Raw genomic sequence first — 114,801 nt, 5'->3', positions numbered from 1 at the left:
GACCGGATCGAAAGCAGCTCGTCCATGACGGAGTTGTCCACACGTCCGGCAAGGGAGCTGGCTGAGGGATCGAAGGAATCGGCGTCGGGAAGGGCATGGTTCTGCTCGGTCATTCCTCCAGTCTAGGGTGTGCTGGCCGCACCGGAACGGCGGGACAGGCACTGGCCCACGATGTTCAATATGGAAGTGGGCGCTGAGTACGCAGCCAGAGGAAAGGCAAGGACAGACGAAAGACCCGCCTTCCACAAGCAAGGCGGGTCTTTCGGGTGTGGACGCGGCTTAGCTTCCCAGCAGCTCGGTTCGCAGTAGCTCCCGGTTGTCTTCCCGGCGTCGGGCCTGTTCATCAGGATCCGGCACCGGCAAGGAGGCGATCAGCCTGCGGGTGTAGTCGTGCTGCGGATTGCCCATGATCTGGCTACCGATCCCCTGCTCCACCAGCTTTCCTTTGAACAACACGCCCACCCAATGGGAGAGCATGTCCACTACTGCGAGGTCGTGGCTGATGAACAGCGCGGCGAAACCGAACTCTTCCTGGATGTCCTTGAACAGTTCCAGGACCTTCGCCTGCACGGAAACGTCGAGGGCAGACGTTGGCTCGTCGGCGATCAGGAGGCGCGGATTGAGCGCGAGCGAACGAGCCAGCGAGGCGCGCTGGCGCTGCCCGCCGGAGAGCTCGTGCGGGAAGCGCTCAGCGTACGACGCCGGGAGCTGCACCGATTCGAGCAACTGCGCCACACGCAGGCGTGCTTGAGCCGGGCTCGGGTGGGTATGGATGAGTAGCGGTTCCGCCACGCACTCGCCGATGGTCAGCTGGGGGTTGAACGAGGCTGCCGGGTCTTGGAAAACGAAGCCGATGTCCTTGCGGAGCGGCTTGAACGTGTGCTCCTTGAAGTCCAGCATTTCGTAGCCGAGGACCTTGAGGCTGCCACCGGTTGCGCGGTTGAGGCCGGCGATGGCGCGGCCGATGGTGGACTTGCCCGAGCCGGACTCGCCCACCAGGCCAAAGACCTCGTTCTCGGAGACCGTAAAACTGACGTTGTCCACAGCCTTGAACCCGGGCTTGCCAAGGCGGCCCGGATATTCGATGGTGAGGTTCTTGGCTTCGACCAGGACCTTCCCGCCTTGGTGCAGCCGTTGAGTGGCTCCTTCGGATGCTGAGTTGCGGCCGAGGTGCGGCACAGCGGCCAGCAGCTTCTTGGTGTAGTCCTGCTTGGGCTCGGCGAAGAGGACTTTGGCTGTGGCTTCTTCGACGACGTCGCCTTGATACATGACCACCACGCGGTCGGCCAAGTCAGCCACCACACCCATGTTGTGGGTAATGAGCACGATCGAGGTGCCGTATTTGTCCCGCAGGTCCCGGAGCAACTGCAGGATCTCCGCCTGGACCGTGACGTCGAGGGCCGTTGTCGGCTCGTCCGCCACGATCAACCCCGGGTTCAAGGCAAGCGCAGCCGCGATGACTACGCGTTGCTTCTGGCCTCCGGAAAGCTGGTGGGGATAGTAGTTGACCCGGATTTCGGGATCGGGGATGCCCACCTTCCGCAGTGCTTCGGTGGCCCGCTTCTTGGCTTCCTTGGCCGAGATCCGGTGCCCGTCCGAGGCATGGGCGCGTATGCCTTCGGCGATCTGCCAGCCCACCGTGAACACGGGGTTCAGCGCCGTGGAAGGTTCCTGGAAGACCATTGCCACGTCCCGGCCACGGATCTTGCGCAGCTTGGACGCGCTGACGCTGATCACGTTGTTGCCATTGATGAGCACAGCTCCCGAGCTGATGGCTGTTTCCGGGAGCAGGCCGAGAATGGTCTTGGCGGTGACAGTCTTGCCGGAGCCGGACTCCCCCACGATCGCCAGCACTTCTCCGGCCTTGACCTCAAGGCTGACATCCTTGACCGCATAGACGTCGCCGCTGTCCGTGGCAAAGGTGACTTTGAGCCGTTCGATGTCCAGGACTGGCCGCCCCGGTTCCCGCAGCTGGTCCGAAATGTTGCCGATGTTGGTGGTCATGCCTTACCTGCTTCTGGGCTACCTGTTTCTGGTTTGGGAGCGGTGGTGGCCCCGGTGTTAGTGCTGTCGGTTCCTGCCGTCGCCTTGGTGCGCGAGGCCTTGCCTCCAGCACGCTTGCGTCCGCGAAGGCGGGGATCGTTGAGGTCGTTGATGCTCTCGCCAACCAAGGTCAAGCCAAGCACGGTGAGGACGATCGCGACACCGGGGAAGACGCCGGTCCACCAGATGCCGGAAGACGCGTCCGCCATGGCCTTGTTGAGGTCGAAGCCCCATTCAGCGGCGGAGGAAGGTTCAATGCCGAATCCAAGGAAGCCGAGGCCTGCCAAGGTCAGGATGGCTTCGGAGGCGTTCAGGGTGAACATCAGCGGAAGTGTCCTGGTGGCGTTCTTGAAGATGTGGCGGGTGATGATCCGCAGGCTGGACGCGCCGAGGACCATGGCCGATTCCACGAACGGCTCGGCCTTGAGCCTGATGGTTTCAGCCCGGATCACGCGGAAATACTGTGGCACGAACACCACGGTGATCGAGAAGGCGCATGCGAGGATGCCGCCCCAGAAGCTCGATTGGCCGCGGCTGATGACGATGGACATGACGATCGCCAGGAGGAGGGAAGGAAAGGCGTAGATGGCATCGGCGATGACCACGAGGACCCGATCCAGCCAGCCGCCGAAGTAGCCGCTGAGCAGGCCCAGCGCCACACCGAGGAAGATGGACATCGCCACGGCGACGACGATCACGGTCACGGCGGTCTGTGAACCCCAGAGGACCCGCGATAGCACGTCATAGCCGCCGACTGTGGTGCCGAGCAGGTGCTTGCTGCTGGGGGCCTCTTGGGTGGGGAACGAGCCGGAAGCATCACTCAGCTGGGCGTATCCGTAGGGCGCTATGAGCGGCGCCAGCACCGTGCACAGCAGGAAGAAGCCGGTCAGTACGAGCCCGGTGATGAGCATGCCACGCTGCAGGCCAACGCTCTTGTTGAGGTGGGAAATGACCGGGAGTCCGGACAAGAAGGACTTTTTCCGTCCTGAAATTGTTGCAGTGCTCATGTCAGTACCTCACTCGCGGGTCGATCAGCGCGGCGACGACGTCCACCACAAAGTTGGTGATGGCCACGATGACGGCCAACAGCACCACAATGCCCTGGACGGCTACGAAGTCCCTGGCGTTCAGGTACTGGACCAACTGGTAGCCGAGCCCCTTCCATTCAAAGGTGGTCTCGGTCAGGACAGCACCGCCCAGCATGAGGGCGATCTGCAGGCCCATGACGGTGATAATGGGGATCAGCGCAGGCTTGTAGGCATGCTTGGTGACGAGCCGGAACTCGCTGACGCCGCGCGAACGGCCGGCCTCCACGTAGTCCTTGCCTAGTGTGCCGATGACATTTGTCCGGACGAGGCGCAGGAAGACGCCGGCGGTCAGGAGGCCCAGGGCAATGGCAGGAAGCACTGCGTGCGAGACGATGTCGCCCAGTGCATTAAAGTCTCCGCTGCGCAGCGCGTCGAGCCAGTAGATGCCACTCGGAGCCGCGAGTTGACCCATGGCCAGCTCGGTGCGGGTGGACACACGTCCGGCCACCGGCAACCAGCCGAGCCAGACGGAGAACGTGAGCTTCAGCAATAGCCCGGAGAAGAAGACCGGGGTGGCGTAGCAAAGGATGGCGAAGCAACGAAGGAAGGCATCTGCTGCTTTGTCACGCCGCTGAGCGGCGATCAGGCCCAGCGGGATACCGACTGCGAGGGCCACGATCAGCGCGTTGATCGACAACTCAAGGGTTGCTGCGCCGAAGGTCGAGAGCATTTCGACGACGGGCCGCCGGTCCGTGATGGTGGTGCCGAAGTTGCCGGTGACCAGCTGGCCCAGGTATTCGAAGTACTGGAAGATGATCGGCCGGTCGTAACCGGCGTCGTGGATTCGCTGGGCCAGGACGTCCGGAGGAAGCCGACCGCCCTGAGCTGCCGTGATGGGGTCACCAATGACCCGCATGAGGAAGAAAACCAGCGTTACAAGGATGAAGATCGTCGGGATGATCAGGAAAAACCTGACCACGATGTACCTGCCGAGCCCCCCGCCCGCCGATTTGCTCTTGGGAGTGACCGCGTCCGGTTCGACGTCGGGCACCTCTATAAGTGTTGTCATTGCTACCTAAGTTCATTGCCCACGGATCGCGCGGGGTTTTGCTCATATGTGAGGCAATCAGCAGTAAGGGGAGGCAAAGCGCCTGTTGGCACCCGCCTCCCCCGACCGGCTGCTTACTTTGAAACGGTTCCCAATCGGAACTTGAAGGATGCGTCAAGCGTCTTGTCGACGCCGTTCACGCCCTTCGCCGAGATGGCAACTTGTGCACCCTGGAGCAGCGGCAGAGTGGAAATGTCCTTTGCCAATGCGTTCTGGGCGTCCTTGATAGCCGACTCGCGGGCGGTCTTGTCCGTGGTGGTCAGCTGCTTGTTGATCAGATCCGTCACTGCCGGGTTGTTGTAGTGGTTCTTCAGAAAGCCACCGTTCGGGAAGAAGGGGCTCAGGTAGTTGTCGGCGTCGCTGAAGTCCGGGAACCAGCCAAACTGGAACAGTGGGTACTCATCGGCGCGGCTGGCCTTGCTGTAGGTCACCCATTCGGTGGACTGCAGGTTGACCTTGAAGAGGCCCGACTTCTCAAGTTGGTCCTTGATCATGGCGTACTCGTCGCCTGAGGACTTGCCGTAGTGGTCCGGGTTGTACTGGAGGTTCAGGGTGACGACATCCTTGACTCCGGCGTCGGAGAGTACCTTCTTGGCTTTGTCCAAGCTTGGCTTTCCGTTGTCGCCGTAGGCATCCTTGAACGACGTGTTGGCGCCCAGGAAACCGCTAGGGACGTTGGAGTACAGCGGCAGGTACGTGCCCTTATAGACCTGGTCGGCGATTGATTGGCGGTCAACGAGGTTGGCGATCGCCTGGCGGACTGCAAGTGCCTTGGCCGGGTCCGCTCCCGCTGCCTTGGCGCCAAACGGCATGGTGTCGAAGTTGAACGTGATGTAGCGGATTTCGCCGCCTGGTCCAACGTTTACCTTGACCTTCGAGTCCTTCTTGAGGTCGTCGACGTCGGTGGCGCTGAGGCTTCGGTTAGCAACATCGATGTTGCCCTGCTGGATGTCCAGCTTCATGTTGGTCGGCTCGGCGTAGTACTTGATGGTCGCCGCGTCATTGGCCGGCTTGCCCAGCACACCCTTGTAGTCCGGGAAGGCCTTGAGGCTGATGAGCTCGTTTTTCTTGTAGCTGTCGATCGTGTACTGGCCGTAGAACGCCTTGGCCTTGATGATGTCGTCATCGGAGAGCAGCTTGTCCGCGGGGAAGACTTCGTCATCGACAATCGGAGCGGCCGGGCTGCTGAGGATCTGCGCAAAGGTTTGGTCGTTCGCGAGCTTGAGCTTGAAGACCACCGTGTTGGCGTCGGGAGTGCTGACGCTGTCCAGGTTCGCGAGAAGCGACGCGGGGCCTGCGGGGTCGTTGATCTTGAGCTGGCGATCAAACGAGAACTTCACATCCTTGGAGTCCAAGGTGTGGCCGTTGGCCCACTTAAGTCCAGGCTTCATCTTGACGGTGAACTCGGTGGGAGACGTGAACGACGCCGAATCTGCCAGGTCCGGAACGGGCTCGGCGCTTCCCGGCTTCGAGTTAAGGAGGAAAGAATAGATCTGGTTCATCACCATGAAGGAACCGTTGTCGTAAGAACCAGCGGGATCGAGCGCGGTCACTTTATCGGTGGTGCCGTAGGCGATCGGGCCGCCGGCAGCTGAAGAAGCCGAACCGCCGCCGCCGGACGGGCCCGTGCAGGCCGTCAACGCGAATGCGGAGATGCCCGCGAACGCGATAACGCTGCGCAGGGCTTTTTTGTTCATTGCCATCAGTGAACTTTCTGTTCGATGGATACGGCGTACCGCCGTCGGTAATTTCCTCGGAGCACATACTCCTGATTCCACGATTCAATCAGAAGCATTAGCGGTGAAACGTTTGATTTTGTGAGTTGAGACACAAAATTTACTTTTCTTTGGTCGCGTCGACGGCAAAATCGATCACCATGCGCAGGAACGCCTGAGGCCATGAGCGCTATTCCCCCGTCCTGTGGAACTTGTTTTGGACACCGCTGGAAGCCTCCTGTTCGGCGGCGTGCTGTTCGTCCGAGACGAACAACGCGCCCTGCCTTTCACGGGACATGACCGGTTTCAGCGCCGCGTAGACGAGGCGGCCACCGGCGTCGAACCTCAAGACTCCGCCCCCGCGGATGTCCACATAGTCCCGCTTGGTCTTCAGGCCGAGACGCACCAAGGCCTCCTTTCGGCTCATCCGCACTGTCTGGATGAAGGACGCCCCGATCTCCGAGACGACGAAGCCATCCGGAGTGACCCGCTCGGAAGTTCGCACCCGGGTGGAACTGAGCGGAGTGCGGCGCTCCAAGCGGGCGGCATCGAGCAACCGGGGATTTTCCCAGACAAAGCGTTGGACCTCCTGGGGATCCGAGCCGAGTGCGGTGAGCCGGATGGGGTACCGCAGCCCCTGGTAGTTGTCCACCCCGGAAATATTGGACAGTGAAACGCGATGGATGCCGATCCCGGAGAATTCGGCTTGGATGGCTTCCCGGTAACCGCGCGGGTCCTCGGGAACCATGTCCAGGTCCGATGCCATCACCCCCCGCAACAGGTCATGCCAGGAGACATCAACGGGAGGCATGTAGGCCAGTCCCCTGATGAGCATGCGCAGGACCCTGGTGCCCACGATGGAACCGGACTCTGCTTTCTGCTGCAGGCTCTGCCCCTCCCCGAAGCGGCGGTTCCGTTCGACCCAGAGTCTATGGACCGCCCGCAACACGGCCCCGACGACGACGGCGCCACGCTTGTGCGGCTCCGGCAGCTCCTGCCAGTGGTCGGGGACCGCACCGACGAATGGCTCACGAAGGGGGCCACGTGCATAGAGATCCCGGGCAAAGTCGAAGATGGACCGCATCATGATGGCCTCGTCCACGTCCTGTCCGGCCTCGAATCCTCCGGCTGCGGCTTCGAGCTGGCGGTACACCACGTCCCGCGAAGAAAACACGGAAAGGATGGCAACAAGGTCCGCCAGCGCTTCGTGCAAGGCGATTTGTTCCGTGGTGGCCATCGCATCACCCCATGCCGGGCGGAATCCATCGAGGATCGCGTGCGTGACCTCGTGCGCCACGATGTCCCGGAACAACGCGGTAGGAACCTTATAGCCCATGCGGTCGATGGAACCGAAACGGATGATGTTGGTGTCCCGCTCGTAGCCGGTGTCCGTGGCCGTCACAAGGTCGCGCGCCTTCAGCACGAGCCGGCCCTCCGGATTCCACGGCATGCGCCGGCCCAGCGTCGACTCGAACAAGTCAAGGGTTGCCGAAGCCACCCCGTAAACGTGCTGGGCCAAGAACCTCGAATCGTCAAGGAGCGCCCGCAAGTCAGCGGGCGGGTCCTCGGAGACGAGACGCCAAGGATCCCCCGGCGCCGTGAGGGTGATGGGAACCACGTTGGTGCCGCGCCATTTCCTGATGTGCACGGCAAGCCGGTGTCCGGTGGGGCCGCGTCGCAGGCGCTCCACGGGGATGCGCAACCGGGCGATCAGCGGACCGGCGCCTCCGGTGCCGATCGGGCCTTCAGCAAGAACCGCCACCTCGACCATTTGCCCGGCCTTGATGTCCCCCGGGGCCTTCTTTTGAAATGCCACAGCCATCGCCGTCCCGAATGCGGAACCCCAACCACCGCAGCGGAAACGCTGCTTAGCCAAGTATGGAGCGGGCCTTCACGGGAGGCAATGGCACCAGCCAGGCGCAAACAAGGCTAAGCGCGGCCGCGGACACGCTTAGAGCGCGGCGCGCTGGAGGGACCGTGCGGCGTCGATGGTTGCCTGGCCAAGGACACGGGTGCCTTGGTACAACACGATGGTCTGCCCGGGGGCCACCCCGCGCAGGGGATCGACAAGTGTTACCACGAGGCCTTCGCGCTCGACGCCGGCGTCGTCGACTTTCCGCTCCACCGACGCCTTGGCGGGAACAGGATCGCCATGGGCGCGTACCTGGGCATAGCAGTCGAACTCGGCACCGGTAGCCACCTCGGCGATGGGTAGCCCAGCCCAGGACACCTTGATTCCACGGATCTCGTCGATGGCGAGCAGGGCTTCGGGCCCGACGACCACTTTGTTTTCCTTCGGCCGGATTTCCAGCACGAAGCGCGGCTTGCCGTCAGCGGCAGGGGTGCCCAGCTTGAGCCCGCGGCGCTGGCCGACAGTGAAGGCGTTGGCGCCCGGGTGCTCCCCTACTTTGGTTCCGGCCTCGTCCACGATGTCGCCCGTGGTCATGTCGATCTTTTCGGCAAGCCAACCCGCGGTGTCGCCATCGGGGATGAAGCAGATGTCGTGGCTGTCCGGCTTGTTCGCCACGGACAGGCCGCGGCGCTCGGCTTCCGCCCGGACCTCGGCCTTGGAAGGGGTCTCGGCCAGCGGGAACATGGAATGCTTGAGCTGTTCATGGGTCAGGACGCCGAGAACGTAGCTCTGGTCCTTGGCCCAATCGGCCGCGCGGTGGAGTTCGGGATGACCGTCCGCGTCCTGGATGACCTTGGCGTAGTGGCCCGTGCAGACCGCATCGAAGCCGAGCGCGATGGCCTTTTCCAGCAAGGCAGCGAACTTGATCCGCTCGTTGCAGCGCATGCAGGGATTAGGGGTTCTGCCCGCCGCGTATTCGTCGATGAAGTCCTGGACGACGTCTTCCTTGAAGCGCTCCGAGAAGTCCCAGACGTAGTACGGGATCCCCAGCACATCACAAGCGCGCCAAGCGTCACGGGAGTCTTCGATGGTGCAGCAGCCGCGGCTGCCGGTGCGCAGCGTTCCGGGCATGCGTGACAGCGCCAAGTGGACGCCGACGACGTCGTGCCCCGCCTCGACGGCGCGGGCGGCGGCAACGGCGGAGTCGACTCCGCCGCTCATTGCTGCAAGAACTCGCATGCTGGCTTTCTGTTGACGTTGGGGGTAAGAATTGCGGCTGAAGAGACTATGCGCGCCCGACTATTCTAGCGCCCGCCGGAATAGGCCCCAAAAATGCCTTGACCGACGTCGCGGGCAATTCTAAAGTCAAAACTATCAGTTTTAGATTACGGACTGCGCGAACAGTCCGCGCCCACGTGAACCCCACGCTCTCGCGAATCGAGTCACCATGGACACTGAACACATCGTCATTGCCGGCGGCGGGTTGGCCGGAGCCACTGCCGCCAAAACCCTGCGCTCGGAAGGATTCGAAGGCAGGATCACGGTGGTTTGCGCCGAAAATGAGCCGCCATATCTGCGCCCTCCCCTTTCCAAGGAGTTTCTCCTGGGCAAGGCCGCCGAGGACACCGTCCCGGTGCTGGCGGCGGGCTGGTACGAAGAGAACGACGTCGGACTCCTCCTCGGCGAGGCAGTCGGGGCTGCCGATCCTGCCGCCCATACGGTACAGCTGGGATCGGGAACCGAGCTTCAGTTCAGCAAGCTCCTGATCGCCACGGGGGCGCAGCCGCGCCGGATTCCGCTCCCCGGGTCCGATCTAGCGGGTGTCATGACGTTCCGGACATTCAATGATTCGCGCAGGCTCAAGGAGGAACTGTCGGCCGGAGGCCGAAACGTGGTGATGATCGGCTCGGGTTGGATCGGGATGGAGCTTGCCGCGGCCGCCAGCAGCTACGGCAACGCCGTGACCCTGCTGGGACTGGAAGACGTGCCGCTCAGCATGGCCATCGGCCCCGAACTGGGCGGCTTCTTCCGCAGCCTGCACGAAAAACACGGCGTGCAATTCCGGCTCCCCGCGAGCGCAGCGAAAATCACCGGCACCGGGGGCAACGCGGGCGCCGTTGTTACCAACTCCGGCGAGGTCCTTCCCGCCGATCTCGTCGTGGTGGCCGTAGGCGTGGTTCCGGACACCGCCTTGGCAGAAGCCATTGGACTGGATATCCGGAACGGAATCATGGTCGATTCTTCCCTCCGGACCAGCAGCCCGGACGTGTTTGCCGCAGGAGACGTCGCCAACGCCCTCCACCCCTTCACAGGGGAGCACCACCGAAGCGAGCACTGGTCCAATGCCCTCAACGGCGGCAAGGTCGCCGCCAAAGCGATGCTGGGACAGGACGCGATGCTGGATGTGATCCCGTACTTCTATACGGACCAGTTCGACGTCTCGATGGAGTACTGGGGATATCCCACGCTCGCGGCAGGATCGGTGCCCGTCATCCGCGGCTCGTTGGAGGAGAAGAACTTCATCGCCTTCTGGGTACGGGAGGGTGCCGCGGTGGCGGCCATGAGCGTCAACCAGCAACGGGTACAGAAGCCAATCAAGGCGCTCATTTCGGGGCGCATTCCAGTAGACGTGGACCGCCTGACTGATCCTGCCGTTCCGCTGGATCAGTTGCTGCCGGAAGCTGCATAGCCTGCGGAACCGCTGGCAGAGTCACCGACAGAGCCGCGGGCGACGGTGGCCGCGGTCTGGATACTGGACTCATGTCCGGCCATTCCGGCCAGCTTCGCCCGGGCATACGCATCAGGCAGAGCCTTGAGCAGCGCGTCGACGTCGGCGTCGTTCGAGGAATGCCCCAGGCTGAATCGCTGTGCCCCGCGGGCGGTGTCCTCATCCAGTCCCATGGCAAGCAAGACGTGCGAGGGCCTGGGGACTCCCGCAGTACAGGCGGATCCCGTGGATGACTCGATGCCCGAAAGGTCCAGGAGGAACAGCAAAGAATCGCCCTCGCAGCCCGGGAACGTGAAATGGGCGTTGCCCGGAAGCCGGGCGTCTCCAGGCGCTCCGCGCAACACTGCCTCAGGAATGACGGCCCGGACGCCGTCAATGATCCGATCCCGCAAGGCACTGATTCGCTCGCGCTCCGCGGGCAGGTTCTTCGCAACCGACTCCGCCGCCGCGGCGAACGCCGCGATCGACGCCGTGTCCAGCGTTCCCGAGCGGACGTCACGTTCCTGTCCTCCCCCGTGCTGGACGGGTGTGACCTTCGTGGACCGCCCGAGGAAGAGGGCGCCCACGCCCACCGGGCCGCCGATTTTGTGGCTCGACACGGACATCGCGGCAAGCCCTGATTCGCGGAAGCCAAGGGGAATCGACCCGAAAGCCTGGACGGCGTCCGAGTGCACGGGGATGCCGTGGGGGGCGGCGATTTCAACGATCTCCTTGACGGGTTGGATGGTGCCGACCTCGTTGTTTGCCCACATGACGGTGACCAAGGCCACCGATCCCGGATCGCGTTCGATCTCCGCCCGGACAGCGTCGAGCCGCACCACGCCTAGGGAATCGACGGGGAGCCAGACTGCTTCCGCTCCTTCGTGACGTTCCAGCCACTCGACAGTGTCCTGCACAGCATGGTGTTCGACGGCGGAGCAAAGGATCCGCTTGCGGCGGCCGTCTTCGTCGTGGCGGGCCCAGTACAAGCCCTTCACGGCGAGGTTGTCAGCCTCGGTGCCTCCGGAAGTGAAGATAAGTTCGGAGGGATGCGCCCCGGCCGCGGCCGCGATGGCTTCGCGCGCTTCTTCTACCGCGCGGCGGGCACGTCGCCCCGAAGCGTGCAGGGACGATGGATTTCCGGTCCGCCCCAGCTCGCGCGTCATTGCACTCAGCGCGACAGCGGCAAGGGGCGTGGTGGCAGCATGGTCCAGATAAACAGGCACTACCCAAGTCTATCGACGGACCGGGATTCAGGCGTCTGCGGGGCCGGACGCCTGCTCGATCCGCTTCCTCAACCCGCCGGGCGGATCCTGGCGCAGCAATGGCCTTCGCGGTTGTCATCGGCGATCCGGTCCTCCGCGATTCCGCACGCGGCGGCCGCTCCGCTGAGGAAGGCGCCGTTCATGGCACAGACGACGTTTGTGTGACCTTCGGCCAGACGGTGGAACGGGCAATTGACCAAGGAGTACCCGCCGTCCTCGTCAGCCTCCGGACGGTAACCGTAGCTCGCGAGAACGTCCAGGAATTGCGGCTCCGCGCTTCCGGCCTCGCGGCCACGCGCATAAGCGGTTTCCAGGAGTGCTTCACGGGGGGAACCTCCCTCCGCCATCAGGTTTTGGATGGCCGAGGCCATCACTTCTCCCGCGAGGTCATAGTGGCGCTCCGGGACCGAGGCGCCAACCTCTTCAATGACTGGCGCGTAGAGCTTTGCAGGGCGCCCGGAACCGGGACCAACTTTGCCACCGAGCTTGCGGAATTCAACGCTCAGGAGCCCGTCCCGGACCAACCGGTCCAGGTGGAAGGAGGCGGTGCTGCGGGGAAGTCCCAGGGCCATCGCGGCGTCGTCGCGACTCACCGCGTGGGTGGCGCCGCAGACGTGTTCGTACAAGCGGCGGCGATTGCCGTCGTCGAGGGATGCGAGGGCGGAAAGTCGACGCAGCCAGGGAAGTCCGGTCATGCATCCAGCTTAACTCTAAAAACAACACTCATTGCTTAATCCCTCCGAACTTTCTAAAATCAAACTATCCACTTTTAGAAAGAAGCAATCATGAAGACTGCACCATCCTCGGCTCAAGTGAAAACCGGATCGCTCACCGCCCTCGATCCCCAGCGGCAGGCATTCCTGCTCCTCCGGACCGTGTTCACGGTGGCGCCGATCATTTTCGGCCTGGACAAGTTCAGCAACCTGCTCACTCACTGGACGATCTACCTGGCTCCCATAGCTACCTCGGTGGTACCGATCTCCGCCCAGACGTTCATGTACATCGTGGGCGTCGTGGAGATTGTGGCCGGCATTGCCGTGGCGGTGCGCCCGCGCTTCGGCTCGCTCCTCGTGGCCGTGTGGCTCCTGGGAATCATCGTGAACCTGCTGGTGCTCGGCAACTTCTTCGACGTCGCCCTCCGAGACTTCGGGCTCCTGGTGGGCGCACTCGCGCTCAACCGCCTGGCCGTGGCCTCGCATCGCTGATGATCAGTTCGACGGCGGCACGAGCGGCAGATGCGCAGCGACGTCGGCCTTTGCGGTACTGAGGGCCTCCGCGGAGCGGCAACTGAACGAAATATAGACGGACGATCCTGCCGTTCCGAACAAACGGGCAAGGATACTGGTGGCCTTGCCTCCGGTTCCCGGTTGCGGGTTGAAGGCCATGACTTCAACGTTCGACGCCGGCTTATCGTTTTCGCTGCCCCAGCCGAGGGTCTCGGTCCGCAGATAGCTGGGCAGGATGGCGGGATCCAGGTAGGTGAACAACGCTTCCGTTGAGGCTTGGTCATCTCCCGGGACCGCCAAGGGGCCCTGATCCACACTGACGCGTGTGGACACGACGCAACCGTCTTTGCGGTCAAAGCGGCTTTCGCCTTGGACGTTGTCCCTGACAATGTGCCATCCTGGAACGTCCCGAAGACCGTCCGAAATCCCCACCGGCACGCCCGCTGCCAACGTACCGCCCGCCTGCAGCGGCATGTCTTTAGCGGCCACTGCCCTGGCATCGTGGCCGGGGGTAATGGTGGGCGTGGCCAGGACAGGTTTACTCGATTCCGGCTGCCTGGCAGCCGGGTCTGGAACGTTGACGCTGCAGGAACACAAAAGTGCGGCAAGCAGCACCGCCCCGGCGGGCAAAGCCCAACCTGGCAATGCCCACCCCGGAGCCTTCACGCCAAGCCAGCCCCGGGCTGCTGTCCGTGCGAAGTTTTTCAAACCGTAGCCCCCATCGGTTCCTGTGTCGGTCGCGGCCAATCCGAGTCTAGCGGCCCGGGTTTCGCGGCCTGCGTTTCGCGGTCCAGGATTCGTGTCTCGCCGCTTCGGTCACGCCAACACCCGCAGGGCCCCCGGAACCACGTCGATGTCCAAGGGAAGGAAACCGATCCGCTCTCCGTCGGCGTAGGCCACCACGTTGTCGGCGGTCAGCCGCACCGAGCGGACCCTGCGGATTTCCACAGCCGGATGCGTGGTGTGCCGTCCGGAGAAGACCTTCGGGAAGACCGCAAGGAAGGCTAGCCGGGACAAAGGCTTGACGATGAACAGATCCAGCAACCCGTCGTCGGGCGCGGCATCCGGGACGATGCGCATTCCGCCGCCAATCGACTGGCCGTTGGCTACCGAAATCAGCATGGCCCCCTCCCGCGAGCTCGCGCCGTCGGCTGTCACGGTGTAGTTGATGGCACGGAACGAACCCAACTCCCGGAGCATCGCCAGCGTGTAGCGAAACGCGCCGCGCGGCCACCGCCAGGAGTTGGCCCGTTCGTTGACGGCGGCGTCGAATCCCGCCGACACAGCGCCGGCAAACCACGTGGTCCGTCCGCCCGCGGTGATGCGGCCTGCGTCGAGCACCCGGCCACCGCCGTCGAGCGCAGAGATCACGCGGGCGCACGACGCCGCAACATCCTGCAAAGGCAGCCCGAGCATTCGGGCTACGTCGTTTCCGGTGCCCACGGGAACGATCCCGAGCGGCAGCCCGGTCCCGGCAAGCGAGTTGACGCCCAAATGGACCATGCCGTCGCCGCCCACCACCACCAAGGCTTCGGTGCCCGCCTGAAGAGCTTCGTCCACCGCTTCCCCCAGTGCGTCCATGCTGTTGCGCCGAAGGACGACGACGTCGAGGCCGGCGGCGCGGAGACAGCGGGCGGCTTCGTCCCCGGCAAGGACGTGCCGGCCAAATGCGGCGGCCGGGTTGACCGCCAGGACAACGCTTCGGCGCGGCGACCCGTTCAGCCCATCGGAGCCGGCGCTTGGTAGGTCAAGGGGATGATTGGGGCCGGCCGGGGAGTTCACAGCATGAATCATGCCACCGGAACGGGCGGGACCCGGGGAACTAAAGCCCAGGCCGCCGTCGTTCTCTTGGTGGGCTGGCTAGACTTGCCAGGACCGCCGCTCCGCACCGGGGCGGCAGGAATCTTCAGAATCCCAGAGAAAGGCCCGTGGTTGGCTCAGGGCAGCAGTTCCCACTATCAGATCCTTCGGGTCCCCGTCACCGCGACGGACAAGGAGATCAAAGTGGCCTACCGAAAGGCCGCGAGGAACGCCCACCCGGACCATGGCGGGGATCCTGAGGTCTTTCGGCAGGTCACGCTTGCGTACGAGACCCTGATTGATCCCCAACGACGCGCGGAGTACGACCGCCGTTATGCCAGTGGTACCTCCGGAAGGGTAGGCCCGCATGCAGCCCAGGGGCCGAACTACGGTTGGGCCGGAGCGCCTGGAGCGGAAACCCGCACCACTACCGGGGTCCACCGGCCGAATGCCCCGCGCAACACAGCAGGCGACGCGCCCGTCTACGTCCCCTCTTTCGATGATCCTCACGAGGTGCCGCTCCTCTCCAAGGGTGAGGCCGCCCTACAGATCCACGGGATGCCCCGGAAGCGTGGAATCTTCGGCGCCGAAGCCCGCATTCAGCGCGAAATGCGGACAGTCCAGCTCATCAGCCGCCAAATCCTGCCGACCATTCCCGCAGCCCGGCTTATCAATGGGCTCCTCTCCCCTTCGGACAACAACCATATCGATCACGCCCTGCTTTCCGGTTACCGATTGGCGTTGATCGGTTCCATGCTGCTGCCCAAGGGCGCGTATGCCTGGGACGGGATAGCGCTCAAGCACGGCGGGCGTTCGGTGCCACCGCCGCAGCTCGAGCTGATCGTCCGCCACATGCAGGAGATCTTCCCTGAGCTGAATGTGACGGGCTGGGTGGTAGTCCACAGCCCTGACGGCAACCCGCACGAGCCCGTCATCGACCATTACCGGCGGACAGACGGAGACTTCGGGTCGGTGCAGATCGTCAACGCTTCCGGACTGGCCCGCGGCCTGAAACAATTCCTGAGCTCCGGCCCTGTGCCCAACACGGTGGTTGTCCCGGTGCTCGCACGGCTGTTGCGGGGCATGCACTGAGCTCTCGGCCCAAGCCGGCACTTCCGCTGGCTAGGATTGGTACGTGTTCCGCATCCTCTTCCATACTCCTGAAATCCCGGGCAACACGGGAAACGCCATCCGGCTCGCCGCCATCACCGGCGCGGAGCTCCACCTGGTGGAGCCGCTGGGCTTCGACTTCTCCGACGCGAAGCTACGCCGGGCGGGGCTCGACTACCACGACCTCGCGGTTGTCACTGTGCACAAGGACATCGAGGCAGCTTGGGCGGCTTTGCAGCCCGAGCGCGTCTTCGCTTTCACGTCCGACGGCGAATCCTCCTATACGGACATCGCTTACCAGGAAGGTGATGTGCTGCTCTTCGGTCCGGAATCCGTCGGCCTTCCGGACTGGCTGAAGCAGGACCCGCATGTCACCGCCCGCGTCCGGCTCCCGATGCTGCCGTCGCTCCGCTCTTTGAACCTGGCCAACGCCGCCTCCATTGCTGTGTATGAAGCTTGGCGTCAACACGGCTTTGCCGGGGCGCGGCTCTAGTAGCTTGCTTTAGCAGCTCGAACAATCCGCAGGGTCGCGGCTGCGCCTCCCATCCAAGCCACCCGCTGCACCGAATACTCAGTGCAGGCATAAACATCCTGCGCAGACATTTGGCCTTTGAAGCAAAGTGCCTGGATTGCGGCTGACTGTGGAAGGGGGCGCACGTGACTACTCTCAAAACTCGCAGTGCCTCTGGTGCTGCCGGGGTCATCAGCAACCTATGCTGGACGGTGATGGATACACCGACTGCGAGCGGCCCGGAGGCCCCAGGCCTCATTGCCGGTTCCAATGCGCAGCTCGCGGAATTGCTGGGGCTAATGGCCGACGGCGACCGGGCAGCCTTCAGCGAGTTCTACCGGCTCACGGCGCGGAGGGTATTCGGCATGGCCAAGCGCGTGTTGGTGGACCCAGGCCTGAGCGAAGACACCACGCAGGAAGTGTTCATCCAGGTCTGGCAGAATGCGGCGAAATTCGATCCCGACGCCGGCAGTCCCCTCGCATGGCTCATGACCGTCACGCACAGGCGTGCGATCGACCGCGTCCGTTCGGCCCAGTCGGCCACGGACCGCGAAGCGAAGTACGGTGCCGCGAGCCAGCACCTTGACCACGACTCCGTGGAAGAGGAAGCCACCAGCAGGCTTGAGGCCGAGGCCGTTACCCGGTGCCTTGGTACCCTCACGGAAACGCAATGGGAATCCGTGCGGCTCGCGTACTACGGCGGGCTCACCTACAAGGAAGTTTCCGAGCAACTCGGCGCCGCGATTCCCACCATCAAATCCCGCATCCGCGATGGACTCCTCCGACTCAAGACTTGCCTGGCGGTGAGCTGATATGACCGACCACGACGACAACAAGCAGAAAATCGCTAAGGACGGTTACCTCCGCAGGATGTTCGCCACCGACATAGCCAGCGATCTTGCCGAAGGAAGGGTCTTGGAGCTTGCCGAGATCTACGCCCTTGACGCGCTGAGCGATGCCGAGCGCGCAGAAATCGATCACTACCTTGCCACCGCGCCCGAACGCTCGGCGTTCCTTGACCGGGTCAGGCAGACGCGGGAAACGCTCGCCACCGCCTTCACGGACGAGGCCGAACCCCGGGCCGGGCTGTTGCAGGGCATTCTGCTGCAACTCCCGGACCAAGCACGTGTGGCACCCGCCCCTTCCTCGATTGCCGAAGCTTCAGCTAGCGCACCAACGCCCGCAGCGACAGAACCGTCTCCGGGCGTCGTGGACCTCGCAACGGCCCGGGACCGACGGGATCGGCGACGCTTCGGCGGCGTCCGTGGCTGGGTGGCGGCCGCCGCGGCGGCCGCGGTGATTGCCCTTGGCGGGGTGGGCGTGGGCGTCTACGTGGCCGGTCAGAACGATCCCGTGAACCAGGTCCTCCAGGCCAGCGATGTCCGGCAAGCCACGGTCAATGTCAATGGTGGCGGCACTGCCACTGTGTCTATTTCCAGCTCGAAGAATGCGGTAGTGGTCCGCATGAACGGAGTTCCTGCTCCCCCCGCGGGCAAGGTCTATCAGATGTGGCTTATTCCGAAAGACGGCTCCGACCCCGTGTCCCAGGGACTCATGGATGCTGAAGCCCTGAGTCATCCGACAGTGGTCTCGGGCATTTCCAGTGCGACGGCCATTGGTATCACCGTGGAACCCGAGGGTGGCTCCAAGAAACCGACACTCCCCACCGTTGCAGCAGCGCCTCTCACGTCATAGCTGGGGCCGCGCAATGACAGAGGTATACGGCGACCAGTTCAACAGCAACAGGACTTGACCTTGACGTAGCGTCAACTTCTACGCTGGATGCATGAAGCAGGAAAAAGCCGGTGCCTGGACCATTTCCGAAGTGGCGAAAGCCAGCAAGGTCTCCTCACGGACTTTGCGGCACTACGACCAACTCGGACTATTGGAGCCCGCGCATACCGGGCACAACGGCTACCGCTACTACGGTCAGCCTGAGCTGTTGCGCCTGCAGCGCATCCTCCTGCTTCGTGAACTTGGCCTTGGGCTCGAGACCATCGGCGAAGTTCTGGACGGCCAGGCCGATCCTGCGGAGGCACTTGCAGTGCACAGGAACTGGCTGCTGGCCGAGCGCGACCGCCTTGACCGGATGTCACGGACGGTCGACGCCACTATCGCAGCACTACGTCAAGGAGAAACCATGACCGCGGAGAATATCTTCAAGGATTTCGATAACAACCCCTACGAAGCGGAGGCGCGCGAGCGCTGGGGCGATCGGGCTGTCGACGAGAGCAACGCCCGTCACTCGGAGATGACACCGGCCCAAAAGCAGGCCTTCATGGAAGAGTATGCGGCCCTGAACCAGGATCTCGCCCGTTGCTTCGACGCCGCCCTTCCAGCGGACCACCCCGACGTCCAAGCCGCCGTGGACCGGCACTACAAGTGGATTTGCGCGAGTTGGACACCGAACGCCGGATCGTATGTGGGCTTAGGCCAGATGTATGTGGACGATCCCCGGTTCACCTCGAACTACGACAACGTCCGTGTCGGGTTGGCGCCCTACCTGCTGGAAGGTATCAAGGTCTACGCAGCGGAAAAACTCAGTTAGGGCATTCCTGCTGAAAAGAGCGACGGCGGCCCGTCTCCCCCGTGTCAACTACTGGGGAGGCGGGCCGCCGTCGTACTTGCCGCTAGGCAGTCCGGCTAAATGATCAGCGAGAGCACCATGATGAAGGCGAAGCCGACCAGCGAAATCAGCGTCTCCATCACGGACCATGTCTTGAACGTCTGCCCGACCGTCAGGCCGAAAAGTTCCTTCACGAGCCAGAAGCCAGCGTCGTTGACGTGGGACAGGAAGAGCGAACCGGCACCGATCGCCAAGGCGAGCAGCGCGGCGTGCGTCGGACTCAGGCTGCTGGCCAGCGGAGCCACAATGCCGGCTGCCGTCACAGTAGCAACTGTTGCCGAGCCCGTCGCCAGGCGCAGCGCAACCGCCACGATGAAGCCAAGGACAAGGACAGACATGTTGGCGCCCTCTGCCCATTTCTTCACGGCGTCGCCCACGCCGGCACCGATCAGGGTCTGCTTGAAGCCACCACCGGCGCCGACGATCAGCAGGATGGCGGCGATCGGACCGAGGCTGGCGCTCAACTTGGCCGTGATCTTGCTGCCGGTGAAGCCCACGGTGTAGCCGAACGTCACCATCGCGGCGAGCACGGCCAGGGTCATGGCCACAAGCGGCTGGCCAATGAAGTCCAGGACGGTGCGGATCATGGGCGCATGTGCGGCGTCGGGCCAGACGATGTCCGCCACGGCCTTCAGGAGCATGAGTACCACCGGGAAGATGATGGTCAGCAGCGTGACGATGAAGCTGGGCTGGCGCTTGACTTCGCTGAGGTCGACGGCGTGTGTGGTGTCGACGCCGCCGGCTACGGCGGGTGCGTCAACGGGAACCCAGCGTGCGGCCAAGTTGGAGAACAGCGGACCGCAAATGATCACCGTCGGGATGGCGACCAGGAGTCCCAGTGCCAACGTGGTTCCCAGTTCGGCCTTCACCGCGCTGATGGCGATGAGGGGTCCCGGGTGCGGCGGCACGAGGCCGTGCAGCACGGACAGGCCGGCGAGGGCAGGGATGGCGATGCGCATGAGCTTCATCTTGGAGCGCTGGGTGACCAGGACGATCACCGGCAGGAGCAGGACAAGGCCGATCTCGAAGAACATCGGCAAGCCGATGATGACCGCCACCAAGGTCATCATCCAGACGACCCTATTGCCCTTGGCCTTCTCCAGCAGCGTGTCCACGACCCTGTTGGCACCGCCGGAGTCCGCCAGGAGCTTGCCCAGCATGGCGCCGAGGGCGATCAGAATGCCGACTTCCTTGAGGACGCCGCCCACGCCGTCTTCGAAGTTACTGATGACTTTGTCGAGCCCCACACCCGAGGCAAGACCGACGAACGCCGAGCCGAGCACCAGGGAAAGGAAGGGGTGGACCTTGAATTTCGCGATCAGCAGGACAATCAGCGCAATGCCGATCGCCGCGACCACGAGGAGCTGGGTATCGTGCCCGGTCCAGTTCACGCTGCGCCACCTACCGAGTTGGCTTGCTGTGCCTCGAGGCCCAGCCGTTCGATGATTTCGTCCGCCTCTTCCGATGGAGAAGCGGATACGCACAGCGAGATGTGGTTCTCATCCTCCGTGGGCTCCTCCAACGCATCGAACTGGGATTCCAGTAGCGAGGGAGGCATGAAGTGTCCGTGGCGCGACGCCAGTCGGTCGGAAATCTTGTCCTTGCTGCCCTGGAGGAAGACGAACACCACACCCTCGCCGCGCAGGACGTCACGGTAGCGCTTCTTCAAGGCCGAGCACGTGATGATGCCCGGCTTTCCAGCCGCCGTGCGCTCCTTGATCCAATGGGCAATGATGTCCAGCCACGGCCAACGGTCCTCATCGCTGAGTGCGTGCCCTGCCTGCATCTTTGCCACGTTCGCTTCGGGGTGCAGGTCGTCGCCTTCGGCGAGGTCCCAACCCAGCCGGCCGGCCAATACGCCTGCCACTGTCGATTTGCCGGAACCGGAGACGCCCATGATCACCAGTACCGGTTGCTGTGCAGTCTTCGCCATCAAAGTCTGCCTTCCTCAATTAAATATGATTTAAACGAGAACAGCATATGACACAGGTTACATTTCGGCAATTTCAGAATCCGGCGATCGTTCCTGAACCGTTGACTTCCACCACGTGGAACGCCTCGGCACCGTGCCCGGCAGGCAGCCCGGCGCGCGAGGCATTCCGCTGCAGCATGCCCCGGACAGCGCGTTCCATGCCCTCAAGATCGGGATGCTGGCTCGCATGGATCCGGATCGCGGCGAGCTTGGCGTCAATGTGCCCTGTGACGTCCACGAAATAGTTCTCACGGGCTTCGGGACCGGCGAAGAGCCACAGCCATGGCAGTTTGAAGGCCTCGAGACCGGCTTCCGCCAGTTCAGGGTAGGCGAAGGGGTTCTCAAGCGCGGGGTACACGGCGCGGGTCACGATCTCCCCCACGGCAAGGTGGTCCGGGTGGCTTTTCTGAATCCGGTCCCAGTTGCGTTCCGGGTGCATGGCCAGGACCACGTCGGGACGGATTTCGCGGATCAGCTTCACTACTTGCCTGATGACTTCATGCGTCGGTTCCAGGTAGCCATCACGCTCGTGGAGGTAGTGCAGGTCCGTCACGCCGACGAGGGCCGCGGCTTGTCTTTGCTCCTCTGCGCGCATGGCAATGATCTCTTCGCGGTGGGCAGGATCGAAGCCTCCGGCGTCGCCGTCGGTCATGATGCAGTAACTGACCTCGACGCCGGCGGCGGTCCAGGCCGCGATGGTGCCGGCCGCGCCGAAGTCAATATCGTCCGGGTGGGCAGTAAAACAAAGCACCCGCTCAACAGACTCCGTGGAGGCGTTGAACGGGCTCTTTGCCGACGTAGCGTCAGGAGACAAAGGGATCAGCCTTTCCGCTTCTTGATCTCTTCGGTGGCCTGCGGAACAACCTTGAAGAGGTCACCGATGATGCCGAAATCGGCAATTTCGAAGATCGGCGATTCTGCGTCCTTGTTAATCGCGACGATGACCTTGGAGGTCTGCATGCCGGCCTTCTGTTGGATGGCCCCGGAGATGCCCGCCGAGATGTAGAGCTGCGGGGAAACGGTCTTGCCCGTCTGACCTACCTGGTAGTCATGGCCGATCCAACCCGCATCCGTGGCGGCACGGGATGCGCCGACCGCCGCGCCCAGGGCATCGGCCAGTTCTTCCAAGGGGCCGAAGTCGCCGTCGACGCCGCGTCCGCCGGCAACGACGATCCGGGCTTCAGTCAGCTCGGGACGGCCGCTGGCCGGCTTTTCGGCGCGCCCGGTAATCCGTGCGGCGGCAGCCGTGGCATCCGCCGGGACGTCAATGGTCACGGTTTCAGGCGTGCTTGCCGCAGCCGCGGCCTCGACGTCAACGCTGTTCGGCTTGACCGTGAGCACGGCGACGGCGGTGCGCGCCTTCGCCGTGGTGGTGTAGGAGCCGGCCAGGACCGACTTGTGGGCCGTGCCATCGGCGTCGACCCCCACAACATCGGTGATGACGCCGGCGTTGAGCTTCACGCCAAGGCGGGCTGCGATTTCCTTGCCATCCGCCGTGTTCTCCAGCAGGACAGTTTCGGCCCCGGAGGCAGCAACCGCGGCGGCAAGGTATGCGGCTTTCGGCGCAACCAAATAGTCGTCCAGGTCCGTCGCGGATGGCCGGTAGAGAAGTGAGGCTCCGTGCGCCCCCAAGGCGGCGGCAACGTCCTCGTTCAGTTCGCCGTTGAAGGCGACTGCCGCTTCCCCGAGGGAACGGGCGATCGTCAGGAGTTCGAGGCTGCTCTTCTTGAGCGCCGCTCCCGGGTTGTCAATGAATACAAGTGCTTTTGCCATGTGTCTGGAATCCTCTTAGAGCAGCTTCTGGGCGGCCAGGAACTCAACCAGCTTGATGCCGGCGTCGCCTTCGTCAGTGATGATGGTGCCCGCTGTGCGCGGCGGACGCGCCTCTGCGGTCTCGACGGCGGTCAGCGAACCCGCGGCGCCTACCTGTGCCGCATCGACGCCGATGTCGGCCAGGGTGAGCGCCGCGATCTTCTTCTTTTTGGCGGCAAGGATGCCCTTGAAATTGGGGTACCGGGGCTCGTTGATCTGGTCCGTCACGGACACCAAAGCCGGCAAGGTTGCCTCGACCGTGTCCGAGTGGGCATCGCCATCGCGACGGGCGACGACGCGTTCGCCGTTGACGTCCAAGGAAGAAGCAAAGGTGACCTGCGGCAGCCCGAGCCGCTCGGCGAGCTGGGCGGGAACCAAGGACGTTTCGCCGTCGGTCGAGGCCATACCCGTCAGGACAAGGTCCACCGGTGCGTCTGTCCCGAGATACCGGATTGCCGCGGCGAGGGCCAGCGAGGTGGCGGCGGCATCGGAACCGGCCAAAGCGTCATCGCTCAAATGCGCGCCCGACGAGGCTCCGATCTGCAAGGACTTCTTGACGGCGTTTACGGCGCCGGCGGGACCCATGCTCAAGGCGATGACCTCGTTGCCCGCCTTCGCACCTCCGCGGGCCTCGCTGAGCTGCAGCGCGGCTTCAAGCGCATACTCGTCCAGTTCGGAGAGGATGCTCTCGTCACGGTCCGTCGTGTTGCCTGGGCCTGTGAGGTGTCGGTCGAACTGCGCGTCCGGGACGTGCTTGACCAGAACAACAATCTTCAATGTGTCTCCCACTGTGTTCGAGGCAGCCTTCCATACTCGGGGATGGCCAGCAGCTGGCGGCATGGCCAAGAGTGCCCAGCGTAAGGGCTCGTCCTAGCTAAGCATATTGCGGGAGAAGTCGGGCAACGCCGGGTGCCCGCGTTAACTCCTGTTTCACGGACGACTCCCCGCGATGGCGCAGTAAAGCGCCCGACGACGGCGGGCGGCACCGCTTGTGGTGCCGCCCGCCGACGTCGACCGCTAGGTTCTTGCCCGGTTGGAACCTGCCGTTACTGCGCTGCTTCTGTTAAGGGGCAGCGTCCAGGGTCACATCGAGTTCCTGGGACTGGCCGCCGCGTTGGATGGTCACCTTGACCGTTGCACCTGCCGGCTGCTCACGAACGGCCGCGGTGAGCTGTTCAGGATCAGTGATATCCATGCCGGCGAACTTGGTCACGACGTCACCCACCTTGAGCCCGGCCTTCGCAGCCGCGGAGCCCTGGGTCACACTTGCCACTTCCGCGCCCACCGAGAACCCGTCGGCGCTTCCCGTGGCCGACTTGGGCTGCACGCTGACACCGAACTGCCCGTGGGTGGCCTTGCCCGACTTGATGATTTCATTAGCAATACGTTTCGCGTTATTGATGGGGATGCTGAAGCCTACGCCGATGTTGCCGCTGGACGAAGACGAGGAATTGCTGCCGCCAGCGGAGGCGATCGCCACATTGACGCCGATGACCTCGCCCTTGGTGCTGACAAGCGCCCCACCGGAGTTGCCCGGGTTGATGGCCGCGTCGGTCTGGATCACGTTGAGCGACACCGTGCCTTGGCTAGCGCTGCGCTGGCTCTGGCTGCCGTTGGGAGGAGCGAACTCGAACCCACCTTGGCCGCCACCTTGAGAGTTGTCCGAGCCACCGTTGGGAACAGCGGAGGACGCCACGCTGATGGTGCGGTTGAGGGTGGACACGATGCCGTCCGTGACGGTGCCCGGCAGGCCAAGCGGGGCACCGATGGCGACGGCGGTGTCCCCTACGTTGATCTTGCTCGAGTCACCGAGCGTAGCCGGCACCAGCCCCGAAGCGTTGTCCACCTTGATGACGGCGAGGTCCGACAGTGGGTCGGTACCGACGACGGTGGCCTTCATGACACGTCCATCGCTCAATCGCACTTCAATCGCGGCGTTGGCGCTGGCACCGTCGAGGGTCACCACATGGGTGTTGGTCAGGATGTGTCCCTGATCATCGAGGATGATGCCCGAACCCGTGCCGCCCTGGCTGCCGCTGGAGGCCATGATGGTCACGACGCTGGGCGAAGCCTTGGCTGCTGCTGCCGTGATGGCGTTGACGTCGTCCTTGTTATTGACGATCACCGTTCCCGTCTGGCTGCTGCTCGCCGCGACCGGGGTCCGGCTGCCGAACAACTGATCGCTGGCAGCCACCACGCCGCCGCCCACCAGCCCTGCCGCGAGGATGCTGGCCACCAAGGTCCCGACGCCGAAGACGGGCTTGCGTTTGGGGCCGGCCGCCGGGCCGCCCGGGTGGGCCGCCCCCATCTGATGGCCGGGGCCGGCTGCAGGGAACTGCTGGGTGGGATAGTGCTGAGCGGGATTCGGCCCACCGTAGAAAGGCTGGTGCTGCGGATAGTGGTGCCCCTGGCCTGCGGGGTAGTCCGGGCGCTGGGGTTCCGCATGCTGCAGCGCCGCGCTGTGCTGGGGGGCGCCGTACCGTGGCGGGTTGCTCTGGGCCGTGAAATCCTGACCCGGCTGGTATGCCGGCAGCGGGGCCGTAGGCTGGGAATTGATTTGCTTGTCCCCCTCCGCCTTGCCGTTGCTCTCAAGACCATGGTTCTCGGGGCCATTGTTCTCAGGCGCGGCGCCCTGTGCTGGGTTCTCCGTCATGGGACTTCCTTTCTTCCTCGTCCCCTTAACTATCGTCGCTCTTGCTGGATCAAGAGTCGACGTTCGCTGGGAGCTTGCTGAACGCGGGCATCGGAACTGTCCCCGCCCACGAATAGCCTGGCTAGCCCCCTCAACGCTGGAGAAGGGCAGATCTCTCCCCGTTTCGCTGGCGGCATATTTACCGCTGTGGACGCTCCAAAAGGTGCACCATAGTATCAAGTGGAATTGCCACAGCGACCTGCGGCTTGACAACCATGCGTGGGGGCGCTGATGCATTCTGTTTCGATTGTTCCGGCCCGGACCAGTCGCAGACGTGCTGAAGGGTTGCACATGCGGTCAATGTTGAAACGTGTACTCGCCGTCATCGGCCTGGCTGGAATGCTGGCCCTTCCGGCCGCTGCAGCCTGGGCAGCCGACCCGGTGACTATCCCGTCCGGCCAGAACATCACCGACGACGCCGGCGTCTTTCACGACAAGACTGCCGTTCAAAACGCCATAAAGTCCCTTTACAACGACCACAAGTTCAATCTGTACGTGGTCACCGAAAAGACGTTCACCAACCCGAGTACGCCCCAGGACTGGGGCAATGCGGTGGCCAAGAAGAAGTCCTTCGGATCCACGGACGTCTTGTTGGCCATCGCCACGGACGCGGGCCAAATAAATATCACCCGTGGCCCTGGCAGCAAAATCACTGATTCCCAACGCGACGACATCAAAAACGCGGTGCTTGCAAACCTTATCCAGAATAAGAAGAACTACGACCAAGCCGTGATTGATGGCGCCAAGGCCATAGGCGACACCCAGAATTCCGGTGCTGGTACTGCGGTGCTGGTCGGCGCCGGCGTCGTGGCGGCTGGTGGCGTCGGCACGTACCTGTACTTCCGCAACCGCCGCAAGAAGAGCCAGGCATCCAGTGCCAGCTACGGCCCGCAGGGAGAGCAGCTCGATCCCCTGGCTTCTTTGAGCATCGCGGAATTGCGGCGCAAATCCGGCTCCCTGATCATCGAAGCTGATGACACCATCAAGTCCAGCGAGCAGGAGCTCGGCTTCGCCCAAGCGCAATACGGCGATGCCGCCGTCGGGAACTTCACCAAAGCTTTGCTGGAAGCAAAGAACCACATGACCGAATCCTTCAAGCTGCAGCAGCAGCTCGATGACCACATCCCGGACACCGAAGAGCAGCAACGCAATTGGCTCGGCGAGATTATCCGGCGCTCGGAGGCCGCCCTAGAGTCGCTGCGCGAGCAGAAGGCCGATTTCGATTCCCTGCGTGAACTTGAGAAGAACGCGCCCCAGGCTTTGGCGGCCGTTGCTGCCGGCGCCAGCGAAGCCGAAGCGAAGATCAGCAGTGCCGAACAATCCCTCAACGGCCTGCGGGAAAAGTACGCAGACAGTGCGCTCGGCCACGTGAGCGACAACATCACGCAGGCCAAGGACCGGCTTGCCTTCGTTCAGAACGCAACAAATACAGCCCAAGGGAAGCTGGCGGCGGGTGAAAGCAGCCTTGCCGCCGTGGCCGTCCGCGCCGCGGAAGAGGGCCTGCACCAGACCAACGTCCTGATCGACGCGATCTCCAAGGTAGCGGGCAGCCTCGACGAAGCCCGGAATTCGCTGGAAGGCGCGGTGGTGGAGACCAGCCAGGACCTTGCACAGGCCAAGGCGATGATCCAGTCCGGCGAGCACCCGGAACTGGCTGGTCCAGTGGCCGGAGTCGAAGCCGCCCTGGCGCAGGTCAAAACCGAAATCCAGGGCGGGAAGATCGACCCCATCGCCACCTTGGACCGGGTGGAGAAGGCACACCAGGCCTTGGACCAGTCCCTCGCCGGAATCCGCGATCAGCAGGAACAGGCGCGGCGTGCACAAGCGTCGCTTCAGCAGACCATCATGGCGGCGCAATCCCAGATCAGCGCTACCTCGGACTACATCGCGGCTCGACGCGGCGGCGTAGGCACCGAAGCCCGCACCCGCTTGGCTGAGGCGCAACGGAATCTTGACTACGCCCTGTCCATTTCCCGCAATGACCCGGTCACCGCGCTCACGTACGCCCAGCAGGCGCAGGCCCTCGCGGCACAAGCCGCGCAACTGGCACAGTCCGACGTCGATCAATTCGGCGGCTTCGCCAACCAGGGCTACGGCCGCGGAGGATTGTTCGGCGGCGGAGGCAATGGCGGCGGGCTCGGCGGAGCGATCCTCGGCGGCATCCTCATCAACTCCATACTCCACGGCGGCGGAGGCGGCTGGGGCGGCGGAAACAACGACGGCGGAGGCGGCGGTGGATTCTTCGGCGGCGACTCCGGCGGCGGAGGAGGCTTCTTCGGTGGCGACGGCGGCGGTGGCGGCTGGGGCGGCGACTCCGGTGGAGACGGGAGCTTCTAGCTCCCAAAGACTAGGTGGGGGCCGGTCCCCACGTAGAGCGGTACAAGAACTGATCACTGGATTCAGTGGGCACCACTGAGCAGGACGAAAGGCAACACCATGGTTAAGCAGTCCATTTTCGGGCGGATCGCACAGCTCGCCAAGGCGAACATCAATGCCTTGCTCGACCAAGCTGAGGACCCGCAGAAGATGCTGGACCAGATGGTCCGCGACTACTCGAACAACATCGCCGAGGCCGAGTCCGCCGTAGCCCAGACCATCGGCAATCTCCGCATGCTCCAGGCCGACTACAACGAGGACGTCAAGAACGCCCAGGACTGGGGCAACAAAGCCCTTGCCGCCTCCCGCAAGGCGGACGAGTACCGGGCTACCGGAAACGCCGCCGACGCCGTGAAGTTCGACAACCTTGCCAAGGTGGCCATCCAGCGCCAGATGTCGGCCGAGAACGAGGCGAAGTCCGCCGAGCCCAATATCGCTTCCCAGTCGGAGGTTGTGGACAAGCTCAAGAGCGGGCTGGACCAGATGAAGGGCAAGCTTAACGAACTCACCAGCAAGCGCAATGAACTGGTTGCCCGCTCCAAGACGGTTGCTGCGCAGACGCAGGTGCACGATGCCCTCAAGAGCATCGACATCATGGATCCCACCAGCGAAGTTGGCCGCTTCGAGGAGAAGATCCGCCGCGAAGAGGCCAAGGTACTCGGCCAGCAGGAGCTTGCCGCTTCCAGCCTGGACGCACAGTTCAACCAGCTTGAGGACCTGGGTGAGCAGACGGAAATCGAGGCTCGCCTGGCGGCCTTGAAGTCCGGCAGCTCGAAGGCCGCGATCGGCGCAGGCGCTACCGCTTCGGAGGATGACACTGTGGACGAAGCCGACTTCGACAAGCTCTGATCCCACCAAAAGAATGGCCGGACCTCTCCCGTGAACTGCTCACCGAGAGGTCCGGCCATTCGTGCTTGCGGCATGCTTTAGGCCCCCACGGCAAGCCGCCCGACGATCAGCCGCATGATTTCATTGCTGCCTTCCAGGATCTGGTGGACGCGCAGGTCCCTGGCGATCTTCTCCAGGCCGTACTCGGACAAGTATCCGTAGCCCCCATGCAGCTGGATGGCCTTGTTTGCCACGTTGAAACCGGCATCAGTGGCGACGCGCTTGGCCATCGCGCACAACCTCACGGTGTCCGGGGCGCCGCGGTCCAAGGCATCAGCCGCCCGGAGGATCAACGTCCTGGCGGTTTCGAGTTCCGTATCCATGTCGGCGATATCAAACAGCAGGGACTGCTGGTTGATGAGCGGCCCGCCAAAAGCCGAGCGGGACTTGAGGTAGGCGATGGACTTGTCCAGCGCCGCTTGGCCGCCTCCCACGGAACAGGCGCCCATATTGACCCGGCCGCCGTTGAGGCCCTTCATGGCGATGCCGAACCCGCTGCCTTCCTCGCCGAGACGGTTGGCCACGGGGACCCGGACATCTTCGAAGATGACCTGTCGTGTGGGCTGGGCATTCCACCCCATTTTCTTTTCGTTCGGGCCGAAGGACAGGCCCGGCGCTTCCGCAGGCACCACGATTGCGGTGATGCCCTGGCTGCCCGTGTCCGCAGTCCGCGCCATGACCACATAGATGCTGGAAACGCCGGCTCCCGAAATGAACTGTTTGGTTCCATTAAGAACGTAGCTGTCGCCGTCGAGCACTGCTTTGGTGCTCAGTGCGGCAGCGTCGGAGCCCGCTCCCGGCTCGGTGAGGCAATAGCTGCCCAGGGCCTCCATGGACGCAAGCTGCGGCACCCACCGGGCCCGCTGCTCATCGTTGCCGAAAGCGTCGATCATCCAGACCACCATGTTGTGGATGGAGATGTACGCCGCGATGGTGGGGTCGGCCTTGGATAATTCCTCAAAGATCAGGGCAGCATCCGTGCGGGTGAGCCCTGAGCCGCCGAACTCTTCCCGGACATAGATGCCGCCCATGCCGAGCGTGCCGGCTTCCTTCAGGACATCCACGGGGAAGTGCTTGGTCTCGTCCCACTCGGCGGCGTGCGGGGCAATGGCCGTTGTGGCGAAGTCGCGCACCATCTCCACCACCGCTTGCTGGTCCTCTGTGAGCTCGAACATTGGCACTCCTTTTCCCGGGTTGTCCGGTCTTTTTCTAGCTATCCGTTGCGGTTTATTTGCTGACTTTCCCCATGAGGGAGGCGACAGGGCGAAGGAACAACGGTCTCGCGAGGAACCATGCCCCCACAATCACCAGGAGGGACACGGCGAATATGCCGAAACCAACCCAGTTGATGTCGTCGCTGCTGCCGTACATGTGGTTCAGGTTGCGCAGCGCCCCGGTGGCGAGCACCAAGGTGACGTGAACGATGGTGAAGAGCACGAAGTACACCATCACGGGGAAATGCACCGCACGGGCCAGCTCGATGGGATAGATCTTGTTCACGGTGCCGGCCTTCTTCGACCATGCCGACGACGTGCGAAGGCCGGTGATGATGGCCAGCGGGGCCGCGATGAAGACTGTGACGAAGTAGGTCAATAACTGCAGGGCGTTGTAATTGACCCAGCCGTCTTCGGTGGGCCAGTTCAGGGACGCGTACTGGAGGGCCGCGGAAATCGCGTTCGGGAACACGTCCCAACTCGTCGGGATGATCCGCATCCATTGCCCGGTGGCAAAAATCACGATGATGAAGACGATGCCGTTCAGCACCCACAGTGCATCCAGCGTCAGGTGGAACCAGAGGTCCAGGCTGATCTTGGTTGGCGCGTTCTTGGTCCGGATGAATCCTGTGTTGTTGCGGGTCCATTGGGCCGGAGGCCGCTTGGCTGTGCGGACCTGCCAACCTGAACGGACGATGAGCACCATGAAGAAGACGTTCAGGAAGTGCTGCCACCCGAGCCAAGCCGGGAACCCTACGGGTGCACTCTCGGGGAGGCTGGAAGCACCCGGATAGTCATGCAAGAACGACTGCACACCCGACAGACCGGTCAACCATTTGGCCAACAAGACAATGAGCAAAAGTACAACCAGCACACCGGGAACCACCCAGAGGGGTTGGGACCACTTGCTTTTGGCTGCTGTCGACTTTTTCGCGGGGGTGGACATCTTCTCAGACACCTCTCGGAAGAACTTTGCAATCACGGACGCATCAAGCTAACAGGCTTTTGGTTGAAGCGGCCAAAGCCTGTTACGCCGTCAGTTGGATCGGGCTTTGACGGCCTCGATCAGTTTGGGAACCACCGTGAAAATATCGCCCACGATTCCGAAGTCGGCCACGTCGAAAATCGGGGCGTCTTCGTCTTTGTTGATAGCCACGATGGTCTTGGCTGTCTGCATGCCGGCCCGGTGCTGGATGGCTCCGGAAATTCCCAATGCGATGTATAGCTGCGGGGACACGCTGACGCCGGTCTGGCCTACCTGGGCCGTCTGGGCAACGTACCCCGCGTCGACGGCGGCACGTGACGCACCGATCGCCGCACCCAGAACGTCGGCCAATTGTTCAACCAAGACAAAATTCTCGGACGAGCCCAGGCCCCGACCGCCTGAGACCACCGTGGCTGCACTGCGAAGCTCGGGCCGGGCGGAGACCATGGGGTCGTCGTTGAACCGTTCAATAACAGCGGCAGCCGCGGTGGGGGCTTCCAGGGACGCAGTGCTGACGTCCGCAGTGGCTGCCGGAGCCTGGCCCTCGATCGCACCCTGTCGAATGGTGAGGATGGGCAGCCCACCGTCCACCGTGGACTCAACGGTGTACGCCCCGCCGAAGACTGAATGCTGGGCAACGACGGTTCCGTTGTCGTTACGCACCTGCACGACGTCGGCGAGCACACTGCCACCCGTTCGCACAGCGAGCCGGGCGGCGGCTTCGCGGCCATCCGCCGTGTTCGTGGTGAGCACCGCGGCCGGCTCATAGGCCTCGGCGGCCGCGCTCAGCGCATCCACTGCAGGGGCCACCAAGACAGTGCTCGCGGCAGCAGTCACAGCCGAGTAGATCCTTGCCGCGCCCAGCTCACCCAGGCGCGCGACGTCGTCGTCCGCCAGAGGCTCCGACGAGACCACGACGGCGACCGGCGAGCCCAGCCTGGCAGCGGCAGCCAACAGTCCCCTGGCGGACGCGGCAATCTCGCCGCGGTGGGAAATTTCGATGAGTGCCAAGACGTCCGACATTTCTTTTCCTCCCTCAGACCAAGCGATTCGCAACGAGGAACTCAGCCAGTTCGCTGGCTGCGGACCCGTCATCAATGAGTTTCCGGCCTGCTGCCCGGGGTGCGCGTTCAGCGGTGGAGACCACGACGGTGCGGCTCCTACTTGCCGGGATGTCGAGCTCGGCGACGGACAAGGTGGTGACGGGTTTGCGCTTGGCCGTCAGGATGCCCTTGAAGTTGGGAAACCGGGCCTCGGGGAAGCGTTCAGTCACCGTGAGGATGGCCGGCAGCCCGGCATGGACGTTGAGTGTTCCGCCCTCGCCCTGGCGGACGCCGCGTACCGCGTCATCGGTGACGTCTGCGGAGATCAATGATCCCAAAAGAGGCAGCCTGAGGTATTCGGCCACCATGGCGGGCACGACGCCGGCGCGGCCATCCGTGGATTCGTTGCCGGCCAGCACCACGTCAAAACCCGTAGCCCGCAAAGCCGCTGCCAGGGTCGCGGCGGTGCGGTGCGTATCCGCGCCGTTCAGGGAATCATCCAGGATGTGCACACCTGAATCCGCTCCCATGGAAAGGGCCTTGCGCAGGGCCTGGGCGGCATCGTCAGGTCCCATGGTCATTGCCACGACTTCAGTGCCCTTGTTGGCGTCCTTGATCCGCAACGCTGATTCGAGGGCGCGCTCGTTGATTTCGTCAATCACGTTGTCGCCGGCTTCACGGTCGAGCTGGCCCGTAGCGAGCTCGAGCTTCCGCTCTTCCGCCGTATCCGGCACTTGTTTGACGAGCACGACGATCTTCATTCAACAGCTCCCTCGATGCAAATGGCTGACGCTTGGAATCGAGAATACTAGGAACTCCTAGTATTTACCATGGAGCGACGGGAAGAATGCTTGGAACTCCTATTGATTATTCTGCGAGCTAAGATTTCCGCGCCGGGCATGACGAAGCGGCCCCGGCGGGTATCCGGATTTCGTAGGGATCGATCTAGCCCTCGCGAATGCCGAGGGTGTTCCCGTCGGGATCGCGGAACCAAGCGCCGCGTGCGGGGCCGAGCTGGGCGATGTGCCCTGTCGTGGCAAGGGGACCCTCTGCATAGTCGAGGAACTCGACGCCCTTGGCGGCCAGGTCCTGTACCACGGCCTCGATGTCGCCCACTTCGAAGTGTGCCAGGGTGTGCTCGGTTGCTGTAGGCGGACGCTTGAACACAGAGATCTCACTGATGGACCCGCAACGGTACCGGACGCCTACCGGAGTTTCCCAGAGGAAGGTCAGCCCTAGGATGCCGCCGTAAAATTCCTTCGCTCGCTCCAGATCCGTGACCGGAATTGTCGCCACAACCATCGTTGCATTGATCATCAGGGACCTCCTCAGGCATGCCATTTCCGTCAGGATGAACGGGCCATTCGGCCCAAGTTTCGTCCTTCGACAGCTTGACTGTCAATCTAGTTTGCGAGCATCTTGCGGCAGTACGTGGAGCAACGAAAGCTCTGTGGACGCTCGCGAAAAGGTAGGGCAGGATGGCTTAGTTCAGTTGGACGTTTCAGTCCGCTGTGAACACTTCAACGAGCGTCAGGGTGCGGGGCCGCCGATTGAGAGTTGGGTCCGTTTCGATCTTGCCTCAAGGCCATGCGGAGCATCCCGCCGTCGCCGTCATTGCGAAGCAGCAAAGCAAGATGCGATCCAGCCACCACCAATGAAGTCCAAAACAGGAGGGGCAGCCAAACCTGGAAAGGAAAGAGCAACCCGGGCAGGAGGAACGGAGCGACGGGACCAGCAAAGGTGACGGCAAGGTCCTGATGCTTCGGCAGGCCGCACCTGACGAGCCGGAACCTCCCTGAACGGGCGGTGAACAGAGCCGGCCCCGACGGTGCGAAGAGCCTGAAGACCCCGAGGTGTCCTAGTTCGTGCAGGATCAGGGAGACCAAGATGAGGAAGGCCAACGAGCTGAGCAACGCAAAGATACGCAGGCCAACGGCCTCCATGACCCACCAAGTTGCAGCGCTGAAGGCAACGGGCCACCCCAGGGTTCTGAGCATCATCGCCAGAACCTGGGTCTGGGAACGCGCCATGCCGGGCAGCACAGCGTCCGACTCAGTAGCGGGCAGTGAATCAGGATGCAGCAATTTGTTCAGGAGACCACGGTGTCCAACGTGTCGCGCTGACGCCAGCCCGGAGTCGAGGGACTCGCGCGCGACTATCAAGGCTTCGGGGCTGCTCTCCCGGGTGAGGAACTGCGGCGGGGCGGGGATGGACATCCCCAGCGGAGTGAAGTTCCACTTCCCATTCTGCAGAACAACACCGTCGATCGGATGAAGCTCGGTCCGTCTGGCTGCGCCGTCAACCACTTTTGGAAACACGGACCACGACCAAACCAAGGACCCCGGCGAGGAGGGCAGCCAAGACCGAGCTGGATAGGACCTCGCCGAGATAGCGGACATCGCCAAATAGCTTCCCAAGTTCCGTCCCCGTCCAGCGTGCTGCTGAAGATGACGCACCGTAAAGCAGGAAAACCGTGAAGCCAGTGGCACCGCTGGCCAATGGCTGCTCGCGGCTGAAAGGCACCAGCACTCCGCCAATCATGGCCGAGACCCAGGCCAGAATGGCATCAGGGATAAGTCGGGGCCAGTGATCCGCGGTCAGGAGACCCGCAGCGAACAGCGACCCCGCGAAGACAACGCCAATCGCCAACGAGATCATTGCGCAGGCAATGAGTTTGGGGGCAACCCAGGCAGTTGCGCGTCCAGTGAGATGACGTTGGACCCAATGGGTCCTGCTTGTCAGCCCGTAGGATTGCATGCCGACGACACAAGGGGCCACAGCCAAGCTTGGTGCTATTGCCGCTGCGAGGAATCCGAACTCAGGGTGGCCGGATAACGCAATGACACCGACTAGCCCGATCACCAGCAGGAGTACCAGCACCGTGAACTGATGGCTGCGCAATAGCTGCATCCCGTCGACGTACGCGGCAGCCAGCATCCTGTTCCGGGGAAGCGGGATGTTGGCGAACAGCCGGAGCGTCACGTCCTCTTGGTTGTCGATGTCCACTCGGGCCACAAGGAACATCAGACCCAGGGGAATCGCCAGCCACGCCGCGCCCGTCGCGATGTCTAGCCACGGAGCAGGGGCGCCGGTCCACAACGGTGCCAGTGCGCGGCCCCAGACACGGTGCATTGCTAAGTTGCGCGGACCTTCGACCGCATCGGCCATGCTTTCCGGCAGCGGCAGGACATCAGTCCAGACGAGCAGTGTGCTGATGATGAAACAAGAGACCCCGGCGAAGGTCAAGGCATAGTAGCGCGGTAGCCGAAGCCAACGTCTGTAACCGTAACCAAGGGTTCGGAACAGGGCCAAGACCAGCAGCTGAGTGGAGGCAAGGAAGACGACAAGAAGAATTGACGCGACAGCAGCGGCCCACCAGTCAACACTGCTGCGCCAAAGCGCGGCGAGTGAAGGGATGCAGAGACTGAAAGCCAAAATGTAAGACAAAGCCAGTACAGGGATCTGCAGCCCTGCGAAGACAGCCCGCCGAGAAACCGGGAGCATCTCCAGCACAGTCGCGAGGGAGCTCCGGGACGGGCCGAGTATCGAGAACAAAGCGGTGAGAAACGCGATCGTCAGGAATGAGCCGCCCAGCATGAAGGAAAGCGATCCCGGGGCGAGCGTGATCCGTTGTGTTCCTTCCGTTCCCCCAATCATCAAAGCCAGCATCGTACCGAAGGCCAAGGCGGTGGCAACCGCAGTCAAGGTGAAAGCCCTGATCGCAGTTACGGAGAGCCGAAGCTGTCCCGCCGTCTCTCGCGTCCACGCTGTGAGCGCGGTGCGGGCGACCGTTGCTGCAGCACCCACTAGTTGTGTCCTGAGGGTCCCGGCGATGCGTTGCCGCTTCGCACTGCCATCACCACACTAACAAGCACCGACAACGCGATGACCACGACGATTCCGGCGAAGTTGGGCTGGAATTCCAGGGCCAGTGCCCCGTTTTCGGTTCCAGCGGTCGCACTGAATAGACCTGGCAGGGTCGCCGGGGAGCCCGTCGAAATGGCGATCACGCTCGTGGCCACGCACAGAATGAACGCCAGGGCCATTCCCCCGGCCACTCCGCCTAGGGCTGCGCCAACAATTTTCGACGTCTTGTTCATTGAGGTCCCTCCTCGAGCCGGTCAACGCGGAGCGCCGCCTGTAGTTGTTCCCGGCGCTGCGCCTGGAACTCGTCAAGTTTCGTTGCCTGAAGGAAGACTGCTTCAAGCGATGCGAGCCCTCCGTAGGCTTCCCGAAGACCGGAGGGGCTGCCCAATGCCGCCTGCTCCCCGTTGTGAAGGATCATCACCCTGTCACAGTCGAGCTCGGCCCGCAGCATGTCGTGTGTGGCGATCAGTACGGAGCCACCGGCCCCGGCGAACATCCCCAGCAAATCTCGAAGCACGGCTGCCGCTTCCGGGTCGAGCCCGCGGAACGGTTCGTCGAGGATGAGGAGTTCCGGGGAATGCATGACGGCGGCGATCAACTGCAGCTTCCGCTTCATGCCATGCGAATATCCGCTGATGGATCGTCCAAGAGCCTCCTCGAGGCCGAGCGCATCGGCCAACTGGGCGGCAACGTCCCGATCGTCACGCTTCCGGAGCCGATGATGAAAATCCAGGTATTCAGTGCCAGTCAAGGACAAAGGCAACGGCAAGTCATCGGGTGCGAACCCGATGACTTGCCGGGATTCCTTGTCCTCGATGGGGACGCCGTTGACTTCAACACTGCCCCTGCTCGCTTCCAGCAGACCCGTGAGGATGTGGAGTGTGGTGGATTTACCGGACCCGTTTGGGCCGAGGAGGCCGAAGACTTCTCCGGGTACCAGCTCGAACGAGATGTCCCGCACGGCTTGTACCGTTCCATAGTCCTTTCCGAGCTCCTCGACCCTGCAGGTGAAATGCACAGATTTCAATGGTTCATTCACTGTTGCGTTGATCTAGGCCCGGCAGTAAAGCTTCCAGGTTCCCCCGGATTCCCAGCTCGGCATGTCCATTGCCGGCCAGGCTCCGCGCTGCTGGCAATACCAGAACCAGGCGGCGACCAGCCCCATGAAGATGATGGCGGCAATCGGGATAATGATCAGGAACCAGACGGCGTCATTCTGGCGCCGTCCCATCGAATCCGCAGCCTGTTGCCGCATGAGCAACGGAGCCGTAAGCAATAGCGTTGAGAGTTTTTGCATCGATTTCCTCCTATTTTCTTGAACTGGCGGAGGGGAAAGTCCAGCGATGAATCTTTGTTCCCCCGCCAAGAAAATAGCCCGGCTTTTTCGTCTCTAGGTGGTGGAAGGGGCCAATCCCCGTGCAGTTTTGCCCGAAACAGGTGAATTTTTCGGCAATCTAGGTGTGGTTCGCCACCCGTCTAGGTGTAAGCCCCGTTGCGAATGGTTCAACTGGCATGGCCACCAGGACCTTGGCCAAGACCTCTTGCCGGGCTCGGCGCTACCGTCGCCGCTACCGCTACTGCACGATGGAGCAGGCGCTTTTCGGCCGTAGCCAGCGAGGCAAAACAAAAGAGTCCGCCCTCATGGGCGGACTCTTTTGTGTATTTGGTTGCGGGGACAGGATTTGAACCTGTGACCTCTGGGTTATGAGCCCAGCGAGCTACCGAACTGCTCCACCCCGCGTCGCAGAATCAACTCTACCCCACATTCAGGGGTGCCCCCGACCACTCAGGTATGGGCTGCGGCACGTTGACGAATACCCCGCATTCCACCCCACGGAAGCGGCGAAAAACAAAAAGATCCGGCACAGTGTTTCCACTGTGCCGGATCTTTTCTCCAGTTGCGGGGACAGGATTTGAACCTGTGACCTCTGGGTTATGAGCCCAGCGAGCTACCGAACTGCTCCACCCCGCGTCGCAAGAACTACTTTACCTGCCGGTGAATGTCAGGCCAAATCCAAACGACGTGACCTCCGTCTCCCTGACCCGCCGGCGGTCCGCCGGCGGCACCAAACCGGACCGAGCATCTCGGCGACGCCACCAGAACAAGCGGCCAGGCCCCCAGAACAAAAGGGAAAACCGGGCCAGCCCTTGTCTGGGCTGGCCCGGTTTTCTAACGCTCCCCCAGCTAGGCAGACATCAGCCAGCTGGAGATCGCCTACTTGCTCGGCGAGGGTGACGACGTCGACGACGGCGACGGTGACGGCGTCGCGCTGGCCGACGGCGCCGGGGTAACACCGAGCCGGGATTCGGCGTCGAGCGCCTTCTTCAGTGCGGCGGACAGAATGTTCTGCTGTGCGCCGTAGCCGGCGAAGTCACCCTTGGCCAGCGCAGCCTGGCCGTCCTGGATTGCCTTGTTGGCTTCATCCAGTGCAGCCTTCAGCTGGGCCTGGGCATCCGCGGTGGCCGGTGGAGTGCTAGCCCCCGGAGTGGTGGGCGTCTGGCCGTTGTTGGCCGAGTCCCCCGCTGAGGCCCCGGAGTCGCCCCCGAACAGGATCTTCAACGCGGCGTCGAGCGTCGGAGCAAAGCCGACCTTGTCACCGAAGGCCACCAGCACCCTCTGAAGCGTCGGATATGAGGTCTCACCCGTCGATTTCAGATACACCGGCTGGACATAGAGCAGGCCCCCGCCCACTGGCAATGTCAAAAGGTTGCCGTTGAGCACGTCCGAGGCGCCTTGTCTCAGCAGGTTGAGTTCCCGCGACACTTCAGGATCGGAGTTGAACTTGTTCTGGGCCTGGCCTGGTCCTGGAACCTGGGTGTCCGTGGGCAACTGCAGCAAGCGCAGCTGCCCGTAGGTGTCAGCCTTCACCCCTTTCTGGCTACCGGCGTCGGAATCCGCTGCCAAGAAGCCATACAGGATGTTCCGGGCGTTCCCGTTGACTACCTGCGGGATGAATGACGACGTCAGCTGGAAGGCCGGCTTGGTCTGATCGGGCATCTGCAGGGACATGTAGAACGGAGGCTGCCGGACGGGATCCGTGACCGTGGGATCGTTCGGAACGCTCCACGCATCGTTGTTCTGGTAGAAGCTGTCCGCGTTGGTGACGTGGTAACGCCCAAGCAGTTCACGCTGGACTTTGAACAAGTCTTCCGGGTAGCGGACGTGGCTCATCAGTTGTCCCGACATTTCCGAGTACGGCTTGATGGTGCTCGGGAAGATCTTCTCCCATGCTTTCAGGATGGGGTCCTGGTCATCCCAGGCGTACAAGGTCACCGATCCGTCGTAGGCGTCAACAGTGGCCTTGACCGAGTTCCTGATGTAGTTGACGGTGCTGTTCGGCAGGGCGGCAGTGCGTCCAGAGGTCGTCTGCGAGTCAGCCGTAGCGTTCTGCAACTGCTGCTGCTGGGAGTACGGGAAATACTGGCTGGTGGTGTAACCGTCCACGATCCATTTCACACGGCCATCGACCACTGCGGGATAGGCGCTGCCGTCCACGGTCAGGTAGGGAGCAACCTTTTCCACGCGTTCACGCGGAGTGCGGTCATAGAGGATCTGGGACTTCTCGTTGACGCCGTCAGACAGCAACAGATCCGAGGACTGGAACTTGATGGAGTACAGAAGGCGGTTGAACCAATTGCCTACATTCGGGCCACCGTTGCCGGTGAACGTGTACTGCGTTTCAGTCGAAGTGTCCTTGCCGGCCGGACGGTCCTGTTCACGGTGCTGGGCGCCGTCCGGGGCGCCGACCACCGAGTAGTCCGGCGAATCTTCGCCGAAGTAGATACGGGGCTGGTAGCTCGTATCGCTGCCGAGGGTACCCATTGACGGAATACCGGACAGCAGGAAGTCCGGCTTGCCGTCGACCGTGAACGTATTGCCCTTGGCGGCCACTACGCCGTAACCGTGCGTGTAGACGATGTGCCGGTTGACCCAGGTTTGCTGGCTGGCGTTCAGCCCGTCCTGGTTCAATTCGCGGACAGCAATCACGGTGTCCTGGGTCTTGCCGTTCACCGTGTACCTGTCAACGTTCAAGGCCTTGGGGAATTGGTAATACGGACGGTACTGCTCCAACTGGGAAAACGCTGAAGAGACAAGGTTCGGGTCGAGCAAACGGATATTGGCAGCCGTCTGTGCATCCTTGGCAAGAGCGCCGGTCTTGGCGTCCGTTGTGGCGTTGTAAGGGGAAACCTTGATCTGGTCCAAACCGTAGGCAGCCCGGGTCATCGCAATGTTGCGATCGATGTACTTGTTTTCCAGCGTTTGCTCCGAGGGGCGGACTTGGAACTGCTGGATGACCCACGGGTAGACGCCGCCAGCCAGGATTGACGTGATAATCAGCATCGCAGTTCCGATGACTGGAAGGCGCCAACGGCCGATCACGGCGGCCACGATGAAGAGGACGGCCACCAGGCCAGCGGCAACTGCGAGGATGGTCTTCGTGGGGATGACGGCGTTGACGTCCGTGTAAAGGGCGCCCGCCCAGTGTCCGCCATTGTTTTGAACGGTGCTGTAGACGTCCAGCCAGAAGTTGGCCCCAAGAAGCAGCAGGAAAACGGCGCCGGTCACGGCCAGGTGGATCTGCGCGGCGCGGCTCGTGAAGATCCCGCGCTCCATGAGCCTGATGCTGCCGTAAAGGTAATGCGTCAGGATTCCGGCGATTCCGGCAACCACCACAACGCTCATCAGGAAGCCCGTGACAAATCCAAGGAACGGCAAAGTCATGAGGTAGAAGCTGATGTCCAGGCCGAACTGCGGGTCAGTCTGGCCGAACGGTACCTGGTTGAAGAACAGGAGGACTTTCTGCCATTGGCTCGCAGCAGCACTTCCGGCAAACAGTCCGAAGAGCACGGGGACGCCGATCATGACCACACGGCGCACCGGTTCAAGCTGGGCCTGGTACCGGTTCATGTTGTCCCTGGCCTCGGAGTCCGGGGCATAGACGGGCCGCGCGTGGTAAGCGACGCGGATCGCATAGAAGACTCCAACGAACATCAAGGCGAAGCCGGCCAGGAAGACAAGGATCCGGGAAAGATTCTCCCGGAAATACACTTCGAAGAAGCCCAGCTGCTGATACCAGAGGACGTCGGTCCATACATTGGCAAAGAAGATGAATCCCACCACGACGACGGCCACGACGATCAGGGTAGGTGTCAGGGCACCCCGTCTCAGCGGCGGTCTTCCGGGCGGGTTGGTGCTGGCTGGACGGGACAAACTCGGTACCTCATAGCTGGTCGTCAGTTAATTGTCATCAGTGCGTGTGTTCGTCGGCCCCGGTGCCTGGTTCTGATGGCGGAGGCCGTCATATGTGCCACGAGTGGCGGTGGAGCTAAGTTCCATCGTCAGTCTAGTTGTTGGAGCAAGCCGAAAGCCGGGACATGTCCTGTCCAGAGGCGAGTCGTTCCACGGCCGACTTTGCTTCCGCCAGGTTCCCCACTTTGACCACTTGCAGGCCATCCGGAATATGCCCCACGACTTCGTCGCAATTGGCTGCCGGCGCGAGGAAAAGCGTGGCGCCTCCGTTACGGGCTCCCCGCATTTTCTGGGCGATTCCGCCAATAGGTCCCACGGTGCCGTCGGGCGAAATCGTTCCGGTTCCGGCCACATGCTTGCCACCCGTGAGGTCTCCGGGAGTGATGCTGTCGATGATTCCCAGGGCAAACATCATGCCGGCGCTCGGTCCTCCCACCTGGTCCAAGGAGATCTTGACGTCGAACGGGAAGGTGAACTTGTACTGCAGCATCACTCCGAGGATGTAACGGCCGTTTGAACTTTTACCCGGCGCGATGTTCACGGTCACCGGTGTGCCCTTGCGATCGACGACGACGACGGCAGGCGCGCCCGCGCCGTCGGCCAGTGCGGTTTGGATGACGTTGAGGGACGTGACGGCCTTGCCGTTGATCGAGGTAAAAACGTCTCCGGTTTGGAGTTTGCCTTCGGAGGCCGAGCCGTCGGACAAACCTGCGACTTCAAGTTTCTGCTGGTACGGAATGTTCTCTTCATGGAGCGCCGAAGCAACCGCATTCTCTTGCGAGGTGGTCATGGCAAGCGCGCTTTCCTGTTCGGACTGCTGCTTGGTGACGCCTTTCGGGTAGAGCAGTTCCTCGGGGTACACGGCTTTGGAACCATCCAGCCAGGCCTGGAACGCTTCGAAAATACTCACCGGTCCATTGGGGCCACCGTTGATGTACACGGTGGTCAGGTCCAGGTTTCCTTTGGCGGGGAAGGTCTGATGGCCAGTGATGCTAATGACCGGTTTGTTGTGGTCTGTGCCCAGGGTGTTGAACGTCGGCCCCGGCGATTCCACCACGTAAGGAACGGGGAGGGCAGCGGCGGCCACTCCCAACACGATGGTCAGGGCACCGGAGACCAGCATGGCGAAGTACCGACCGTCGCGCCGCCGGGACCGCTCCGGCGCATGGGGCTGATCCTGCTCCGGCTCCCGCGATTCCGCTTCTTGCGCCTGCGAAGGGTCGTGCGACGTCGGGGCTTCGTGCGGGCGGGAGGGGCCGAGGGGCTGTCCGGGTTCCCCGGACGCTCCGGGACTCGGCAAACTAGTCAATGAAAGGCCTCTCCGCGCAGGAACCTGTGCCTAACGCTACCGTTTCGGCCCCTCAGGGTGGAGGCCAATAAACATACCAACGATCCACCCTACTTGCTGTGCCCGCCAGGCGTGCTTTGCCTAGAGCGAACGACGCGTTCCTGAGGCAGACAGCCCCCGGGCATCGCGGTACCTTGAAAGTGATCACCAGTCACATCGACGATCGGCGGCACCATGACCTCCAACCCCAATACCCCCTCCAATGGAGACGATTCACCCCAGGATCCCCTGGCAGAAATGCTGAAGAACCTGATGGGCGGGCAAGGCATGGGCAACATCGACCCCGCCGAATTGGCGAAGGCCGCGGGGCTGCCGAACGACCCCAATATGCTGCAACAAATGTTTGCCCAAGTGCAGGCCATGATGAGCTCCACGTCCGAGGGCCCTGTCAATTGGCAGCTCGCCCACGAAAACGCCCGCCGCGTCGCCGCTGCCAGCACGGATCCGTCGGTGAACGCCCTGCAGACCCGCGAAGTCGACGAGGCGCTACGGCTAGCGGAACTCTGGTTGGATCAGGTCACCGACCTTCAAGCAACGGGCCTGATCGGCCGTGCCTGGTCCCGCGCCGAATGGGTAGAAGCCACCCTGGCCACGTGGAAACGGCTCACCGAGCCGGTTGCCAACAGCATCGCCAACGCGCTCTCGGACGCATTGACCCAGCAGATGCCGGAAGAAATGAAGGCCATGATGGGTGGCACCTCCTCCATGTTGCAGAACATGGGCGGAGCCATCTTCGGCATGCAACTGGGCCAGGCGATCGGCGCCCTGTCCGCCGAGGTAGTCAGTTCAACCGATATCGGTGTTCCGCTCGCCGATCTCGAAATGGCCCTGCTACCGGCCAATGTGGCCAAATTCGGCGAAGGCCTGAGCATCCCGGAGAACGATGTCCGGCTGTTCCTCGCCGTCCGCGAAGCCGCGCATGCCCGCCTGTTCGTGCAGGTTCCTTGGCTGAGGGGCCACCTCCTCGGCGCCATCGAGGCCTATGCGCGCGGCATCCACATCGACATGTCGCGCGTCGAGGACCTCGCCCGCGATCTCGATCCCGGCAACCCCGAGGGTATCCAAGAAGCCCTGTCCCAAGGCGTGTTCACGCCCGAACGGACCCCCGAACAATCGGCGGCCTTGGAGAAACTCGAAACGGCCCTGGCGCTTGTTGAGGGCTGGGTGGATGAACTCACCGCAGCGGCTACCGAGAAAGTGCTGCCCTCCGCCGTCGCACTCCGGGAAACGGTGCGTCGACGCCGCGCCACCGGAGGACCCGCGGAACACGCGTTCTCCTCACTGGTAGGACTGGAACTGCGCCCACGGCGCCTGCGCGAAGCCGCCACCCTGTGGGCCGCGCTGAAGGATGAACGTGGAATCGCAGGCCGTGACGCCATCTGGCATCACCCCGATTTGCTCCCCACAGCCCACGATCTGGACGATCCCACGGGCTTCACCGAACGGCGCCGCCTGGCCGAAGCGAGCGATACTGAGGTGGACGACGCCCTGCAGAAGCTCCTTGAGGGTGGCTACGACGCTCCGAAGGATGAGGAAAACACGGAAAGCAACCCAGAGGCTCCGAAGCCGGAAGATGGAGACGCTCCCTAGCGAACCACTCCAGGCAGATGCCTAGACGGCGTCGGCGTCCCAGCCCTCGGCTGGAGCGTCGGCGCCTTCTGCATCCGGTCCAAGCCCCCGCGACGTCGCAAAGGAGACCCCCTCCAGGAAGGCCTTGGCCCGCTGCGTCTCAGGGTATGCCTCCAGCAAGCGCCAAAACGCGGCGTTGTGTCCAGCCACCAGCAGGTGCGCGAGTTCGTGGAGCAAAACATAGTCGATCACCCACTGCGGCATGGCCCTGAGTTTGTCCGAAAGGCGGATGGTCCCGTCCGCCGGTGTTGCTGAACCCCACCGTGACTTCTGGTTGTTGACCCAGCGGACCGACGTCGGCTTGGCACGTCCGCCCAGATATTTCGACGACAGTCCGGCGGCATGACTGGCAAGCGCGGCATCGCTGGCGGGACGTCTCCTGCCGGCACCGTGCGCACCTCTCTCCCCCTGACGCTTGAGCTTGTCCAGCATCCGCCGGACCCATTCGCCCTCTTGTGCCTTCGTGAAGTGGGCGGGGATCGCAACTACCGCGTTCCCGTCTTCCCAGAACGCCGCAACAGTACGACGGCGGCGGGCCGAGCGACGAACGACGACGGGCACGCCGTCGTCGGTGGTCGACGGCAAAGCGGGCTGGCCCGCGCGCTGCGCCACTAGGCGGACCCGTTCTCGACCAGGACTGCCAGGACGGCTTCGCCATACTTTTCCAGCTTGGAAGGGCCCACCCCCGCGAGCTTCGCCAATTCCTCAAGCGAAGCAGGCCGAGCCTCGGCGATGGCGGTCAACGTCGCGTCGGTGAAGACCACATAGGCGGGAACCTCGTTGCTCAATGCCTCGTCCTTGCGCCATTGCCGCAAAGCCTCGAACGTCTGTTCCTCGTACGTGGGCGGGCACTGGCTGCAGCGACCCACTTTGCGTTCAGCGCCGGTGGCGAGCATGGTGCCGCACACCCTGCACGACGCCGGTGCTGCCGCCTTGCGCCGCGGTGTCGCGCGGCTGCGGGCGCTGGCCCCGAGCACCGAATCGGGGCGCAGTCCGTCAAGGAAGCGCGACGGCTTACGGTTTGCGCGGCCACCAGGCGTTCGGGCCGTGGACCAGGACAGAGTCAGGTGTTCGCGTGCCCTGGTGATCCCGACGTACAGCAAGCGGCGTTCCTCGTCCACGCTCTCGGGAGTGTCGGCGAAGGAAATAGGCATAAGTCCCTCGCTCAAGCCCACCAGGAACACGGCGTCCCATTCCAGGCCCTTCGCGGCGTGCAGCGAAGCGAGGGTAACGCCCTGGACCGTTGGGGCGTGCTGGGCCACGGAACGTTCCTGGAGTTCGTTGACGAATTCCATCAAAGTGAATTCCGGCCCGCGGCTAATGGCGAGTTCGTCCGCGAGTGCCACCAGGGCCGCCAATGACTCCCAGCGTTCGCGCAGGGCTCCACCGCTGTGCGGAGCAGCGTCCGTGTAGCCGAGCGAAGCCACGATGTCCCGGACCAGTTGGCCGAGAGGTTCTTTGGCGGAGTCCTCGGCCACTGCTCGCGTGGCAGCGCGCAACTGGAGGATGGCATCCCGGACTTCCTTGCGGGCGAAGAAGCGCTCACCGCCCCGCAGTTGGTAGCCGATGCCCGCCGAAGCGAGGGCTTGTTCGTAGGCTTCCGACTGTCCGTTGGTGCGGAAGAGCACAGCGATCTCGCTCGCCTTGGTGCCGGCGTCGATCAGTTCCCGAATCCGGCCGGCGACCACCGCGGCCTCTGCCTCGTCATCGGGGCATTCCATGAACCGTGGTTCCGGTCCAGTTGGACGCTGCGCCACCAGCTGCAGGGGCTTTGCCCAGGCAGCATCCGCCACCATCCCACCGCTTCGCCGGGATCCGAGGAGATCATTGGCCAGCTTCACCACTTGGGGCGTGGAGCGGTAGTCACGAACCAGCTTCACGACTGTCGCCGAGGGGTACTGCACCTTGAATCCAAGGAGATGCTTTGGGGAAGCGCCCGTGAAAGAGTAGATGGTCTGGCTGGCGTCGCCCACCACGCAGAGTTCGTCGCGGCCGCCAAGCCACAGCTCCAAGAGCCGCTGTTGCAACGGAGAAACGTCCTGGTATTCGTCCACCACAAAGTGCCGGTACTGCTCACGGACGGTGGCTGCCACTTTCGGGTCTTCCTGAAGGATGCCTACCGTGATCAACAAGACGTCCTCGAAATCGATCACGTTGCGGTCCGTCTTCACGTCCTCGTATGACTGGAAGACCCGCGCGACCGCGGTCAAGTCGAAGCCTCCCGGAGTGCCGCGGCCGTGCGCGTTCTCAAGATAGTTGGCCGGCGTCAGCATGGAAACCTTGGCCCACTCGATCTCGGCCGCAAGGTCACGGATGGAAGCGCGATCGGTACTCAGGCGGAGCCGCCGCGCCGCTTCGGCGATCATGTTCGCCTTATGATCCAGCAAGTTTGGCAGGACGCCGCCGATCGCCTGCGGCCAGAAGAACTGCAGTTGCCTGAGCGCAGCGGCGTGAAAGGTGCGTGCTTGGACGCTTCCGACGCCGAGATCCCGCAGCCGGCTGCGCATCTCGGCTGCGGCCCGGGAGGTGAAGGTGACGGCCAGGAGTCGCTGCGGGCTGTAGACCCCGGAGTGGACACCATAAGCGATGCGGTGCGTGATGGCCCGGGTTTTTCCTGTACCCGCGCCGGCGAGGACGCACATGGGTCCTTTGAGGTTGCTGGCGACTTCCCGCTGCTCGGCATCGAGGCCGCCGAGAATCCGGTCCTCGAGTGAAACGGTGTCGCCGAAGATGCCGTCTGTCACTGCTGGAGGTCCTCGATGACGCCGCCGTACCAGTGCTCGATCAGGGAACGCGCAATCGAGAGCCGGGTGGAGATCGTAATCTCGCCACTGAGCACGGCTGCCTGGAGCTCCGCGCGGCTGAACCAGCGCGCACGGGTGACCTCGACGCCGTCGGGCCGGGCTTCGACGTCGTCCGTTGTCGCGGTGAACCCGAGCATAAGCGAGGCCGGGAACGGCCACGACTGCGAGCCGAGGTACTGGCAAGCGGTGACCCGCACACCTACCTCTTCCGCGATCTCCCTCACCACGGCCTGTTCAAGTGATTCCCCCGGTTCAACAAATCCTGCCAAAGTGGAGTAGTTCTTCGCGTCTACCGGCCCGCCTCCTCCCAGCAGCAGCCGGCCGTCAGAACCGACCACCGTGACGATGATGGCAGGGTCTGTCCTGGGGTAGTGTTCCGAATTATCCCGCGGGCATCGACGCACCCAGCCCCCAGCCTCGATGACGGTAGGCGTTCCGCACTGCGGGCAGTGTGTATGGGTGGCATGCCAATTGGAAATGGCACTCGCTTCAACGAACAAGGCGGTATCCGTGGCATCGAGGCGGGAAGCGATCTCCCGGAATCCCGTCCAGGTGCCTTCGGCCGGAAGACCCGCAGTTCCGGGGGCAGATGGCTCGCCCGGCACGAAGAGGACGATGGGTGTTTGCGCCGGGACAGACGAAGGCTGGCCGGACGAAGGGGCAAGGGTCCGGCCGAGATAAATCGCAGTGAGCGGTCCGCCGGCTGCTTGAAGGGTTTCAAGGAGAGGCGCAGCATCACCCAGCCACAGCTTCTCACCCACCACGAGCGCCTGGCGCTGCGACAGCACCATGGCCTTGGCAGCGCCCGAAGAGATCACTTCGTCAAGCACGCCGGGCTTCATGCGTTCGGCCGATCCCCGGTCAACCATGGCAGGGCGCACCGGAAGAACGGTATCGATAAGGTGGTTTGCCGGCGCCTGGAACTCGGTGAAACTCATGTACCTACCGTACTGACTCGCACCGACAAATAACATTTGGATCCACCTGCGATCCACGCTCCTGCATGCTGTTTTCTCGCGGATCTCAAGACTCGCCGCACTGCATCGCTCCCAGAGGCGCTTGTCAATCTACCGTGGAACACGTGAGAAGAACACCGTTCGAACTGGCCGCTGTAGCAACTGCGGCGGTGCCCGGCCTGACGCCGACGGCTGCCGCCTCCGCCCCGGATGATGCTGCCGATTTCGATTCGGCGCTTCTGCTGGACTCGGAGGGCAAACGTTGGCGCGTCCGTTCACCACGGCATCCGGAAGCCAGCGCCCGGCTCGAGACTGAATTCATGATTCTCCGTGCCTTCGCGCCGGCGATCAGGGCCGAGCTGCCCTTTCTGATGCCCACTGTGGCCGGAACCGTGCGCCAAGGTGCGCTGAGCACATTTGTTTACGCCCACCTGGCCGGGGCCACGCGCAGCATCGAAGAGCTGTCCGCCTGCAATGATGCGTTGGCCAAGGAGATCGGCGCGGCACTGGCAGCGGTCCACGATCTCCCCCAGTCGCTCGTCAACAACGCGGATCTTCCCAGCTATACCGCCAACGAATTCCGCCAGCGCAAGCTGAATGAGCTGGACCAAGCCGCCACCACCGGCAAGATTCCGCCCTCCCTGCTGCGTCGCTGGGAGCACGCGCTCGAGGACGTGGCGCTGTGGCGCTTCAATCCGTGCGTGGTCCACGGCGACCTCCACGAAGACAATCTACTGATCGACGGCGACAGCGTCGCTGCCCTGACAGGGTGGACCGATCTGCGCATCGGCGATCCCGCCGATGACTTCGCCTGGCTCGTGGCGTCAAACGAACAGAAGTTTGTAGAGTCCGTGCTCCGGCACTACACGGAAGCCCGACGGGACACGCCGGACGAACACCTGCTGCGTCGCTCCGCACTTCTCGCCGAATTCGCCCTGGCCCAGTACCTCGTCAAGGCCATGGCTGCGGGCCACAATGACATGACTGCCGAAGCCGAGGGCATGCTCACATCCCTTGCCGACGACATCGAGGAACAAAACGCACTGGCCGCAGAAGAGGCCGAGGCCGCAGCTGCGGAGCTCGCCGCTTCCGATGACGGCCTGGCGAAGCCTGCAGTGAGTGTGACAGCCATTCCGGAGGCCGTCCCGACGACCACAGTCCCGACGACCGCAGTCCCGACGAACGCACAGGAAACAAGCGCCATCACCCCGCCAGTCACCGTTGAGCCCTTGGTCGAAGCCGCTGTGGACCGCCCCGCCTCGGATAAGGCCGCTTCGGACGGACCCGCCTTAGAGCCTGCCGCAGTTTCAGCGGGCGGGAGCGACCCGACGCCGGAGGCGCCCTCCGAATCAGACGACACCTCGACGACGGCCCTCGAGGTAGTGGAGCCCGCTCCTTTGCAGGACGCCAAGGACCGCTAGCTGGTTTCCATCGCTAGTTGGTTTCAGCGGGCGACCAGGGCGGTCTTAGCGAGTTCGCGCGGCCTTAGTTACCCAGCGCGGAAGCGATGATGTTCTCCAGTTCGTCTGCCGTGCCCAGATCATGTGGCCTCACCACGGCGTCATCGGCTACGTAGTAGAACGCTGCGCTGACTTGCTCCAACGGGATGCCCTTGAGGCGCGCCCACGCCAGCCGGTACACGGCAAGCTGCAAGGCCCGGGTCTTCAGCTGGCGGCCAGCCGGCCGCTTGCCCGTCTTCCAGTCCACTAGGTCCCAGATGCCGTCCGCCCCCTGAAAAACAGCGTCGATCCGGCCCCGCACCACGACGTCCCCAATCCGCGTCTCTACAGGAACCTCGACGAAGGCCGGGGCACGGTGTGCCCATTCGGAGGTGACAAACGTTGCCACCATGTCGTCTAGTCCATACGCCTCGTCAATGTGGGAGTCAGAGCCGGGCGCCTCGTCGAGGTCCAGCATCCCGGTGGTTCCGAAGTAGTCCTCCACCCACGAATGGAACGCGGTGCCCTTACGGGCCGAAATCCCGGGTTGCCGCGGCACGGGCCGCCGTAGCTGGGCAAGGACGGCAGCAGGATCGTTTCCAAGATCGACGAACATTGATGCCGAAATATGCCCCGGCAGGTGAACGTCCTGAACCGGCTTCCGTCGCAGCTGCCGTTCCAACAACAGCTCCGCTTCGGCGGCCCAGCCAGCAGCCGCGCCTCGTAGCTGTTGGGCGGAGGGGTGGCGCGGAGCACCAGGCAACGAGGAATTGATGACCAACGGCGCATCCGATGGGAGCCCCTCGATGGCTTCCCTGACCCGGGCTGCCGCGGCCTCCATGGCAGCCCGTCGGCCCGGTACCAACCGGAGCCGATCTCCTGTACGAGGATCGCTGGGACCTTCGAGGGGATCATAGGGGAAGAGAGCAACTTCTGTGCCGACCGTCAGGGGGCTCTCAATGGGCAGCGCGTCTTCACTGAGCGACTGCGGGTGAATGGCAGCGGCCGATGCTCCGCCGGCGTCGTCGCCTGATTGGTCAGCCAGACATGCCAACTCGGCAAGGAAGGGCGACGTCTCGGCAATCCCCGCGCGGGAGCCGTTCCACGCGGCGCTCGATGCCCACAGGACGAACTTTGCACGAGTGTAGGCAACGTAGGCGAGTCGCCGTTCTTCAGCCTCGCCGTGGTGCTGAACCTCTGATTTGAAGTCCTTCTCGGCATCCAGCCAGCCTTTCTGGTCCGGTTGGTCCAGGTCCCACTGAGGGAGGTCTGCCCGGTCACCGCGGAGAGGCCATGGCAGTGCCGCAGTTCCGCTGCTCCATCGCGAGTCCCGGCTGCTCGGGAAGGCCCCGGCATTGAGACCGGGGACGAAGACAACGTCCCATTCCAAACCTTTGGAAGCGTGAACCGTCAGAAGTTGCACGGCCTCGTGGTTCACCTCGGCATCGGCCATGTCCAGTCCGCCTTCTTCTGATGCGGCCGCTTCAAGCCACCCCAGGAAGGCCAGTAGATCCACGCGTTGTGAGGTCTGCAGGAAGCTCGCAGCAGCATCGTGGAACGCGTCCAGGTTCCGACGAGCCTGGTGGATACTCGTGCCGGGCTTCGCCGCGACTTCAATGTCAAGCAACATGGCGCGTTCCACCTCGCCGAGGAGGGTGGAGAGATCATCCCCGATGAATCCACGGAGGTTCCGAAGTTCCGCAGAAAGGCGGCCAAGACGTTCCAAAGCCAATGCGCTGAGGGAGCGGCCGTGGCCTGAGGTCCATCCCGGGCGGGGCAAGAAGTCCAGCGCCTCAACAAGGCTCGCCGCATCCGTGATGTCGCTTTCCACCACGGTCTCCGCGAGGCTTTCGTCCGTCCCGAAGGCATCGTGATCCGCTCCGTCCCCGTCGTACACACCGCCTTGGGAGCGCCGTCTGGCCAGGAACTGAGACCAGTCGCGGAACGCCATGAGGTCGGCAGTACCAATCCTCCACCGGGCGCCTGCCAGCAGACGCATCAAGGCGTCCGAGCGGCCGGGATCGGCCAAGACGCGGAGGGCCGCCACGAGGTCCACTACTTCAGGAGTATCGAGCAGACCGCCGAGGCCGACTATTTCGTACGGAATCCCCTGGACCTCGAATTCGCGCCTCAAGCATTCCATCTGTGCCCGACGGCGGCAGAGTACTGCCATGGTTGGCGAAACCGGTGCGCCGTCAGCTGCCGTTTCGAAGACTGTGCGCCGGTACCGGTGGACGTCCAAGGCAATCGCTGTGGCCTCATCTTCGTCCGTAGCAAAGCGCCCGAGAACGACATTGCCGTCCACGGCCGCTGGGCTCGGCTGCAGCGGTGGTACTGCAACGGAGCTGTCCGTGGCACTAGCGCCCGGCGCTCCGTCATTCACGGCAGCCTTATTGAGCGGCCCCGAAATGACATTGGCGGCGGCCAGGATATTGCGTCCATTCCGCCAAGCAGTTGTCAGGTACGAGGTAGGGGCGATTGCAAGGGACGCTCTTCCGAAACTGTCTTCCACCCGGACCGGGAATTCCTGGACGAAGTGGAATAGCTGGCCTGCCGAAGCACCCCTGAACCCATAGATGGATTGGTTGGGATCCCCCACCGCTGTGACGGCGTGCCCTCCCCCGAACAGTCGGGAGAACAGGACCAGCTGCGCGTGCGAGGTGTCCTGGAATTCATCCAACAACACCACCTTGTAGCGGGCCCGCTCGGTGGAGGCCGCCAAGGGAACGTCCTGGGCAATCTTGGCTGCGAGCGCAACAAGGTCGCCAAAGTCCAGAACCCCCCGGTTCCTCTTCGCCCCTTGGTAACGCCCCACCATGTCCGCAACGCTGGCTCGGGTGCGCAACATCGCGCCGAGATCGCCAGCGGCTTGGGTGGGGTTTTTTTTCGCCCCGTCAACATAGGGCAATTGTGCGAACTCTGACACCCGCTCCATCAACCAGCGCTGGACTTCGGCCGGTTCGCGCAAATGCTCGGCGCACTCGCCGGCCAACTGCATCACAGCATTGACCAGCGTGGACTTGGCGGCCGTGAAGTGCCCGTAATCGCCGTCGTACGCTTCAACCACTTCAGTGGCAAGCTGCCAGGCCTGGGCGCCTCCCAGCAGCACCACATCGCGTTCGATACCCAGACGGAGGCCGTAGTCGGCCACAATTCCGCTGGCGTAAGAGTGGTAGGTGGACACTTTGGGTTCAAGTTCATCGGAGCCGGCAACTCCCTCGGGGAAGCCGTACTGCCCGTCGTCCGAGGACGCGATGCGCTGCAGGGTGGCCAATTTGGCGCGGATACGACTGGCTAGCTCCCCTGCCGCTTTGCGGGTGAAGGTGACGCCAAGGACCTCTTCAGGGCGAACCCATCCGTTCGCGACCAGCCACACCACGCGATCCGCCATGGTTGCGGTTTTCCCGGATCCGGCGCCGGCGATGACCAGCCGGGGGGTCAACGGTGACGCAATGATGGCGGATTGCTCGTCCGTGGGACGGTTCCGTTCGCCCAGGATATCGGCCAATTCGCCGGGCGAGAATCGAGGTTCCGGCAATACCGCGGCATCTTCGGCGGCCTCTCCGGCCTCGATTCCGGCAAGTGTCTGGACGGTCATTCTGTGACCTGCTTTCCCCTGGCGCACAATGGGCAAATATCGGGCAGTCGGCAGCCGTGGCCTCCATGGCTGCCCTTTGAGGGATCGTGACGCGCTTCGAAGCTTGCTCCGGCCATGAGCACGGCTGCTTCGCTGACAAGGTCCTGCGCCCAGTTATCTCCCGGGTCCAGGGGCTCCTGCACTTGGACCGCCGGCGTCTTTGTCTTGGTCCCCAACTGCGCCAGCACGGCACCGCCTGGAACAAGCCCCGGAACCGGCAGACCCTGGAATGCCCCGTGCAGTACCGCCGCCTGGTACGCACCCAGCTGGGGGTGCCTGGCGAGTTCGGCTTTGCCCGGCTGGCGTTTGCCCGTCTTGAGGTCGACAATCACCAGCCTGCCCTCGGCGTCAATCTCCAAACGGTCCACTTGCCCCCGAAGCACACCGTTCCGGACAGCCTCGGAATCCTGAGCAGCGGGGTTCAGCCGCACCTCAGGCAGCGGAACCTCGAAGTCCTGCTCGACCCCTGCCAGGCTCCGGCCCTCGCTCCGCATGACAAGGACGTATTGTGCAAGTTTCCGGACCATCTGCTCCGCACGTTGGAAGTCCAGCCTGCCCTCCCAGTTGTCCTTCATGCCCAGGGTCGGCCAACGGCGCACGAGCTCCGCGACATACTCGGCACCGGAAGCATCCGGCAGCTCCTGGGCGATCGCATGGACCAAGGTGCCCAGGCTCCGGGCAAAGTCAGTGGCGGCTTCGCCGCCCGCCGCCTGAACGAACCAATCCAACGGCGATTTGTGTACGGTTTCCACCTTCGAGGGAGAAACGAACACCGTGCCCCCTTCCGGAATCACCGGCTCCTCGCTGCTGAGTGGCGCCAATCCCCACCAGGAATCCGGGTGCGCGCCGGGCACCGGGGGCTCTGCGGTGGCAAGGTGAGCAAGGACCCGGGCAGCCTCCGCAGCCTCCCCCGCGACGCCGGGACGGGCAAGTCCGGCGTCGTCCGGCTGGACACGCTGCCTCAGCTCGGCCACCAAAGCGCGCAGGGTCATGGGCCGGTCCACTGGTGTGTACTCACGCCTGTACTGTCCCGGTTCGAGGGGCGCCACGTAATCGAGAAAGGCCGATTGCTGCTCGTCCTCGGAAGAAACCGCCGTGCAGATGAGGACTTCCCGCGCACGGGAGACGGCCGTTGAGAAGCTACGTAATTCGTCGTAGCGGATGTCCCGCAGTCTGCTGAGCGGACCCCGTTGCAGGGCGTGTTCAACTCCATGCTCCACGGCATCGGCAAATAGAGTACTGCCGAGGAGTTCACCCCGGAGCCTCGTGTTGGGCCATACGCCCTCCTGCAGGCCAGCGACGATGACCACGGCCCACTCCCGCCCGGCGGCGCTGGCCGGCGTCATGAGCTCCACCGCTTCCTCCAACTGGGCCCTGGCGGCCAGAGTGTCCATGGGGAGTTCCTGGCTGAGCAGATACTCCAGGAACTGTTCGGGACCGGAGCCGGGGAGCTGGTCGACATAGCGCTCGGCGGTGTGGAACAGGGCCATCATGGCGTCAAGGTCCCGGTCCGCGCGGGCGCCTGCCGCGCCGCCGTCGAGCGCCGTTTCCGTCCAGCGCGAAGCCAGCCCGGTGGCTTGCCACAATGCCCACAACACCGTCTCCGCGTTGGCCCCGGGTTCGTCGGCAGCCAGACGTCCTGCCGCGATCATGCGGGCCAAACGCCGTGCCGAGCTACCTTCGATACCCAAAGAACCCAGTGCCCCGGGCTCCAGCAACGCCTCAACCAGCAACGCATCGCTGGACCGTCCACCGCCGCCCAACAGTTCTTCCCGGCGCAGGGATTGCCGCAGGCGGCGCAACTCGATCGCGGTAGCCCCGCCGATCCTCGACGTCAGAAGAGAGACCGCAGACTCAGGCGTCAGCTTGGCCGGATCCAACACCACGCCGTACACCTCGAGCAGGGGACGAACAGCCACTGCGTCGCGGACAGCGGAATCCGCGACGGGGACGCGGACGGGGATTCCCTGACCGCTCAAATAGCGTTGCAATTGCGCCAATTGCCCACCGTTGCGCACGATCACCGCGATGTCACCGAACTCGTGGTTCTCACGTAGCTGAGCTTCAAGGATGCGTTGTGCCACGTAGCGCAATTCGTGGACTGTGGAGGGAAGGACATGTGCTTCCACCCGGCCCACAGGCTGCGGCCCCACCGATGCAGGCAAGGGATCCAGGCGGCGGGCCAACTGGCCTCCCGCGCGCTGCGAAATGCGCGCAGCCACGCCGGTCCATGCTTTCGCGACCTCGGGGAAGTGCCGGTGGGTATGCCAGAGCGGAAGCTCGTGAACACTATTTGCAAGACCTCCGAGCAGTCGGGGCAGTTCGGCGACAAGATCGGGGCGCGCCCCGCGGAAACCCTGGACTACGGTGTCCGGTGAGGACGTCACCAGAACGTCTTTCCCCTCTGCGATGTCTGCGAGCAGCTCAAACACCGCGGGATTTGCCTCCTGGATATCGTCCGCCAGGATGAATTGCAGCCGCTCGCGCTCTGCGGCCAGGAATCCGGGTGAATCCTGGAAAATCTGGCGCGCCGCGGTAATGATTCCTGCAGGATCAAATGCCTCCGGCATGCGCAGATCCAGGACGTCGCGGTACTCGGCGTACAGGTCTGCGGCGGCGACCCAGTCCGGCCGGCCGCATTCGTAAGCGAGCACCGTGAGGTCCTCCGCGGTGCGGCCGGATTCAATGATGCGGTCAAAAAGCTGGCGGATCTCCTGACGGAATCCCCGCGTCGGCAAGGCCGCTGACAAGTCCTGTGGCCACGGAAGTTCAAAGCCCGGTTTGGCATGCCCTTCCAGCAATTCCTTGATGATCAGGTCCTGTTCCGGCCCCGAAAGCAACTTGGGAGGACGCTGCAGCGCCAACACTCCCTCCGCTTTGGCGCGCCGGATCAGATCGAAAGCGTAAGACGCCCAGGTGCGTGCCGGCGTCGTACTCAAACTGCGGTCCAGCCGCCCCGTAAAGGTGTCCCGCAACGCCGACGCCGCGTGACGACCGGGCGCCAGGATCAGGATCCGCTCGGGATCCACGCCATCGCGCTCAACCCGCCGGACGGCAGCTTCCACCAGGACAGTCGACTTCCCGGTGCCCGGCGCCCCAGGCACCAACACCGGCCCGGATCCGAGCGGAAGGTCGACGACGGCGGCCTGGTCAGCGGACAAAGGCGGCGCCGCGTAATGGACTTCACGCGGCGGGAGCAGGCGCAATCTGGCCGAGGACTGCCGCGACTGGGACTGCCGCGGTGTTTGCCGTGTTGTCGCTTGCTGTTTTGACGCCTGCGGGGCCGGTGTTGGACTCACACAGTCATTTCATCATCGGGCACCGACAATTTATGGAGCTCACGCTCGAGTTGCTCAGAGATCACATCGATAGAGTCGAAATCCTGATCCGTCGGAGCCCACCGGGCAACGCCCAGATTGACCCTCCAGCGGCCTTCGCCAGTCCGCAGATAGTCTGCGTAAGCGCCGTGCAGGGGCGTTCCCTCGTCCAAGTAGTGGCGCAGCGCTTCCGCTTCGAGGCCCGGCGGAGCCTCACCGCTGGCGCGAAGAACGCGCCACCAGGCCACGGCGCTCCCGTGATGACTCATGACGGATCCGATCTGCCGGGGACCACCGGAGCCCAGAAGCTCGGCAACGTCCCCATAGGACACGGCTACCCCGGGCGGCATGAGATCCACGACGGCCAGCACCGCCGTCACAAACTCCATCCGCATGCCACCAGCGTATCGTCATAGTCCGCCGTATCGCGGCAGAGGGAGTGTCGGTCCGGTTCTTGTCGGAGGGCGCCGGTAGCGTTGAAGCATGAGCTCCTGGAACACCCTCCCCCGCGCCGCGTTTGACCTCGAAACCACGGGACGGAACTCCCGTTCCGCGAGGATCGTCACCGCTTCCGTCACGGTCGTGGATGACAATGGCGGCGTCATCAAAGAGCTTGAATGGTTGGCGGACCCCGGTGTAGAGATCCCCTTGGAAGCCAGCGAGATCCACGGCATCACCACGGAAAAGGCGAAGGCCGAAGGCCGGCCGGCCGCAGAGGTCACGCGTGAGGTTGCGGCCGCACTCCAGGACCTGTTCGACGACGGCGTGCCGGTCATTGCGTTCAACGCCAGCTACGACTTCACGGTCTTGGCCGCCGAATCGGCCCGCTACGGAGTTCCACAACTGACCCGCTTCCCCGTGCTTGACCCCTACGTTATGAACAAGCAGGTTGACCGGTACCGCAAGGGCAAACGGACCCTGACCGCGTTGTGCGAGGAGTACGGCGTGAACCTGGACAACGCCCATACCTCCGCCGCAGATGCCCTTGCCACCCTGCGCGTCCTTGACGCGATGGCCGGAAAGTTCCCCAAGCTGCAGATGCCCGCTTCCAAGCTGCACCACCTCCAGGTTGATTGGGCCGCCGCCCAAGCAGCCGATTTCCAGACCTACTTGCGCCGAACCAAACCAACGGCTGTCATTGAAGGCAACTGGCCGGTGCTTCCCCCGGAAGACGCCAGCCGCGGAGACTTCTAGGGGCTTCAGGGTCCACGGACTGGACGCTTCTCCAGCGTCCGCATGATGGGATGCACGTCACATTGCCCTTCGCTGCCTGAATGCCAGCTGGACGTCAGTCACGGATTCCCCTTTGATACCCAGAGACACGGCACTTCAGGGGTAATTCCCAATCATTGGTGAATTTAATTCGGAGTTTCTCAGAATCACGCACCATATCGTCGTCAATTCATCCTCGAATACGCGGATGACATAATTAAGTTTGGCGGGTCGAGTTCTGATATTGCGGCCCAAACCTGCTTAGGCTGCGTTCCCCGCCCGTCTCGATACGAACGCGTGTTCCCCGATGAAAGTGATTTGCTTGATGAAAATCAAAGCCCTGAAGTGGTTCTCTGCTGTCCCTGTGGCTGCAGTCCTCGCCGTCTCGCTCGCCGCCTGCGGTGGTGGAGCGGGCAGTACCAGCAGCGCCTCGCCAACCGATGCCCTTGCCGGCAGCGACCAGAAGACGCTGGACAAATACACCACCAAGGACGTCACTCCGCTGGACAAGATCGACAAGTCCAAGCTGGGCCTCCTCACCGACGGCACCCTGCGCGTCGGCACTCTCTCGGACGCCCCGCCGAACATCTTCATTGACCCCTCGGGCAAGTTCACCGGCTACGACAACGAGCTCCTGCGCGCCGTTGGCGCCAAGCTTGGCCTCAAGGTCGAGTTCGCCTCCACTGACTTCTCCGCGCTGCTCTCCCAGGTCAAGAACAAGCAGTTCGACGTCGGATCCTCCTCGATCTCCACCACGGACAAGCGCCGCGAAACGGTCGGCTTCACCAATGGCTACGACTTCGGTTACATGGCAGTCGTCACCAAGACCAACTCGCAGGTCAAGGGCTTCGCGGACCTCAAGTCCGGCGTCCGTATCGGCGTTGTCCAGGGAACGGTCCAGGACGACTACGTCACCAACACGCTCAAGCTTGAGCCTGTCCGCTTCCCGGACTACAACACGGTTTACGCCAACGTGAAGAGCGGCCAGGTTGACGCCTGGGTCGCCCCGTCGCAGCAGGCTACCGGCCAGGTCAAGGACGGCGACAACACGAAGATCGCCGAAAAGGTCGTCAACACCCAGAACTTCACTGCCTGGGCCGTGAACAAGGACAACCAGCCCCTGATCGACGCCCTCAACTCCGGCCTTGATGCCGTGATCGCGGACGGTACGTGGACCAAGCTGACGGCCGAGTGGTACAAGGACCGCCCGACCACGGCGGAGCAGACCCCGCAGGGCTGGAAGCCGGGCAGCAAGGCCGTCCAGATCCCCGCCAAGTAACCCAGGCGTTCCATGGATCTCCAGGAAATCCTCAAACAACTCGGCGAGACCTTCCTTGATTGGAAGGCGATAGGCGAAGTCCTTCCCAAGATGTTCGCCGTCGGGCTGCCGAACACGCTCGTTTTGGCCGTCACGTCCGGTGTCATCGGTACGGTGCTCGGTATGCTGCTCGCCCTCATGGGGATCTCCCGGAACCCGGTGGCTCGGTGGATCGCCCGCGTGTACACCGATATCCTGCGTGGCCTCCCTCCGGTCCTCACCATTCTGGTGATCGGCCTTGGTTTCGGACCGATCATCCGTCAGTTGTCCGGTTCCACGAGCCCGTATCCGATGGCTATCGCGGCGCTGTCCCTGATGTCAGGCGCCTACATCGGTGAGATCTTCCGCTCCGGCATCCAGAGCGTGGACAAGGGGCAACTCGAGGCCACGCGCGCCCTGGGGTTCGGCTACGGCCCTGCCATGCGGCTCGTGGTGGTCCCCCAGGGTGTTCGGCGGGTTCTGCCTGCGCTGGTGAACCAGTTCATCGCCCTCATCAAGGAATCGTCTTTGGTCTTCCTCCTGGGCCTCGTAGCCACGGAGCGCGAGATCTTCCAAATCGGCAAAGACGCGGCGTCCACCAGTGGAAACTTGTCGCCATACGTGGCGGCGGCGATCTTCTACCTCGCGCTGACCATTCCGTTGACGCACTTCGTGAACTGGATTGACCGCCGCCTACGCTCCGGACGCCCAGAGAAGAAAGAACCGGACGAGGCTGCCGCCGTCGTCGGAAAGGGAGCCCAGGCATGAGCGAGTTCGTTTCCGGAACGCTGACGGCAAAGAACATCCACTTGTCGTTTGGGTCCAACCGTGTCCTGCGCGGGATCGACCTGCACGTCGAGAAGGGCACCACGGCTTCCGTGATCGGCCCTTCCGGCTCGGGCAAGTCCACGCTTCTGCGGGTCATGAACCGGCTGATCGAACCCGAGCAGGGCGACATCTTGCTCGATGGCCGTTCGGTGCTCAAGGACAATCCAGATGAATTGCGCCGGCGGATCGGCATGGTCTTCCAGCAGTTCAACCTGTTCCCCCACAAGACCGTGGCGGAAAATATCACGCTGGCTCTGCGGAAGCTGCGCCGTATGTCCAAGGAGCGGGCCCGTGAGGAGGCTCTGGCACAGCTGGACCTCGTCGGACTCAAGCACAAAGCCGATGCCCGGCCCGCCAACCTCTCCGGTGGACAGCAACAGCGTGTAGCCATTGCCCGCGCACTGGCCATGAAGCCCGAGGTCATGTTCTTCGACGAGGCAACCTCGGCCTTGGACCCTGAGCTGGTCAAGGGCGTGCTCGCGCTCATGACCGATCTGGCCAAGGGTGGCATGACCATGGTGGTGGTAACCCACGAGATGGGCTTCTCGAGGAACGTGTCGGACACCGTGACGTTCATGGATGCGGGCGTCGTCGTGGAGACAGGATCGCCCGAACAGCTCTTCACCGAGCCGCGGACCGATCGCCTGAAGGGCTTCCTTTCGGACGTGCTCTAGGCTGAGCAACGAGAATCCCCGGCTCCCGGACCAAACACCCACCTATGCGGTGGTGAATCGCCCGGAAGCCGGGGATTTTTCGCGTCCGGCCTACCCCGCGTCCGGCCTACCCCGCCTTGACCGTGAGAACAGTCAGAGCCGCGGCATCCACCGCTTTGCGGAATTCAAGATCGGCCTTCGCCCGCTGCAACACCTGGTTGTACATGACCAGAACGGATGCAGTATCCGCGCACAAAACCATGGTGCCGCCCGCACCGATGAAATTCGTGGCCCTGTCCCCCACGCGCCATGGCGACAGTTGTACGGCATTGCACAGGTCGTCGGACACGATGATTCCGGTGAACCCTGCATCGGCCCGCAACATGGTGCGCATGATAACGGGTGAGAAGGGTGCTACATGGTTGGGATCAATCTTGTCGTAATACGCGTTCGAAATCATGACCCATCGGAGTCCGCCGTCGATCGCAGCCTTGAACGGCATCAGGTAAGGATCCGTCCGGGTTGTTTCGGAGTCGCGGACATTGGCGCTAACGTCGGTATTCAAGCTGACGCGTCCCATGCCGGGGAAGTGCTTGACCACCGGTGCCACCCCCGCGTCCCGCAGCCCGGCCGCCATTGCGTTCCCATGCTCGGACACCGCGGCCGCAGAGAAGCCGTACTCGCGCTGGAACGCACCAATAGGCTTGTTCGAGGAAGCAAAATCAGGGTTGGGAACCGTGTCCAGTACGGGCGCCAGGTCAACATTCACCCCGGCCTGCAGGAGCTCCGATCCCCACTCCCGGGCGTCGGCGCGCAGCTGTTCCGGGCTCGAATTGCCCTGCTCCAAGGCCGCTGGAATGGGCAGGAAACCGGGCCCCCTGAGGACTTGGACGGAGCCGCCTTCCTGGTCGGTCGCGACGAACAGCGGCAAGCCGCGGGTTGAGGCAGGCGAGACGGCAGTCTTCAGTTTTGCCACGATCGACGCCGTCGCCACGACGCCTGCTTGGCTGCGTCCGGCCAGGTAGATGTTGCCCACGTGGTTGTTCAGGAGATCAGCCACGGTGCTGGCATCGCTTCCGTCGGCCTTGGCTGCCACCATGAAGAGCTGCCCTACCCTCTGTTCCAAGGTCAAGGCCGCGAGCCGTTGTTCCGGCGTCGGGTGAGGAGCGGGCGGCGGCTCAGTGTGCGAAACAGAAGCAGACGGCGACCCCTCAGCCGGTGGGTTGGAAAACTCGGGTGGCGGAGCCGCCTGCGGAGCACCCCGCTCTTGGGCCGGGACGCCGCCCGCCAACAAGCCGCGGTCGGCACTGTCAGAGCGCGCAACGCCTACAAACACCCCTGTCACCAGGGCCAAGAGAATGAGCAGAGAAATTCTGGACGGCTTGAGCAGATGAATCATCGCCTTGTCGATTCGATCGTTGCCCACAGCCTGCTCCCGGCCCGGCGGTGCGTGCAAGGAGCAGGCTGCAAAACGTCGGAAAAGCGCTGTTTGTCAGGCAGTCGCCTCCGCGGCAGCCTTGGCTGCGGCCGGAAGTGCGTCGAAGATCCGGTTCATGGCGGCGTCGTCGTGGGCAGCGGACAGGAACCACGCTTCGAAGACCGACGGCGGCAGGTAGACACCGGAGTCGAGCATGGAGTGGAAGAACGGCGCATAACGGAAGACGTCCTGGGCCTGCGCGTCTGCGTAGTTGTGCACGCCGTTGGCCGACGTACCGAAGGCCACCGAGAAGAGGTTCCCTGCGCGCTGGATCGAGTGGTCCACGCCGGCGGTGTCCAGTGCCGATGAAAGTGCCGCGGAGAGTTCGAGCGAACGGGCATCCACGAAGCTGTAGACCTCGGGCGTTGCGAGCGTCAGGGTGGCGACACCGGCGGCCATCGCTACAGGGTTCCCGGACAAGGTGCCCGCCTGGTAGACCGGGCCAAGGGGCGCAAGGTAGTCCATGACGTCGGCACGCCCGCCGAGCGCCGCCGTCGGCATACCACCACCGATAACCTTGCCGAAGGTCAGCAGGTCCGGCATCCAGCCTTCCTGACGGCCGGTGAGGCCCCAGTAGCCCGCGTAGCCGGTGCGGAAGCCGGTGAGGACCTCGTCGAGGATCAACAGCGCGCCGTGCTCGCGGGTGATCCGGGACAGCCCTGCGTTGAAGCCCTCGTTCGGCGTGACGACACCCATGTTGGCGGGAGCAGCTTCCGTGATGACAGCCGCGATGTTGTTGCCGTGCGCAGCGAAGGCGGCTTCCACCGCGCCGAGGTCGTTGTACGGCAGGACGAGGGTTTCAGCAGCGGCAGCTTCAGTGACACCGGCTGAACCGGGCAACGCCATGGTCGCGAGGCCTGAGCCGGCCGCGGCGAGCAGTCCATCGAGGTGGCCGTGGTAGCAGCCGGCGAACTTCACGATCAGGTTGCGGCCAGTGAATCCGCGGGCCAAGCGTACGGCGGTCATGGTGGCCTCAGTACCCGTGGACACCATGCGGATGCGTTCCACAGCGGAGACGCGTTCCTTGACGATCGCGGCGAGGTTTGCTTCATCCGGCGTCGACGCGCCAAAGGACAAACCGCGGTCGACGGCGGCGTGGACGGCGTCGAGGACGGCCGGGTGCGCGTGGCCCAGGAGTGCCGGACCCCAGGAGCAGACGAGGTCGACGTACTCGCGACCATCCGCATCGGTCAGGTACGGTCCCTTCGCGGAAACCATGAACTTCGGAGTGCCGCCAACTGAGCCGAAGGCGCGCACCGGGGAGTTGACGCCGCCGGGCATCAGGGAACGGGCGCGGTCGAACAGCTGGTCGGAGACAGGGGTGTGTGAAGTCATGGTGTCCATTCTTTCAGGAATTCGGAGCAGTCCAGGCACCGGCTGGGCGGTTCAGGCGCGCTCAGGCGTCGGCAAGCAGTTCGGCCACCAGTGGGGCCACCAAGGTGCCGAAGAGTTCGATGGAACGCATCATGGATTCGTGGGGCAGTGTTCCGTTGCTGTATTTGAGGTCGAAACGGTCCACGCCAAGATGCTGCTTCAACAGCAGGATTTTCCGCGCGACGGTTTCCGGGGAACCGACGTAGAGCGCGCCTTCGGGACCGCACATGGCGTCGAATTCGCCTCTGCTGGCCGGGCCCCAGCCGCGTTCGGCTCCGATGCGGTTGCGCTGGGCCAACCAGTGCGGGAACAGTTCCTCGCGGGCCTGCTCGTCCGTGGGAGCGACATGGCCGGGTGAGTGCGTGGCGATCTGCTGCATGGTGTGCCCGTATTTCCCCATTGCCTCGCGGTACAGATTCACCAGCGGGGCAAAGCGGCGCGATTCCCCGCCGATGATGGCGAAGATGATCGGATAGCCGTATTGGGCGCAGCGCAACACCGACTCAGGGGTACCGCCCACACCAATCCATGTTGGCAGCAAGTGGTGTTCCAGCGGTGGAAAGACGCTCATTCCGTTCACGTTCGGCCGGGTGCGGCCCTCCCAGTGCACGGGCTTTTGCTCCCGGACCTTGTCGAACAGTTCGAGCTTTTCCTCGAACAAGACTTCGTAGTCCGCCAAATCCAGGCCAAACAGGGGGAACGATTCCACAAAGGAACCCCTGCCCAGCATCACTTCCGCCCGACCGTTGGAGAGCGCGTCAACGGTAGAGAACCGTTGGAAGACCCGGATGGGGTCGTCGGAGCTGAGCACCGTCACGGCCGAGCCGAGCCTGATCCGTGACGTCCTCGCAGCTGCGGCCGCAAGGAACACTTCGGGTGCCGAGACAGCGAAGTCACGGCGGTGGTGCTCCCCCACACCAAAGGCATGAAGCCCGACGGCGTCCGCCAGTTCCGCTTCCGCCAGCAGCTCCCGCAAAACCTGGGCGTGCGGTTTCGGATTGCCGTCGCCGTCCACCCCGGCGTCACCGAAAGTGTTCAACCCGAGGAGGATCTCCGTGGCACCCACCGGCGCTGTGGGAGTGGACGAGGTTTCGGTCATCAGGACTCCTTGAGCCAGCCAGCAAGCTCGGACGCCCAGTACGTCAGCACCATGTCGGCGCCGGCCCGTTTGATGCCGAGCACGGATTCTATAATGGCACCGCGGCGGTCGATCCAGCCGTTCGCGGCAGCCGCTTCGATCATGGCGTATTCACCGGAGATTTGGTAGGCCGCCACGGGAACGGGGCTCATGGCGGCGACGTCGGCCAGGACGTCGAGGTAGCTCATGGCAGGCTTGACCATCACCATGTCAGCGCCCTCTTCGAGATCGAGTTCCACCTCGAGGATGGCTTCCCGGCGATTGGCCGCATCCATCTGGTAGGTGCGGCGGTCGCCCTTGAGCTGTGAATCCACGGCCTCGCGGAACGGACCATAAAACGCGGAGGCATACTTCGCCGCGTAGGCAAGGACCGCAGTGTTTTGGTGTCCGGCTGCTTCCAGGGCCTGCCGAATGACGGCGACCTGGCCATCCATCATGCCGGACGGCCCCAGGACGTGGGCTCCGGCGTCGGCTTGCGCCACGGCCATCTGTGCGTAGATTTCCAGGGTGGCATCGTTGTCCACATAGCCGTTGGCGTCAAGGACCCCGCAATGGCCGTGGTCCGTGAATTCGTCCAGGCACACGTCGCCCATGACCACCAGGTCATCGCCCACTTCTGCGCGGACGTCGCGGATGGCCTTGTTCAGCACGCCGTCAGGATCCAGGGAGGCTGTGCCGCGGGCATCGCGGACTGCGGGGACACCGAAAAGCATGATGCCGCTGACACCGAGTTCCACGGCTTCGGCTGCGGCTCGCTTCAGCGAGTCTGTGGTGTGCTGCACGACGCCGGGCATGGAAGTGATCGGAGCCGGCTCGCTGAGTCCTTCGCGAATAAAGGCCGGCAAGATGAGGTCTGCGGGCGCCAGCCGGTGTTCTGCGGTCATCCGGCGCATGGCGGGGGTGGTGCGGAGCCGGCGGGGCCGGTGGTTTGGAAAGCTCAACTTTCGTTCCCTTCGGTTGCGAATACGGTACGTAGGGCGGCCACGATGCCGGCGGGTGTGGGTTCCTTGGCGATTGCCGCAACCGGGAGGCCGAGAGCGGCAGCCTCTGCCGCCGTCGAGCGCCCGATCGCAATGAAGCGGCAATCCCGCAGCGGCCCCAGCGAGGCATGGATGCGGCGTGCCGCACTGGGTGAAGCGGCGACGACGGCGTGGAGCCGGCCGCTGGAAAGTTCGGCCTTGGCGGCTTCGGGGGTGACCTCCGGCGCCCCGGATCCCGCCCCCGTCTGCCAGCCGTTCGCCGCCACCAACGCAGCTATGAGTCGGAGCTCGGGGGCCGCCGGGTAGTCCACAGTGCGGTAAGCCGTCACTGCTTGGACCACGGCTCCCTTGGCTTCGATCCCCGCCGCCAACACGGCATCGGCGATGTCCGCTTGGGGCAGCAGCACACTGGCAGGGCCTGTGGGCCAAAGAGAGACGAGTCCCGCCGCGGACTGGACGTCTTCCGGCGCAAGGTCCACAGGAACACCCTCCGATTCAAGGACCCTTCGGCTCGATGGCCCAATCGTCGCAACCCTGACGGAGTCCGGAATCAGTTCCCTCAGCTCCAAGCGACGCTCGGCTGCTTTTTCTTTCAGGGCGCGCACCGTGGTGATGCTGCTGACCACCAGCCAGCCGTATGCACCTGCGCGGAGGGCGTCCAAGGCGACCTCGAGGGAATGCTGGTCGCTGGCACGCTCAAAGTCGATCAAGGGCAACAGGAGCGGCTCCGCGCCGGCTTCGCGCAGGGCACTGACGAGCGGGGCGGCACGGTCCGGGCTGCGCGTCACAAGAACGCGGGCCCCTTCAAGGGCCCGGGTCTCCCCCGACTTCACCGCACTGTGCCGTCCCATGGTCTCCTGTTGGCTCCGGTTATCGGGAAGCGGCAAGATCTGTGATGTCCGCGGCGCCCGCAGCAAGCAAGAGCTCGGCGACTTCGATGCCCAACAACGTGGCGCCCACCTCAGTGAGCCCATCCGTGGCCTTCTTCTCGCGTACGGTCTTGCTCCCATCCACGGCGCAGACAACGGCTTCCAGGTACAGCATGCTGCCCTTGCGGTAGGCGTAGGCTCCCACGGGAGCAGCACAACCGGCCTCAAGGCGGGCCAACACGGCGCGCTCCGCAGTGACCGCCAGCCGGGTGTCCTCATCGTTCAATGCGGCAAGGGCCTGAGCCAGGGCCTCCTGGGAACCGTCGGCGGAGCCAGGGTGGCCAGGAGCATCCGCCGTGCGGCACTCGATCGCGAGCGAGCCCTGCCCCGGCGCGGGAAGCATGACGTCGGTTTCGAAGAACTCGGTCACGACGTCGAGCCTGCCGATCCGTTCCAGTCCCGCCGCGGCGAGGACGACGGCGTCGAGGTCGCCGCTCTTTCCGGGAACCAGCGCGGTTTCCGCGTTTCCGGCGAGCCCCGGAACGCGGCCCAGCCGCGTGTCCACGTTGCCGCGGATGTCCACGACGTCGAGATCCGGGCGGGCGGCGCGCAACTGCGCGGCGCGGCGTGGCGATCCGGTGCCGACCTTCGCCCCCGCCGGAAGATCCGCGAGCTTGAGCCCGTCACGGGCGCACAAGACGTCCCGGACGTCGACGCGTTTGGGCGTGGCGGCGATGGTGAGTCCCGGTGCCGCACCTGTCGGGAGATCCTTCAGGGAGTGCACAGCGACATCGCACGCGTTCTCCAAGAGCGCATCCCGAAGGGCTGCGACGAACACACCAGTGCCGCCCATCTGGGACAGGGAACCCGTCCGGACATCGCCTTCAGTCTTGATGCGCACCAATTCCACGGGAAAGCCCCCGACGGCGGCCAGCTGGTCAGCGGCCTGCTGGCTCTGGGTGAGCGCGAGTTTGCTCGCGCGGGTACCGATCCGGACGGTCATTTCGCGCCTTCTCCTACGGGGTAGGCATCATGGCCGGTGCCGACGGTGGTGTCTGCACCCGCAATCGTGGGCTTCTCGCCGCGGAAATTGGCGCAGCAGCCCGGACGGCAAATGTCGTACCACGGCCCCAGACCGGTCATGGCAGGGCGATCGGCGATGTTGTTGGCCACCGTTCGCTCGCAAATCAAGTCCACCAAGCCGGAAACGAACTTGCGGTGCGTTCCCGGGGTGGGAACGCGCGTGGCGGCCAGGCCCAGGTTCTTGCACGTCTCCAAGGCCTCAGTGTCGAGGTCCCACGCCACCTCCATGTGGTCGGACACGAAGCCGAGGGGAACGATCACGACGCCTTTGATCCCCTGCCCGGCCAGTTCCTCGATGGCATCGTTGATGTCCGGCTCGAGCCAGGGAACGTGCGGAGCGCCGGAGCGGGACTGGTACACGAGGGACCACGGCGCGGTGAGGCCCGATTCGGCCTCAACCCGCCGAACCACCTCGGCTCCGGCGGCCAAGTGCTGTGCCACATAAGCCGAGTCCTGCTCGAACTCACGGGGCTCGGCGTCCGAACGCCCGGCGGCTTCGGCGTCACGGGTTGGAATGGAGTGCGTGGCAAACAGGATGTGGACGGGAGCGTCCTGGAGACCAGCCGCGGCCAGTTTCGCCTGTACTTCTGCGAGTCCTTCCGCGGTTCCCTCCACAAAGGGCTCCACGAAGCCGGGGTGGTCGAAGTACTGACGGACTTTGTCTACCTCGAGTTTGCCGTCAAGGCCGGTCTCTGTCAGCGCAATGCCGATGTCCTCGCGGTACTGGCGGCAGCTGGAATAGCAGGAGTAGGCGCTGGTGGTGACCATCAGCAGCTTGCGGTGGCCGGCGTCGTAGGCGTCCTGGAGCGTCTGCGGGATGTAGGGGTCCCAGTTGCGGTTGCCCCACAGCACAGGCAGGCTGATGTCCCGAGCCGCAAGCTCTGCTTCGATGGCAGCTTTCAGGTTTCTGTTTTGCTGGTTGATGGGGCTGATGCCACCAAAAGCGCGGTAGTGATGGGATACCTCTTCAAGGCGCTCATCCGGGATGCCGCGGCCACGGGTCACATTGCGCAGGAAGGGAATGACGTCGTCCTGGCCTTCGGGGCCGCCGAACGAGGCGAGGAGGACGGCGTCGTACTCTTTGGGCGCCATGCGCCCGGCCTCGGTGACGTCATTGACCTCGGTGAGGCTGGCGGGCCCGGTGGCGTGGCGGCCGCTCACGCGAGGACCTCGGCAATCTCCGCGGCGGTGATGCGGCGGCCGGTGTAGAACGGGATTTCTTCACGGACGTGGTTGCGCGCATCGGTGGCCCGCAAGTGGCGCATGAGGTCAACAAGGTCAACAAGTTCAGGTGCTTCCAGGCCGAGAATCCATTCCCAGTCGCCGAGGGCGAAGGAGGACACGGTGTTGGAGATGACCTGCGGGAAGTCGCGGCCCAGCATACCGTGATCGCGAAGCATCTTGCCGCGCTCTTCGGCCGGAAGGATGTACCACTCGTAGGAGCGGACGAACGGGTAGACGCACAGCCACGTGCTGGGCTCGACGCCGCGGGCGTAGGCCGGGACGTGGTTCTTGGCGAATTCGGCTTCGCGGTGGACACCCATGGCGGACCAGACGATCTCAGTGCCGGCGAAAAGCGTGCTACGGCGGATGTCACGGACCGCTTGCTGCAGGGCCTCGGGCTTGGCTCCGTGGAGCCACACCATGATGTCGGCATCGGAGCGCATGGCGGAGACGTCGTAGCTTCCGCGGAGGACCACGCCGTCCTCGGCGAGCTTGGCAGCCAGCTGCTCGAAATCCTGGACAGCATCGGCGCTGCGCAGGACATCGTCCGACCGCTTGAACACGGTCCACAGCGTAAAGAACTGCTCTTCGGATTCGGCAGTTTTAGTGACAGATTCGGCAGAAGTGTGGCTCATGGTACAAGTCTGCCCCGTGGATGCCGCTAAGTCGAAATGCAGCACTTCTACAAGACGTAGAAGTGCTGCATTTCACAATATTGCGTCTATCTGCGCTCGGGTATCGGCAACCACGGCAGCCAGGCCGTTTCCCGCGAGCCAGCCTCCAACAACGGACAGGCCCTCGGCTTCGGCGCAGATGCGGCGCACCTCGCCAACGCGCTGTTTGTGACCGACGGCAGCGAACGGCAGGGCGCCCGCCCAGCGGACAACGTCCCAATCGAGCACGTCTTCGCGGACAATCGGCACGGTCAGCAAGGTCGAGGCATCACGGAGCGCAGCCTCAAACAGAGCATCGTCACTGAGTGCAGCTGCCGATTCAGGGGCGTCCGCCCCCTCTCCCCGCCCGTAGGACAGCCGCAGCACGTGTGTGCCGGGGCCGGCTTCGTCAGCAAGCCAGTCCCATTTCGCCGTGGCATGCGTGAGCGCCTTCGCCTCGATCCCGGTTGTCTGCGGAGCAACAAGGATGCCTGTGCCGCGTGGGCGCCGGTCCAGTTCAGGCACGTCCACTACCAAGGTCACCAGGCTCACCAACGGGCCCGCGGCGGGACGCAGCCCGGACAGCTCCGGAAGTGCCTCCTCCAGTAGCCCGACGGCGGCCGGACCGTCGAGCGCCACCACGAGCCGCCCGGCGTCGTACGTTGTGTCCGCGGCGGAAACTTGCCAGCCGCTTTCAGTGTGGGTGATGGAATCCACCCGGGCACCGGAGATCAGGGTGACGCCTCGAGAGCGCAGCTCCGCGACGAGGGCGGTGATCAGGGTGTTCATCCCGCCTTTCAAGCTGCCGACGGCGGATCCGGCCTTCGCCGCCCCGGTTCCGTTTTGACTTGAAGCAGCCAATCCCAAAGCAGCTTTGCGCTGACTGGCCACTGCAGCGCCAAGCGAACCATGCTGGCGCAACGCTGCGCGGAGGCCGGGGGCCACCATGTCGACGTCGAGCACTCCGGGATCGGCAGAGTGCACTCCGCCCACCACAGGTGCCACAAGCCGTTCGAGCACCCGTTTGCCCATTCGTGACCGGACCAACGCGGAGACACTCGTGACATCAGCCGATGTTCCGACCGATGCGGGCAAGTAGCGGTCAAGGGACGCGCGCAGGGAACCGGCAAGGCCCAAGGATCGGCGAACTTCCGGGTCCCAGGGATTCGAGGGAATTCCCAGCACACCGGTCTTCGGAAGCTCTTGCGGGCCGTCGGGCAACTGCACCCAGGCACCCCCCGGATGCGGCGTGACGATGTTTTCACCGAGCCCAAGCTCACGGGCCAGGTCGGCGACGGCGGTGGACCTGGTGGCGAAGGATTCGGCCCCGCTATCCAGCTCAAGGCCGCCGACGGTGTGGCTTCCCACGCAACCGCCCCACGCGTCACCCGCTTCAAGCACAGTGACGGTGATGCCGGCCTTGGCCAGTCCACGTGCCGCTAGCAGGCCGGACATGCCGCCGCCTACGACGACGGCCAGGCCAGCTGCTGAATCTCCCGGAAGTGCGTGTTCGGGCTGTGTTTGTGCCCCGCGCATACCGGCTACACCCCGCATTCCCGCTACGCAGGAATCGAGTGGATGAGTTCCACTACCCGGGTCAGGACGGCGGGGTCCGTCTCCGGGGGCACACCGTGGCCGAGGTTCAGGACGTGGCCCGGGGCTCCGGAGCCCGCGGCGATCACCTCACGGACATGCGCTTCCAGGACTTCCCACGGCGCGGAGAGGAGCGCGGGGTCAATGTTGCCTTGCAAGGGCACGGTGCCGCCCAGACGTCGGTTTGCCTCGTCCAAGGGGAGTCGGTAGTCCACGCCCACAACGTCCACTCCGACGTCGCGCATGGCGACAAGCAACTCGGACGTTCCGGTGCCGAAGTGGACCAGCGGCGCGCCGAGGTGGCGAACGTGGTCAAGGGCACGGGCCGAGGCGGGGGCGACATATTTGGTGTAGTCGGCCAGTCCGAGGGAGCCGGCCCAGGAGTCGAACAGCTGCCCGGCGGAGGCGCCTGCTTCCAGTTGCGCCCGCAGGAACATTCCGGAAGCATCCGCGGCCCAGTTGGCCAGAGCGGTCCAGGATTCCGGATCGGCGTGCATCATGGTGCGAGGGCCGAGGTGGTCGCGCGACGGCTTGCCTTCCACCATGTACGCTGCGAGAGTGAACGGCGCACCAGCGAAGCCGATCAGCGGTGTGGTGCCAAGCTCCGCCACGGTCAGGCGCACGGCCTCGCGGATCGGCTCGAGTGCTTCCCACGTGAGCTGCGGCAGCGCAGCGACGTCAGCTGCGGTGCGGACGGGCTTGTCCAAGACAGGCCCGACTCCGGGCACGATGTCCACGCCGACTCCCGCCAGCTTGAGCGGAATGACGATGTCGGAAAAGAAGATGGCGGCGTCCACATCGTGGCGGCGGACGGGCTGCAAGGTGATTTCCGAGGCGAGCTCAGGACGCAGGCACGAGTCCAGCATCGCAACGCCTTCACGGACCTTGAGGTATTCCGGCAAGGATCGGCCGGCCTGGCGCATGAACCACACCGGGCGACGGGACGGTTTGCGGCCACGGTAAGCCTGGATCAACGGAGAGTCTGCGGTGCGGCCATCCATGAGCGGGTGGCTTGCGTCAAGGCTTGAGGCGACGGTGCCGGGAGCGCCAGTGGCCGACACAGAGTTGGCCGACACAGAATGAGGCAGTGCAGAACTGGAAGTCATGCCTTCGATTGTGCCGAAGATCCGGCGCAAAAGATAACGACAGCCTGTCCACCGCAATGCGACGTGGTGGGCGTCACTCCAGGCAGTGCGGAGAACCACTGAGGTGCGTTGTTCTACATGGCGCCGAAAAAGCTATGATTGCTTTGCTGTGGTTCTTTTCTCATTGGTGGCTACACACGCCGACATCGACCTCGAAACCGTCGCTCAGTTGAGCAACGGTTCATCTGAGGTTGCCTCGTCCGCTTTGGCCGATTCCCAACTTGTCTCCGGCGCCGTGGTCCTCGCCACCTGCAACCGTTACGAAATCTATGGCGAAACGCCGCATGTCGAGAACCTCGAAGCCGCCCGCTCCGCGCTCGTCACGCAGATCAGTGGCTTGAGCGGGCTCAATGAGCAACTCGTCTCACGCGCCTTCAGCACCCGCACCGGCCCGGAGGTCAGCAGGCACCTCTTTGCCGTGAGCGCCGGACTGGACTCCGCCGTCGTCGGCGAACGCGAAATCGCCGGCCAGGTACGCCGCGCCCTCATCACCGCCCAACATGAAGGAACCGCAAGTTCCGGTCTTGTCCGCTTGTTCCAGGCCGCTTCAAAAACCGCCAAGGACGTCGGCGCGCAAACAGCGCTCGGCTCGCGGGGCTTGTCCATCGTTTCGGTTGCCCTGGACCTCGCCACGGATCTCTCGGAGAACGCCGACTGGAGCACCAAGAAGGTGGTCGTCTTCGGAACCGGTGCTTATGCGGGAGCCACCATGTCACTTCTTCGCGAGCGTGGCTGCACCGATGTGTCGGTCTACTCGTCGTCAGGCCGGGCCGAGGCTTTCGTAGCGACGCGCGGCGGAACCGCGCTCGACGCCGAAACTCTTCCCGCCGCCGTCGCCGCAGCGGACGTCATGATCGGCTGCAGCGGATCGGACACCCGCGTGGAGGCCGCGGAGCTTGCCAAGGTCCGCGCGTTGTCCACGCAAACACTCATCGCGATCGACCTCGCGCTCACGCACGACTTCGACCCCGCGGTGGGCGAGCTCGACGGCGTCGAGCTCCTGACGCTCGAATCCGTGCGGCTGGCAGCACCCCAGGAACAGGCCGAGTCGCTGGCACAAGCGAGCACGATTGTTTCCGGCGCGGCAGCGGCCTTCGAACAAGAGCGGGAAGCCCGCTCTGTTGACTCCGCCATTGTGGCGCTCCGCCGCCACACCATGGGCGTCCTCGACGCCGAGATGGAAAAAGTCCGGGCACGGCACGGCTGCACCGCTGCGGCCGAAGAAGTCGAGTTCGCACTCCGCCGCATGGTGAAGCAGTTGCTCCATATCCCCACTGTCCGTGCGCGAGAGCTTGCCGCCAACGGCCAGCAGGACGAGTACGTGTCCGCACTCGAGGCCTTGTATGGCATCCAGGTGGAGCAGCCTGTTGCCGCCGCTTCAGCAGCTGAATGCCCTGTGGACCACCAGCAGTCGCAACAGCAGGCTGAAAGCGCCTAGCCCAACCACGACGCCGTCCGCCGCCGGCCCCGGGTGGCGTTGTCCACGCTCGAACTCACTCAGAGCATGCGCTCCCCTGATCGCTAAGACTGGACATAACAGGATTATGTCCATCGGCAATCACCGCGAATGGGCATGTCCCTGATAGTGGTTCGAGAATCGTGGTGGTTCGCGAACCGCAGGGTCCTAGGCGAAAGCGTTGACGCCCGTCATTTCCGCGGACACAGCCCACAGCCTTGCCGCGGAATCCGGATCCACTGCGTGCGCGTCGACGCCCTGGTATCGGGCTAGAGGCGAGTCCGGGTCCGTGGGGTTGGCAATATCGCAATCTTCGCAATACACCCCGCCCATGCCCTCCAGGGCCGGTGACGTCGCTGCCCAAGTGGACGTGGCAGCTCCCTGCTCCGGGGTCTTGAAACCCTCCCTGACGTTGCCTTCGGCATCCATCCACCCGGCAGCAACCATCTCTTCCCGTGGCAGGTGGCGCTGCAACTCAGTCATGATGCCGCCGGGATGGACCGCGAAGGCCCGCACCCCGGAGGACCGGCCCAAGCGGTCCAGCTCCACGGCGAACAGCGCGTTGGCCGTCTTTGCCTGGCCGTAGGCCTTCCACTTGTCGTAGCCGCCCTCGAAGTTGATGTCCTCGAAACGGATGGGCGAAAGTTTGTGCCCGGTGGAGGACAAAGACACTACACGGGCCGAACCGGCAGCTGCCAGCGCCGGCCACAACGTGTTGAGAAGCGTGAAGTGGCCCAGGTGATTGGTGGCGAATTGGGATTCCCAGCCTGGCCCTACCCGCTGCTCGGGGCTAGCCATAATGGCCGCGTTGTTGATCAGGATGTCCAGCGTTGGGTTCGATGCCAGGAACCGTGACGCGAAATCCTTCACCGCTGCCTGATCGGCCAGATCCAAAGCCTCCACGGTCACCTGCTCCGGTGCCAGGCCGGCTGCGGCGAGGACTTCCTTGGCGTGTTCGGGACGCCGGGCGGGAACCGTGACCCGGGCTCCCGCAGAGGACAAGGCCCGCACCGTTTCCAAGCCCAGCCCGGAGTAGCCTCCCGTGACAATGGCCGTCTTACCGTGGAGGTCCACCCCCGCGAGCACGTCCGACGCTGTGGACCCGTGGCCGAACCCCGATCCGATGGGGCGCTGCGGTGTCGTCATGGATTCCTCGCTCATGTCAGGACCTTTCGGGTTCATCGGTACTAAGGCTTCACCAGCGCTATCGGGGTCAGTAGACCGGTTTGCCGGGCTCGACGTCGCGCACCCAAGCCATGATCCCGCCGTCGAGATGGCTGACGCGCGTGTAACCGGCACGCTGTGCCGCCGCGAGCACCGCCGCCGAACGGGTGCCGCCCTTGCAATGGAACACGATCTCCTTGTCCTGCGGGAGCTCCGTCCACGCCTCCCCGGCCAGGATGCGTCCCTGCGGGATGAGCACCGAACCGTCGATGCTGACAATCTCGTGTTCACCAATCTCGCGGACGTCCACCAGTTCGAAGTCGCGTTCCCCTGCCCCGCGGGCCGCGAGCATCGCGGAGAGTTCGGTGGCCGTGACTGTCGGGATGGAATCGGTTGCTGGCGCCTGGGTGATGCCGCAAAAGGCCTCGTAGTCGGTCAGTTCGGTGATCGGCTGGGCCTCCGGGTCCTTTGAAACCTTGATCTCGCGCCAGCTGCCGCCGAGTGCGTCAAAGAGCGCCACGCGCCCCAGCATGGAGCGCCCGACGCCGGTGATCAGCTTGACTGCCTCCGTCACCATGAGCGAGCCGACGGCGGCGCACAGCATGCCGAACACGCCGCCTTCGCCACAGGACGGGACAGAGCCGGCAGGAGGTGCCTCGGGGTACAGATCGCGGTAGCTGGGACCGTGCTTCTCCCAGAACACGCTGACCTGGCCGTCGAAGCGGAAGATTGATCCCCAGACGTAGGGTTTGCCGAGAATGGCGGCAGCGTCGTTCACCAAGTAGCGGGTGGCGAAGTTGTCCGCGCCATCGAGGATGAGGTCGTAGCCGGCGAAGAGTTCCAAAGCGTTCGAGGAGTCCAGGCGCATGTCGTGCAGCTGGACGTCGACGAGCGGGTTGAGTTCCTTGATGGCGTCCCGCGCCGATTCAATCTTCGGCCGGCCCACATCACCCACCCCGTGGATGATCTGGCGCTGCAGGTTGCTAAGGTCGACGACGTCGTCGTCCACAATGCCAAGCGTCCCCACCCCGGCCGCGGCCAGGTAAAGCAGGGCGGGTGAGCCCAATCCGCCGGCACCGATCACGAGCACTTTCGCGTTCTTGAGCCGACGCTGACCGGCTGCTCCGATTTCGGGAATAATGAGGTGGCGCGAGTAGCGTTCAACCTCTTCGGGGGTCAGCTCCCCGGCCGGTTCCACGAGGGGCGGCAGGGAGGACGGCAACGTTTGGGCAGCAAAAGTAGTGGCCATACTCCAAAGTATGCCTGCCGCTGCCGCCCGGTCATATTACTGCGCAGTATTGTGGTCATAACTGCAAAGGAAAGGCGGCAGACAAGTGGCTGAGAGTTCACGTATCAAACAGGAGGCACAGGTCAGGCAGGATCGGACCGGTGCGCCGCGCTCGGCGAGGCTGCCACGCGATGAACGCCGGGCCCAACTCCTGAATGCCGCCCTGGAAGTGTTTGTTGCCAACGGCTTCCACGGCGCAGCCATGGACGAAATCGCCGAGACAGCCCACGTCAGCAAGCCGGTACTGTACCAACACTTCCCATCGAAGCGGGAGCTGTACATGGCACTCCTGGACAGCCATCTGGCCATGCTCACGGACCAGATGCTCACGGCACTGAATTCGACCTCGGACAACAAGGAACGCGTCCAGGCCGTCATGCGCGCTTACTATCGCTTCATCGCAAGCGATGACCAGGCGCATCGGCTCGTTTTCGAATCCGACCTCATCAACGATCCGGACGTCAGTTCCCGCCTGGAGACTTTCAACCGCACGTTCGCCGACGCCGTCGCCAAGGTCATTGCCGAAGACACCAAGCTGCCCCCGCTGGAGGCCCAGTTGCTGGGCCGGGGCCTGGCCGGAATGGCGCAGGTCAGCGCCCGCTATTGGCTCGAAACCGATGGCAATCTGGACCTCGATGTGGCCAGCGATTTGATCTACCGTTTAGCTTGGCGCGGAATCAGTCGCTTCCCCAAAGAGTCCTAGGCTACAAATAGAGGACTGAGTAAATTCTTGATTGGCTGGGAGGCCCTGCTGTGGAAGTAAAGATCGGCATTCAGAACGTTGGCCGTGAGATCGTGCTGGAGTCCGCTCTGGATGCCGAGGCTGTCGCCAAGATCGTGGGCGAAGCCATTGCCAAGGGAACAGACTTGCGTCTCACCGACGAGAAGGGCCGCCAGGTCATCGTCCCTGGCAACGTCCTCGGCTATGTTGAGATCGGAGCCGAGGAAGTACGCAGGGTCGGTTTCGGCGCCCTCTAAGCTTTTACGTCAGAACACCAGCGAGCCAGGAGTCCGCATGCTCTCACTTGTCATCGTGGCGCTAGCCACTGTCGCTTCAGGCTTCATCGTCTGGGGAAATGACAAACATCGTGGCACGTACGGAATCGCCCTCCCGGCCGGTGTTTCGGTCGCCGTCGCCATGCTGAGTTGGATGGTCTTCATCCAACTCGGTTTTGGCTACCAGCCCGGAGTGACGTGGATTCCGTGGGTCCTCCCGGTCATTCTGGGCACTGTGGCCTCCGCGGTTGTCGCGTTTTTCCTGGGCCGCCATCGCACCCGGCACGACACCGCCCAGCTGACGGCAGCGCTGCGGCTCTAACGGACGCAACGTCTAGCGTGCGCTACATCTAGCTGACGCTGCGTCTATCAGCGCTGAAGCTCCAATTACAGATCCGGTTGGTGGCCTGCTTCGGTGCAGAGGCACAGCCTGTTTCCCTGTGAATCCGTGACCACCACCCAGTTGGGTGCGTGGTCATGGTTCATTAAAGCCCCGGTCGCGGCGGTCTTCTCCAGGGCAGGTCCCGATTCTGCCTCGCTTCGGTGGACGTCCACGTGAATCCGGTTCGGGTTCGGCGTTTCGGTGACTTGGAACCACACATTCGGCCCGCGGCCGTAGGGATCCTCGAGGTCTCCAAAGCGGCCTTTGCGGTAGCCAAGGGCAACCCGCCAGACTTCCGAAATCCCTTCGCGATCAGCAGTGTCTATCCCGACCTCAACGGTCCGGTAGAGTCCCGGTTCAGCCACGGCACCAAGCTCCGCGGCGGCTTGGCTGGCGTCGGTGGCCGCCCGGATGTCGCGCTGCGTTACCTCGCTCCCTGCGTCGTGGGAGGTGTACCGGGCAAACACGCGGTTGTACCGCCAGTCCAAGTCCGGGTGGTGGTTCTGTTGCTCGGCAATACGCCCGATGGTGGCTACCAACTCGAGTGCGGCAGCCGACGTCGGGCATTTGTAGACGGTGACGATGCTGCCGAGGCGGTATCGCCAGTCCGGCAGCTCCGCCAAAGCGTCATCGATCGCGGTCCTGGCGAGAATGTCATCCTTGCCGGCCATGGGGGCTCCTTCGCTGACGTGGAATCTTTCGCAGGATTCCCCGAGCGGCCAGCGGAAGCCCGCTAAAGGAACTCGGCCCGTCCTTCCATGGCCGAGGACGCCAGAGCGTGCTCCCGGCGCGGGATGCGGCCCGCCTGCTTCGCCAGCCTACCGGCGATGACTGCGTGTTTGAAGGCCTCGCCCATCTGCACCGGGTTCTGGGCCCGGGTCACCGCGGTGGCCAGTAGCACGGCGTCGCAACCGAGCTCCATGGCCAACGCGGCGTCGGATGCGGTGCCGATGCCGGCGTCGAGCACTACCGGCACCGAAGCGCGGGACACAATCAGCTCGATGTTGTGTGGATTCAAGATGCCCAGGCCGGTGCCGATAGGCGCGCCCAGGGGCATCACCGCCGTAGCCCCGAGGTTTTCCAGTCGAAGGGCCAGCACGGGATCGTCGTTGGTGTAGGCGAAGACCTTGAAGCCGCGGTCCACCAGTTTCTCCGTAGCATCCACCAGCTCCACGGCGTCCGGCAGGAGCGTCTGCTCGTCGGCGATGACCTCGAGCTTCACCCAATCCGTTTCCAAGGCCTCCCGGGCAAGCTCGGCCGTCATGACGGCGTCCTTGGCCGTAAAACAACCAGCGGTGTTGGGAAGGACACGGATGCCGTGGTCCACGAGCAATTGGAACAAGGAGCCTGTTTCCGTGGGCGAGTACCTCCGCATGGCAACGGTGGTGAGTTCGGTGCCCGATGCCAGCAGGGCCGCTCCCAGACCGTCGAGGCTCGGCGCCCCGCCGGTCCCCATGATGAGGCGCGAGCCGAACTCGACGCCGTCGATCACCAAGGCGTCGGTTTGGGTGCTCGTTGCTTGAGTGCTTGCTGTGGTCATGGTTCAGCCTCCCTGTACTGCGGTGACGATTTCGACTTCGTCGCCCTCTGCGAGCGCGGTGGCAGCCCACTGGCTGCGCGGCACCACTTCGGAATTGCGTGCGACGGCGATGCCGATCTTGCGTCCGTCGGCCGCCTGGCCGCTGGAGTCCACAACCCGTCCCGTGATGTGACTGACGAGGGTGGTGACAGACGCGTCGTCGCTCAGTGTGTGGTCTGCGCCGTTCAACTTGATGTTCATGCGTGGTCCTTCGGAAGGGGATTTGAGGTGGCGGCCGATAGCCCGTCTGTGGAGGCCCTTACTGCTGAAAGGGGGCGGGAGAAGCGGTCCGGGCGGAATTTGTTCCACCGGGGATCGACGGCGCCATCCATGAGTCCGACGCAGATTTTCGCCGCTGCCGGGGTGAGGAGCACACCGTGGCGGAAGAAGCCGCTCGCTAGGATGAGGCCGGGCACGGCCGTGTCCCCGCCATCCTCAGTGCCGACCCGGCCCAGCAGCGGTGCATTGTCCGGAGTGCCCGGACGGGCACGGGCAGTCGCTTCCAGGAGTTCCAGTTCGGCAACAGCCGGGACAAGTACCTGGGCGTCGCGGAGCAATTGGTACACGCCGCCGGCTGACACCGGGTTGGCCGATCCTCCGGACGCCGACAAGCCGTCTTCACGTTGCGTCGCGCCGATCACCACGGTCCCGTCGTCGCGGGGGACGATATATACGGGCACACCGCGCACCATTCCTCGTACGGTGGCGGTGACCAGGGGTTGCAGGTGGTCCGGGACGCGGAGCCGCAGTATGTCGCCATACACCGGACGCAACGGGAGCGACAGGCCATCCGGCAGTCCGTTCAACCGGGCGGCGTGCAGCCCGTTGGCAACCACTGTTTCCGTGGCGAGCACTTTGATGCCTGAGTCCAGCAAAGCCCCGACGACGCGCCCGTCCTCCCACAGGAGGCCAGCCGCAGTGTCCTGGACCGCAAAACCGCCTTCGACTCCCGGAATCCAAGTGGAATCGCCGGGCTGGTGGTCTGCCAGCGCGCCTAGAATCGCGGCTGAAAGCCGGCGCGGATCCACTTGGTGGTCGCCTGGGATGTGGAAGGCGCAGGAAATTTGCGGGCTCAACAGAGGCTCGCGCTCCCGTGCCTCACGTAGCGGCACGGATTCCACCACCAGGCCGTTGGCCAACTGGACGTCCCGGAGGTCGGCGAGCGCCCGGCGGTCCGCAGCGTCCGCGCCGACGGCGAGGGTCGGCGTCGTGCGGTATCCCGTGCTGCTTCGGGTACTTGAGCCAGTCACATCGCGTTCGAAGTCCGGCCACAATGCCGACGATTCGAGCATGAGTTCCAGGAGGTCCTCTTCCTGGTAATGCAGTTCGCTGACGGGCGCCAACATGCCCGCTGCCGCGAAGGTAGCGCCGCTGGCCGGTGCGGGATCGATCAGAACAACCGAGCGGCCGGATCTCCGGACTTCCCACGCAATGCCGAGGCCAATGACACCGCCACCGATCACCGCCACATCCGCGTGCAAAGGCTCGTGCAGGAGTTCGTGTTGAGTGTTTACTTCGTCCATGGGGTCCTTCCCTACGCCGGTACTAGCCGGATCAGGTCAAGCGGTCGGCGCTGAAGCCCTCTCAGCCGCGCGGCGATTGTGACTGCCGCCGCGGCTCCCGCGGTACCAGCCCAGTTTAGAGGAACTACTCTGTTTCCATGACCCAGCATGATGTCCACACCACTGCCCGCCTGTACCTATGCACCGACGCCCGCAAGCAGCAGGGCGACTTTGAGCAGTTTGTCGATGCCGCGTTCGAGGGCGGCGTGGACATCATCCAGCTGCGGGACAAGACCATTGAGGCGGCCGAGGAACTGGAGCTGCTGGAGGTCCTGCATTCCGTGGCGCACCGTCACGGCCGTCTCTGGGCCGTCAACGACCGAGCGGACGTGGCATCCCTCTCCGGCGCTCCGGTGTTCCATATCGGCCAGAAGGACATTCCGCTGCGCTCGGCGCGGAAGCTGCTCCACGACCCCACCATCATCGGCCTCTCCACGCACACGCCAGAACAAATTGACGCTGCCATCGCCGCTTCGCCTGGCCGCAGCGGACTGGACTACTTCTGTGTCGGACCGGTGTGGGCAACCCCCACCAAGCCGGGGCGCTCCGCCGTCGGACTCGACTTGGTGAAGTACGCCGCCAACGCCGTAAAGAAGGCAGACGAAGAGACGGTGGGCGGCGTTGTGCTCCCTTGGTTTGCGATCGGCGGCATCGATCTGAGCAACGTTGAGGAAGTGGTGCGAGCCGGTGCCAGCCGCATCGTGGTGGTGCGGGCCATCACTGACGCAGAGGATCCGACGGCGGCTGCCCAGGCACTCCTGGCTGCCCTCGACGCTGCGGCGGCCTAGCAAGACTCCACGGGATTTTGGCGTTACCCTGACTTTCGTGTCACATCAGCGGATAGCCCCGAATGTCAGCGAAACGCCGAACACGCTCGCAGAGGCGCTTGCGGCGCTTCGAACTGAGCTTGAGCTGCCCGCTGGCTATCCCCTCGACGCGCTGCGCGACGCCGAAGCTGCGGTTTCCGGCCATGCCCTGCCGACGCAGGACCAAACGGACATTCCGTTCATCACGATCGACCCGCCATCTTCCACGGACCTCGACCAAGCCCTTTTCATTGAGCGATCCGGCGATGGTTACCGGGTTCTCTACGCGATCTCCGACGTGCCCTCTTTCGTGACTCCGGGAGGGGCGCTCGACGCCGAGACCCGCCACCGCGGGCAAACGTACTATGCCCCCGATGGGCGTATACCTCTGCACCCCGAGATCATCAGCGAGCGCGCGGCAAGCCTGCTGGCTGGCCAGACCTGCGGCGCGTTCGTATGGGACTTCGAGCTCGACGCCGACGCTGAGTTCAGCACGGTCTCCGTGCGTCGGGCCAGGGTGCGCAGCCGCGCCAAGCTCGACTACAAGGGAGTCCAGGCGGAGATTGATTCGGGAACGGCGGGTCAGGTCTTGCAACTCCTCAAGGAGGTTGGGCTCAAGCGAGTGGAACTCGAACGCCGCCGCGGCGGAGCCAGCCTGAACATGCCGGAACAGGAAATCGTCCAGTTGCCCGACGGCGAGGGGTACAGGATCGTTGCGGCTCCCCCGCTGCCGGTAGAGGACTGGAACGCCCAGATTTCGCTCATGACCGGGATGGCCGCCGCCCAGCTGATGCTCGACGGAAAGGTGGGAATCCTGCGCACCATGCCCGCACCCGATGAGCGCTCGTTGCTCCATTTCAAGCGCCAGACCGGGGCGCTTGGCAAACCCTGGACCGGCGGGATCAGCTACGGCGAATATCTGCGGACCCTCGATGGCAGTGATCCGCGGCAACTGGCCATTCTCCATTCGGCGGGAATGCTCTTCCGTGGCGCCGGCTACACGCCTTTCGACGGCGAGGTGCCGGACAGCGTCATGCAGTCGGCCATTGGCGCCCCCTATGCACATGCGACCGCGCCGCTGCGGCGGCTCATCGATCGCTTTGTTCTGGTCATCTGCGAAGCACTGAGCAACGGGACCGAGATCCCCGCATGGGCACGGAACGCCCTCCCGAGCCTGCCGCAAATCATGGCCTGGTCAGACCAGCTTGCCAACCGGATGGAGCGGCTGGCTTTGGACACGGTGGAGGCCGCGCTTCTGGTGAACCATATCGGCGAGGAATTCGACGCCGTCGTCATCTCCGGATCGAAACCCGCCAAGAACAACGGCAACGGCAACAACGGGAATGGAAATGGCAATGGGAACGGCAACGGGAACGGGGTTCCACGCGGCCCTTTCGGCATCGTCCAGATCGCCGAGCCCGCAGTCACCGCTCGCTGCGACGGTGAAATGGAGTCCGGGACGAAGGTCCGCGTGAAGTTGCTCGAGGCGGACATCGCGACCCGCCAAATCACCTTCGAACTCCTCGCATAGGGCGGATCGTCCGCAGGCTTGGGACCACGATCCGGGGTTTACGGCCCCCAGACGCTAGACTGTGTGAGTAGTAATGGATGCCCGGTCGTTGATTCAGTTAATTTTTTGACATCAACAAGCCCGCCCCTACGCGATCTTGAGATACACCAGCTGGTCACCAGTGCCAGTATTTAGATAGCCCGCGATCGGCTTCCACTGGATTTGCTTGCGCCCATTCGTGCTCCGGAACGGCCCTGCCACCACCGTTGAGCACGCAGCGCAGCCCAAATGAATAAGGAAAACTCCACTGTGAGTGAATTGCACACCCATGAAGTTCTGACAGACGGAACCGAAACGATCGAACCCGAGGAAACCATTTCCTCGGACGAAACGCCGCACGAGATCGCAGAAAAGTCCTTCGCCGACTACAACGTCCGCGCCGACATCGTTGAATCGCTCGCCGACGCCGGAATCACCCACCCCTTCCCCATCCAGGCCATGACCCTCCCGGTAGCCCTCGGCGGACACGACATCATCGGCCAGGCCAAGACCGGTACCGGAAAGACCCTCGGCTTCGGAATCCCGGCGCTGCAGCGCGTCGTCGGACCAAGCGACGCCGGCCATGACAAGCTCGCAGTTCCCGGCGCACCCCAGGCCCTGGTGATTGTTCCTACCCGCGAACTCGCCGTTCAGGTGGCCAACGACCTCCAGACGGCGTCCCGGAAGCGCAACGCGCGCATCGCCACGATCTACGGCGGCCGTGCTTACGAACCGCAAATCGAAGCCTTGCAGAAGGGAGTCGAGGTGGTTGTCGGTACGCCCGGCCGCCTGATCGACCTCTACAAGCAGAAGCACCTGAGCCTCAAGAACGTTCGCATGGTGATTCTCGACGAAGCAGACGAGATGCTGGACCTCGGCTTCCTTCCGGACGTCGAGACCCTGATTGCCGGCACTCCCGCCGTCCGCCAGACCCTGCTCTTCTCGGCCACCATGCCTGGCCCGGTCATTGCCATGGCCCGTCGCTACATGACGCAGCCCACGCACATCCGTGCCGCGGACCCGAACGACGAAGGCTTGACGAAGCGCGACATCCGCCAGTTGATCTACCGTGCCCACAGCATGGACAAGACCGAGGTCGTCGCTCGCATCCTGCAGTCCCGCGGCCGCGGCCGGACCATCATCTTCACCAAGACGAAGCGCACCGCCGCCAAGGTTGCCGAGGAACTCGTGGATCGCGGCTTCGCTGCCGCGGCCATCCACGGCGACCTCGGCCAAGGTGCGCGTGAACAGGCGCTGCGCGCCTTCCGCAACAACAAGGTCGATGTCCTGGTGGCCACTGATGTCGCGGCCCGTGGCATCGACGTTGACGACGTCACGCACGTCATCAACTACCAGTGCGTCGAAGACGAGAAGATCTACCTGCACCGCGTTGGACGCACCGGCCGCGCCGGCAACAAGGGCACCGCCGTCACGTTTGTCGATTGGGACGACGTCCCCCGCTGGGCCCTCATCAACAAGGCCCTGGGCTTGAATTCCCCCGAGCCTGTTGAGACATACTCTTCGTCCCCGCACCTGTTCTCCGACCTGGACATTCCGGAAGGCACTAAAGGCCGTCTCCCCCGCAACCAGCGCACCCTTGCGGGCGTCGACGCCGAGGTCCTCGAAGACCTGGGCGAGACCGGCAAGAAGAACTCCCGTTCCAGTGGCGATTCCGGGCGTGGGCGCTCCAGCCGAGACGGCGGACGCGACAGTGGCCGCCGCGGCGCGAAGTCCGGCGACGCTCCCTCCCGCGAGGGCAGCGGCGAGGGTGGACGCAACCGCACCCGCCGCCGTCGTACGTCCGAGGGCGAGGCAGCCCCTGCCGAAGGTACCGCTCAGTCTGCCGAACCCCAGTCCGGTCAGTCCGGCGAGGGCGCGGACAAGCCTGCACGCGCTCGCCGTTCCCGCACCCGCCGCCGCAACGGCGAAGTGGTGTCCGCTTCCGGTGCTTCCGCCGAGAGCACCGAGGCTTAACGGCCTCAATGACTGACACTGTTTGGGCGCCGGACGGCAGCAACTTGGTGGTACACGCGGACAACGCGGATTTCCTCCCGACGCTGCCGGACGGCGCCTTCACACTGATCTATGTGGACCCGCCCTTCAACACGGGCCGTGTCCAGAGCCGCCAGGAAACGCGCATGGTCCGCAATGCCGAAGGCGACGGCGACCGCGTCGGCTTCAAGGGCCGCTCCTATGACACCATCAAGGGCGCCCTGCACAGCTACGACGACGCCTTCAGCGACTACTGGTCCTTCCTGGAACCACGGCTCCTGGAAGCCTGGCGGCTGCTCGCCGACGACGGCACCTTGTACCTGCATCTCGACTACCGCGAGGTGCATTACGCCAAGGTCATGTTGGACTCGATCTTCGGCCGGGAGTGTTTCCTGAACGAGATCATCTGGGCCTACGACTACGGCGCCCGCGCGAAGAACCGCTGGCCCACCAAGCACGACAACATCCTCGTGTACGTCAAGAATCCCGCCAAGTACCACTTCGACAATGCCGAAGTGGACCGCGAGCCGTACATGGCGCCTGGCCTCGTGACGCCAGCCAAGCGGGAGCTGGGGAAGCTTCCCACCGACGTCTGGTGGCACACCATCGTTTCGCCCACCGGCAAGGAAAAGACCGGCTATCCAACGCAAAAACCGGAAGGCCTGGTCCGGCGGATCGTTACGGCATCCAGCCGGCCAGGAGACTGGTGCCTGGACTTTTTTGCCGGTTCCGGCACGCTCGGATCCGTCGCGTCGAAACTGGATCGAAGGTTCGTGTGCGTGGACCAAAACGCACCGGCTATCGACGTGATGCGGAAGCGCCTGGACGGCAAGGCGACGTTTTACCCGAACTAGCTCTGCGGGACCTCCGTCAGCGGATCACCGAACTCCCCGTGCCGAGTTCCTCGATGAGGGCCAGGACCTCCGGGGACGTCAGGTTCTCCCCGAACAGATTGGGCTTGCCGGTTCCGTGGTAGTCGGAGGAACCCGTCATGAACAGCCCATGCTCGGCAGCCAGGCGCCGCAGGAACACGCGGCCTTCCTCGGGGTTGTCCCGGTGCTCCACTTCCAGCCCTTGCAGTCCGGCGTCGATCATTTCCCGGTAAGTCCGTTCGCCGACCACACGGCCGCGGGCCGAGGCGACCGGATGGGCGAAGACGGGCACGCCACCCGCCGCACGGACGAGCTCGACGGCGAGCGCCGGGTCCGGTGCGTAGTGCTGCACGAAGTAGCGCGAGTGTGAGGTGAGGATCGCGGTGAAAGCCTCGGAGCGGTCCGCTACTGCGCCGGCCGCCACAAGGGCGTCGGCGATATGCGGACGGCCAACGGTCGCGCCAGGAGCCACATGGTGGATGACGTCGTCCCAGCTCAAGGGATAGTCCTCGGCCAAGAGCGTGACCATCCGCTTGGCGCGGGTGAGCCTCGCGTCCTTCGCCTTGGTGATTTCTTCAAGCAGGCCGGGATGATCTGGATCGTGGAGATAGCTCAGCAGATGGACACTGATCCCCTCCCGGGTGCGGCAGGATATCTCCATCCCCGGCACGAAGGCCACACCGAATTCCAGGGCGGCAGCGGACGCCTGATCCCAGCCATCGGTGGAGTCGTGGTCTGTCAGGGCCACCACATCCAGGCCCGCTGCAGACGCCGAGGCGATCACTCCCGCGGGAGCCTCGGTCCCGTCGGAAACATTGGAGTGCGCGTGCAGGTCGATCTTCACTTTCCAAGCCTATTTGATCAGGGGCGGCTTGGACCGTTGCGGCGTTGGCCTAGTGTCGGCCTTGATGGGACGATGGGACGGTGAACGATGCAGATAACACCCAAAACGGTGAAACCACAGCCTCCCAGCCCCTGGAGGAGCGCGTCAACAACCGCTCCCAGCGGCCCACATCCGATGCCTTCAAGGCGTTCATGGCCAGCAATTGGGCGCCTGCCCCGCAGGTGACCCCTGCGCGCGACGCCGTCGCAGACCACGCCGCCACGCGTCGTCGGGCCATCTCCGCCAAGTTTGCCGGTGTGCGCCTCGTCGTACCGGCGGGCCCTCTCAAGGTCCGCTCGAACGACTGCGACTACCGCTTCCGCCCCCACTCCGGCTTTGCGCACCTCACCGGATTGGGCCTGGACCACGAGCCCGATGCCGTGCTGGTCCTGGAACCTGTCGAGGAAGGAACCGGCGACGACGGCGGCAACCACCTCGCCACGCTCTACTTCCGTCCGCTGGCCGGCCGGGACACGGAACAGTTCTACGCCGACTCCCGCTCCGGTGAGTTCTGGATCGGCGCCCGTCCCACGCTCGCCGAATTCGAGGCACGCTTCGGACTCAAGACCGCTCATATCGACGAACTCGAGATGGCCATCACCAAGAACGTGGGCGCCGCGGAAATCGGCGGAATCTCCATCCGCCTGGTCCGCAAGGTGGACGAGAACATCGATGCCCTCGTAGACACCGCCCGCTACAACACGGCCAAAGATCCGGAGAACCTGGACCTCAGCGAACTCGATGCCCTGGACGAACTCCTCAGCGAGGCTCTCTCCGAGCTTCGACTTCTCAAGGACCCTTGGGAAGTCGAGCAAATGAAGATCGCTGTCGCGGCTACGGTCGAGGGTTTCGCCGACGTGGTCCGCGCCCTCCCCCGCGCCATGACCCATCACCGCGGCGAACGCGTCGTCGAAGGCGCCTTCTTCGCCCGTGCTCGCGAAGAAGGCAACGAACTCGGTTACGACACCATCGCGGCCGCCGGAAACAACGCCACAGTGCTGCATTGGACCCGGAACACGGGAAAGGTCAACGCCGGGGAGCTCCTGCTCCTGGACGCTGGCGTGGAGGCAGATTCGCTCTACACAGCGGACGTAACCCGCACCATTCCGGCCAACGGAAAGTTCTCGGACGTCCAGCGCAAGGTCTACGAAGCCGTCCTTGACGCCGCAGACGCCGGATTTGCCGCAGCCCAGCCGGGTGTGAAGTTCCGCGACATCCACACCGCCGCCACCACGGTCCTTGCCGAGCGCCTCGCCGAGTGGGGTTTGCTGCCAGTCTCTGTGGAAGAAGCCATCAGTCCCGATGGCCAGCAGCACCGCCGCTGGATGCCGCACGGGACCAGCCACCACCTGGGCCTGGACGTCCACGACTGTGCCCAGGCCAAGCGCGATCTCTACCTGGACGGAGTGCTCACCGAGGGCATGGTGTTCACCATAGAACCCGGGCTCTACTTCAAGAACGAGGACCTCGCCATTCCGGAGGAATACCGCGGAATCGGCGTCCGGATCGAGGATGACATCCTGATGACCGCCGACGGTCCCGTCAACCTCAGCGCGGCTCTCCCCCGCAAGGCGGACGACGTCGAGGCCTGGATGGCAGGCATCTACCAGGACGAAGAAGCCTAATCACTGAGGCAAACGCACGAGGAGGGCTACCGGAGAGATCCGGTAGCCCTCCTCTTTGCGCTGGGTGGCCTGACTACTGTTTGGCCGCGTCCTCACCGTCAGCATCCTGTTTCTGGCCGTTTCCGGCGTCGTTCACCCGCACACCGTACTGCGGCCGGCCGTCCGGAAGGTCCGGGTAGCGCACGCCGGTGGTGGGCGGTGCCGCCTGGACTGGAACCTCCGCGGCCGGCTGGGCTGGCGCACCGGTTGCTTCCTGTCCGGCCTCGGGTCCACGCTGACCGTAAGGGTCCTGCCAGGAAGCTGGCCGTTCCGGCGCCGGACCCTGCGGTCCGGGCTGGACCGGCGGGTTCTGGTAGTCCTGCGGCGTGTACGCCTGAGGCGGCCGGCCGAACGCCGCCTCGGACGGATTCATCGGCAATTGATGAAGGAGTCGGCGGGCTTCCTGCGATGCTTCCAGCGCGACAATGACGTCATAGTTCGTCGCCACTACCTGACTGGTGGACGTGAAATCCCGCTTCCCGCGCTGGGCGGCATACGTGACGATCCCGAAGAGCATGAAGAACGCCGCACCCATGAGGACCGATGTCACAATCGAGAACGGGCCCCCGGCCGGGGTGAAGAACGACAGCATGACCCCAACGAACAGGCCGAACCACATGCCGCTCAGGGCGCCTGACAGTGCGACGCGCGGGTAGCTCAGCCGTCCCGTTACCCGTTCGACCATTTTGAGGTCGTTTCCCACAATGGAGACATGCTGGACCGGGAACTGCTGGTCAGCCAGATAATCCACCGCTTTCTGGGCATCGAGATAGGAGGTGTAGGAGCCCACCGTGTCACCTTTGGGGACACTGCGGGATTCCTCCGTGGCCTTAGGGGCACCGAAAATGTTCGCCATACCCCCCATTCTGTCCCATACACATGTGAAGCGGCTGAAATTCAGCTAAAAGAGAGCAGACTCGGTAGCCTGTAACTGTGAGCACAAATCCTTCACGCGTCTTTGTTGCGCGCCTGCTCGGCCTCGATGTCTTCGACCCCCTGGGGGATCGTTTGGGCCGGCTGCGCGATGTCGTGGTGCTCTCGCGCGGCTTGCGCGGGGCCCCGCACGCAGTGGGCATCGTCGTCGAAGTTCCGGGCAAGAAGCGCGTTTTCGTTCCCATGACCCGGCTGACGTCCATGGACCAGGGCCAGATCATTTGCACCGGGCTGGTCAACCTCCGCCGCTTCCAGCAACGCGGTGCAGAGCAACTGGTGGTCGGCGAGCTCTTTGACCGCAAAGTGACGCTCAAGGACGGCAGTGGCGAGGCCATCATCGAAGATATCGCCATGGACCAGCAGCGCAACGGCGACTGGTTGGTCTCCAAGCTCTTCATTCGCCGTGGGACGTCGACCTCCAGGCTTCGGGGGCTGCGCCGGGGCCACACTCTTCTCGTGGACTGGGCGGACACCCTGCAGGGCTCCGAGAACGATCCCCAGGGTGCCAGCCACTTCGTTGCCACCCACGAAGACCTCAAACCGGCCGACTTTGCCGACGCACTCCAGGAAATGTCGGACAAGCGCCGGATTGAAGTGGCCAGCGAGCTCCAGGACGAACGCCTGGCCGACGTTCTCCAGGAATTGCCGGAAGAAGACCAGGTGACGCTCCTGTCCGCATTGGACAACGAACGCGCAGCCGACGTGCTGGAAGAAATGGACCCGGACGACGCCGCAGACCTGCTGGCGGACCTGCCCTCCGCGAAGGCCGAGGAATTGCTGCTCTTGATGGAGCCGGACGAAGCGGACGACGTCCGCCGGCTCCTGCAGTACGACGAGGACACCGCCGGCGGCCTGATGACCCCGGTCCCCGTCATTCTGCCCCCGGAAGCTACCGTCGCTGAAGCGCTTGCCCATGTGCGGAGCGAAGAACTATCCCCCGCTCTGGCCTCTGCCATCTTTATCTGCCGCCCGCCGTTGGAGACCCCCACGGGACGATTCCTCGGCGTCGTGCACATCCAGCAGTTGCTCCGCAGCGCCCCGCCGGAACAGTTGGGCAGCATCGTGGACAAGAACTTGGAACCGGTTTCCGATCACGCCAGCGTCAGCGAAGTCAGCCACACCATGGCCTCCTACAACCTTAATTCCCTCCCGGTCGTCAACAGCGCCGGTCGCTTGGTGGGGGCGGTGACTGTTGATGACCTTCTGGACCATTTGCTCCCGGACGACTGGCGAACCCACGATGATGGAGCTCCGATCAGGAAACTAGGAGGCCGAATTGGCTGAGAAGCCCACTAGCGGAGGCCTGGACACCCCGCTTGAGCTGCGTTCCCGTATGCTGCCGAATTTTGGCAATGATCCCGATGCTTTCGGCCGATTTGCCGAGCGCTTTGCCCGCTACATGGGCACGGCGAATTTCCTATTCTACATGACGATCTTCGTCGTCGTCTGGATCGCGTTCAACGTTGTCGGCTTATTCGGCTTCCAATGGGATCCCTACCCGTTCATCCTCCTCAATCTCTTCTTCTCCACGCAGGCGTCCTACGCAGCACCGCTGATCCTGTTGGCACAGAACCGCCAAGACGACAGGGACCGGGTAACGATCGAGCAGGACAGGGCACGCGATGAGCGCAACCTGGCCGACACGGAATACCTGACCCGTGAGGTCGCCGCTCTTCGCATCGTCCTGCGCGAAGTCGCCACGAGGGACTACGTGCGCGCCGAACTCCGCTCGCTGCTGTCCGATCTGCTTGAAGCCCAGGAAGAGCTGGGTACGAACAATTCAAATGGCTCCAACGGCGGCGAGAAAGCCAAGGACAAAGTCAAGGACAAGCGCGACAAACAGCGCAATCCCCGCACACAGCAGATCCCCAAAATCCACCCTGCGCATTCCAGCGCCACGCAACCTGAATCCGGACTCTCGACCGTCGGAACCTCGCCGAGGCCGCATTCAGGTTCCGACCAGCCTGAAAGCTGAACATCCACCCCATGAGCACACCATCCGTCGAGGCCCTCAACGCTGCCTTGGCAACCGTCATCGATCCCGAACTCCGCCGTCCCATCACTGAGTTGGGAATGCTGGATTCGGTAGAAACCAGTGCGGACGGAACGGTCCGGGTTGCTGTGTTGCTGACCATCGCCGGGTGTCCCCTGCGTGACACCATCACGGCCGACGCCACCGCCGCCCTCACTCGGGTTCCGGGAGTAACCGGCGTCGATGTCGAGCTCAAGGTCATGACGCAGGAACAACGCGATGCCCTCAAGGAACGGCTGCGTGGCGCTGGCGGGCAACGCGGAATTCCCTTCAACGAACCGGGCTCGCTGACGAAGGTATTTGCGGTGGCCAGCGGCAAAGGCGGCGTGGGAAAGTCCTCGGTGACCGTCAACCTTGCGTGCGCCCTTGCAGCCCAGGGGCTTCGCGTGGGGATCGTCGACGCCGATGTCCACGGTTTCTCCGTCCCGGCCCTCATGGGCATCACGCAGCAGCCCACACGCGTGGACGACATGATCCTCCCGCCGGTTGCCTACGGCGTGAAGGTGATCTCCATTGGCATGTTTGTTTCCGGTAACAAAGCAGTGGCCTGGCGTGGTCCCATGTTGCACCGGGCCTTGGAGCAATTCCTCACTGACGTCTATTTCGGCGACCTCGATGCCCTGTTCCTGGATCTGCCCCCCGGCACTGGAGACATCGCCATCTCAGTGGCGCAGTTGCTTCCCAACGCCGAGATCCTCGTGGTGACCACCCCACAGGCCGCCGCAGCCGATGTTGCCGAGAGGGCAGGGACCATCGCAACGCAGACCGGCCAAAAGCTTGCAGGGGTCGTGGAGAACATGTCCTTCTTGGAGATGCCCGACGGCGGCCGGATGGAATTGTTCGGGAGCGGCGGCGGGCTGGTCCTGGCTGAGCGGCTGAGTGCCGCCGTCGGAACCGATGTACCGCTGCTGGGACAGATCCCCTTGGATATCCGCTTGCGCGAAGGCGGCGACGCGGGGCGCCCAGTGGTGTTGACGGCTCCGGAGACGGCCGCAGCACAGGCTCTTCAAAGCATCGCGGGCAAACTCAACGCCAAGCCCCGCGGCCTGGCGGGAATGTCCCTTGGGATCCAACCAAAATAGCTTTAGGTAGCCTCCGAGTCGAAGGGTGCCTCCTCCCCGACGGAAAGCCGTTCTACAACCCTCTCAGGAGCCTTCGGCGCGGCGTCCTCGGCGACTGCAGCGACAGGTGCACCGGCGCTGACGGGCTTGGGGTCGTCGTCGAGCAGTGCTTCCTTGATGATCCGGCGCGGATCGTACTGACGCGGGTCATATTTCTTCCAGTCGACTTCATCGATGTCGATGCCGACTTCTTCTTTGATCTGCTCACGGGCACCGGAGGCCATACGCCGCAGTTCCTTGACCAGATTCGCCAACTTCCGGGTGTATTCGGGCAAACGGCTGGGACCGATCACGATTACGCCGATGATCAGCAGGATCAGAAACTCCGGGCCATTGATTCCAAACACGTATCGAAGATTACCTTGTCCGTTAGCCCGCTCAGAAACCTGCCAGGCCGGCCAGGGCACGGAGTCCCCGCTGCAGCCGTTCATTCCATGTGCCTGCGGTGCTGGCGGCGGGCACGGCAGCCAGTGAATCGCCCGCCTTCACGAGTTCAGGAATGGCTCCGGCAGCTTGATCGGCAGGCACATCGGAGGAATAGCGCAGCACGGCCACCGGCGAGGCGTAGACTGCCTGCCACGGAGCTCCCCGGGTGATGGAAAGCTGGGTCCCGGACGTGCCGCTACCCTCGAGGTGCTCCTCCACCAGGGTCGCGTGATGGTCACCGTTGCTAAGGTGCAGCTCCACTGCCGGGTGCCCGTCCTGCATCATGGCCCGGGCGGAAACCACGTGGTAACCCATACTTGCCATCTCGGGGCACGCCCAGCCGTCTTTCCGAAGTTCCGACAGCTGCTGCTCACTCAGGCCGACAGTTCCCGCCACGGTGACCGGCAGGCTCAGCTGCGAACCCGTCACGGGGAGCTGCTGGTCCGCGTTCCCTGCCACGCTCGAACCGACCAAGGTCCGGACTTCCTGCTCTCCGCGGTTCGACGCCGGTGGCGCGACTTCGCCGCCAAGCGCGTAGGCCGTCACCGCAAGGATTCCGGCACTGACAGCGAGCCCGCTCGCCGTGACGCTGACCAGCCGGATGCCGCGCCGCACGCTTCGCTGGGGCACCGGGCGGTCGGGGGACTCGGATTGTGCCAAGCGTTGGGTGTGTTCGATCAACCGGTTGGTGAAATCCTGGCTGGCTTCGGGGACGGCGGCACGGCGAAGCCGTTCCAGATACTGCCGTTCCCGGAGCACTGCGGCTTGGCATTCAGAGCATTCCTGCAAGTGGCCGGGGGCGCGGCTGTGCCGGATGTTTCCCCGATTCAAGCCACGCCTTCCGTTCAGTAAACCCATCGGCGACTAAAGGAGGCCGGCGATGCGCGGGATCTTAAGCCGTGGCTTGCGTGCTTGAACCGGACGCGGATCACGGTGGGCAAGCTTTTCGCGGAGCATGGTCCGGCCTCGGTGGATGCGGGACCTGACGGTCCCGAGCTTCACGCCCAGGGCTTCGGCGACTTCGTCGTAGGACAGGCCTTCAAGATCGCAAAGGACGACGGCGGCACGAAAGTCCGGCGGGAGTTCTTCCAAGGCGCGCTGGACGTCGAGGTCTAGGTTGTTCAGCTCGAAGCTCTGCTCAGGTCCGGGTTCACGCCCGGGCAGCCGGGATTCGGCGTCCTCGGCCAAGGCATCGAAGCGGATGCGGCTCTTCCGGCGGGCCTGGTCGAGGAAGAGGTTGGTGGTGATGCGGTGCAACCAGCCGTCGAGGGTGCCTGGCTTAAAGTTTTCGAGCGAACGGAAAACTCGGACGAAGACTTCCTGGGTGAGGTCCTCGGCGTCGAACTTGTTTCCCGTTAGCCGATAGGCAAGGCGGAAGACCTTGGCAGAGTGGTTTTCCACCACTTCTTCCCAACTGGGCCTGACCCATTCTTCCGCGGGCGGAGCCGTGTCGGTGGAACTCAGGACTGCTGCCGTTGTCTGGACTGGCGCAGCACTTGATGCCCGCATCGTCCACTCCCCTCAAACTGTTTGTCATCCTGCCGGTCACACCCTGCCGGTCACTCAGGAGTTCGGTGCCGACCGTCACTTGGATGGTCGGATATACATCATCCCAGTGTTATCTGAAAGTTTGCTGATCGCAGGCGCGCTTTTCCCGCAGAGCGAACACTATCCGAAGGACACCCGCAAGCCACCGGGAAGACACAGAATTTCGGGCCGCGGGCGTCCGGGCTGGGCGGCCCGTAGACAGTAGTCTGGAAGCAATACCCCTCTGCCTGGAAAGCGAACCCCCATGAGTGCCGACAAGTCAACCAGCTGGTCCTATGCAGAAGATCTGCCTGCCGAGGACGACGTGTTGCTTCGCGCCCGTGAACGCTCCTTCGAGCTGGGCGTCAGCCCTGTCAGCCCCGGGGTCGGCGCCGTGCTGACGGTCCTGGCTGCGGCATCGAAGGCCCAGACCGTTGTGGAGGTCGGTTCCGGGGCAGGAGTCTCCGGGGTGTGCCTTCTGCGCGGCCTCAGCCCGCAGGCTGTCCTGACCACCATTGATGTCGACGTCGAACACCTCAAGGCCGCCCGGGAGGCCTTCTTGGAATCCGGCAGCCCCGCGAACCGCACCCGGACCATCTCCGGCCGTGCAGCCGACGTCTTGCCACGCCTTACAGATTCCGCGTACGACCTCGTGTTCATCGATGCTGACAAACCGAACTTCCCCGGCTACGTTGAGCAAGCCATCAGGTTGCTGAAGTCGGGCGGAACGCTGGTCATCAATGACGCTCTGGACAAGGACAAGGTTTCCAACCCGGCCGCCAGGGACAGCACTACCGTGGTGCTACGCCAGATCGGCAAGGCCATCCGCGACGACGAACGGCTCTCTTCCGCGATGCTTCCCACAGGTGACGGCTTGCTGGTTGCGGTCAAGAAGTAGCCTGCACGAGGAATCAACCTTAAACATGAAAGCAGGGCGCCGGCACTTCCGCCGGGCCCTGCCCAGTGAATCTATTCGGTAACGCCTACGAGGCATTCCTTGAGGTTCGCCGCTTCTGCTGCGTTGAGCTCGACCACTAGCCGTCCTCCGCCTTCGAGCGGCACACGCATGATCAGGCTGCGGCCCTCTTTGGTTACTTCCATAGGGCCGTCGCCAGTACGTGGTTTCATAGCCGCCATTAGGAAAATCCCCTCCAGTTGTCCCAAATCCCGCCAACCCGGCCGGGCTGGCTCCGCGTGGAATGTACGGCGTCGACAGTCATGGCAGTTCAGTCGTCGTCGCCGAGCACCCGAGGGTGCTTTTTGTCCTTGCTTGTGTCCATTATCTCGTAATTACCCGCCCGTAGCTAATTGATGGATTTTTCCCGTCGGGCCGTGATCACGCTTGAACAGGCCAAACGTCGCGCGGAGTCACGGTGGATAGTCGCCGCCGCCCGGCAGCGGCGCCCACGCCCAGAGCCAGACAATCCAGACGATCTGGAGCAGGACGAACATGAGCACCACCGTGCCCCGGTAAGCCCTCGAGCGGGACAACCACGCCGCGCTGAGCGCCAGTGGGAACAAGGGCAGGAGCATCCGGAACGTACTCGTCTGAGGGTGCAGGAAGACCAGAAGATAACCCATGTAACACGTGCACCATAGCCTCAGCTCGGTGCCCAGGGCCCGGACCGGCTTGCTCAGCATCAGCGCGGCAAAGGCGGCGACGAACACAAACGGCGCCAAGATACCGAGAACTGGCCCGAAGAGCATTTGACCGGTATCGAACCACGGTTTGAACGGAACGAGGTCGTCCCCGCGCCACACGGTTTCGGTTTTGGTGTAGGCCAGCGGATCCCCCGTGGCAGCCCAGGCTATGGCCGGCCAAGCTAGAGCCCCTGCCGCACTGACCACCACAAGCGCCGCAAGCGATGCGAGTTCCCGGAACGTGGGAACCGTCGGGGCTGGGGGAACAGGCCCGACGGCGGGAACGGACAGTTCCGTGGGCACAGCGGCTTGCCTTGGGGGGCGTCCAAACCTTTGCCAGAGGTGCTGCAGCAGGAGCAGGCCCGCCATGGCCGCGAAGGGCAGGCCGGTGGGCCGCGACAGGCACATGAGCAGTACCACGGGCATCGCTGCGAGGTATTTTCGGCGCACCACAAGCAGAAGCGATCCCGCCAGCAGCAGGAGATTGAGGGATTCCGCGTAAGGTACCTGCAGGACGGGCGAGACGGGAAATGTCGAGAAGAAGACCACTCCCCAGAGCGCTGTGCGGCGCCCGGCGTAGTCCCGGAATAGTTTGTAAACGACCATGGCCGCCACAAGCCCGGCTACCATGGCAATGGCCGTCAAGGCCGGAAGGGTCGCCAATCCCGTGATGGCACCGAGGGCCCTGCCGAGGTAGGGAAACAGGGCGTAGAACGCCCACGAATTTTCAGCGACATTCCCGCTCGCGTTAAGGGGCAGAACGGACGGATAGCCGTTGTTCGCCGCTTCGGCGTACCAGCGCCCATCCCAGATAGTGATGAAGTTCCAGTAGTCGGGCGCGGGCGGGAACCACGGATTGACGCCTTGCTGCAATGCCGCAGCCATGAAAATACAAGCGCTCACGAGCCTCGCGGCGATGTAGACGAGGGTGACTTGAACCCACCACGGCCAGCTCGCAGCATGGGCTGCGACGCGGCCCAGTCTTCCCAGCGGCGGCCGCGCTTCGAGCGACTGCGTCACGCCTTCGGTTCTTCCGGATTCCCGGCTGTTTCCAAGGCTCTTTTCAGCCGTTCGATTTCCTTCTCCTGGATGGTCAGCTGATCCCTCAGCTCATCGAGCACCTCATCCACCTGGTCCATCCGGTAGCCCCGCAATCCGAGCGCAAAACGCACGCGGTCGACGTCGGACGCCTTGGCTCCGGCCGGTAACAGAACCGGCGGCAGGTTCGGGACGGGTTCATCCAACCCTGCGCCGGAGTCGCGGCTGGATTTCGCCATTCCGGCGCCGAGGAACAACACCGCACCGACCAGGGCGATCGCGATAAAGACCAGAAAGAAGCTCACAATAACCATCGTGCCAGACTCACCTGAGAGCTGACTGCTGGCAGGCTACTCCGGGCGCTGGTCGCCGTTGGTCGAGGGCGGCCGCGGGACGCCGTGCAGGACACGGTGGACGGCGTCCGCGGGATCGTCCACGAGTTGGATGAGGTCCAGGTCCTTCGCGGAAACCATGCCTTCGGCCACCAACGTCCCTTTGATCCATTCGATCATGGGGCTCCAGAAGTCGACTCCCAGCAGCACGATGGGGAACGATGTCACTTTGCGTGTCTGCACCAAAACCATGGCTTCAAACAGTTCGTCCAGCGTTCCCAAACCGCCCGGCAAGACGATGAACCCTTGTGCGTACTTGACGAACATGGTCTTGCGGGCGAAGAAGTACCTGAAGTTGATACCCAGGTCCACCCAGCGGTTCAGGCCTTGTTCAAAGGGCAGTTCGATGCCCAGCCCGACGGAAACCCCGTTGCCTTCCACGGCACCCCTGTTGGCAGCTTCCATGGATCCCGGGCCTCCGCCAGTGATGACGGCGACGCCTGCTTCGGCAAGGTGACGGCCAACCTGCACGCCCATATCGTAATAGCCGGTGCCCGGCTTGGTACGGGCGGAGCCAAAGACGCTTACGGCGGGACCAAGCTCGGCGAGCGCACCGAAGCCTTCAACGAATTCACTCTGGATGCGCAGTACGCGCCACGGGTCCGTGTGAATGAAGTGGTCGGCTCCCCGCGTGTCCAGGAGTCGTTGGTCCGACATTGGCATAGCGGCCTGTTTGCGCCGAAGCTCCAGGGGGCCTTTGTGCTTGGCTGGCGCATCTGCGGCAACGGCGGCGGCTGGCGCCGCTGATCCGTTGCTCGTCGCCTTGCCATTGGCATCTGGACTCGGAACCTGGGGCTGGCTGGTACTCATTGACATAGGCTAGCGCGGATGCGGGCCGCTGCTGCCCCGGTGTGGCCCTGTTGTTTTTGGTGTTGCTGAAGCGCTGGCATCATTTGCTGTCCGCCACCTGCGAGTCAGGTATCTGTTGAATCACGATCTGCGGAAGTTAATGTGAGCTGGCTCATCTTGCGTCATTTCTTCGCTAGATTCGTCGTATGACTATTCAAGCCTCCAGCGATGCGCTCGTCTCCCTGAACGGCGTCAACAAGCACTATGGTCAATTGCACGTCCTCAAAGACATCAACCTCCAGGTCAAAAAGGGTGAGGTTGTCGTTGTGATCGGGCCGTCGGGCTCAGGCAAGTCAACGCTGTGCCGAGCCATCAACCGGCTGGAGACCATCGACACCGGCGAGATCTCGATCGACGGCAAGAAACTTCCGGAAGAAGGCAAGGAACTCGCGGTCCTTCGTGCCGACGTCGGGATGGTCTTCCAGTCCTTCAACCTGTTCGCCCACAAGACGATTCTCGAAAACGTCACGCTGGGGCCCATCAAGGTCAAGAAACTGGCCAAGGCGACCGCTGACAAGGACGCCATGGCGTTGTTGGAACGGGTCGGCGTCGGGCAGCAAGCACCCAAGATGCCGGCGCAACTGTCCGGTGGGCAGCAGCAGCGCGTGGCAATCGCCCGGGCGCTGGCCATGAAGCCCAAGGTGATGCTGTTCGACGAGCCGACGTCCGCCCTTGACCCGGAAATGATCAACGAGGTCCTGGACGTCATGGTCCAGCTGGCCAAGGAAGGCATGACCATGATCGTGGTCACCCACGAGATGGGCTTCGCCCGCAAGGCTGCCGACCGCGTGGTCTTCATGGCCGACGGCCAGATCGTGGAAGACGCCACGCCAGAGGAATTCTTCACCAATCCCCAGAGCACCCGTGCCAAGGATTTCCTCTCCAAACTCTTGACCCACTAGAACACTCCGCACCCGGGGCCGCAGGTGCGGCCGCCAATGAAAGGAATCTCATGAAGGCATTCATCACCCGGAGGAAATCTCTCCTAGTCGCTGCAAGCGCGGCGCTCGCTCTTTCGCTGAGCGCATGTGGTGGCGGCGGAGGCAGCACCACAGCACCGAGCAGCGAGTCTGCGCCTTTCACCGTGGCTCAGAACGTGTCCATTTCGGGCAGCCCCACGTTCGACACGATCAAAGCGAACGGAAAAGTGAGAATCGGCGTCAAGCAGGACCAGCCCGGCCTGGGCTTCAAGGACGCCGCAACCGGTGAGTACAGCGGCTTTGACATTCAGATTGCCCAATGGATCGCGGCATCGCTCGGTTTCTCCAAGGACAAGATCGAATACAAGCCGATTCCTTCGGCCAACCGCGAATCCGCCATTACCAACGGCGACATCGACTACTACGTCGGGACATACTCGATCACCGACAAGCGCAAGCAGCTGATTGACTTCGCAGGACCCTACTTCGTGACCGGCCAGGGCCTGCTCGTCAAGAAGAGCAACACGTCAATCAACAGCGAGAAGGACCTTTCCGGAAAGAACGTCTGTTCGGCAACGGGTTCAACCCCTATCCAAAACATCAAGGCAAACTTCCCCGGCACCAAGACCACCGAGTTCGACACCTACTCACAGTGTGTCGAGGCCCTCAAGAGTGGCCAGGTTGACGCCGTCACTACCGACCAGGCCATCCTGATCGGCTATGCGTCCCAGGACACCGACAACCTCAAGGTGGTCGGCCAGCCCTTCACCGTTGAGAAGTACGGTGTGGGCTTGAAGAAGGGCGACACCGTGCTTCGCAAGTTCGTAAACAAGATGTTCACGGATGGCGGATCCACCTGGCAGAAGATCTACGACTCCACGTTGGGGCAGTCCGGCACAAAGGTCACACAGCCCGCAGTGGACAACTACTAAGCCCATGTTGAGGGGGCGGCTGATGGCCGCCCCCTCTAATGTCCCCTCAAATATCGGCTGAAAGCGACCATTCTGTGAATACGCTGCTGAATAACTCGGACCTGTTCATCACAGGGTTCCGGAATACCCTCATACTTTTCTTCATCTCCGGGTTCTTTGCCCTGATCCTAGGCACCGTGGTGGCAGCACTGCGGGTTTCCCCCATCCCGGCGATGCGGGCTGCCGCCACGCTGTACATCAACGTGGTGCGCAACACGCCTCTGACTTTGGTGTTGTTTTTCTTCGCTCTTGGCTACCCGAAGCTCGGCCTCGTGGAAATTGACTTTATGACCGCGGCAACCATCGGCTTGAGCCTGTACACCGCTACTTACGTGGCGGAGGCCGTACGCTCCGGCATTAATACCGTGCCCGTGGGCCAGGCCGAAGCCGCCCGCGCGATCGGCCTGCCGTTCACGCAAACCCTGACGCTGGTGATCCTCCCCCAAGCTTTCCGCGCCGTGATTCCGCCGATGTTCAGCGTTTTCATTGCATTACTCAAGAACACCACTGTCGCTGCGGGTTTCTCGGTCTTCGAGGCAGGAGCCATTCGGTCAAACCTGTCCGAGCGCGGCGAGCCCGCCATGGCCGGACTCCTTTGGGTCGCGCTGGTCTTTGTCCTACTCGTCTTCATCCTTTCCTTTGTGCAGCGAAAGCTTGAAAAGAAATGGAAGGTGGCCCGATGAGCTCGGTCCTCTTTGACGCCCCGGGGCCAAAAGCCCGCACACGCTACCGTGTTTTCGGTGTTGTGACTGCTTTGGTCATCATCGCTATCGTAGGTTTCGTTGTTCTCCGCTTCGCCCAAAGCGGCCAGTTCGATGCGAAGAAGTGGCAGTTGTTCACCTTCCCGCTGGTTCAGCAGACCATCATCCAGTCGGTAGGTGCCACACTTTCAGCTTTTGCCACGGCAGCCGTTCTCAGCCTGGTACTGGGGGTCTTCCTGGCTTTCGGCCGGCTCTCCGACCGTAAGTGGATCAGCCTGCCCTGCTACGGGTTCACCGAGCTTTTCCGTGCCATTCCGTTGCTGATCCTCATGATGATCTTCTACTACGGGCTGCCTCCACTGGGCGTCCAAGGGATCACACCCTTCACCGCGGTCGTTGCCGGACTGGTGCTGTACAACGGATCAGTGCTGGCGGAGGTCTTCCGTGCCGGCATCGAATCGCTCCCCCGCGGACAGAGCGAGGCCGGATATGCCATCGGCTTGCCCAAGAGCGCGGTCATGACAAACATCCTGCTCCCGCAGGCGGTCCGTTCGATGCTCCCAGTGATCATTTCCCAGCTCGTGGTCATCCTCAAGGACACCGCGTTGGGCTTCATCGTGACCTACAACGAGATCCTCTTCCAGGCCAAGTACTTCGGAAGCCAGGCCCAGTACGGTTCACCCATCATTCCCTCCGCGATCATCGCGGGCGTACTGTACGTCGGCATGTGCCTGATCCTGGCTGGAATCGCCAAGTGGCTTGAAGGCCGGATGCGCCGCAACATCAAAGTGGTGAAGGTCACGAAGTCGGAAATTGTGGCGGTCGAGGGCTAATAGCCTCAAGAGCGCCGTAAACGTGGGTGTGGCCCGTGGGCTAGGTTCCAGAACCTAGCCCACGGGCCACACCCACGTTCTCAAGCAAAAGTGACGTCACGTCTATCTCAGTCCGCCAGCCACGACCGCAGCGCGCGGAGGCACTCACGGATGGCGTCGGCGTCGACGTGTTCATTGTCCTTATGGGCCAGCAAAGGATCCCCCGGGCCGAAGTTGACGGCGGGGACGCCCAGCTCACTGAAGCGCGCGACGTCGGTCCAACCGTATTTGGGCTTGGGTTCAGCACCGACGGCGGCAACGAAGGACGCGGCGGCCGGGTGGTTGAGACCGGGCCGCGCTCCAGCGGCGGCATCGGTGCGGACGACGTCGAAGCCCTCCAACAGTTCGCGGACATGGGCTTCTGCCTGGTCCGGGGTCTTGTCCGGCGCGAAGCGGTAGTTGATTTCCACCACGCAGCGGTCCGGGATCACATTGCCCGCGGTACCGCCGTTGATCTTCACGGCGTTGAGGCTCTCCCGGTAGTCCAGGCCATCCACGTTGACGGTGCGCGGTTCGTACGCTGCCAAACGGCTCAGGATGGGCGCGGCAGCGTGGATGGCGTTGCTGCCCATCCATGCCCGGGCGGAGTGGGCCGCCTCCCCCACTGTGGTGGCTTCGAAGCGGCTGGTGCCGTTGCAACCACCTTCCACTGTGCCGTCGGTGGGTTCGAGCAGGATCGCGAAGTCACCCTCCAATAGATGGCCGTGGTTCCGGACCAATCGGCCGAGGCCGCTCTTGACCGCTTCCACTTCCTCGTGGTCGTAGAAGACGAACGTGACGTCCTTACCGGGCTCGGCACCGCCGTCGAACATGGTTGCCGCGAGCGCAAGCTGCACTGCAACCCCGCCCTTCATGTCGGTGGCTCCGCGTCCATACAGGATTCCGGTACCCGGGACGCCGGACTCCCACGTAGACGGCACGGTCCCGAGCGAGCCTTCCACGGAGGGCAACGGCACGGTATCGAGGTGTCCAGCCAAGATCACCCGCTCCGGGCGTCCCAGTTCGGTCCGGGCGATGATGGCGTCGCCGTCGCGGACCAGCTGCAGGCCAGGGATCGTGCGGAGGGCAGATTCGACGGCGTCTGCGAGCGCTGCTTCGTTGCCGGACACGCTGTTGATGTCCATGAGCGCGGCGGTCAGCAACGCGACGTCTTGCCGGATGTCAAGAAGAATCGGAGTAGTTTCAACGGTCACTTGTCCACTGTATCCCGAGCGAATTGCGACCCCTGAGGTCCACACGCGGTTTCAAGGGAGCCAGCGCCTCTCGATAGACTTGCGCCATGACTGAAACCGCTGCCTCTGCCGCCCTCGATAGCGCATCTGCAAACCATCGTTCCGCCTATGGCTTTGGCCTGGCCACCATCGCCACCTCCGACGCCGGAGAAGCGACAGTGCTGGACGTATGGTTTCCGGCACCTGCCCTGGGTGTAGCGGCCGAATCCCTGCGTGCCGTGGAGCACGCCGACGAATCGCTGACCGCACTTGCAGTCGAAAGCCACGACGCCGATCGCGGGACCGAACAGAAGGTGGTCTTCGCCCAGATCAACCTCGACGAGGCCCCCGCGGACACCGTTGACGCCTACTTGCGCCTGCATTTGCTTTCGCACCGATTGGTCAAGCCCAACAGCATCAATCTGGACGGCATCTTCGGCAAGCTCCCCAACGTTGTGTGGACGAACTTCGGCCCCGCCGCCGTGGACGGCTTTGAACTGACCCGTGCCCGCCTGCGCAAGCGCGGCGCCGTCACGGTCTACGGAGTGGACAAGTTCCCCCGCATGGTGGACTACGTGATCCCCACGGGCGTCAGGATCGCCGACGCCGACCGCGTGCGTTTGGGTGCGTACCTCGCCGAGGGCACCACGGTGATGCACGAGGGTTTCGTGAACTTCAACGCCGGCACGCTCGGAACGTCCATGGTGGAAGGCCGCATCTCGGCAGGCGTTGTTGCCGGTGACGGCACCGATGTTGGTGGTGGCGCGTCCATCATGGGAACCCTCTCCGGTGGCGGCAAGGAGAAGATCGCCCTGGGTGAGCGCGTGCTCCTGGGCGCCAACTCCGGTGTTGGCATCAGCATCGGCGATGACTCCGTGGTTGAAGCAGGCCTCTACGTCACGGCTGGAACCCGCGTGCGCATCCCCGGCCCGAAGGACGCCAACGGCGAGGACACCAGCAGCATCATCAAGGCTGTTGAGCTCTCCGGCGTGCCGAACCTGCTGTTCCGCCGCAACTCCACTACCGGTGAAGTCGAGGTGCTCCCCCGCAAGGGCCAGACTGTGGAACTCAACGAAGCCCTCCACGCAAACTAGCTGGTACCTGGATGCGCCGTCTCCGACGCACCATCATCTTGTTGCTGGCTCTTGCCTTGGTGGCTGGCGCCTTCTACGCCGTGGTGACTGTACTGCAGCGTTCCGAAACCTTGGTTACGGAACGCTGCATCGCCGTCGTCGGCTCAGATTCATACGAGTTGGCCACTGACCAAGCGGCGAATGCCGCCCTCATCGCTGGCATTTCCGTGCAGCGGGGACTCCCCCCGCGCGCGGCCACGATCGGATTAGCCACGGCCATGCAAGAATCCAAGCTGCGCAACATCGGCCATGGTGACGAGGTTGGCCCGGATTCGAAGGGCCTCTTCCAGCAACGTCCGTCCCAGGGTTGGGGCACCGAGGCCCAGGTCACGGATCCCGTGTATGCCACAAACGCCTTCTACGACCACTTGGTGAAGATTCCCGGCTACGAAACCATGCCCATCACCGAGGCAGCGCAGGCCGTCCAACATTCCGCATTCCCCCAGGCCTACGCGCAGCACGAGGCAATGGGACGAGCCTACGCGTCAGCATTGACCGGACATTCCGAAAGGGCGCTGGACTGCACGCTCCGTCCAGCGGACACGGCCGGTGACCCCAACACTGTCGCGGATGCCATGACGACGGCGTTCGGGTCGCTTCCAGCCGTGGCGCAGGGCCGCACGGTCCAGCTGAATGTCACCGGGCCGAAGGGATGGGCCGTGGCTCAGTGGGCGGTGGCCAATGCCAAAGCCCTTTCTGTAACGCAGGTGGATGTCGCGGGAGCCACCTGGAACAGGCAGGACCGCAAAGGTTGGCAGGATTCCGCAGCCGCGGGACCCGTGACCATCACTGTTTCCGCTCCGAAAACGTAGGCGTCGTCGTCGACGAGTTAGTGCGGCCCAGCGCCCGTTGTCAGAAGGGCGGCGTCAGAAGGCGGCGTCAGACCAGAAGCTCCACGACAGGCTGAACGTAGCTTCGGAAAACGTCGGGCTCGGACAAGAGCTGGTGGCTCATGATCATCTTGTCCGGTTCCAAGTACCAGGCCCTTGGCTCGCTGAGCGGTAGCTCGATGATCGTCAGCTCGAAGTCCCTGGAGCTCCGCCCGACTTCCAGCAGGCGATCCTCCACCATGTCGCCGAGAAGTAGCATGGCTCCGCTGGCTACGCGTTCCGCCTCGAGCTTTTCGTAATCCTCAACGCGTTCGCGCGCCCACGTCAGGGCAGCACCAAAATGGGCCTGCAGCACCCGACGGAGGGCAGGTGAGTTCCCGAACGCATTGAAACCAGGAGGCGAGAGCTCTGGCGCGGCTTCCGGATACGCCCTCAGCAACTGCTCCCACCAGGCTTCCCACTCCGTCTTGAGGGCATTCACGCCACCTACCTCGGCGGTGAGGTGCGTGTGGTCGGCGTGCCTGACCTTGGGTGTGGCGTGGGACAGGGCTGGGGTTCCGGCTCCGTCCAGTCCAGCAACGTCTCTCAGATACAAGGCAATGAGCATCGGTCCTGAGGTGTCCATGGTGATCCGCCACCCCTGACCGCCTGTGTCATGCATCCGAATTGCCTCCCTTGGCAGGTGCCCGCTCAGGGTTCCAGTCTATTCCCGTTGAGCCTTGACGTTAACGTTTGGACGGGACCACAACAAGAGTCTCCAGATGCGTTGTCAGGACGTCGCGGCACACCTCGGCCGTCATCCACTCGGGCTGCAGGAGCGCGTGCATGCAGAGTCCGTCCAACGTGGCCAGGAGCCGTTCGGCTTCGGTCACCAAGCGCGCGTGGCCGGTCCCGTCGTCGGGCATCAAGCGCATCACCAAACGACCGACGACGGCGGCCACGGCACGGTGGCTGCGTGCGGCTTCTACTTCGAGTACCGGCTTGATCCGGGCCGCATGGCGGAATGCCATCCAGACGCACGCATCCACGGCCAGTTCCTCGTCCAGTGGCAGGAATTGGCCCAACAGGGTTAACACGGCTGCATCATGTTCGGGCGAGCCCTGGCGCAAGGATTCGACGACGGCGAACGCGTCCTCAAGCCGTCCGGCGATCCTCTCGATGACCACGGCGAAGGAATGGACCAGCAGTTCATCACTGCTGGCAAAGTAATGGCGGACCGAACCAACGGCTAGGCCTGCCTCATCGGCGACCTCCCGCAAGGAAGCACGCTCCAGGCCGTCTGAGGCGATGATCCTGAAGACAGCTTCAACTACTTCCTGGCGCCGGGCTTCGGCATCAACAATCTTGGGCACAGATCTTTTTAGCACGAATGTGCTTGAACCTTCCCCTTCGGCGCACTGGAATGCTGGACTGTGGCCTACGCAACACTCAGCGGGCATGCACCAAGTTCGGCTAGCGTTGCTCGCATGAGAATTCTTGTCACGGGTGGCACCGGCTACATCGGATCGCACACTGTCTTGTCCCTGTTGGAAACCGGACACGAGGTAGTCGTGGTGGACAACCTCGTGAACTCGAGCGAAGAATCCCTGCGCCGTGTTGGTGAACTGGCGGGCAAGACGGCAGCGTTCCATCAGGTGGATCTCGTAGATGAGGCCGCGCTCGAGTCTGTCTTCGATCAGCACAGCATTGACGCAGTGATCCACTTCGCCGGCCTCAAAGCCGTTGGCGAGTCCGTACAGGAGCCCCTGAACTATTACTACAACAACATCGTGGGCACCCTGAACTTGCTCCGCGCCATGGACAAGCATGGAGTCCGCTCCATCGTCTTCAGCTCCTCGGCAACCGTGTATGGCGAGCACAACCCCATCCCCTACGTTGAGAAGATGGAGATCGGCGCCAACAACCCCTACGGCCGCACCAAAGAGCAGATCGAGGACATCCTCACGGACCTAGGCGCCGCGGACGAACGCTGGCACATCGCATTGCTTCGCTACTTCAACCCCGTGGGCGCACACCCTTCAGGCAGGATCGGCGAGGACCCGCAGGGCATCCCGAACAACCTGGTTCCGTACATCGCCCAGGTCGCCGTCGGACGCCGCGAAAAGCTCATGGTCTTCGGCGGGGACTACGACACGCCGGACGGCACGTGCCTGCGGGACTACATCCACGTCGTCGACCTCGCGGAAGGCCATGTCGCCGCCCTCGACTACGTTGCAGCCCGCCCGGGTGTGCACCGCTGGAACCTTGGCTCGGGGAAGGGCACGTCCGTGCTCGAGATGCTCCACGCCTTCGAACAGGCCGTGGGACACCCCTTGCCCTATGAGATCACCGGACGCCGCGCCGGAGACCTGCCTGCTTTCTGGGCCGACGCCTCCTCCGCCTTGGCGGACCTCAGTTGGTCCACCACGAAGACCGTGGACCAGATGTGCGAAGACCACTGGCGCTGGCAGAAGAACAACCCGTTCGGCTACAACTCTTAAGAGCAGCGCGGGGTCACTTACCGCCCATGATGTCCCTCGGGACGGGCCGTATGTGACCCCGCGCTGGGTTTGCCGAACGTACGACGGCGGCCACTCACCTTGCGCAAGGTGAGTGGCCGCCGTCGTATTGTCCTCCGCGAGGCCTGGATGCCGGTGGGAACTAGACCGCCGGGTAGTCGCGTTCCGGTTCCCCCGTGTAGAGCTGCCGCGGACGGCCGATCTTCGTCTGGGGATCGTTGATCATTTCGCGCCACTGGGCGATCCAGCCGGGAAGGCGGCCAATCGCGAACAGCACGGTGAACATCTTCTCGGGGAAGCCCATGGCCTTATAGATCAGGCCAGTGTAGAAGTCCACGTTCGGGTAGAGCTTGCGCTGGATGAAGTAATCGTCGGCCAGGGCCTTCTCTTCGAGGCGCATCGCGATGTCCAGGAGTTCGTCGTTGCCGCCGAGCTTGCCGAGGATCTCGTGTGCAGTCGCCTTGATGATCTTCGCGCGGGGATCGTAGTTCTTGTAGACCCGGTGGCCGAAGCCCATGAGGCGGACGCCGTCCTCCTTGTTCTTGACCTTCTCCATGTAGTCCTCGGGCTTGACGCCGTCGGCCTGGATTTGGCGCAGCATCTTCAGCACGGCCTCGTTGGCGCCGCCGTGGGCGGGGCCGAAGAGGGCGTTGATGCCCGCGGAAACGGAAGCAAACAGGTTTGCGTTCGAGGAGCCCACCAGGCGGACGGTCGACGTCGAGCAGTTCTGCTCGTGGTCAGCGTGCAGGATGAGCAGGAGGTCCAGCGCTTTGACGACGACGGGGTCCAGTTCGTACTGCTCTGCCGGCAGGCCGAAGCTCAAGCGCAGGAAGTTCTCCACGAGGTTCATGGAGTTGTCCGGGTACAGCATGGGCTGGCCGATGGACTTCTTGTGGGCGTAGGCCGCGATGACGGGAAGCTTCGCCATGAGGCGGATAGTGGAAACTTCCACATGCTCCGGGTTGAACGGGTCCAAGGAGTCCTGGTAGAACGTGGACAGCGCCGAGACAGCCGAGGAAAGCACCGGCATGGGGTGTGCGTCACGCGGGAAACCGCCGAAGAAGCCCTTGAGCTCTTCGTGAAGCAACGTGTGGTGGCGGATGCGCTGGTCAAAGGCATCCAGTTCAGTGGGCGTGGGCAAGTTGCCGTAGATCAGCAGGTAGGAAACTTCCAGGAAGCTGGAGTGCTGGGCAAGCTGCTCGATCGGGTAACCGCGGTAGCGCAGGATCCCGGCGTCGCCGTCGATGTAGGTGATTGCCGACGTCGTGGCGGCAGTGTTCATGAAGCCGGGGTCATAGGCGACGGCGCCCGTCTGCTTCAGCAGCTTGGAAACGTCGTATCCTTCGTTCCCTTCTACAACCTGAATCCGCGGGAGCTCGAGCTCGCCGCCGGCATGGCGCAGGGTAGCGCTGGTGGTCTCAGTCATGGAGTCCCCTTCATGAGGCTCTTGGCCTCGGTCGAAAGCTTGATCCAACCAACATCTGGTGACTCCGGGCGGGAGTCTGCAGGTACAGACACCGTCGGCCGGATTGCCTTCGTGGAGAAAGCCACCATTGATAGTCAGTTAAAAGCTACCGCCAGTAAGCGGGACAAACTAATCCACAAGCTCCGGTTACTGGCGGAATGACGCGCCCTGTGCCGCAAGTCACACGATTGTTATCGTGCAGTGTTCAACCGTTCCACGGCAGCGTCGATGCGTTCGTCGGTGCCGGTGAGCGCCACGCGGATGAAGCCGTTCCCGGCATCGCCATAGAACACCCCGGGTCCGACGACGATGCCCAGCTCAGCGAAACGCTGCACCGTGTCCCAGGTCGCCTCCCCGGAAGTGCACCACAAATACAGGCCCGCTTTGGACTCGTGGATCTCCAGTCCGAAGTTCTGCAGTGCTGGCACGAGGCGTTCGCGTCGGCCCCGGTACAGGTCCTTCTGGGCCAGCACGTGGCCGGCGTCGCCGAGCGCGACGCGCATGGCTTCCTGAACCGGGTAAGGCACAATCATGCCTGCATGCTTGCGGCTGTTGACCAGGTTCGCCACGATCGAGGAGTCTCCGGCGACGAAAGCCGCACGGTAGCCTGCAAGATTCGACTGCTTGCTGAGGGAGTAGACACACAACAGGCCGTCCGTGGACCCGCCAGTGACACGCGGATCAAGGACGCTTGGTACGGCTTCGCCACCGCGCTGGGCATCCCATTCGCCCCAACCGAGTTCGGCATAGCATTCGTCCGACGCCACAACTGCGCCGATCTCGCGGGCTTGGGCCACGATCTGCCTGAGGGATTCGACGTCGCGAACGCTGCCAGTGGGGTTGCCCGGGGAATTGATCCAGATGAGCCGGACCCTGGCACGGGTGGCTGAGTCCAGTTCGTCCAGGCTGTCTGCGGCGACAGCAGTGGCCCCGGCGAGCATGGCACCAATGTCGTAGGTCGGGTAGGCCACCGTGGGACGGACGACGACGTCGCCTGCGCTCAGTCCCAGCAGGAACGGCAGCCAGGCCACCAGTTCCTTGGAGCCGACCGTGGGCATAACGTCCCGGGGATCGATCCCAGGGACTCCACGTCGGCTGGCGAACCAGCCGGACACAGCCTCACGAAGAGCTTCCGTGCCGTGGACGGTCGGGTAGCCATGGGCATCGGCCGCCCCGGCGAGGGCCTCGCGAACCAGTTCGGGAGTGGGATCCACCGGAGTGCCGATGGAGAGATTGACTACGCCGCCCTGGTGCTCTGCGGCCTTCGCGACGTAAGGCGCCATCGCTTCCCAAGGGTAGTCGGGCAGGTTGAGGCCAAAGGCGGGGGCCGCAGAAATCAAAGGAAGCAACCGTTCTTAGTGGTCTTGGTTCTGAGGAGGCAGCGCGGCAATGAACGGGTGGTCCTTGCCGGTGTTGCCGATCTTGGCAGCTCCACCAGGTGACCCGAGATCGTCGAAGAATTCGACGTTGGCCTTGTAGTAGTCAGCCCATTCTTCCGGGGTATCGTCCTCGTAGTAGATCGCTTCCACCGGGCACACGGGTTCGCAAGCTCCGCAGTCCACGCACTCATCCGGGTGGATATAGAGGGAACGTTCGCCTTCGTAGATGCAGTCAACAGGGCATTCTTCAATACATGCCTTGTCCTTGACGTCCACACACGGCTGCGCGATTACGTAGGTCACGTCCCTTGCCTCTCCACAGTTGTCCCGGACCATTTCCGGGTAGTACCACCGGCCCTGTGGCCGGTACATCGAATTCTGAGCCTATTATCCACCAGCCGGAACTCACCAACCTAGCCGGGCGTCTTACTATGAACTGGTGAATTTGCCCCGACCTCAGGATTTCCTGCTCAATGCCGTATCCGGAACGCGGGTAGTTGTCCGTTACCGGCTGGACAACGGCTTCACCGATGCCCTCGGCTACTTGCTCTCCGTCACCGACGGTGCGTGCACCATCCGCACCCGCCAGTCCGACGTCGAGATCCCGCTGGCCCTTGTAGTGGCGGCAAAGGAGGTCCCCCCTCGGCCGCCACACCGCATCCCTAGGACCGCCCCGCAGTAGTTCCACTCCACCGCCTGCACCCGTTACCCCGAGGGACATGCCCCCTGCCTCGCCCACCCGCCGGACATGCCCCCTCCCTGCTCGCACCACTGGACATAGTGCCAACATGCTCATTCCTAGCGCTCCGCAACGAGCATGTCCCTCGGTGAACCTGGCCTGAACGAGGGACATGTCCATGCCTGATGACGGCCGCGAGGCATGTCCAACCTCTGACGCAAACAAAGGTGGCACCCGCGGAGTCACGCTGCGCGATCAAGAGCGCTCAGAGTGTCCCGAACCATCGACACAAATTCCCGGGGCCGGCTCTTCAGCATTGAATAGCTCACAACCAAGGTCGGGACACCCAACCTTGTAGTGACGTTCCAGCGACGACGGTCTTCCTCGAAGCTCGGCTTGTCCATGTGGAAGCCTGCACCGTCGGTTTCAATGCCCAGTCTTCCGTCCACCATCAGGTCCCGATGCCCCATGCCTGGAATATTCACCTGCGATTCAACGTGGAAGCCTGCTTGTTGCAGCAGGTACCTGGCGACGCATTCGATAATCGACTGCGACTGGGGAACGATTCGTGAGACGAGTCTCCGCTCCCGTGCATCATTCCGCCCGTTGAGCCTCTTCCTGAGGGCTGTGAGTTGAAGTCTGCCAAGAACCACCGCAGATTCGGCAATGACAAGACCGTCCAGATCTGGCAGGCATCGCAGGGCCTGGACCACCGAATCCATCAAGGTAGGCGGAGCCGCAGATCGATGGCAGACAAAACCTTCATACTTACGGCTATGCGGGACTGCGATGTGAGGGAATTGTGGGTGATCCAGAACCCACAAGCCGGACAGTTCGGCCGCGGAAGTGCACGCCGGCTCGGACGGAAGGGACCGGATGGCGAGCAAAGTAGGATTGGCGCCTGGCACCGCGTACACCCCACGTGCCACGCGGACAATCCGACCGCTCGCCAACGGGGATTTCAGTTGGAAATGCGAGACCCCGGCCGCAGCCAAATGCTTAGCCCGGGCCACGCCGTCATACGCTGAAAAGACTTCGTTGATGTTCACCATGTGCCCCATCGTCCCGACGGAAGACCACGGCGCGGAAGCTCCAACGTCGGCTATGTGGAGAACTTCCTGTCCAACCTTGGAATCAAACGTTGGACATGTGCCTTCATCCCCGTTGAGCATGCGCCACGTTTGCACCAGGGAATGCGCATATTGCCATTATGTCCATCGCTGCGAGCCAAGGCTGGGCATGTCCCAAGGGGGGTCAGTGGCCCTGAACCTCAGCCGGAAGCCGACGCATTCCCAGCCGTGGCGAAAACAACACCGGCGCGACAAAAACCATGCTCCCGGCCAAGCCGATCCAGAGTGTCGGGGCCGGTCCAATCCTTTCAGCAAGCAGGCCTGAGGAAAGCGCCGCGATGGGCGTGACGCCCCACATCACGAAACGGATGGAGGCATTCATTCGACCCAGGAGGCCAGGTGGGCAGACGCAAGCGCGGACTAGTCAACCGCGCGGGGGACGCCCGTAACGCCGACACCACAACAGCATCACAAAAGTCACGCCCGCACTGCCATAAACCCATACATTTCCCGGAACATCTGCAACGATCAACTGCTTGCCTGTTCCGGCAGCCGACAACAGGCCAACCGCCGCATAACAGCCGATGCCGGCCACCGCCGTCGGGAGCAAGGACCGCGACCATGCGCCCAGCCAGAGCTGCAACGAAGCGAGTAGGAGCAGTGCCGCTGCGGCACCCCAGTAGACGTCGACGCCGGCGATAAGGAGCGCTTGCCGGTGCAGTCCGGTGCCCGCCACGGCAGCAAAAAGAGCCACCGGAACAGCTACGGCAATGCCGCGTGCTGCTCCGGTGGCTCTCTTATTCAATGCGTCAATCCGTTCAATGCGTCAGTCCGCAATCAGCGCAGGATCAGACCTTGGCGCGGGCGCGGGTAGCCTTGGCGCGCTCGTTGGCGTCCAGGATCACCTTGCGGATGCGAATGGATTCCGGAGTGACCTCGACGCACTCGTCTTCGCGGGCGAATTCGAGGGACTCTTCGAGGGTCAGGTCGCGCGGGGGCGTCAGGTTCTCGAAGGTGTCCGAGGAAGCGGCACGCATGTTGGTGAGCTTCTTTTCCTTCGTGATGTTGACGTCCATGTCGTCGGCGCGGGAGTTCTCGCCCACGATCATGCCTTCGTAGACCTCGGACGTGGGCTTCACAAAGAAGGAGCCGCGTTCCTGCAGGTTGATCATGGCGAAGGGGGTGACCACGCCAGCGCGGTCAGCGACCATCGAACCGTTCGTGCGGTATTCGATGGGGCCGGCCCACGGCTCGTAGCCCTCGGAGATCGAGGAGGCGATGCCGGCGCCGCGGGTGTCCGTGAGGAACTTGGTGCGGAAGCCGATGAGGCCACGTGCCGGAACGATGAATTCCATACGGCACCAACCCGTACCGTGGTTGGCCATGTTGGTCATGCGGCCCTTGCGGGCAGCCATGAGCTGCGTGACCGCACCGAGGTACTCTTCAGGCACGTCGATGGTCATGTGTTCCATCGGCTCGTGAATCTTGCCGTCGATGGTCCGGGTGACAACCTGCGGCTTGCCGACCGTCAGTTCGAAGCCTTCGCGCCGCATCTGCTCCACGAGGATGGCCAGCGCAAGCTCGCCACGGCCTTGGACTTCCCAAGCGTCAGGACGCTCGGTGGGCAGAACCTTGATGGAGACGTTACCGATCAGTTCCTTGTCCAGGCGGTCTTTCACCTGGCGGGCCGTGACCTTGGCGCCCTTGACCTTGCCGGCCAGCGGAGAGGTGTTGATACCGATGGTCATGGAGATCGCGGGGTCATCCACCGTGATGAGCGGCAGCGGCTGCGGGTTCTCCGCGTCGGTCAGGGTCTCACCGATGGTGATTTCCTCGATACCGGCAACGGCCACGATCTCACCGGGGCCGGCGGACTCTGCCGGAACGCGTTCCAAGGCCTTGGTGGCCAGGAGCTCGGTGATCTTGACGTTCTTCAGTTCGCCGTTGGCGCGGGCCCAGGCCACGGTCTGGCCCTTGCGGAGGGTGCCGTTGTAGATGCGCAGGAGTGCGAGGCGGCCGAGGAACGGGGAAGCGTCCAGGTTGGTGACGTGCGCCTGCAGGACACCGTTCGGGTTGTAGGTCGGGGCGGGGATGTGCTCGATGATCGTCTTGAACAGGGGTTCGAGATCTTCGTTCTCCGGTGCCGAGCCATCAGCAGGCTGCTCCAGGGAGGCGCGGCCAACCTTGGCTGCAGCATAGACCACGGGAACTTCAAGGATCTTGTCCAGGTCCAGGTCCGGAACTTCGTCCGCGAGGTCCGAAGCCAGGCCCAGGAGAAGGTCCATGGACTCGTGGACAACTTCTTCGATGCGGGCGTCGGGGCGGTCGGTCTTGTTGACCAGCAGGATGACGGGAAGGTGCGCGGCGAGGGCCTTGCGGAGCACGAAGCGGGTCTGCGGCAGCGGACCCTCGGAAGCGTCAACCAGGAGGACAACGCCGTCAACCATGGACAGGCCGCGCTCCACCTCGCCACCGAAGTCGGCGTGGCCAGGGGTGTCGATCACGTTGATGGTGATGGTCTCGCCATGGGAGGACGGGCCGTTGTAGGCAACCGTGGTGTTCTTGGCGAGGATCGTGATGCCCTTTTCGCGCTCCAGGTCACCGGAGTCCATGACGCGGTCTTCCAGGTGGTTGTGCTCGGCGAAGGAGTTGGTCTGCTTGAGCATGGCGTCGACCAGGGTGGTCTTGCCGTGGTCAACGTGGGCCACAATCGCGACGTTGCGCAGATCACTGCGCGATGCAGTGGCCGCGGCGGTGTTGGTGGTGGTTTCAGACATGCGTAATGGCTCGATTCAGTGGTGAAGTCAGCTGTTGTATCGCGACATTTCCAACTGGAACGCACGACGGATTAGACCCTTTGACACAGGGCACCTTTCTAGAGTCTAAACGCTGTGGTATTTATTGGCCTAAAAATCACCCCCAACGCCGCCGAATTGTGCCCTTCATCACAGTCCGCGGGGAACCCGCGGCGCCCGGGAACGCTCGGAAACAGCCAAAGAGCCGGTGCCCCTTCCCCCAGGGAAGCGGCACCGGCTCTCTTGATCGCCTTGAACGCTGCTAAGCCGATTCAGGCCACCACGGGCGGCAGCATCAGGCTCGCTCCGGGAATCGCGTTGAGCAGTGCCTTGGTGTAGTCCTGCTGCGGGGCGTCGAAGACGTTGTCGGTGCTGCCC

105 protein-coding genes, 2 tRNA genes and 1 riboswitch (1 of these 108 only partly in view) are annotated in these 114,801 nt (G+C 63.5%); of the genes, 36 read left to right on the top strand and 71 right to left on the bottom strand.

Going from position 1 to position 114,801, the window contains the following annotated elements:
• The 7 genes from HNP00_RS05855 to mnmA all read right to left on the bottom strand — a co-directional run.
• A protein-coding gene (locus HNP00_RS05855) for a chorismate mutase (protein ID WP_184736939.1) crosses the window boundary here: on the bottom strand, positions 1 to 113 show its 5' end (the start). Its footprint begins 274 nt before the window's first position; 113 of the gene's 387 nt are visible here — the first part of the coding sequence; it begins with the start codon at positions 111 to 113; the stop codon falls past the left edge of the window.
• Between the two features lie 166 nt (positions 114 to 279).
• A complete protein-coding gene (locus HNP00_RS05850) occupies positions 280 to 2,004 on the bottom strand; it encodes an ABC transporter ATP-binding protein (protein ID WP_184736938.1) in 1,725 nt (574 codons plus the stop codon).
• The gene (locus HNP00_RS05845; RefSeq protein ID WP_184736937.1) at positions 2,001 to 3,050 is read right to left on the bottom strand and encodes an ABC transporter permease; all 1,050 of its coding nucleotides are present in this window, start codon (positions 3,048 to 3,050) and stop codon (positions 2,001 to 2,003) included. Before HNP00_RS05845 ends, HNP00_RS05850 begins: the two co-directional genes overlap by 4 nt.
• 1 nt (position 3,051) lies before the next feature.
• A complete protein-coding gene (locus tag HNP00_RS05840; RefSeq protein WP_184736936.1) occupies positions 3,052 to 4,140 on the bottom strand; it encodes an ABC transporter permease in 1,089 nt (362 codons plus the stop codon).
• A gap of 113 nt (positions 4,141 to 4,253) precedes the next feature.
• Complete coding sequence (locus HNP00_RS05835) at positions 4,254 to 5,882, bottom strand: ABC transporter substrate-binding protein (RefSeq protein ID WP_184736935.1); 1,629 nt, start codon at positions 5,880 to 5,882, stop codon at positions 4,254 to 4,256.
• 202 nt (positions 5,883 to 6,084) lie between these two features.
• On the bottom strand, positions 6,085 to 7,710 hold the full coding sequence (locus tag HNP00_RS05830) for a hypothetical protein (RefSeq protein WP_184736934.1): 1,626 nt from the start codon (positions 7,708 to 7,710) through the stop codon (positions 6,085 to 6,087).
• 135 nt (positions 7,711 to 7,845) lie between these two features.
• Positions 7,846 to 8,967 carry a tRNA 2-thiouridine(34) synthase MnmA gene (mnmA, locus tag HNP00_RS05825; RefSeq protein ID WP_395893795.1) on the bottom strand — a complete coding sequence of 374 codons (1,122 nt, stop codon included), beginning with the start codon at positions 8,965 to 8,967 and terminating at the stop codon, positions 7,846 to 7,848.
• A 226-nt stretch (positions 8,968 to 9,193) separates the two neighbouring features.
• Here mnmA and HNP00_RS05820 point away from each other — a divergent pair, with 226 nt between their 5' ends.
• Entirely contained in the window at positions 9,194 to 10,435 is a 1,242-nt protein-coding gene (locus HNP00_RS05820; protein ID WP_184736932.1) for an NAD(P)/FAD-dependent oxidoreductase, read from the top strand.
• Here the strand turns inward: HNP00_RS05820 and HNP00_RS05815 are convergent.
• Positions 10,411 to 11,679, bottom strand: a complete 1,269-nt coding sequence (locus HNP00_RS05815; protein WP_184736931.1) for a cysteine desulfurase family protein — start codon at positions 11,677 to 11,679, stop codon at positions 10,411 to 10,413. The two genes, HNP00_RS05820 and HNP00_RS05815, sit on opposite strands and share 25 nt — an antisense overlap.
• Positions 11,680 to 11,747: 68 nt before the next feature.
• Positions 11,748 to 12,413, bottom strand: coding sequence for a metalloregulator ArsR/SmtB family transcription factor (locus HNP00_RS05810; protein WP_184736930.1), 666 nt, complete (start codon positions 12,411 to 12,413; stop codon positions 11,748 to 11,750).
• Between the two features lie 90 nt (positions 12,414 to 12,503).
• Here HNP00_RS05810 and HNP00_RS05805 point away from each other — a divergent pair, with 90 nt between their 5' ends.
• A complete protein-coding gene (locus tag HNP00_RS05805; protein ID WP_184736929.1) occupies positions 12,504 to 12,923 on the top strand; it encodes a hypothetical protein in 420 nt (139 codons plus the stop codon).
• Positions 12,924 to 12,926: 3 nt separating this feature from the next.
• Here the strand turns inward: HNP00_RS05805 and HNP00_RS05800 are convergent, their stop codons facing one another.
• On the bottom strand, positions 12,927 to 13,652 hold the full coding sequence (locus tag HNP00_RS05800) for a hypothetical protein (RefSeq protein ID WP_260404797.1): 726 nt from the start codon (positions 13,650 to 13,652) through the stop codon (positions 12,927 to 12,929).
• A 108-nt stretch (positions 13,653 to 13,760) separates the two neighbouring features.
• Complete coding sequence (locus HNP00_RS05795) at positions 13,761 to 14,726, bottom strand: YegS/Rv2252/BmrU family lipid kinase (RefSeq protein WP_311770506.1); 966 nt, start codon at positions 14,724 to 14,726, stop codon at positions 13,761 to 13,763.
• A 150-nt stretch (positions 14,727 to 14,876) separates the two neighbouring features.
• On the opposite strand from HNP00_RS05795, the gene HNP00_RS05790 reads away from it, so the two are divergent.
• From HNP00_RS05790 to HNP00_RS05770, 5 genes are all read left to right on the top strand, one after another.
• The gene (locus HNP00_RS05790; protein ID WP_184737428.1) at positions 14,877 to 15,836 is read left to right on the top strand and encodes a J domain-containing protein; all 960 of its coding nucleotides are present in this window, start codon (positions 14,877 to 14,879) and stop codon (positions 15,834 to 15,836) included.
• A gap of 43 nt (positions 15,837 to 15,879) precedes the next feature.
• The gene (locus HNP00_RS05785) at positions 15,880 to 16,347 is read left to right on the top strand and encodes a tRNA (cytidine(34)-2'-O)-methyltransferase (protein WP_184736927.1); all 468 of its coding nucleotides are present in this window, start codon (positions 15,880 to 15,882) and stop codon (positions 16,345 to 16,347) included.
• Between the two features lie 233 nt (positions 16,348 to 16,580).
• On the top strand, positions 16,581 to 17,177 hold the full coding sequence (gene sigK / locus HNP00_RS05780; protein ID WP_184737426.1) for an ECF RNA polymerase sigma factor SigK: 597 nt from the start codon (positions 16,581 to 16,583) through the stop codon (positions 17,175 to 17,177).
• 1 nt (position 17,178) lies between these two features.
• Positions 17,179 to 18,060 (top strand): anti-sigma factor domain-containing protein, encoded by an 882-nt coding sequence (locus HNP00_RS05775; protein WP_184736926.1) that lies wholly within the window; start codon positions 17,179 to 17,181, stop codon positions 18,058 to 18,060.
• A gap of 91 nt (positions 18,061 to 18,151) precedes the next feature.
• Positions 18,152 to 18,913 carry a MerR family transcriptional regulator gene (locus tag HNP00_RS05770; protein WP_184736925.1) on the top strand — a complete coding sequence of 254 codons (762 nt, stop codon included), beginning with the start codon at positions 18,152 to 18,154 and terminating at the stop codon, positions 18,911 to 18,913.
• Positions 18,914 to 19,008: 95 nt separating this feature from the next.
• Here HNP00_RS05770 and HNP00_RS05765 read toward each other — a convergent pair whose 3' ends face one another.
• The 6 genes from HNP00_RS05765 to HNP00_RS05740 form a co-directional block, all read right to left on the bottom strand.
• A complete protein-coding gene (locus tag HNP00_RS05765; RefSeq protein ID WP_184736924.1) occupies positions 19,009 to 20,382 on the bottom strand; it encodes a gluconate:H+ symporter in 1,374 nt (457 codons plus the stop codon).
• Positions 20,379 to 20,924 (bottom strand): gluconokinase, encoded by a 546-nt coding sequence (locus HNP00_RS05760; protein WP_184736923.1) that lies wholly within the window; start codon positions 20,922 to 20,924, stop codon positions 20,379 to 20,381. The genes HNP00_RS05765 and HNP00_RS05760 overlap by 4 nt, the downstream gene beginning before the upstream one ends.
• Positions 20,925 to 20,997: 73 nt before the next feature.
• A complete protein-coding gene (locus HNP00_RS05755; protein ID WP_184736922.1) occupies positions 20,998 to 21,777 on the bottom strand; it encodes a PIG-L deacetylase family protein in 780 nt (259 codons plus the stop codon).
• 5 nt (positions 21,778 to 21,782) lie between these two features.
• Positions 21,783 to 22,736, bottom strand: coding sequence for an electron transfer flavoprotein subunit alpha/FixB family protein (locus HNP00_RS05750; protein ID WP_184736920.1), 954 nt, complete (start codon positions 22,734 to 22,736; stop codon positions 21,783 to 21,785).
• 15 nt (positions 22,737 to 22,751) lie between these two features.
• Complete coding sequence (locus HNP00_RS05745) at positions 22,752 to 23,552, bottom strand: electron transfer flavoprotein subunit beta/FixA family protein (RefSeq protein WP_184736918.1); 801 nt, start codon at positions 23,550 to 23,552, stop codon at positions 22,752 to 22,754.
• A 286-nt stretch (positions 23,553 to 23,838) separates the two neighbouring features.
• Positions 23,839 to 25,428, bottom strand: coding sequence for a S1C family serine protease (locus HNP00_RS05740; RefSeq protein ID WP_184736916.1), 1,590 nt, complete (start codon positions 25,426 to 25,428; stop codon positions 23,839 to 23,841).
• Between the two features lie 330 nt (positions 25,429 to 25,758).
• On the opposite strand from HNP00_RS05740, the gene HNP00_RS05735 reads away from it, so the two are divergent.
• Together HNP00_RS05735 and HNP00_RS05730 are read left to right on the top strand one after the other, a co-directional pair.
• Entirely contained in the window at positions 25,759 to 27,804 is a 2,046-nt protein-coding gene (locus HNP00_RS05735) for a TPM domain-containing protein (protein WP_184736914.1), read from the top strand.
• 99 nt (positions 27,805 to 27,903) lie between these two features.
• Positions 27,904 to 28,692, top strand: coding sequence for a PspA/IM30 family protein (locus HNP00_RS05730; RefSeq protein WP_184736912.1), 789 nt, complete (start codon positions 27,904 to 27,906; stop codon positions 28,690 to 28,692).
• A 77-nt stretch (positions 28,693 to 28,769) separates the two neighbouring features.
• Here HNP00_RS05730 and HNP00_RS05725 read toward each other — a convergent pair whose 3' ends face one another.
• From HNP00_RS05725 to HNP00_RS05660, 14 genes are all read right to left on the bottom strand, one after another.
• Positions 28,770 to 29,906 carry an acyl-CoA dehydrogenase family protein gene (locus HNP00_RS05725; protein WP_184736910.1) on the bottom strand — a complete coding sequence of 379 codons (1,137 nt, stop codon included), beginning with the start codon at positions 29,904 to 29,906 and terminating at the stop codon, positions 28,770 to 28,772.
• Positions 29,907 to 29,958: 52 nt separating this feature from the next.
• The gene (locus HNP00_RS05720) at positions 29,959 to 30,891 is read right to left on the bottom strand and encodes a cytochrome b/b6 domain-containing protein (protein ID WP_184736907.1); all 933 of its coding nucleotides are present in this window, start codon (positions 30,889 to 30,891) and stop codon (positions 29,959 to 29,961) included.
• Positions 30,892 to 30,981: 90 nt separating this feature from the next.
• Positions 30,982 to 31,953 (bottom strand): electron transfer flavoprotein subunit alpha/FixB family protein, encoded by a 972-nt coding sequence (locus tag HNP00_RS05715; RefSeq protein WP_184736905.1) that lies wholly within the window; start codon positions 31,951 to 31,953, stop codon positions 30,982 to 30,984.
• Positions 31,954 to 31,966: 13 nt separating this feature from the next.
• Positions 31,967 to 32,734 (bottom strand): electron transfer flavoprotein subunit beta/FixA family protein, encoded by a 768-nt coding sequence (locus HNP00_RS05710; RefSeq protein ID WP_184736903.1) that lies wholly within the window; start codon positions 32,732 to 32,734, stop codon positions 31,967 to 31,969.
• Between the two features lie 184 nt (positions 32,735 to 32,918).
• Entirely contained in the window at positions 32,919 to 33,290 is a 372-nt protein-coding gene (locus HNP00_RS05705) for a VOC family protein (protein WP_221451240.1), read from the bottom strand.
• Between the two features lie 203 nt (positions 33,291 to 33,493).
• A complete protein-coding gene (locus tag HNP00_RS05700) occupies positions 33,494 to 34,291 on the bottom strand; it encodes a hypothetical protein (protein WP_184736901.1) in 798 nt (265 codons plus the stop codon).
• Positions 34,272 to 35,780 carry a hypothetical protein gene (locus HNP00_RS05695; protein WP_184736899.1) on the bottom strand — a complete coding sequence of 503 codons (1,509 nt, stop codon included), beginning with the start codon at positions 35,778 to 35,780 and terminating at the stop codon, positions 34,272 to 34,274. The genes HNP00_RS05700 and HNP00_RS05695 overlap by 20 nt, the downstream gene beginning before the upstream one ends.
• On the bottom strand, positions 35,780 to 36,073 hold the full coding sequence (locus HNP00_RS05690; protein WP_184736897.1) for a hypothetical protein: 294 nt from the start codon (positions 36,071 to 36,073) through the stop codon (positions 35,780 to 35,782). The genes HNP00_RS05695 and HNP00_RS05690 overlap by 1 nt, the downstream gene beginning before the upstream one ends.
• The gene (locus tag HNP00_RS05685; protein ID WP_311770522.1) at positions 36,070 to 36,858 is read right to left on the bottom strand and encodes an ABC transporter ATP-binding protein; all 789 of its coding nucleotides are present in this window, start codon (positions 36,856 to 36,858) and stop codon (positions 36,070 to 36,072) included. Before HNP00_RS05685 ends, HNP00_RS05690 begins: the two co-directional genes overlap by 4 nt.
• A 33-nt stretch (positions 36,859 to 36,891) precedes the next feature.
• A complete protein-coding gene (locus HNP00_RS05680; protein ID WP_184736893.1) occupies positions 36,892 to 37,137 on the bottom strand; it encodes a hypothetical protein in 246 nt (81 codons plus the stop codon).
• A gap of 367 nt (positions 37,138 to 37,504) precedes the next feature.
• Positions 37,505 to 37,581, bottom strand: a tRNA-Met gene (locus HNP00_RS05675).
• Between the two features lie 157 nt (positions 37,582 to 37,738).
• Positions 37,739 to 37,812 (bottom strand) — tRNA-Met (locus HNP00_RS05670).
• Positions 37,813 to 38,055: 243 nt separating this feature from the next.
• Positions 38,056 to 41,052, bottom strand: coding sequence for a UPF0182 family protein (locus tag HNP00_RS05665; protein ID WP_184736890.1), 2,997 nt, complete (start codon positions 41,050 to 41,052; stop codon positions 38,056 to 38,058).
• Between the two features lie 133 nt (positions 41,053 to 41,185).
• Positions 41,186 to 42,391, bottom strand: coding sequence for a PDZ domain-containing protein (locus tag HNP00_RS05660; RefSeq protein ID WP_395893794.1), 1,206 nt, complete (start codon positions 42,389 to 42,391; stop codon positions 41,186 to 41,188).
• A 222-nt stretch (positions 42,392 to 42,613) separates the two neighbouring features.
• Here HNP00_RS05660 and HNP00_RS05655 point away from each other — a divergent pair, with 222 nt between their 5' ends.
• Entirely contained in the window at positions 42,614 to 44,029 is a 1,416-nt protein-coding gene (locus HNP00_RS05655) for a zinc-dependent metalloprotease (protein ID WP_184736888.1), read from the top strand.
• 21 nt (positions 44,030 to 44,050) lie between these two features.
• Here HNP00_RS05655 and HNP00_RS05650 read toward each other — a convergent pair whose 3' ends face one another.
• From HNP00_RS05650 to nudC, 3 genes are read right to left on the bottom strand one after another with little or no spacing between them, the layout of a single operon-like run.
• Positions 44,051 to 44,680 carry a M48 family metallopeptidase gene (locus HNP00_RS05650; protein ID WP_184736886.1) on the bottom strand — a complete coding sequence of 210 codons (630 nt, stop codon included), beginning with the start codon at positions 44,678 to 44,680 and terminating at the stop codon, positions 44,051 to 44,053.
• The gene (locus HNP00_RS05645; RefSeq protein ID WP_184736883.1) at positions 44,680 to 46,812 is read right to left on the bottom strand and encodes an ATP-dependent DNA helicase UvrD2; all 2,133 of its coding nucleotides are present in this window, start codon (positions 46,810 to 46,812) and stop codon (positions 44,680 to 44,682) included. The genes HNP00_RS05650 and HNP00_RS05645 overlap by 1 nt, the downstream gene beginning before the upstream one ends.
• Positions 46,809 to 47,810 carry an NAD(+) diphosphatase gene (nudC, locus tag HNP00_RS05640; protein WP_184736881.1) on the bottom strand — a complete coding sequence of 334 codons (1,002 nt, stop codon included), beginning with the start codon at positions 47,808 to 47,810 and terminating at the stop codon, positions 46,809 to 46,811. The genes HNP00_RS05645 and nudC overlap by 4 nt, the downstream gene beginning before the upstream one ends.
• 143 nt (positions 47,811 to 47,953) lie before the next feature.
• Here nudC and HNP00_RS05635 point away from each other — a divergent pair, with 143 nt between their 5' ends.
• Complete coding sequence (locus HNP00_RS05635; RefSeq protein ID WP_184736879.1) at positions 47,954 to 49,249, top strand: macrolide 2'-phosphotransferase; 1,296 nt, start codon at positions 47,954 to 47,956, stop codon at positions 49,247 to 49,249.
• A 64-nt stretch (positions 49,250 to 49,313) separates the two neighbouring features.
• Here HNP00_RS05635 and HNP00_RS05630 read toward each other — a convergent pair whose 3' ends face one another.
• The 3 genes from HNP00_RS05630 to HNP00_RS05620 all read right to left on the bottom strand — a co-directional run bounded on the left by HNP00_RS05630 (position 49,314) and on the right by HNP00_RS05620 (position 56,616).
• Positions 49,314 to 52,865 carry an ATP-dependent DNA helicase gene (locus tag HNP00_RS05630; protein ID WP_184736877.1) on the bottom strand — a complete coding sequence of 1,184 codons (3,552 nt, stop codon included), beginning with the start codon at positions 52,863 to 52,865 and terminating at the stop codon, positions 49,314 to 49,316.
• Positions 52,862 to 56,110 carry an ATP-dependent DNA helicase gene (locus tag HNP00_RS05625; protein WP_184737420.1) on the bottom strand — a complete coding sequence of 1,083 codons (3,249 nt, stop codon included), beginning with the start codon at positions 56,108 to 56,110 and terminating at the stop codon, positions 52,862 to 52,864. Before HNP00_RS05625 ends, HNP00_RS05630 begins: the two co-directional genes overlap by 4 nt.
• Before the next feature lie 89 nt (positions 56,111 to 56,199).
• Complete coding sequence (locus HNP00_RS05620; RefSeq protein WP_184736874.1) at positions 56,200 to 56,616, bottom strand: MGMT family protein; 417 nt, start codon at positions 56,614 to 56,616, stop codon at positions 56,200 to 56,202.
• An 88-nt stretch (positions 56,617 to 56,704) separates the two neighbouring features.
• Here HNP00_RS05620 and HNP00_RS05615 point away from each other — a divergent pair, with 88 nt between their 5' ends.
• The 4 genes from HNP00_RS05615 to HNP00_RS05605 all read left to right on the top strand — a co-directional run bounded on the left by HNP00_RS05615 (position 56,705) and on the right by HNP00_RS05605 (position 60,232).
• On the top strand, positions 56,705 to 57,415 hold the full coding sequence (locus tag HNP00_RS05615) for a 3'-5' exonuclease (RefSeq protein ID WP_184736873.1): 711 nt from the start codon (positions 56,705 to 56,707) through the stop codon (positions 57,413 to 57,415).
• Positions 57,416 to 57,758: 343 nt separating this feature from the next.
• Positions 57,759 to 58,712 carry an ABC transporter substrate-binding protein gene (locus tag HNP00_RS22910; protein ID WP_221451238.1) on the top strand — a complete coding sequence of 318 codons (954 nt, stop codon included), beginning with the start codon at positions 57,759 to 57,761 and terminating at the stop codon, positions 58,710 to 58,712.
• A gap of 12 nt (positions 58,713 to 58,724) precedes the next feature.
• Positions 58,725 to 59,498 (top strand): amino acid ABC transporter permease, encoded by a 774-nt coding sequence (locus HNP00_RS22905; protein WP_221451237.1) that lies wholly within the window; start codon positions 58,725 to 58,727, stop codon positions 59,496 to 59,498.
• Complete coding sequence (locus tag HNP00_RS05605) at positions 59,495 to 60,232, top strand: amino acid ABC transporter ATP-binding protein (protein WP_184736871.1); 738 nt, start codon at positions 59,495 to 59,497, stop codon at positions 60,230 to 60,232. Before HNP00_RS22905 ends, HNP00_RS05605 begins: the two co-directional genes overlap by 4 nt.
• Positions 60,233 to 60,338: 106 nt before the next feature.
• On the opposite strand, the gene HNP00_RS05600 is transcribed toward HNP00_RS05605, so the two are convergent.
• The 10 genes from HNP00_RS05600 to hemE all read right to left on the bottom strand — a co-directional run bounded on the left by HNP00_RS05600 (position 60,339) and on the right by hemE (position 71,708).
• Entirely contained in the window at positions 60,339 to 61,637 is a 1,299-nt protein-coding gene (locus tag HNP00_RS05600) for a glycoside hydrolase family 3 N-terminal domain-containing protein (RefSeq protein WP_311770505.1), read from the bottom strand.
• Between the two features lie 66 nt (positions 61,638 to 61,703).
• Positions 61,704 to 63,023, bottom strand: coding sequence for a glutamate-1-semialdehyde 2,1-aminomutase (gene hemL, locus HNP00_RS05595; RefSeq protein WP_184736869.1), 1,320 nt, complete (start codon positions 63,021 to 63,023; stop codon positions 61,704 to 61,706).
• A gap of 61 nt (positions 63,024 to 63,084) precedes the next feature.
• Positions 63,085 to 64,161, bottom strand: a complete 1,077-nt coding sequence (locus HNP00_RS05590) for an LLM class flavin-dependent oxidoreductase (protein ID WP_184736867.1) — start codon at positions 64,159 to 64,161, stop codon at positions 63,085 to 63,087.
• The gene (gene hemB / locus HNP00_RS05585) at positions 64,161 to 65,141 is read right to left on the bottom strand and encodes a porphobilinogen synthase (RefSeq protein WP_184736865.1); all 981 of its coding nucleotides are present in this window, start codon (positions 65,139 to 65,141) and stop codon (positions 64,161 to 64,163) included. Before hemB ends, HNP00_RS05590 begins: the two co-directional genes overlap by 1 nt.
• Positions 65,138 to 66,031: a uroporphyrinogen-III synthase gene (locus HNP00_RS05580; RefSeq protein ID WP_184736863.1), complete on the bottom strand. Its 894-nt coding sequence runs from the start codon at positions 66,029 to 66,031 to the stop codon at positions 65,138 to 65,140. The genes hemB and HNP00_RS05580 overlap by 4 nt, the downstream gene beginning before the upstream one ends.
• 19 nt (positions 66,032 to 66,050) lie before the next feature.
• Positions 66,051 to 67,052 carry a hydroxymethylbilane synthase gene (gene hemC / locus HNP00_RS05575; RefSeq protein WP_184736861.1) on the bottom strand — a complete coding sequence of 334 codons (1,002 nt, stop codon included), beginning with the start codon at positions 67,050 to 67,052 and terminating at the stop codon, positions 66,051 to 66,053.
• On the bottom strand, positions 67,049 to 68,224 hold the full coding sequence (locus HNP00_RS05570) for a ferrochelatase (RefSeq protein ID WP_184737416.1): 1,176 nt from the start codon (positions 68,222 to 68,224) through the stop codon (positions 67,049 to 67,051). Before HNP00_RS05570 ends, hemC begins: the two co-directional genes overlap by 4 nt.
• 65 nt (positions 68,225 to 68,289) lie before the next feature.
• Positions 68,290 to 68,991 (bottom strand): hydrogen peroxide-dependent heme synthase, encoded by a 702-nt coding sequence (gene hemQ / locus HNP00_RS05565; protein WP_184736859.1) that lies wholly within the window; start codon positions 68,989 to 68,991, stop codon positions 68,290 to 68,292.
• Between the two features lie 72 nt (positions 68,992 to 69,063).
• Positions 69,064 to 70,545 carry a protoporphyrinogen oxidase gene (gene hemG, locus HNP00_RS05560; RefSeq protein ID WP_184736857.1) on the bottom strand — a complete coding sequence of 494 codons (1,482 nt, stop codon included), beginning with the start codon at positions 70,543 to 70,545 and terminating at the stop codon, positions 69,064 to 69,066.
• A 23-nt stretch (positions 70,546 to 70,568) separates the two neighbouring features.
• The gene (gene hemE / locus HNP00_RS05555; RefSeq protein WP_184736855.1) at positions 70,569 to 71,708 is read right to left on the bottom strand and encodes a uroporphyrinogen decarboxylase; all 1,140 of its coding nucleotides are present in this window, start codon (positions 71,706 to 71,708) and stop codon (positions 70,569 to 70,571) included.
• A 148-nt stretch (positions 71,709 to 71,856) separates the two neighbouring features.
• Here hemE and HNP00_RS05550 point away from each other — a divergent pair, with 148 nt between their 5' ends.
• On the top strand, positions 71,857 to 73,185 hold the full coding sequence (locus HNP00_RS05550; protein ID WP_184736853.1) for a glutamyl-tRNA reductase: 1,329 nt from the start codon (positions 71,857 to 71,859) through the stop codon (positions 73,183 to 73,185).
• A 186-nt stretch (positions 73,186 to 73,371) separates the two neighbouring features.
• On the opposite strand, the gene HNP00_RS05545 is transcribed toward HNP00_RS05550, so the two are convergent.
• A complete protein-coding gene (locus HNP00_RS05545) occupies positions 73,372 to 74,364 on the bottom strand; it encodes an SDR family NAD(P)-dependent oxidoreductase (protein WP_221451236.1) in 993 nt (330 codons plus the stop codon).
• Between the two features lie 52 nt (positions 74,365 to 74,416).
• Complete coding sequence (gene moeB, locus HNP00_RS05540) at positions 74,417 to 75,616, bottom strand: molybdopterin-synthase adenylyltransferase MoeB (protein ID WP_184736851.1); 1,200 nt, start codon at positions 75,614 to 75,616, stop codon at positions 74,417 to 74,419.
• 85 nt (positions 75,617 to 75,701) lie between these two features.
• On the opposite strand from moeB, the gene HNP00_RS05535 reads away from it, so the two are divergent.
• The 3 genes from HNP00_RS05535 to HNP00_RS05525 are packed head-to-tail and all read left to right on the top strand — an operon-like array spanning position 75,702 to position 76,973.
• On the top strand, positions 75,702 to 76,358 hold the full coding sequence (locus HNP00_RS05535; protein WP_395893786.1) for a TetR/AcrR family transcriptional regulator: 657 nt from the start codon (positions 75,702 to 75,704) through the stop codon (positions 76,356 to 76,358).
• Between the two features lie 50 nt (positions 76,359 to 76,408).
• Positions 76,409 to 76,633: a DUF3107 domain-containing protein gene (locus HNP00_RS05530; RefSeq protein ID WP_184736849.1), complete on the top strand. Its 225-nt coding sequence runs from the start codon at positions 76,409 to 76,411 to the stop codon at positions 76,631 to 76,633.
• 37 nt (positions 76,634 to 76,670) lie between these two features.
• Entirely contained in the window at positions 76,671 to 76,973 is a 303-nt protein-coding gene (locus HNP00_RS05525) for a hypothetical protein (protein ID WP_184736847.1), read from the top strand.
• 65 nt (positions 76,974 to 77,038) lie between these two features.
• On the opposite strand, the gene HNP00_RS05520 is transcribed toward HNP00_RS05525, so the two are convergent.
• From HNP00_RS05520 to thiO, 4 genes are all read right to left on the bottom strand, one after another.
• Positions 77,039 to 77,704, bottom strand: a complete 666-nt coding sequence (locus HNP00_RS05520) for a 4a-hydroxytetrahydrobiopterin dehydratase (protein WP_184736845.1) — start codon at positions 77,702 to 77,704, stop codon at positions 77,039 to 77,041.
• A gap of 62 nt (positions 77,705 to 77,766) precedes the next feature.
• A complete protein-coding gene (locus HNP00_RS05515; protein ID WP_184736842.1) occupies positions 77,767 to 78,573 on the bottom strand; it encodes a thiazole synthase in 807 nt (268 codons plus the stop codon).
• A 3-nt stretch (positions 78,574 to 78,576) separates the two neighbouring features.
• On the bottom strand, positions 78,577 to 78,813 hold the full coding sequence (gene thiS / locus HNP00_RS05510; RefSeq protein ID WP_184736840.1) for a sulfur carrier protein ThiS: 237 nt from the start codon (positions 78,811 to 78,813) through the stop codon (positions 78,577 to 78,579).
• Positions 78,810 to 80,135, bottom strand: a complete 1,326-nt coding sequence (gene thiO, locus HNP00_RS05505) for a glycine oxidase ThiO (protein ID WP_184736838.1) — start codon at positions 80,133 to 80,135, stop codon at positions 78,810 to 78,812. Before thiO ends, thiS begins: the two co-directional genes overlap by 4 nt.
• Positions 80,126 to 80,246: riboswitch (TPP riboswitch) on the bottom strand. (Overlaps the previous gene by 10 nt.)
• A 26-nt stretch (positions 80,247 to 80,272) precedes the next feature.
• On the opposite strand from thiO, the gene thiE reads away from it, so the two are divergent.
• The 4 genes from thiE (at position 80,273) to HNP00_RS05485 (ending at position 85,375) form a co-directional block, all read left to right on the top strand.
• Positions 80,273 to 80,962 (top strand): thiamine phosphate synthase, encoded by a 690-nt coding sequence (gene thiE, locus HNP00_RS05500; protein WP_184736836.1) that lies wholly within the window; start codon positions 80,273 to 80,275, stop codon positions 80,960 to 80,962.
• 37 nt (positions 80,963 to 80,999) lie between these two features.
• Entirely contained in the window at positions 81,000 to 82,511 is a 1,512-nt protein-coding gene (locus HNP00_RS05495; RefSeq protein ID WP_184736834.1) for an RNB domain-containing ribonuclease, read from the top strand.
• Positions 82,512 to 82,799: 288 nt separating this feature from the next.
• Entirely contained in the window at positions 82,800 to 84,503 is a 1,704-nt protein-coding gene (locus HNP00_RS05490) for a DEAD/DEAH box helicase (protein WP_184736832.1), read from the top strand.
• An 8-nt stretch (positions 84,504 to 84,511) separates the two neighbouring features.
• Entirely contained in the window at positions 84,512 to 85,375 is an 864-nt protein-coding gene (locus HNP00_RS05485) for a site-specific DNA-methyltransferase (protein WP_184736830.1), read from the top strand.
• 16 nt (positions 85,376 to 85,391) lie between these two features.
• On the opposite strand, the gene HNP00_RS05480 is transcribed toward HNP00_RS05485, so the two are convergent.
• Complete coding sequence (locus HNP00_RS05480; RefSeq protein WP_184736828.1) at positions 85,392 to 86,237, bottom strand: PHP domain-containing protein; 846 nt, start codon at positions 86,235 to 86,237, stop codon at positions 85,392 to 85,394.
• A gap of 80 nt (positions 86,238 to 86,317) precedes the next feature.
• On the opposite strand from HNP00_RS05480, the gene HNP00_RS05475 reads away from it, so the two are divergent.
• Positions 86,318 to 87,901, top strand: coding sequence for an aminopeptidase P family protein (locus HNP00_RS05475; protein ID WP_184736826.1), 1,584 nt, complete (start codon positions 86,318 to 86,320; stop codon positions 87,899 to 87,901).
• Positions 87,902 to 87,974: 73 nt separating this feature from the next.
• On the opposite strand, the gene HNP00_RS05470 is transcribed toward HNP00_RS05475, so the two are convergent.
• The gene (locus HNP00_RS05470) at positions 87,975 to 88,796 is read right to left on the bottom strand and encodes a general stress protein (RefSeq protein WP_184736824.1); all 822 of its coding nucleotides are present in this window, start codon (positions 88,794 to 88,796) and stop codon (positions 87,975 to 87,977) included.
• A 77-nt stretch (positions 88,797 to 88,873) separates the two neighbouring features.
• Between HNP00_RS05470 and HNP00_RS05465 the strand changes: the two genes are divergently transcribed.
• Genes HNP00_RS05465 through HNP00_RS05455 form a run of 3 tightly spaced genes read left to right on the top strand, consistent with a single transcriptional unit; the run spans position 88,874 to position 91,987 of the window.
• Positions 88,874 to 90,157, top strand: coding sequence for a magnesium transporter MgtE N-terminal domain-containing protein (locus tag HNP00_RS05465; RefSeq protein ID WP_184736822.1), 1,284 nt, complete (start codon positions 88,874 to 88,876; stop codon positions 90,155 to 90,157).
• Positions 90,158 to 90,206: 49 nt separating this feature from the next.
• Positions 90,207 to 90,848 (top strand): DUF1003 domain-containing protein, encoded by a 642-nt coding sequence (locus tag HNP00_RS05460; RefSeq protein ID WP_184737410.1) that lies wholly within the window; start codon positions 90,207 to 90,209, stop codon positions 90,846 to 90,848.
• Positions 90,849 to 90,859: 11 nt separating this feature from the next.
• Positions 90,860 to 91,987 carry an Mrp/NBP35 family ATP-binding protein gene (locus HNP00_RS05455; RefSeq protein ID WP_184736820.1) on the top strand — a complete coding sequence of 376 codons (1,128 nt, stop codon included), beginning with the start codon at positions 90,860 to 90,862 and terminating at the stop codon, positions 91,985 to 91,987.
• Positions 91,988 to 91,989: 2 nt separating this feature from the next.
• Here HNP00_RS05455 and HNP00_RS05450 read toward each other — a convergent pair whose 3' ends face one another.
• From HNP00_RS05450 to sigE, 3 genes are read right to left on the bottom strand one after another with little or no spacing between them, the layout of a single operon-like run.
• Positions 91,990 to 92,373 carry a twin-arginine translocase TatA/TatE family subunit gene (locus tag HNP00_RS05450; protein WP_184736818.1) on the bottom strand — a complete coding sequence of 128 codons (384 nt, stop codon included), beginning with the start codon at positions 92,371 to 92,373 and terminating at the stop codon, positions 91,990 to 91,992.
• Positions 92,374 to 92,404: 31 nt separating this feature from the next.
• Positions 92,405 to 93,283: a hypothetical protein gene (locus HNP00_RS05445; RefSeq protein ID WP_260404796.1), complete on the bottom strand. Its 879-nt coding sequence runs from the start codon at positions 93,281 to 93,283 to the stop codon at positions 92,405 to 92,407.
• Positions 93,284 to 93,316: 33 nt separating this feature from the next.
• Positions 93,317 to 93,961, bottom strand: coding sequence for an RNA polymerase sigma factor SigE (gene sigE / locus HNP00_RS05440; protein WP_184736814.1), 645 nt, complete (start codon positions 93,959 to 93,961; stop codon positions 93,317 to 93,319).
• Between the two features lie 283 nt (positions 93,962 to 94,244).
• Between sigE and HNP00_RS05435 the strand changes: the two genes are divergently transcribed.
• Positions 94,245 to 94,877, top strand: coding sequence for an O-methyltransferase (locus tag HNP00_RS05435; RefSeq protein WP_184736813.1), 633 nt, complete (start codon positions 94,245 to 94,247; stop codon positions 94,875 to 94,877).
• A 71-nt stretch (positions 94,878 to 94,948) separates the two neighbouring features.
• Here HNP00_RS05435 and HNP00_RS05430 read toward each other — a convergent pair whose 3' ends face one another.
• The 4 genes from HNP00_RS05430 to HNP00_RS05415 form a co-directional block, all read right to left on the bottom strand.
• Positions 94,949 to 95,116 (bottom strand): DUF3117 domain-containing protein, encoded by a 168-nt coding sequence (locus HNP00_RS05430; protein ID WP_009357720.1) that lies wholly within the window; start codon positions 95,114 to 95,116, stop codon positions 94,949 to 94,951.
• Positions 95,117 to 95,347: 231 nt separating this feature from the next.
• Positions 95,348 to 96,640, bottom strand: coding sequence for a hypothetical protein (locus tag HNP00_RS05425; protein WP_395893785.1), 1,293 nt, complete (start codon positions 96,638 to 96,640; stop codon positions 95,348 to 95,350).
• A complete protein-coding gene (locus HNP00_RS05420) occupies positions 96,637 to 96,972 on the bottom strand; it encodes a DivIVA domain-containing protein (RefSeq protein ID WP_184736811.1) in 336 nt (111 codons plus the stop codon). Before HNP00_RS05420 ends, HNP00_RS05425 begins: the two co-directional genes overlap by 4 nt.
• A gap of 36 nt (positions 96,973 to 97,008) precedes the next feature.
• On the bottom strand, positions 97,009 to 97,860 hold the full coding sequence (locus HNP00_RS05415) for a TIGR00730 family Rossman fold protein (protein ID WP_184736809.1): 852 nt from the start codon (positions 97,858 to 97,860) through the stop codon (positions 97,009 to 97,011).
• 185 nt (positions 97,861 to 98,045) lie between these two features.
• Between HNP00_RS05415 and HNP00_RS05410 the strand changes: the two genes are divergently transcribed.
• The 4 genes from HNP00_RS05410 (at position 98,046) to HNP00_RS05395 (ending at position 101,324) form a co-directional block, all read left to right on the top strand.
• Positions 98,046 to 98,801, top strand: coding sequence for an amino acid ABC transporter ATP-binding protein (locus HNP00_RS05410; protein WP_184736807.1), 756 nt, complete (start codon positions 98,046 to 98,048; stop codon positions 98,799 to 98,801).
• 50 nt (positions 98,802 to 98,851) lie between these two features.
• Positions 98,852 to 99,751 carry a glutamate ABC transporter substrate-binding protein gene (locus HNP00_RS05405; protein WP_184736805.1) on the top strand — a complete coding sequence of 300 codons (900 nt, stop codon included), beginning with the start codon at positions 98,852 to 98,854 and terminating at the stop codon, positions 99,749 to 99,751.
• 74 nt (positions 99,752 to 99,825) lie between these two features.
• Positions 99,826 to 100,473, top strand: a complete 648-nt coding sequence (locus HNP00_RS05400) for an amino acid ABC transporter permease (RefSeq protein ID WP_184736803.1) — start codon at positions 99,826 to 99,828, stop codon at positions 100,471 to 100,473.
• Entirely contained in the window at positions 100,470 to 101,324 is an 855-nt protein-coding gene (locus HNP00_RS05395) for an amino acid ABC transporter permease (RefSeq protein ID WP_184736801.1), read from the top strand. Before HNP00_RS05400 ends, HNP00_RS05395 begins: the two co-directional genes overlap by 4 nt.
• Positions 101,325 to 101,431: 107 nt before the next feature.
• Here HNP00_RS05395 and dapE read toward each other — a convergent pair whose 3' ends face one another.
• Positions 101,432 to 102,556 (bottom strand): succinyl-diaminopimelate desuccinylase, encoded by a 1,125-nt coding sequence (dapE, locus tag HNP00_RS05390; RefSeq protein WP_184736799.1) that lies wholly within the window; start codon positions 102,554 to 102,556, stop codon positions 101,432 to 101,434.
• Positions 102,557 to 102,642: 86 nt separating this feature from the next.
• On the opposite strand from dapE, the gene dapD reads away from it, so the two are divergent.
• Positions 102,643 to 103,668 (top strand): 2,3,4,5-tetrahydropyridine-2,6-dicarboxylate N-succinyltransferase, encoded by a 1,026-nt coding sequence (gene dapD / locus HNP00_RS05385; RefSeq protein ID WP_184736797.1) that lies wholly within the window; start codon positions 102,643 to 102,645, stop codon positions 103,666 to 103,668.
• A gap of 11 nt (positions 103,669 to 103,679) precedes the next feature.
• Positions 103,680 to 104,519, top strand: a complete 840-nt coding sequence (locus HNP00_RS05380) for a hypothetical protein (RefSeq protein WP_184736795.1) — start codon at positions 103,680 to 103,682, stop codon at positions 104,517 to 104,519.
• Between the two features lie 67 nt (positions 104,520 to 104,586).
• Here the strand turns inward: HNP00_RS05380 and HNP00_RS05375 are convergent, their stop codons facing one another.
• Together HNP00_RS05375 and HNP00_RS05370 are read right to left on the bottom strand one after the other, a co-directional pair.
• Positions 104,587 to 105,198, bottom strand: a complete 612-nt coding sequence (locus tag HNP00_RS05375; protein ID WP_184736793.1) for a hypothetical protein — start codon at positions 105,196 to 105,198, stop codon at positions 104,587 to 104,589.
• Between the two features lie 64 nt (positions 105,199 to 105,262).
• Positions 105,263 to 105,889, bottom strand: a complete 627-nt coding sequence (locus tag HNP00_RS05370; protein ID WP_184736791.1) for a TetR/AcrR family transcriptional regulator — start codon at positions 105,887 to 105,889, stop codon at positions 105,263 to 105,265.
• A gap of 114 nt (positions 105,890 to 106,003) precedes the next feature.
• On the opposite strand from HNP00_RS05370, the gene galE reads away from it, so the two are divergent.
• Positions 106,004 to 107,017: a UDP-glucose 4-epimerase GalE gene (gene galE, locus HNP00_RS05365; RefSeq protein ID WP_184736789.1), complete on the top strand. Its 1,014-nt coding sequence runs from the start codon at positions 106,004 to 106,006 to the stop codon at positions 107,015 to 107,017.
• A 160-nt stretch (positions 107,018 to 107,177) separates the two neighbouring features.
• Here galE and HNP00_RS05360 read toward each other — a convergent pair whose 3' ends face one another.
• From HNP00_RS05360 to fdxA, 3 genes are all read right to left on the bottom strand, one after another.
• Positions 107,178 to 108,461, bottom strand: coding sequence for a citrate synthase (locus tag HNP00_RS05360; RefSeq protein WP_184736786.1), 1,284 nt, complete (start codon positions 108,459 to 108,461; stop codon positions 107,178 to 107,180).
• A 230-nt stretch (positions 108,462 to 108,691) separates the two neighbouring features.
• A complete protein-coding gene (gene dapC / locus HNP00_RS05355; RefSeq protein ID WP_184737405.1) occupies positions 108,692 to 109,840 on the bottom strand; it encodes a succinyldiaminopimelate transaminase in 1,149 nt (382 codons plus the stop codon).
• A 15-nt stretch (positions 109,841 to 109,855) separates the two neighbouring features.
• The gene (fdxA, locus tag HNP00_RS05350; protein ID WP_018776555.1) at positions 109,856 to 110,182 is read right to left on the bottom strand and encodes a ferredoxin; all 327 of its coding nucleotides are present in this window, start codon (positions 110,180 to 110,182) and stop codon (positions 109,856 to 109,858) included.
• Positions 110,183 to 110,318: 136 nt separating this feature from the next.
• On the opposite strand from fdxA, the gene HNP00_RS05345 reads away from it, so the two are divergent.
• A complete protein-coding gene (locus tag HNP00_RS05345; protein ID WP_311770504.1) occupies positions 110,319 to 110,561 on the top strand; it encodes a hypothetical protein in 243 nt (80 codons plus the stop codon).
• Positions 110,562 to 110,800: 239 nt separating this feature from the next.
• On the opposite strand, the gene HNP00_RS05340 is transcribed toward HNP00_RS05345, so the two are convergent.
• The 3 genes from HNP00_RS05340 to typA all read right to left on the bottom strand — a co-directional run bounded on the left by HNP00_RS05340 (position 110,801) and on the right by typA (position 114,405).
• On the bottom strand, positions 110,801 to 111,610 hold the full coding sequence (locus HNP00_RS05340) for a type IV toxin-antitoxin system AbiEi family antitoxin domain-containing protein (protein WP_184736779.1): 810 nt from the start codon (positions 111,608 to 111,610) through the stop codon (positions 110,801 to 110,803).
• A gap of 442 nt (positions 111,611 to 112,052) precedes the next feature.
• The gene (locus tag HNP00_RS05335) at positions 112,053 to 112,433 is read right to left on the bottom strand and encodes a hypothetical protein (protein ID WP_184736777.1); all 381 of its coding nucleotides are present in this window, start codon (positions 112,431 to 112,433) and stop codon (positions 112,053 to 112,055) included.
• A gap of 43 nt (positions 112,434 to 112,476) precedes the next feature.
• On the bottom strand, positions 112,477 to 114,405 hold the full coding sequence (gene typA / locus HNP00_RS05330; RefSeq protein ID WP_184736775.1) for a translational GTPase TypA: 1,929 nt from the start codon (positions 114,403 to 114,405) through the stop codon (positions 112,477 to 112,479).
• Positions 114,406 to 114,801 lie beyond the last annotated feature (396 nt).

The organism is Arthrobacter sp. AZCC_0090, assembly GCF_014207375.1.
Classification (GTDB): Bacteria; Actinomycetota; Actinomycetes; order Actinomycetales; family Micrococcaceae; genus Arthrobacter.
Note: the sequence above shows the minus strand (reverse complement) of the source record. Positions and strands in the feature narration are given on the sequence as shown.

What these genes read in the sequence shown, in the direction of transcription:
- HNP00_RS05735 (WP_184736914.1), top strand. Translation starts at nt 25,759, where the DNA reads ATGCGGTCAATGTTGAAACGTGTACTCGCCGTCATCGGCCTGGCTGGA.
- HNP00_RS05395 (WP_184736801.1), top strand. Translation starts at nt 100,470, where the DNA reads ATGAGCTCGGTCCTCTTTGACGCCCCGGGGCCAAAAGCCCGCACACGC.
- thiO (WP_184736838.1), bottom strand. Translation starts at nt 80,135, where the DNA reads ATGGACGAAGTAAACACTCAACACGAACTCCTGCACGAGCCTTTGCAC.
- HNP00_RS05720 (WP_184736907.1), bottom strand. Translation starts at nt 30,891, where the DNA reads ATGTCCACCCCCGCGAAAAAGTCGACAGCAGCCAAAAGCAAGTGGTCC.
- HNP00_RS05515 (WP_184736842.1), bottom strand. Translation starts at nt 78,573, where the DNA reads ATGACCACAGCAAGCACTCAAGCAACGAGCACCCAAACCGACGCCTTG.
- hemG (WP_184736857.1), bottom strand. Translation starts at nt 70,545, where the DNA reads ATGCGCGGGGCACAAACACAGCCCGAACACGCACTTCCGGGAGATTCA.
- HNP00_RS05810 (WP_184736930.1), bottom strand. Translation starts at nt 12,413, where the DNA reads ATGACCGGACTTCCCTGGCTGCGTCGACTTTCCGCCCTCGCATCCCTC.
- HNP00_RS05405 (WP_184736805.1), top strand. Translation starts at nt 98,852, where the DNA reads ATGAAGGCATTCATCACCCGGAGGAAATCTCTCCTAGTCGCTGCAAGC.
- thiE (WP_184736836.1), top strand. Translation starts at nt 80,273, where the DNA reads ATGACCCAGCATGATGTCCACACCACTGCCCGCCTGTACCTATGCACC.
- HNP00_RS05805 (WP_184736929.1), top strand. Translation starts at nt 12,504, where the DNA reads ATGAAGACTGCACCATCCTCGGCTCAAGTGAAAACCGGATCGCTCACC.
- hemC (WP_184736861.1), bottom strand. Translation starts at nt 67,052, where the DNA reads ATGACCGTCCGGATCGGTACCCGCGCGAGCAAACTCGCGCTCACCCAG.
- HNP00_RS05525 (WP_184736847.1), top strand. Translation starts at nt 76,671, where the DNA reads ATGCTCTCACTTGTCATCGTGGCGCTAGCCACTGTCGCTTCAGGCTTC.
- HNP00_RS05430 (WP_009357720.1), bottom strand. Translation starts at nt 95,116, where the DNA reads ATGGCGGCTATGAAACCACGTACTGGCGACGGCCCTATGGAAGTAACC.
- HNP00_RS05375 (WP_184736793.1), bottom strand. Translation starts at nt 105,198, where the DNA reads ATGCATGACACAGGCGGTCAGGGGTGGCGGATCACCATGGACACCTCA.
- hemL (WP_184736869.1), bottom strand. Translation starts at nt 63,023, where the DNA reads ATGACTTCACACACCCCTGTCTCCGACCAGCTGTTCGACCGCGCCCGT.
- dapD (WP_184736797.1), top strand. Translation starts at nt 102,643, where the DNA reads ATGACTGAAACCGCTGCCTCTGCCGCCCTCGATAGCGCATCTGCAAAC.
- HNP00_RS05570 (WP_184737416.1), bottom strand. Translation starts at nt 68,224, where the DNA reads ATGGCGCCCAAAGAGTACGACGCCGTCCTCCTCGCCTCGTTCGGCGGC.
- HNP00_RS05410 (WP_184736807.1), top strand. Translation starts at nt 98,046, where the DNA reads ATGACTATTCAAGCCTCCAGCGATGCGCTCGTCTCCCTGAACGGCGTC.
- HNP00_RS05360 (WP_184736786.1), bottom strand. Translation starts at nt 108,461, where the DNA reads ATGACTGAGACCACCAGCGCTACCCTGCGCCATGCCGGCGGCGAGCTC.
- HNP00_RS05340 (WP_184736779.1), bottom strand. Translation starts at nt 111,610, where the DNA reads ATGGTGAACATCAACGAAGTCTTTTCAGCGTATGACGGCGTGGCCCGG.
- HNP00_RS05455 (WP_184736820.1), top strand. Translation starts at nt 90,860, where the DNA reads ATGAGCACACCATCCGTCGAGGCCCTCAACGCTGCCTTGGCAACCGTC.
- HNP00_RS05420 (WP_184736811.1), bottom strand. Translation starts at nt 96,972, where the DNA reads ATGGTTATTGTGAGCTTCTTTCTGGTCTTTATCGCGATCGCCCTGGTC.
- thiS (WP_184736840.1), bottom strand. Translation starts at nt 78,813, where the DNA reads ATGAACATCAAGTTGAACGGCGCAGACCACACACTGAGCGACGACGCG.
- HNP00_RS05710 (WP_184736903.1), bottom strand. Translation starts at nt 32,734, where the DNA reads ATGAAGATCGTCGTGCTCGTCAAACAAGTGCCGGATACGGCGGAAGAG.
- moeB (WP_184736851.1), bottom strand. Translation starts at nt 75,616, where the DNA reads ATGGCCACTACTTTTGCTGCCCAAACGTTGCCGTCCTCCCTGCCGCCC.
- HNP00_RS05725 (WP_184736910.1), bottom strand. Translation starts at nt 29,906, where the DNA reads ATGTTCGAGCTCACAGAGGACCAGCAAGCGGTGGTGGAGATGGTGCGC.
- HNP00_RS05750 (WP_184736920.1), bottom strand. Translation starts at nt 22,736, where the DNA reads ATGGCAAAAGCACTTGTATTCATTGACAACCCGGGAGCGGCGCTCAAG.
- HNP00_RS05545 (WP_221451236.1), bottom strand. Translation starts at nt 74,364, where the DNA reads ATGAGCGAGGAATCCATGACGACACCGCAGCGCCCCATCGGATCGGGG.
- HNP00_RS05715 (WP_184736905.1), bottom strand. Translation starts at nt 31,953, where the DNA reads ATGTCGGACGTCTTGGCACTCATCGAAATTTCCCACCGCGGCGAGATT.
- HNP00_RS22910 (WP_221451238.1), top strand. Translation starts at nt 57,759, where the DNA reads ATGAAAATCAAAGCCCTGAAGTGGTTCTCTGCTGTCCCTGTGGCTGCA.
- HNP00_RS05760 (WP_184736923.1), bottom strand. Translation starts at nt 20,924, where the DNA reads ATGGCGAAGACTGCACAGCAACCGGTACTGGTGATCATGGGCGTCTCC.
- HNP00_RS05620 (WP_184736874.1), bottom strand. Translation starts at nt 56,616, where the DNA reads ATGCGGATGGAGTTTGTGACGGCGGTGCTGGCCGTCGTGGATCTCATG.
- sigK (WP_184737426.1), top strand. Translation starts at nt 16,581, where the DNA reads ATGGATACACCGACTGCGAGCGGCCCGGAGGCCCCAGGCCTCATTGCC.
- HNP00_RS05770 (WP_184736925.1), top strand. Translation starts at nt 18,152, where the DNA reads ATGAAGCAGGAAAAAGCCGGTGCCTGGACCATTTCCGAAGTGGCGAAA.
- HNP00_RS05740 (WP_184736916.1), bottom strand. Translation starts at nt 25,428, where the DNA reads ATGACGGAGAACCCAGCACAGGGCGCCGCGCCTGAGAACAATGGCCCC.
- HNP00_RS05690 (WP_184736897.1), bottom strand. Translation starts at nt 36,073, where the DNA reads ATGAACAAGACGTCGAAAATTGTTGGCGCAGCCCTAGGCGGAGTGGCC.
- HNP00_RS05435 (WP_184736813.1), top strand. Translation starts at nt 94,245, where the DNA reads ATGAGTGCCGACAAGTCAACCAGCTGGTCCTATGCAGAAGATCTGCCT.
- HNP00_RS05520 (WP_184736845.1), bottom strand. Translation starts at nt 77,704, where the DNA reads ATGGCCGGCAAGGATGACATTCTCGCCAGGACCGCGATCGATGACGCT.
- HNP00_RS05615 (WP_184736873.1), top strand. Translation starts at nt 56,705, where the DNA reads ATGAGCTCCTGGAACACCCTCCCCCGCGCCGCGTTTGACCTCGAAACC.
- HNP00_RS05840 (WP_184736936.1), bottom strand. Translation starts at nt 4,140, where the DNA reads ATGACAACACTTATAGAGGTGCCCGACGTCGAACCGGACGCGGTCACT.
- HNP00_RS22905 (WP_221451237.1), top strand. Translation starts at nt 58,725, where the DNA reads ATGGATCTCCAGGAAATCCTCAAACAACTCGGCGAGACCTTCCTTGAT.
- HNP00_RS05845 (WP_184736937.1), bottom strand. Translation starts at nt 3,050, where the DNA reads ATGAGCACTGCAACAATTTCAGGACGGAAAAAGTCCTTCTTGTCCGGA.
- HNP00_RS05605 (WP_184736871.1), top strand. Translation starts at nt 59,495, where the DNA reads ATGAGCGAGTTCGTTTCCGGAACGCTGACGGCAAAGAACATCCACTTG.
- HNP00_RS05680 (WP_184736893.1), bottom strand. Translation starts at nt 37,137, where the DNA reads ATGCAAAAACTCTCAACGCTATTGCTTACGGCTCCGTTGCTCATGCGG.
- hemE (WP_184736855.1), bottom strand. Translation starts at nt 71,708, where the DNA reads ATGACTTCCAGTTCTGCACTGCCTCATTCTGTGTCGGCCAACTCTGTG.
- HNP00_RS05470 (WP_184736824.1), bottom strand. Translation starts at nt 88,796, where the DNA reads ATGGCGAACATTTTCGGTGCCCCTAAGGCCACGGAGGAATCCCGCAGT.
- HNP00_RS05835 (WP_184736935.1), bottom strand. Translation starts at nt 5,882, where the DNA reads ATGGCAATGAACAAAAAAGCCCTGCGCAGCGTTATCGCGTTCGCGGGC.
- HNP00_RS05460 (WP_184737410.1), top strand. Translation starts at nt 90,207, where the DNA reads ATGCTGCCGAATTTTGGCAATGATCCCGATGCTTTCGGCCGATTTGCC.
- HNP00_RS05850 (WP_184736938.1), bottom strand. Translation starts at nt 2,004, where the DNA reads ATGACCACCAACATCGGCAACATTTCGGACCAGCTGCGGGAACCGGGG.
- nudC (WP_184736881.1), bottom strand. Translation starts at nt 47,810, where the DNA reads ATGAGTTTCACCGAGTTCCAGGCGCCGGCAAACCACCTTATCGATACC.
- HNP00_RS05415 (WP_184736809.1), bottom strand. Translation starts at nt 97,860, where the DNA reads ATGAGTACCAGCCAGCCCCAGGTTCCGAGTCCAGATGCCAATGGCAAG.
- HNP00_RS05820 (WP_184736932.1), top strand. Translation starts at nt 9,194, where the DNA reads ATGGACACTGAACACATCGTCATTGCCGGCGGCGGGTTGGCCGGAGCC.
- HNP00_RS05590 (WP_184736867.1), bottom strand. Translation starts at nt 64,161, where the DNA reads ATGACCGAAACCTCGTCCACTCCCACAGCGCCGGTGGGTGCCACGGAG.
- galE (WP_184736789.1), top strand. Translation starts at nt 106,004, where the DNA reads ATGAGAATTCTTGTCACGGGTGGCACCGGCTACATCGGATCGCACACT.
- mnmA (WP_395893795.1), bottom strand. Translation starts at nt 8,967, where the DNA reads ATGAGCGGCGGAGTCGACTCCGCCGTTGCCGCCGCCCGCGCCGTCGAG.
- hemQ (WP_184736859.1), bottom strand. Translation starts at nt 68,991, where the DNA reads ATGAGCCACACTTCTGCCGAATCTGTCACTAAAACTGCCGAATCCGAA.
- typA (WP_184736775.1), bottom strand. Translation starts at nt 114,405, where the DNA reads ATGTCTGAAACCACCACCAACACCGCCGCGGCCACTGCATCGCGCAGT.
- HNP00_RS05630 (WP_184736877.1), bottom strand. Translation starts at nt 52,865, where the DNA reads ATGACCGTCCAGACACTTGCCGGAATCGAGGCCGGAGAGGCCGCCGAA.
- HNP00_RS05485 (WP_184736830.1), top strand. Translation starts at nt 84,512, where the DNA reads ATGACTGACACTGTTTGGGCGCCGGACGGCAGCAACTTGGTGGTACAC.
- HNP00_RS05775 (WP_184736926.1), top strand. Translation starts at nt 17,179, where the DNA reads ATGACCGACCACGACGACAACAAGCAGAAAATCGCTAAGGACGGTTAC.
- HNP00_RS05580 (WP_184736863.1), bottom strand. Translation starts at nt 66,031, where the DNA reads ATGGGACGGCACAGTGCGGTGAAGTCGGGGGAGACCCGGGCCCTTGAA.
- HNP00_RS05705 (WP_221451240.1), bottom strand. Translation starts at nt 33,290, where the DNA reads ATGATCAATGCAACGATGGTTGTGGCGACAATTCCGGTCACGGATCTG.
- HNP00_RS05655 (WP_184736888.1), top strand. Translation starts at nt 42,614, where the DNA reads ATGACCTCCAACCCCAATACCCCCTCCAATGGAGACGATTCACCCCAG.
- HNP00_RS05380 (WP_184736795.1), top strand. Translation starts at nt 103,680, where the DNA reads ATGCGCCGTCTCCGACGCACCATCATCTTGTTGCTGGCTCTTGCCTTG.
- HNP00_RS05730 (WP_184736912.1), top strand. Translation starts at nt 27,904, where the DNA reads ATGGTTAAGCAGTCCATTTTCGGGCGGATCGCACAGCTCGCCAAGGCG.
- sigE (WP_184736814.1), bottom strand. Translation starts at nt 93,961, where the DNA reads ATGCGGGCATCAAGTGCTGCGCCAGTCCAGACAACGGCAGCAGTCCTG.